A 115,343-nucleotide genomic window follows, 5' to 3' on the forward strand; every position below is an offset into this window, starting at 1 on the left:
TTGCAGAAATAGTTTCAGATTTCACCTTTTCTAAAATCTTTATACCGCCTCCACTTGAATTATCAATTGATTTCTCTATTGGTTTTTCAATTGGTTTTTCAACTGGCTGTGATTGTGCAATTATTGGCGTTGGCGTAAGATATCCTGACGGAACTTTTAAAACCATTCCTTCTTTTACACCTTCAGAAAGGGACGGATTTAACTCTGTCAATTCTTCTTGAGTGATATGAAAGGTTCTTCCTAAGCTATAAAAAGTTTCTTTTGGCTTAACTTGATATTCCATATAAGTAGTTACTCTTTTTGGAGTTTCAGCTGCTTTTTTAGTTTCAGCTGGCTTAGCAGCATTTGCAACTGGAGCAGGGGTATCTGTTTTTGGAGCCGTTCCTTTTATGGTAATTCTATAACCAACTGGCAAACTCGAAACAATTTCAGGATTGCGTTTTTCTAAATCTTCAACTGTTGTATTATATTGTTTTGCAATCGAGTATTTAGTTTCTTTAGCAACGACATCATGATAAATATATTTTTCCTGAGCTGCAGTTTTAGCTGGTTTACTATAGGAAGCAACATTTTTGCCTGAAGAGCCTTTTGCTGGAATTACTAATTTTTGCCCTATTTGAACACCATCTTTTTCTAAAAAAGGATTTGCTGCTTTTAAAGCTTCATCTGAAATTCCGTATTTATGTTCAATACTATAAAAAGTTTCTTTTGGCTGTACTTCATGAATAATATCTTTTGTATTTCCAGCTGTTTTCGCGACAGACGCTTCTGTTTTTAACGCGGTTTTTGTCGGAATAAGCAAAACGGTATTTGGTTTTACTCCATTACGGGCGTCTGGATTCAACTGATAGATATCGTAGGGCGTAATTTTAAATTTTACTGCAATCTGGTTAACGTTTTCTCCACTTGAAACAGTGTACTTTACCACTTTTTCTTGTGAAAAAGCAGAACAGGTAACCATAAAAACAAGCGACAATAATGTTGAATAATATTTCATAATAAGACTTAAAACAATTTAATTTTTAATTCAAAAACAAGTTGATAATTCTTGTCAAGCAAGATTCGGGCCACTTGTTGATTTGCGCAAATTTATTGCCTCAGATCAATTTCTGCTTTGGCAATAATAATTTCTTTATATAACTCATCTTCTTCTTTTTTCTTGCATTTATATAAAACTTCTTCCATATTTTGGAATTTATCTGAATAAACATAATATGAAAGACTGTTTATATTGAAGAAGAAACTAGCGTTAAAATCACCAGAATCAATGAGTTTCATAATAAACTTATCTCTAAGTGTTGCGTCTGTAAATATACCTAAAACTAAATAATACCCGTTTGAAACTTCTTTAAGATTATCATAAACTTCAACCTTTACCGTTTTATCGGTTCTCAGCGGATTATCCTTCAATTCTTGTTTCATTTCTTCTAATGAAATTGTTTTTGAAGTTTCAGCCGAATTTTGTTTTTTAACTGCTTCATCCTGATACTTTTTCAATTTTACCAAAGCCAGTTTGTCATCAAATTTTCGTGCTTCCATACTATAATAAGAAGCTTTGCTGATGTGTCTTTTTACTTCAATTTTCTTTTGAATATCCAGCGAATCAATTTTAGCAATCAAAAGCTGATTTTTTTCATCGCCTTGTTCCTGCTCTATTTTGTAACGTTTAATTTCTTCTAAAGAAAGGCGCTGCTGCAAAGAAGTTACGTTATTATTTTTTTCGCTTTCGCGGATTTTCTTCTTGTATTCCTGATTTTCTTCAACAGCAATTCTTTCTACTTTATTCATTAAACCGGCATATGCTTTTCTGTTTTCTGCCAATTCTTTTTTTAATTGAGAAGAAAGCTCGCTGGTCTGCCCAATGCTTTCGTAGGATTTCTTTTCTAAGCGTTTTGATTCGTCAACATTCAAAACGTCCATTCGTTTTAAATCAACCAAATCATTATTCATTGTGTTGACTAATGAATCTAATTTTGCCATTAAAATATCCTGAACATTTTTATTGGCTTCTAAAACCAAACGAAGTTTTTCAACCGAATTTTCTTTAGAACCGTTCATTTCATTTAAATTGACTTTCAAATCATTAATTTTTATGATTTTCTGATTCATTTCTTTCTGAATAACCAATCTGTCTTTCAAATCATCAATTTCAACCGTTTTGGCTTTTGTCTTTTCTACAACAACCTGCTTTTCAGCAAGAGCCATCATTAGTTCTTCACTTTCATTTGCTGGTTTAATTTCTTTTGTATTGATAGCTAATTTATTTCCAACTACTAAACCATTTACAATTTCCGGATTTTGAGATTCTAACTGATCAATTGAAATGCCGTATTTTTTAGCAATGGAAAATTTGGTTTCTTTAGGCTCAACAACATGAAAAAGCGTTTCTTTATTAATAACGCGAACTCGCCCGTCTAAAGTTTTTCTTTTATTCGGAATTGTAATAGTCTGACCAATCTGTAAACCTGCTAATAATAAATCTTTGTTCAGATTTTCAAGATCTTGTACCGAGACATTATATTGTCTGGCGATACTAAATAAAGATTCCTTTGCAACAACTTGATGTGTCGTTTTTAAAGAAGCTATATTTTCAGTTTTAGGAAGATTTGCAGGATTTTGCGGGATAGTTAACTCTTGACCAATTTGAAGTCCGCTGGCAAGAATTTCGGTGTTTGCATTCTGAATAGCTTCAACAGAAACATTATATTGTTTGGATAAGCCGTAAAGTGTTTCTTTTGCACCAACAACATGAATAGTTTGCTGATTTTGATTTGGTTTTTCTGCGGCGTGAACAGGAATTTTAATTACCTGATTATCTTTTACACCGCTTTGTGATTCGGGGTTAAATTTGTAGATTTCTTCAATAGAGACCTTATATTTTTGGGCGATAAAATAGGCGGTTTCTCCTTTTTGAATTTTGTGCTCAATAAATGAATCTTGCGCAGCTATTTTGTTAAAAGACAAAATAAACACAAGAGAAATCGTTAAAAGTTCTCTCATAAATAGTAGGTTTAAAAATTAAGGCGTTACAAATGTAACGCCTTAATTTGAAATATATTACTATTCCCACTCAATTGTTGCAGGTGGTTTTGAACTAATATCATAAACCACACGGTTCACGCCTTTTACCTTATTTATAATGTCATTTGACACTTTCATCAAGAAATCATGCGGTAAATGAACCCAGTCAGCAGTCATTCCATCTGTAGATTCTACAGCTCTTAGCGCTACTACTTTTTCGTAAGTACGCTCATCGCCCATCACACCAACAGAATTTACTGGAAGCAAAATTGCTCCAGCCTGCCAAACTTTATCGTATAATCCCCAAGATTTTAATCCTTCAATAAAAACAGAATCAACATCTTGTAAAATTTGTACTTTTTCTGGAGTAATATCTCCTAAAATTCTGATTGATAATCCAGGTCCTGGAAAAGGGTGTCTTCCTAACAATTCTGGATCTATTCCTAAAGTAGCACCAACTCTTCGAACTTCGTCTTTAAACAACATTCTAAGCGGCTCTACAATTTTTAATTTCATATAATCTGGCAATCCGCCCACATTATGGTGCGATTTAATCGTTGCAGATGGTCCTTTTACAGAAACCGATTCAATAACGTCAGGATAAATAGTTCCCTGCGCTAACCATTTTACATCTTCGATTAAGTGCGATTCATCATCAAAAACTTCGATAAATACACGTCCAATGGTTTTACGTTTGGTTTCAGGATCGCTGATTCCGGCTAATTCACCAAGAAAACGATCTCCAGCGTCTACTCCTTTTACGTTTAATCCCATTCCTTTGTATTGATCTAATACATTTTGGAATTCGTTTTTACGAAGCAAACCATTATTTACGAAAATACAGTATAAGTTTTTACCAATTGCCTGATGCAGTAAAACTGCGGCCACAGTAGAATCTACTCCGCCTGACAATCCTAAAACTACTTTATCATTTCCTAATTTCTCTTTTAATTCTCCCACCATTTCTTCTACAAAAGCGTTTGGTGTAAAGTTTTGAGGAACTTCGGCAATGTTTACCAAAAAGTTTTCAAGCATTTTTGATCCATCAGTAGAATGGAAAACTTCTGGATGATACTGAATCGCATAAGTGGTTTCGCCTTCAATTTTATAAGCTGCATATTCTACATCATGCGTGCTTGCTAATTTAACTGCATTTGTTGGCAAAGCTTTGATACTGTCGCTATGACTCATCCAAACTTGGCTGTTTTCTGAAACTCCATTAAAGAAAGTTTCGCCTTCTTTAATATAAGATAAATTTGCTCTACCGTATTCTCTGGTATTCGAAGCTGCTACTTCTCCACCGCTAAAGTGGGCTAAATATTGTGCTCCGTAACAAACTGCCAACATTGGAAGCTTGCCTCGAATTTGAGATAAATCAGGATGTGGGGCATCTTCTGCACGAACAGAAAAAGGGCTTCCTCCTAAAATTACGGCTTTATAAGGTGATAAATCACTAGGAAAGTGATTGTAAGGAAAAATTTCGCAGAATATATTTAATTCGCGAACTCTACGCGCAATAAGCTGAGTATATTGCGATCCGAAATCTAAAATAAGTACGTTGTGTTGCATGCGCAAAAATACTTTTTATATTCCAAAATGAAAAATCGGAACAATGAAAAAATAATATTTTTTTCATTGTTCCGATTTTTTAGGCATAAAGGTTCAGAGTTACAAAGGTTCAAAGGTCTTTAAAATATACCTTTTGCCAAATTATATTCGAAGAAAAGCGTTCGTTTTCCTCTTTTTAATTTATTCCATTTCGATCTGCATTAGACCCATTGCAGATTGCTGGCTTCCTTTATCAGCACCAGTATTCCATAACTCTTTAGCTTTTTCTTTATTTCCTAACAAGTAATAATAGGCTCCAAGAACAGTATAACCTTCAATTTCGCCTTGGGCAATAATTTTGTTTCCAAGGGCAATAATAACAGGATTAATTGGTTTTGATTTTTCATTTTTTTGATTATTTAATAAGGTTTCAAAACCTTGATCTTGCAGGAGAAGCATACCAAAATAATCCAAACAGGCTTTACTTAATCCTTGATTGCACAACTGGTTTATTTTTTCTGCATGTGCTTTTGTATCAGTATCACTCAGCATATAATCAAGTGCCGTTCTCGAGTCAGTTATCTTATAATATTCGTTTAGCAAAACCGCATTTTTTTGCGATAAAACAGCATCCTTTCTATTATTGGCAACAACGCTATCTTTTTTAATCCAAGTTTCATTTTCTACCCAGCTTGAGGCTCCAATAAGTGCATTATTTTTGATTTTGAATTTAAAAAGACTTTTATCAGGATATACAATAAGCGAATCGCCTTTGGTAAAATAATAACCTGTTCCAATACCAACAATGTTTACTTTTCCGTTACCATCAAATTCAAAAAAAGAGTACATCGCCGAATCTGATTTGGCTTTGTAATACCCTTGAAGTTTATTGTCTATAACTTGGCCATTAATTACATTGCATAAAGAAATTATCAATAATAAAATGTTTACTTTTTTCATCTTAAAGTGTTTATTAAATTAGCTCATTGAGTTTTTCAGAATATTTTTTTTAGATCTGTAATTCAAATCAAAAAAAGCCAGCGCAAAAAATTAAAATTTTTCGTACTGGCTTAGTTTTATTTTTATTTGATGAAATCAAATTTGTCTGTAAATAATTTACCAACAACAGGAACAGGGATTTCTTGTTCGTTATTTGCATTAATGATTCCCATAATCCATAATACTAAAACACCAAGATTTGCTAAGCTTAAAATACTTGCCAAAGTTGGAATAATAACTGCGATAATTGTTAATGCAACAGAAACTGCAATTCCAAGAATCGCGATTCCTAATCCTTGTTTCAAATGAAACTTAGTTAACGAATCTTTTACAGTTAATTTGTTGTAGTTTACATAAGCAATAATCCATCCGATAATAGTGATGTAAGAAATAATTGAAAGCGTTCTTTTGTTCATGATAATTGGGTTTTTATATTCAAAACAAAAGTAATCCTGCAATTCAAAAAACTATCAATTCGAGCATCTACTAACTATCTACAGCAATCATTGTAGTATCTATTTTATATCTACAAGAAAATAAATTGAAGTTAAAAAAACGGCTTACGAATTGATTTTACTGAACAGATGTAATATAGGTATCCAAATCAGTTTCGCGGTCGAGATTTAATTTTTGTTTAATTCGGTAACGCGCCATTCTCATACTTTGGGTTTCAATATTCATGTGATTGGCAATTTCTTTGGTACTCATGCCTAATTTTATGTAGCCGCAATATTTAAAATCAAGTTTGGTTAATGTGCCTGAGGCTTTTTCCTGTAAAGTTGAAAAAAATATAGGATTGGTATTTTCAAGACTTGTTTTTAGTAATTCGAATTCGTCATCGACTTCCATGCTCTTATCAATCGTTTTTGAAAGGTTTTTGATGTCTGAAGATTTTTCTGTTTTCATTACCTGAAGTTTGTTCTGAATATCTTTTAAAACCTCATTTTTCTTTTCTAATTGCAGGTTATTGGTCATTAATTCCTGTTGCAGCTTAATTTTTTCCTGTTCGTTTAGTTTCTTTTCTTGAATAGCAATTTGAAGTTCTTTCTCTATCAATTCTGATTCCAGCAGGGCAATCATCGCTTCTTCCTCTTTTATTTTGGACAAAAGATTTGCTTCTTCGTTTGCCTTGTTAAGCAATAAATTTGTTTTAATATATGATTTTTGCCTAAAATGATAGGAACGCAACATAAATAGAAGCGTAAAAAAAATAAAAACAGAAAGCGCGATATATAAGTAGCTGATTTTTTTTCTTGATTCTAAATTATCTGTCAGCAACTGAATTTGCTGTGATTTTTTCTCGGTTTCAAAACGCACAGAAGCATTGTATTCTTTGGCTCTGTTTTCCTTTTCAACCATTACCATAATTGCTTTATCATATAGGTTAAAGTATTTTCTATAAGATGGAAAATCATTTTTTATTTCGGCCAAATCCATATAATTTTTATACAGCAAGGCATAATATCTCGGATTTACTTTAGGATCTTTCGCAATATTGTGCTCCACTTTTTTTAATACCTTTTCAATGTTGGCTAAGTCATTTAAATTGGTGTAAAATTGTGCCTGCTGGCCGTACATAACCATTAACTGCATAGGAACATTCAATTTTAAGCAAACTTCTTCGGTTTTTTTGAGGTATTCTAAAGTCTTTTCAGGTTTAGTTTCAAAAAAATGATACAAATAAAGACTGGTAAGATTCAAACAGGTTCTTCCGTAAGATATATTAATATTGCCTTTCTTTTTTTCATTTTCAAATATGGCAATCGCTTTTAAATAATCGGCTTCTGCGGTTTGCAGCAGCTTCATATCTGCCGGTGATTTTTGTTCAGCACTATTTACTAGAAAAAGAGCCCAGCTGGTTAAAGCGTTGGCGATATTTACTTGGTTTTTACTTTGGTAGCTTAAGTATAAAGCCTTTTTAGTATATTTTTCGCAGAATTTAAAGTCGTTATTATCACTAAAACTAGCGCCTAGATTTTCATATCCATTTACCAACTTATCGTATCTCATTTTGTGTTTTTCAAAATAAGACAAAGATTGCAGCATATAATAAATGTATTTTTCTTTGTTGCCAATCGTTTCATGTTTATAAGCCAAGGCATAGTTCGCATATGCCATTGCTTTTGGATCTTTAGATTTGGATGCTAATAAGTAACTCGAATCGGCAAATTTTATTTGCTGCCGAACATTATCTGTAAATCGGGCAATATCTGATAATGATTCATACGTGATGGCCTGCAAGCTGACAGCATCCATTTCTTTTGCAATTTGCAAAGCCTGGCGCGCACAAGCATACGCTTTTAGTGTATCTGTTTTTTTATAGTAAGAACTGAGTTCACACAAATAATCTGCCTTTTTTTCTAAAGCCAAATCTTTTTTTCCTACCAACTGAAGTAATTCTTGTTTTGTCTTTTGTGCGTAAGAAGAATTAACGATTAAAAAATGAACAAGTAGGATATAGAAAAGGTTTTGAAGGCGAATTTTAATAATACTCATTAGAAGAATTTAAAATTTGGAACTATTGTTTTGCAAGTTAGAAGAAATAATAGCCGTTCGGAATTTGTACTTTAAGCAAATGTATTTACAATGCGCAGGATAATCACAAAAACCAAAGATATAAAAATAGTATTACCAAAAAAGTTTCAAAGGCTCAAAGGTTCAAAGTTACAAAGGTTAAAAAATATCAATATCATTTTTCATATGCTTTATGCCTCTGAATGATCCTTTGTAACTTTGAGCCTTTGTAACTTTGAACCTAAAACAAAAACCATTTCTAAGAAAAAATCGTAATTAGAGAAAAACCATTTTATGAAATCAAAACTAATTGCCTTTTCTCTTTTTTTGTCTTTGTTTTTAACTTCTTGCGATGCTGTTGATGACTTATTGACTTTTAATATCTCGAATGAAACTTCAATAAAAATCAAAAGCACTTCGCCTATTAATTTGCCTACTGAAATTATTATGCCTGATGTTACTACAAATTCATCAGCTCAATTTGAAAATAATAAAACGAAAGCAAGCTTAGTTAAAGATGTAAAATTAAGATCGCTTAAATTATCTATTTCTGATCCTTCAGATAAAACATTTACTTTTTTGAAATCCGTTCATTTGTATATTTCGACAACTGATTCTGACGAAATAGAATTAGCCTATCAAGACAATATTATGGCAACAACAAATATGATTGATTTAATTTGCACCGATAAAAAACTAGATCAATACATAAAAGCAGACAGCTATAAAATTAGAACACAAGTAACATTAAAAGAAACGCTTACTAAAGATGTAACTGTAAAAGCAGATATGAAGTTTAAAGTTACTGCGGATCCATTCTAGTCAAAGGTTCAAAGTTGCAAAGCAACAAAGGTTCAAAGGTAAACGAAGTGTAAACTTTGTTGCTTTGAACCTTTGTTGCTTAGTAGCTAAAAAAAAACCTTTGTGACTCTGAACCTTTGTGACTTTGTCCTTTCCTAAAACCAATTCTTTTCCTTAAATTTATAGAACTATACCAAAATTGCTTTTACATCATAACCAAATGTATCTTAAAATGTAATCATTAAGAGAGTAAACTGCATAACCAATGTTATACTGTCGAAATATTAATTTTAAAACACAATCATGAGTAAAATAGTTGCAGAACAATTAGTTGACATGTTGGTAGAGGCTGGTGTAAAACGCGTTTATGCCGTTACCGGCGATAGCTTAAATCATTTTAACGATGCAATACGAAGAAACGGAAAAATAAAATGGATTCATGTACGCCATGAAGAAGTGGGCGCTTATGCCGCCGCTGCTGAAGCAGAATTAGACGGTTTTGCTGTTTGTGCCGGAAGCTGTGGTCCTGGCCATGTACATTTAATCAATGGTTTGTATGATGCGCATCGCTCGCATATTCCATTATTAGCAATAGCTTCTACAATTAATACGAGCGAAATGGGAATGGATTATTTTCAAGAGACCAACACCATAAAACTTTTTGACGATTGCAGCTGTTACAATCAGATGATTATGACCGCTGAGCAAGCGCCTCGAATTATTCAGACTGCAATTCAGCATGCTTTGGGCAAAAAAGGTGTTGCGGTTATTGGTTTACCTGGCGATGTTTCGCAGCTAAAAGCGGTTGAAAGCAATATATCTACTCAATATTTTCATTGTAATCCTGTTATTCGGCCTTCGGATACTGAATTACAGCATTTAGCAAAAGCTATAAATGAAAGTAAAAAAATCACTTTATTCTGCGGTATTGGAGCTGAAAAGGCGCATGATCAAGTAGTTCAATTATCAAATCATATAAAAGCTCCAGTTGGATATTCTTTTAGAGGAAAAATGAGCATTCAGCCTAATAATCCTAATGAAATTGGAATGACGGGTTTGCTAGGACAGCCTTCTGCTTATCATAGCATGCACGAATCGCATTTGGTCTTATTATTGGGAACAGATTTTCCATACGATAAATTCATGCCGACTGATAACAAAATTATTCAAATTGATACCAGTACTGAACGTTTAGGAAGAAGAGCCAATCTCTATATGGGATTATGTGGCGATGTAGCTAATACGATTGAAGCTTTACTGCCTCTTTTAGAAACCAAAACTGATGATAGTTTTTTACAGGCACAGTTAAAATTTTACAGCAGCGTAAAAGAAAATATGAATATTTATATTGATGATAACGGTGGAGAAGACACAATTCAGCCTGAATATCTGGCGCATGTTATTGATAAACTAGCTGATAATGATGCTATTTTCACGGTAGACACGGGAATGACCTGTGTTTGGGGAGCCCGATTTATTAAAGGAACTGGAGAGCGAAAAATGCTGGGTTCATTTAATCATGGATCAATGGCAAATGCAATGCCAATGGCAATTGGAGCTGCTCTTGCACATCCTGAACAACAGGTTATTGCAATGTGCGGTGATGGCGGTTTATCAATGCTATTAGGTGATTTGGCGACAATTCAGCAATACAATATCCCGATTAAAATTATTGTTTTTAATAATCGCGCTTTGGGAATGGTAAAACTTGAAATGGAAGTAAACGGTCTGCCAGATAACGAAACCGATATGGTTAATCCTGACTTTGGTTTAATCGCTCAGGCAATGGGTTTTCAGGGAATAAATGTTCATAAACCTGAAGATGTCGCACAGGCAATTGAAAATGCTTTTCTGCATAAAGGTCCTGTATTATTAAATGTATTTACAAACCCGAATGCATTGGCAATGCCTCCAAAAGTTGAATGGGCTCAAGTAACTGGAATGGCAAAATCAATGACTAAATTAATGCTTGGAGGTAAAATGGATGAAGTTTTTGATACTATCAAATCTAATTATAAGCATTTAAAAGAGGGGTTATAAATAAGGTTCAAAGCGACAAAGGTTCAAAGGAAGAAAGTTACTGTACTTTCAAACCTCTGAACCTTTGTTACTTTGTGACTTTGAACCTCATTTACTCTTTCGTAACAATAATTGAAGCTTTAAAACCCGCTGCTAAATTATCCCAATAATCATTGGTTACGAGTGCGCCTTTATCATCGTAAACTTGAATTTCAGCAGTATTTCCTCCTAGACTTCCAATGTTCAAAGCTTCGAAATCTAGTTTATTGAAACCTGCAGTAAGCGGAATTTTGACTTCTTTAAAATTAGAATCCAAAAATACTTGATCTCTTATTACTTTATCATTCGAGGAAACTTTTACCAAATCACCATCGATAGCACCAAAATCTCGGAACTTTACAATAAAAAATTCTGATTTAGTTTTAAAATCACCCAGTGAAATGTTTTTCTTTATTAATTGTCCTCTTCCTTCTCTTAAACCAGCATCTTTCAAAGCTCGATCCAAATCTTTTTCCATTTTAGCTACATAACGATCTCCTGGATTAGCAAATTCAGTTTCGGTCGACATGGTAAATTTGCTCTTTTCTTCTCCTATCTGAAATTTAGATTTGGTCGTAATGCTGGTATTATCGTAAACGTTTGGCGTTTTTATACTTGGAATTTCGGCAAGATCAGCTTGTGGATCTTTTATTTCAGGAGTTGGTGCCTTTTTAGGTTTCGAACTAAATTTAGGGGCAGGAATACTCTTGTACTTAGTACTAAATTCCGTTTGAGCTGATACTGTTACAGCAGTAAAAAATAATATGAAAAATAAAATGTGCTTCATTGAATAAGTTTTATCGAATCGGCTTTTATAATTTTATAAGTATTATAGTATAGCAAAGCAAAAATAGCATAATTTAATTACTCACTTTAACTTTAAGACTTTTATAACAATATATTAGGCTAATTTTTGGAAAACAAAAAACCTGCCAAATATTATTCAAATCAAATTCTAATTAAAATTATTCTAATTGCAAGTCAATATAAATACATATTTATCATTTGATAATTAGCAACTTATTCTTAACTTCAATATTTTAATTTACCTTTATTAAAAATACAAACAAAATGGATTATATCGACTATTATAAAACATTAGAAATAACAAAAGCTGCGACGGAAGCTGAGATCAAAAAAGCATACCGAAAATTAGCACGCAAATATCATCCAGATCTGAATCCGAATGATAAAGAAGCGGAGAAAAAATTCAAAGAAATAAATGAAGCAAACGAAGTTTTAAGCAATCCTGAAAATCGTAAAAAATACGATAAATATGGAAAAGACTGGAAACATGCAGATGAATTTGAAAAGGCAGGATACGACCCAAATCAGCAACAGCAATATTCTAGACAACAACAGGGCAGTCAAGATTTCTCTGGTTTTGGAGGGGATTTCTCCGGAAGCGATTTCTCAGATTTCTTTAATTCAATGTATGGCGGAGGTGCACGAAACAGCAGAAGCCAATCAAAATATAGAGGTCAGAATTTTAATGCTGAATTGCAATTAGATTTAGCAGCAGCTTACACCACACACAAACAAAGTTTAACTGTAAATGGAAAAAACATCAGAATTACAATTCCGGCTGGGGTTGAAAATGGTCAAATCATAAAGATTCCCGGACACGGTGGACCAGGTGCTAACGGTGGCCCAAATGGCGATTTGTTTATCACTTTTATAATCGAAAATAATTCTGATTTTAAAAGAGAAGGAAATAATCTTTATGCGGATATCGATCTTGATTTATACACCGCAATTTTAGGAGGAGAAATGTATGTAAACACTTTTGATGGAAAAGTAAAAATTAAAGTTCCTGAGGAAACACAAGCCGGAACGAAGGTAAAACTGAAAGGAAAAGGATTTCCGATTTATAAAAAAGAAAATCAGTTTGGAGATTTATACATTACCTATAAAGTAAAAACACCGACAAAATTGTCTCAAAAAGAAAAAGAATTATTTCAGGAATTAGCTAAAATAAGAAATCATGAACAGTAAAAATTTAATCCAAATAAAACAATTTTGTATCTACCACGGAATTGAAAATACTTTTATAACAGAACTGCAAAACTATGGATTGGTTGAAATTATTTTTCAGGAAGAAGATTCATATTTACATCCTAAACAGCTTCCTGCAGTTGAAAAAATGATTCGCCTTCATTATGACCTTAAGATTAATATGGAAGGAATTGATGCAATCGCTCATCTTTTAAATAAAATTGAAACATTGCAGCAAAATCTCAATTCAGCACAAAATAAACTTCGCCTTTTTGAACATCACTTAATAGAATAATGATTTCAAAATATCACAAAAAAGAATGAATTTACGAAATGATTTCAGCTCTTTTTATCTGTTTTTAACGGTCAAATTTTATAAATTGCAAGGAATTAAATAACTAGAATTTGCTCAAGAAATTAAACTGATTAAATTCGAAAAACATATAAAATGAAAAGAGAAAACATCTTAACAGGATCACCTTGGGAAGACAAAATGGGATATTGCCGTGCCGTGAGAATTGGTAATATTGTTGAAGTTTCTGGAACTGTAGCAATTGTTGATGGCGAAAAAGTAAAAGCTGACGATGCGTATGCACAGACTTACAATATTCTTGAACGTGTTGAAAAAGTACTTGAAGATCTGAATGTTGGAATGAAAGATGTAATCAGAACTCGAATTTTTACAACCAATATATCGACTTTTGAAGATGTAGCAAAAGCACACTCTGCCTTTTTTAAAGATATTAAACCTACAACTGGCTTTTACGAAATAAGCAAGCTTGTTGCTCCTGAATATTTAGTTGAAATTGAATTTACTGCTGTAATTCAGTAACTAAAAAGTTGCCACAAATTCACGAATTAATATGTCGAATTAACAATCAAATTGATTATTTTTTCTTTAAATTCGTGAATTCGTGGCTAAAAACTTTCTCAAAATAATTAATGACTTCTCATAACCTAAAAGTAATATTCCTGACAACTTTCAAATGGATTTTGATTTGTACTTTGATAGGTATTTTATCCGGATCTGCATCGGCATTTTTCTTAGTTTCTTTAGAATGGGTTACTCAATTTAGAATTCATCATGATTGGATTATTTGGCTTTTGCCTTTCGGCGGACTAATTGTTGGATTCACGTATTATTATTTTGGAGAATCTGTTGTAAAAGGCAATAATCTATTGCTCGAAGAATATGAAAAGCCACAAAAAGTTATTCCACTTAAAATGGCTCCTCTAGTACTTTTAGGAACTTTAACAACACATTTATTTGGAGGTTCTGCCGGACGGGAAGGCACCGCTGTACAAATGGGAGGCGCAATTGCAGATCAGTTTACAAAACTTTTTAATCTAGATAATTCCGAAAGAAAAATTTTGATCATTCTCGGAATTAGTGCTGGTTTTGCCTCTGTTTTCGGAACACCTTTAGCAGGCGCAATTTTTGCTTTAGAAGTTGTATATTTCAGTAAAATTAATTTTAAAAGTATCATTTTGTCTTTTTTAGTGGCTTATGCAGCTTATTTTACTGTAGAATTTTGGCACATAAAACATACACATTACAGCATTCCCTTCATTCCTGAATTTAATTTAAGTACATTATTATACACTATTCTAATTGGAATTTTATCTGGTATAGCGGCTTTGTTATTTTCAAGAACCACACATTTGTGGGGATCTCTTTTTTCAAAGAATATTAAATATCCGCCTTTAAGACCTTTTATTGGAGGAATATTTTTAGCTATAGCTTTTGCTGGTTTTGGATTAACAAAATTTTCCGGATTGGGCGTGCCTATAATTGTCGATTCGTTTTATAATGCTAGCCAATGGTATGACTTTTTACTAAAAATTTTATTTACCGGATTTACTTTAGGTGCAGGTTTTAAAGGTGGAGAAGTTACTCCATTATTTTTTGTAGGTGCAACTTTAGGAAGTGCTTTATCATTAATAATTCCGTTGCCAATCGCTTTTTTAGCTGGATTAGGTTTTGTTGCTGTATTCTCGGGCGCGACCCACACTCCTATCGCCTGCACTATTATGGGAATAGAATTATTTGGCCTTCAACCGGGAATTTTTATAGCCGTTGCCTGTACAATTGCTTATTTCTCGTCTGGTTCAATAGGAATTTATAAATCACAGATTGTAAAAGGAGCTAAATATAAGTTGTACCAAAAATTAAAGCAAAGAGAATTAGAGCAGCTGTAGTATTTTTTTCTAATAATTAAGACTTTTTTTGTAGTATTGTTTTTCCTAAATCAAATCTTTCAACAATGGCATTTGGATTCCCTGCAACTTTTTCACAATTAACTCCCTTAAATAATTTATCTAAAACCTCTTTTATTTTATCTGCGATAGAAATTTGCAAAAAACTAAACTGGATAATTATTACTGTTGATGAAAATGAATTAATCGCCGTTTCAAAAAGCAAAAAAAATACTTGGAATGAAAATATTTCTTTTTCTTTTGATGAAGATGCTGTTCAAATTACAAGTTCATCTAATGGAAATCAGATTTATGATCGTGGTCGAAATAAGAAAAACACAGATGCCTTTTTAGAACTCTACTTTGAAAAATTAAAAGATATTTCAAATCCAACTTTAGATCCAAATAGTCTTTTGGAACAAATTAAAATAGAGAATGAAAATATTTCAGAAGAAAAGGAAATCAAGCCCACTATTACCGTTTTCTACTCCTTTCTTTCAATCTTTATCCCAACGAAAGATTACTTTATTACGCCAATATTAATTTATTTAAATATACTTTACTATTTTATTATGGTTTTTTCTGGAGTTCATTTTTTTGCTCCTGAAACGCAAGAAATAATTGATTGGGGAGGAAATTACGGTCCGTTGATTTTTCAAAATCAATGGTGGAGACTGCTTTCTGCTTGTTTTATTCCTGTCGGATTTTTTCATTTAGTGGCCAATTGCATAGCATTAGCATATGTTGGTTTATTATTAGAACAGTATTTAAAAAAATGGGCATTTCTTATGATCTATTTATTTTGTGGTGTAATAGCAAATTTAAGCAGTTTATATTGGAACAAAGATATTGTAAGCGCTGATGCATTTGGTGCTATTTTTGGCATGTACGGAATTCTAGCAATTGCTTTTATTTTCAAAACCTTAGACTTCAAAATAAATATTAAAATAATAATCAATATTATCTTTTTGCTTGGACTAAACATTGGTTTATGTCTTAAAGATGAAATCGATGGCGAGGTAAAAATCGCGAGTTTTATAACAGGCATTATATTTGGTTTGGCGCTTTGTATTTCAGGCAAAAAACGAGATCATGGGTTAGCTTTTATTACATCGACCGCAACAATTATCATTCTTTTTTTGTTCATTAACTTTAAAAATTCTCAAGTTTATATTTATCAGGTTATGGAATATGAAAAGAGAATGCAAGAATTTACAAATATGGAAAAAATGGCATTAGAAGCCTACAGTATTCAATATGACTATTCGTATACTGAAAACAAAGAAAGCACCTTGTACCTTATTAAAGATAGGGGTATTTATTATTGGAATGAAAATATTACTTTGATTACAGAACTTGATAAATTGTACCTGCCAAAAGAAATTCATGATCAAAATGAATTGCTTATCGAATATTGTAAACTGAGAATCAGCTTGTATGAGATGGCTTATAAAAAAATCGTAGAAAACAGTACAATATATGATGAAAAAATGCTTGCCCTTAACTTTAAAATAGCGAGTATTGTAAATCAAATAAAAAAGGCGCAAAATAAGGTTTAATTCAAAATAAATTTCAATTTTATCAGCAGTCTCCAAACTTAAAACTGAAAACCATAAAACTCACAATTCATAACTCCTAACTCACAATTCTAAAAAGTGTGTTAATCTCTAAAATGATTTCAACATTACATTAAAAAAATGTAAATTCGCACACTATGAAAATACAAGATATTCAAGCAATTCAATTGTTGCTTGCGACCCCAAAGAAAATTGCAATAATTCCGCATAGAGGACCAGATGGAGATGCCATGGGTTCTACCTTAGCTTTATACCACTTTTTACTCAAAAACAATCACCAGCCTACTGTGATTGCTCCTAATGATTTTCCTGATTTTTTGGCTTGGCTTCCAGGTTCTGAAACAGTAAAAATATTTGAAAAAGACACTGAAAACTGTACAAAAATATTACAAGAAGCCGAGCTTATTTTCACGCTTGACTTTAATGCTTTTCACCGCACTGGCGAAATGGAACATACGTTAGCAAAGCTGACTGCTCCATTTATTATGATCGATCATCATCAAAAACCAGATGATTATGCTGCTTATATGTATTCTGATACTTCATACGGATCGACTTGTGAGATGATTTACAACTTTATTACTTTTTTAAATAAAAAAGAAGATATCGACAAAACCATTGCAACTTGTATCTATACTGGAATATTGACTGATTCAGGTTCGTTTCGTTTTCCGGGAACAACTGGAAATACACACCGAATTATCGCAGAATTAATTGATTTGGGAGTAGAAAACACTCAAATTCCAGTTTTATTATTCGATAACAGTTCATATAGCCGTTTACAGTTATTAGGACGCGCTTTACAGAATATGAAAGTTTATGAAGAACATAAAACATCTTATACATCACTTACTCAATCTGAATTAGATGCATTTGATTATGTTAAAGGCGACACCGAAGGAATCGTAAATTACGGATTAAGTATAAAAGGAATTGTTTTTACTGCTATTTTTATAGAAAATAAAGACGAGAAAATTATTAAGATTTCTTTCCGCTCTCAAGGCGGATTTGATGTAAATCAGTTTGCAAGAGATCATTTTAATGGCGGAGGCCACAGCAATGCAGCAGGCGGAAGATCTGAATTATCTATGGAAGAAACGCTGAAGAAATTTGAAGATTTAGTAACAAAACTAAAAATATAACCGAATGAATTATTTAAAATTAAGCTTGTACAGCCTTCTTTTTAGTGTTTTGCTTATTAGCTGCAAACAACATGAAGAAGCAAGAAGACCTCTTTCGAGAGCTTCAGGTACTTTCATGAAGAAATCGGCTGACCGAAATAAAAAATTAGTTGCTAATGAAGAGGATGTCATCAAAAAAATCATCAAAAGCAACCCGAAGGTAAAATATTATGCTACAAGAAAAGGATATTGGTTTTCATATGATGAGCGAAATACAGCCGAGACTCAAACTCCGCATAAAGGCGATATTGCATATTTCAATTTAGAAGTAAAAGATATAAGCGGAAAAATTATTTATTCTGAAGCTGATCTTGGACCACAAACCTATTATGTAGACAAACAAGATATTATGATGGGATTGCGAGACGGTATTAAGTTTATGCATAAAAACGAAACCGTAACATTCTTATTTCCATCGCATATTGCATACGGATATCATGGAGACAATAACAAAATTGGCCCGAACGAGTCTTTAATGTGTACTGTTACACTTCGTAATTTTGTACCAGATCCAGCAGCTCCAACGACGGCACCTTCAGCAGGCACAACTCCACAAACTGCAACAGCAGTAACACCCGCAGTGGCTGGACAAACTCCAAAACCTGCAACGCCAAAACCTGCAGCTGCAAAGACAGCAGTTCCAACTAAAAAAGATACAATAAACCCATAACAAAACATTAAAAATGAAAAAGAGTATTTTATTATTACTACTAGCCGTTACCTCATTTTATTCTTGTAAAGACGAACACAGCAACTTGCCTGATGGTTTATATGCCGATATTGAAACTAATAAAGGGCATATTATTGTTGAGTTAGATTATAAAAAAGCCCCAATTACTGTAGCCAATTTTGTAACCTTGGCAGAAGGTAAAAATGAATTTGTAACTAAAGAATACCTTAAAGGGAAACCTTTTTATGACGGATTAAAATTCCATAGAGTTATTGAAGAATTCATGATTCAAACTGGAGATCCTGAAGGAACTGGTTCTGGAGATACTGGATATAAATTTAAAGATGAAATCACCGATTTAAAATTTGACAAAGCTGGCGTTCTGGCAATGGCAAACAATGGTCCTGGAACAAACAGCAGCCAATTTTTTATTACTCACGTTGAGACTCCTTGGCTAGACGGAAAACATACAATTTTTGGTCATGTAGTTGAAAAAGGTCAAGAAGTAGTAAATCAAGTAAAACAAGGCGATACAATAGTTTCTGTAACTATTGTCAGAAATGGTGAAGCTGCTAAAAAGTTTGACGCTGTAAAAGTATTTCACGATTATTTTTCAGAAATTGAAAAAGAAAAAAGCAAATTCGCTGGAGTTCAAAAAGAGAAAGTAGCGTATTATGCAGCTTTAAAAGCAAAAGCTACTAAAACAAATTCTGGTTTAGAATTTGTAGTTACAGAAAAAGGATCTGGTAAAAAACCAGCTATCGGAACTCAAATATATATTCATTATGCAGGTTTTCTTGAAGATGGAACCTTATTTGATACTAGCTTAGAAGACGTAGCAAAAACGTTTGGAAAATTTGATGCAGCAAGAGCTGAAGCAAAACAATATCAGCCAATTCCTTTTCAAGCAGGACGTAAAGACGGAATGATTCCCGGATTTATTGAAGGAATTGAGCAATTATCTTTTGGAGATAAGGCAGTAATTTTTATTCCATCTCACTTAGCTTATGGAGCAACTGGAGCTGGAGGAGTTATTCCGCCAAACGCTAATATTATTTTCGAAATTCAATTATTAGAAAAACCACAATAATAATTATATCATAGACATAAATTCGAAACAAAATGAAGTTTAAATTTCTATTTTTATTCTGTCTGGCTGTTGTAAATTTACAGGCACAAACGACAAAAAAACCTGTTGCAAAACCAAAAGCAACAGTAGTAAAAGCAGTTGCAAAAACAGATCCTAATGATGGTATTTTTGCTACTATTTCAACAACAAAGGGAGATATAGTAGTTTCTTTAGAATATGTAAAAGCTCCTGTAACAGTTGCCAATTTTATTACTTTGGCAGAAGGAAAAAATCCTTATGTAAAAGTTGAAAAATTAAAAGGAAAACCTTTTTATGACGGCTTAAAATTTCACAGAGTGATCAATGATTTTATGATTCAAGGAGGTGATCCTGACGGAAATGGTTCTGGCGGTCCTGGTTATTCATTTAAAGATGAATTCGTTGAAGAATTAAAATTCGAAAAAGGCGGTGTTTTGGCAATGGCAAATTCAGGTCCTGCAACAAACGGAAGTCAATTCTTTATCACACATAAAGACACACCATGGCTCAACGGAAAACATACTATTTTTGGTCATGTAGTTTCAGGAATGGACAATGTAAATAAAATTGTTCAGGATGATATTATGACAAAAATTACCATCACTCGAAAAGGTGCAGCTGCTAAAAAATTTGATGCTGTTAAAGTTTTTAATGATGATGTAAAAAAACAAGAAGCTAAAAAATTAGAAGGTCAAAAAGTAGTTAAGGATAAAGCTGCATATTTTGCTGCAACTAAAGCAAAAGCAACAACTACTGCATCTGGTTTAAAATACGTAGTTACACAAAAAGGTACTGGAGTAAAAGGTGCTGAAGGATCTACTATTTATTTTCACTATGCAGGTTATTTTGAAGATGGAAATCTTTTTGACAGCAGTATGTCTAGCGTAGCAAAAGCATACGGTAAATACGATGCTAATAGAGATGCGCAAGGCGGATACAAAGCTTTTCCTTTTGCAGTTGGTAAAAAAGACGGGATGATTCCTGGTTTTATTGAAGCCTTAGATATGATGACTGACGGAGAAAAAGCCATTTTCTTTCTTCCATCAAATTTAGCTTATGGAGAAAAAGGTGCTGGAGGTGTAATTCCGCCCAATACAACTTTAATATTTGAAATTGAAACGTATACAAATCAGCCTACGAAGTAATTGATTCTGATTCGTTTTAAAAATACTCAAAGCCATCAAATATAAAATTTGATGGCTTTTTTTGCTTTAATTTAGTTTTCTATATTTCTATCAAATCATCAATTTTAAACATTAACCAAGACACTCAGCTTCACTAATAATAACGTTTAAGATGATTTATTATTAAATCCTAAAGAAAATAACTTACCTTTGCCGGCTTGAATTTTTAAAACAAATAAGTTAAGATGTCACAAAATAACGTATTAAAAGGAGTGTTTTTAGTTGCTTTAGGAGCTACAACTTACGGAATGTTAGCCACTTTTGTAAAAATGGCTTACGCTGAAGGATATACCACTGCAGAAGTAACGACATCTCAATTTGTTCTGGGAATAATTGGAATTTTACTGATTAATACTTTCCAAAAGATAAAACATAAAGAAAATGTTGTAAAAGCTACATCAAAAAATATATTCAATTTAATGCTTGCCGGAACTTCATTAGGAATGACCAGCTTATTTTATTATTTGGCTGTAAAATTTATTCCTGTATCTATTGGAATCGTTTTATTAATGCAAACCGTTTGGATGGGTGTTCTTCTTGAAATGATTTTGGAGAAAAAACTGCCTTCTAAACAAAAAGTAATTGCTGTATTTATCGTTCTTTTAGGAACAGTCCTGGCAACTAATATTATTAATAACGACGTAAAATTAGACTGGCGAGGAATTGCTTGGGGCATAATGGCTGCAGCGTCTTTTACAACTACTATGTTTACTGCAAATCGTGTCGCTACCGAAATTTCATCTGCTCAGCGCAGTTTATATATGCTTTTAGGCGGTGCTATAATCGTCTTTTCATTTGCATTTGCTACTCAGATTACACCTTTTAATCTGGAAATTTTCATGAAATGGGGAATCGTTTTATCTCTATTTGGAACCATAATTCCGCCAATGCTTATGAACGCTGGTTTTCCTTTAACGGGAATTGGTTTAGGAAGTATTGTTTCTGCACTTGAACTTCCTGTTTCAGTTATGATGGCATATATTCTTTTAAATGAAAAAGTTATCTTTTTACAATGGGTTGGAATTGTATTAATTATTCTTGCTATAATTATTATGAATGTAAACTTTAAGACTAAAAAGTAACTCATTTTTGAAGACCATTAAAAAAAAGAATGCAAAAAGCAATAATTGTTAATTTTTTTATAATTTAGTGATAAACAATAAGATATCATGAATTTACCTTGGCATTTGTATTTAATGGCTTTTCTTTACATAATTGCCGGAATTAATCATTTTAGAAACCCTGGAATGTATATAAGAATCATTCCTCCAGCGTTCAAAAACCCCAAATTAATTAATACCTTAAGTGGAGCTGCTGAAATAATACTAGGCATACTCCTAACAATTCCTTTTACCTCAATATTCGCCGCGTGGGGCTTAATAGCATTGCTACTTGCCATTTTTCCTGCCAATTTATTCATGTATCAAAATAAAAAAGCAAGTTTCGGCTTGCCTAAATGGATTTTATTTGTACGTTTGCCCTTACAAATTTTGTTGATTTTTTGGGCTTACCAATATACATTCAACTTTAACCATTAAATTATTTATTATGAAAAAATTATTTGCAGAATTTTTCGGTACCTACTGGCTGGTATTCGGAGGTTGTGGAAGCGCAATTTTTGCAGCTGGATTTCCTGAATTAGGTATTGGTTTTGCTGGTGTTGCTCTAGCATTTGGTTTAACCGTATTAACGATGGCTTATGCTGTTGGACATATTTCTGGCGGACATTTTAATCCAGCAGTTTCATTTGGATTATGGGCTGGCGGTAGATTTCCAGCAAAGGCCCTTATACCTTACATTATTGCACAATGTATTGGTGCAATCGCTGCAGCAGGAACTTTATACACTATTGCCTCAGGAAAAGCTGGTTTCGCAATAGACAATACTAAAGCGGGAGCTTTTGCTTCTAATGGTTTTGGCGCATTTTCTCCAGATGGTTACTCATTAGAATCAGCATTTATTGCTGAGTTTGTATTGACATTATTTTTCTTATTGATTATTTTAGGAGCTACTGATAAATTTGCAAACGGAAGATTCGCTGGTATTGCAATTGGTTTGGCTTTAACTTTAATTCACTTAATCAGTATTCCAATTACAAATACTTCTGTAAATCCTGCTAGATCATTATCTCAGGCAATTTTTGTTGGTGGAGGTCCGCTTTCACAAGTTTGGCTGTTCTGGGCAGCACCAATTTTAGGAGCTATAGCCGCTGGATTTATATATAAGACGTTGCTTCAAAATCATGCAGAAGCATAACAAAAGCAAAAAAATAATTAAATAGTAAAATATGGGATTTTTATATTTCTTACTTATTGGAGCAATTTCTGGATGGCTAGCAGGGCAAATATGGAAAGGTGCGGGTTTTGGACTAATTGGTAATATCATTGTTGGTATTATTGGTGGAATTGCTGGTGGCTGGATTGCTGGAAAATTAGGCATCGGAGGTGGCGGACTTTTGTGGCAAATTCTAATTGCTGCTGGGGGTGCCTGGGTTTTATTATTTATAATTAGCCTAATCAAAAAAGCGTAAATATTTCACTAATACTATATTCTGAAAAGAGAAAATCTTATATTTATATTTGATTTTCTCTTTTTTTTATTTCAATACCTAAATGTATTGCTGTTTTAAAAACTCAGAAAACATTATTATTACTTAAAAATTAATGTCTACTATGAATGAGATTATTAATTATTTCAGCACGATTCCCTCATCACATCGAAGTTTAATTTTGGTAGGAGGAATTACAATCTTTTGGATAATAGAAAATACCTTTCCCTTATTTCAGATGCAATATAGAAAATGGCATCACGCCAGAATCAATATTTTCTTTACCATTACCACTATAATCGTCAATTTTATTTTGGCTTTCATATTAATTAAGACGGCCAGCTGGACAACTGAGAATCATTTTGGAATACTGCAATGGCTTCCTAAAATTCCTATTTGGCTTTATACTATTATTGGCTTGCTTTTATTAGACTTAATAGGAGCTTACCTAGCCCATTTTGTACAGCACAAAGTGAAATTTTTATGGCGATTTCATCTTATTCATCATACAGATACTTGGATTGATACCACAAGTGCCAACAGACATCATCCTGGAGAAAGTATTATTCGTTTTATTTTTACCACAGCAGGAGTTTTAATCGTTGGAACTCCAATGTGGATGGTCTTTCTTTATCAATCTTTATCTGTCATTGCTTCACAATTTAATCATGCTAATATTTCGATGCCAGATAAATTTGATGTAATACTCAGTTACTTTATAGTTTCTCCTAATATGCATAAGGTACATCATCATTATGTACTGCCTTATACAGATAGTAATTATGGGAACATTTTTTCATTTTGGGACCGTCTTTTTGGCACTTTTACAACCTTGCCAAAAGAAGAAATAATTTATGGCGTAGATACACATATGACGCCCGAAGAAAACAATAAATTGAAAAATTTATTAAAAATTCCGTTTCAAAAATCAAGATCTGCAAAAAACATTTAAAATCAGTAAAAAAAAACATACTTGATCGAACCAACTAATTATTTTTTTTATTAATATTGATATATAAAATGAAAATCAATCTATTAATCATTAACCCTCTATTTTGAATTAATTTTCACGAGATGAAAAAGAGTAACCGCAAAGAATTGAATTGGGAACAAACTGAAAAACTTGTTTCTCTAGCTTTAGAAGAAAGAAATCCATTTGAAATTATAAAAAAAGAATTTGGATTGGCAGAAAAAGAAGTTCTGGAAATCATGAAGAAGAAAATGCCTCTAGAAAAATTTGAGATGTGGAAAAAAAAGGCCATTGCAAATAAACCAAAGCCAAAACCAGTTAAAATAGATGATTTTGATGAAGATTTGGACGGAAAATATTATATAAAAAACAAACTAGACTAAAACAAAGCTCCTGATTTTCAGGAGTTTTTTTTTATATTTATACATAGACTGTAACATTTTGATAATATATCAGTCAAATACACATAACTAAACACGAACAAATGAAAAAAATAATTTACACTTTAGCTCTGGCAGTCTCACTTTGGAGCTGTAAAACGGGTAGTACATCAGGTGGAGCAAAGAGCAATACCGTAGATGTAAACATTAATCTTGTCGATGTAAAAGATGACAAAGTTTTGGTAACCGTTACGCCTCCAGCAATTAAAACAGACGAAATTATCTACAGTATACCGAAAACAGTTCCTGGAACTTACTCTACAGACAATTATGGTAAATATTCAGATGGTTTTAAAGCTTTTGATGCTAAAGGAAATGAATTAACCGTAAAAAGAATTGACGATAATTCCTGGTCTATTTCAAATGCAAAAACATTAAAAAAGATTACCTATTTAGTTGGTGATACTTTTGATACTGAAAAAGGCGGCGGTTTTGGCGGCGGCGATGTATTTTCGCCTGCAGGAACTAATATCAATGCGGGAGTTAACTTTATGGTAAATACGCATGGTTTTGTTGGATATTTTCAAGATAAGTTAGAGGTTCCTTATAAAGTTACTATTACACATCCTGACACACTTTGGGGTGCAACTTCAATGACTGACGAAGATGCGAGCAAAACAAGCGATGTTTTTACTACATCTCGATATGCTGTTTTGGTTGAAAACCCAATTATGTACTCTAAGCCAGATTATACTACTTTCAACGTAAATGGAATGGATATTTTGATTGCTGTGTATTCTCCAACAGGGAAATTTACTGCGGAAAGTATTACGCCAGAAATGAAAACGATGATGACGGCTCAGAAAAACTTTTTAGGAAAAGTAAATTCTAATAAAAAATATACGGTTCTATTGTACTTATCAAGCATGGCAAAAGATGATGCTCACGGTTTTGGAGCATTAGAACACCCAACAGCTACAACAGTTGTTTTGCCTGAATCTATGCCGAAAGAAAAATTGGTAGAATCAATGAAAGATGTTGTTTCTCATGAGTTCTTTCATATTGTAACACCATTGACCATTCACGCAAAAGAAATTCAGTATTTTGATTATAATGCACCAAAAATGTCAGAGCATTTATGGATGTACGAAGGTGTAACCGAATATTTTGCTAATCTTTTTCAAATTAATCAAGGTTTAATTGATGAAGCTGCATTTTATACTCGTATTGCTGATAAAATTGAGCAGTCAAAAAGTTTAGATGATACAATGTCATTTACAAAAATGAGTGCAAATGTTTTAGAACAGCCTTATAAAGACCAATACTTGAATGTGTATCAAAAAGGAGCGCTAATCGGAATGTGTATTGATATTATTATCAGAGAAAAAAGCAACGGAGAAAGAGGAATTCTTGATTTAATGCACAAATTATCTACTGAATATGGTGTTGAAAAACCATTTAACGATAATGAGCTTTTCGCTAAAATTACACAATTTACATATCCAGAAGTTGGAGAATTCTTAACTAAATATGTTGCTGGAACAACTCCAATTCCTTACGATTTTTATTTAGCTAAAGTGGGTGTTACAAAATCATCTGAGAAAAAAGCTGGTCCAATTTTCTTAAAAGGCCAAACCCCATATATTTCTATTGATAAACAAACAAAAGAAATCGTTGTTCGTTCTGATATTGAGCAAAATGATTTTTTCAAAGCATTAAATTTAAAAGGTGGAGATATTATTGTTTCTATAAACAACACACCTTATTCAGTTGCTAATATTTATGATTTAATTACGATTAGCGAAACTTGGAAAGACAATGATCCTATCACACTTAAAATTAAACGTGGCGGTGTGGAACAAACTATAAAAGGAAATGTAAAATTGCCATTCGAAGAAACAGAAACTTTTAAAGCTACAGATGCGTCAAAAGAAAAACTTAAAAATGCGTGGTTAAAAGGTTAATCTTTTAATTATTATTATAAAAAAAACCGACAAGAGATTGTCGGTTTTTTTGTTTTTATTTAAATGTTATTTTTCATTTCGAGGAACGAGAAATCGCACTTAGAAGCTCAACAAGGATTGGCTATTTACTTTACGTAATTTCGAGTGCGATTTCTCGTTCCTCGAAATAACAAACTTTTTCATAATAGTAGATATTTTTATTTCTTAACTGGAAATTTCCAATCAAATTCGTCTTTATCGTTGATGATTGCTCCTACTTCAAATTTTACCACTTCATCAAATTCTGTTTGAAGGATGAACCAGTTATCTTCGTTGAAATAATTTTCGAACGTATCAAAAGTTTCCTGAGTGTATTTTGTGATTCCTTTTGTTGCCAAATCTTTCTTTACATCAGCAATTTTTCTTCCAATTAATTTGAATCCAAAAACTTCCAAATCATTACTTGACGCCACTAAATAACCTAATTTCAAGTCTTCTTCTTGATAAAATGTCAATCTGATTTTGTGTGCGTTGTAAACAAAAATCACATTATCATCTTCGTCTTTATAATTTTTATCAGGTTTTCCTAAAGCAGCCGTTACATCGTTTTGCTTCATTCCGAAAAGCAATTTATCAATTCCTGATTTTAAATTTATTTTCATATTTAATGTCTTTATTTTAAATGCAAATTTCGTGAAGTTTTTTAATTATTTGCCACGAATTCAGGAATTATACTAATAAATATTATTCTGAAACCTAACAGGTTTTTAAAACCTGTTAGGTTTGGTTTAATCTAATACTTTTTCTTATTCGGTTTACTGCTCATATAAAATGTAATTTTCCCTCCATTCATAACATCTGCATGCTTTAAGAAAGGCTTAGAAAGTTCTTTTCCATTCAACAACACTTTACTCACAAACACATTTTTCTCTGATTGATTTACGGTTTCTACTTCGAAAGTTTTGCCATTTTCTAAATTAAAAGTCGCCTTTTTAACCAGCGGACTTCCTAATGCATATTCATCAGATCCGGGTGCAACGGGATAAAACCCTAAACTGCTGAAAATGTACCACGCACTCATTTGTCCGAAATCGTCATTTCCTCCTAAACCGTCAGCACCATTGCGATACATTTTTTTCAGAATCATCCTGATTTTATCTTGAGCTTTCCATGGAGAATTTGTCCAATTGTATAGATAAACGACATGATGAGAAGGTTCGTTACCGTGGACATAATTTCCAATAATTCCCTCTCTTGTAATATCTTCTGTATTTTCAAAATATTTATCTGGCAAATGCATGCTGAACAATGAATCTAAGCGAACATTAAATTTGTCATTTCCTCCCATCATTTTAATCATTTCTGCAGGATCTTGCGGAACATACAAACTGTAATTCCAAGAATTTCCTTCGATAAAACCCTGTCCATGTGTATCTAGGGGATCGAACTCTTTCTTGAAAGTTCCGTCATTTAATTTTGGACGCATAAAACCTGTTTTTGCATCGTAGACATTTTTGTAGTTTTTAGATCTTTCGATAAATTCATTATAAATATCGGTTTTGCCTAATTTCTTTGCTGCTTGAGCAATTGCCCAGTCGTCATAAGCATATTCTAATGTTTTCGACACCGAAGAACCATTTTTATCTTCGGGAACATAACCCATTTTCATATAATACTCCAAGCCGTCATAATAGGGAACTTTTGCAGTATTAACACAGGCTTGCAGTGCTTTTTCAGGATCGAAGTTTGTATTTCCTTTTACAATTGCATCGGCCACTACAGAAACGGCGTGATACCCTATCATACACCAGTTTTCATTGGCATAATGTGACCATATTGGCAGCATTTTATGTACACTTTGGTCTGAATGCGCCAGCATCGAACTCACCATGTCAGCGTTTCGGGTTGGCTGTACAATATTAAAAAACGGATGCAAGGCTCTATAAGTATCCCATAACGAATAACTTGTATAATTTTTAAAGTTTTCTGCCTTATGAACGTTCATGTCTAAACCTTTGTAATTTCCATCAAGGTCCATATATTCTGTAGGGCCTAAAAAGGCATGATACATTGCAGTATAAAAGTTTACAAAATCTTCATTTTGAATCGTTTCAATCTGAATTTTATTCAGCTCGTTATTCCACACTTCTTGACTTTGTTTTTTTACTTTTTCAAAATCCCAGCCCGGAACTTCTTTCTTCATATTTTCAAGAGCACCTGCAGAACTTACTGGAGACAAAGCCATTTTAATTTTGATTTTCTCTCCTTCTTCAGTATTAAAATCAAAAAACAATTTTAAGTTTTGACCAGCCATTTCAGGGAAATTCTTAGTTTGATCAAATCTTCCCCAAAAACCTCTGTACACACTTTTTTCCTGCGCAGCCTGTCCGTAGCTTTTTATTGGTTTGCTAAAAGACATGGCAAAATAAACTGTTCTCGTTCTTGCCCATCCGTTTGTTTGGCGGTATCCTGTAATTAAAGTATCGTTTTCAACACGAACAAATGTCCAGACATTTTTTTTATCGTAATTGTAAATTCCAGAAGTCAGATCTAAAATAATATGCGCTTCATCTGATTTTGGAAAAGTATACTGATGCATTCCAACGCGTGTTGTTGCCGTTAGCTCTGCCTTAATATGATGATCTTCTAAAAGTACGCTGTAATAAGCCGGTTCAGCTTTTTCTGTCTCATGCGAAAACGCAGATCGATAACCCGAAAGTGGTTTGGATGCTACTCCAGGATTTAATTGCAGTTTTCCGGTTGTTGGCATAATTAAAAAATCGCCTAAATCAGAGTGACCTGTTCCGCTGAAATGTGTATGACTGAAACCTACAATCGTTTTATCTTCATACTGATATCCTGCACAATATTTATAGACTTCTCCGTTGTATTTACCATTGAGACCGTAGGCAATTGTGTCCGTTTCAGGACTCAACTGCACACTGCCAAATGGCACTGTTGCACCCGGATACGTATGCCCCATTTTTGCCGTACCAATCATTGGATCAACGTATTGAATCAAATTTCGTTTTTCAGTTGTTTTTTTCTGTGCTGAAGTTGTATTGCTATAACCAAACATTAAAAAGGAGAGCCCAAAAAGAAAACTTTTGCTTTGTATAGTATTCATGTGGTAATTTTTCTTAATCAATATTTTATCTAATATCATTATCAGATACTTACTAAAACGATTTTTCTGTAATTTTAGGTTAGAAAAATACAACAAAATATGCTTTTTAAAAAATATAAATTTCTAACAACTAAAAAGGTTTTAAATATCTTTGATTTTCTAATAATGTTAGTGCGCTCATGAAAAATTATATTTTATTTTTATTCCTTGCTTCTTCTGCAATTGGTTTTTCGCAGAAAATCGAAAGTTATCGACTGACAAAAGAGGAAATTGTTGAAAGAGAGTTAAATGGAGTTTCCGATTTTCCTATTTATAAAGCATTTGAATATCAGGATAAGGGCGGTGTATATGAATTGCTGTTCTGCGAAAATCAAAAAAACATTTCTAAGAAAGACACTTTGAATACTAAAATTCAGGCCATTTGTACGATGAATGATCATGGCGGTTTTCTAGAAAAATGGAGAATTAATGATTTATTAGAAATTACTGAACCTAAAGAAACCAATATTTGGTTTTGGACAAAATACTGCACCACAAAAGATCTTGACGGCGACGGATATATTGACCCCGTAATAGTTTATGGAACAAGAAATGAAAATGATGAAATTAGACGTGTAAAAATAATTACAGTTTATAAAAATCAAAAATATGTTATTCGTGCAGTTGAATGTACTTTAGATGATTGCAGAAATTTTAAGAAAGATAAAAACTGGGCTTCGTTACCACAAAAGATAAAAACATATGTAGATCAATTAGTGGTAATACTACGAAAAGAGCAAGATTTATTATTGAAAAATGGATAATTGTAAAATGTGAATTGTGAATTGTGAATTGTGAAATTTGATTCTTAACTGGATTAAAATCAAGTTCTACAATATGGATCGAGCCAATGGTTCTTTTTTTTAGAGTTTACGCTTTAGGTTTTCTTTTACTTCATCAAACCATTCATCTTTAAGAATACTTAACACAATAGAATCACGACGCACTTCTCTATTGGACGTTGGCATATGGCTTCTTAAAACTCCTTCGACTTTACAGCCAATGCTTTTCATCGCTGCAATACTTCGCTCGTTGTTATTATCGGCACGAAATTCTACACGTTCCATTCCAAGTGTTTCGAAGGCAAATTGAAGCAATAAATATTTACAGTGTTTATTGAGACCTGTTCCTCTAAAGGCTGATCCGTACCAAGTAAAACCCAATTGTACTGTTTTATATTCGAGCTGAATATCATAAAAACGAGTCGAACCAGCATATTTTTGAGCTTTTTTATCAAAAACTATAAATGGAAATTCTCTCTTTTCTTCTCTTGCCTTTATTGCTGCTTTTATATAGTTGATTAAATTCTCTTTTCCGTCTGCGCCAACTAAAGAATATTTCCAAGTTTCAGGTTCGTTGATTGAGATTTCTATTAAGTTATCTACATCTGATTCTTGCAAAGGGCGCAATAAAACCAAATCGTCTTCGAGAATAATATTGTCTGAGAAATTAAAATTTGTTGTCATAATGGCTTTTTGTTTTAGTTTCTCTGTAAAATCTTTGTTCAACATTATGTAATCTTACTTCACAGAGATTCGCTAAGATCAACAAAGTAATAGAGTAAATTACTCACTCATTTCATCGTAACGCTCAGGAACTTGAGGATCGTACAATGGGCATTTGAATTCTTGCATAACCTCAACTAATTTATTCATGGTTTTTCCTTCGGTTCCGTAGCAGTCTATTTTAATGCTTTGCGGAGTTGTGATAACCTGAAATGCGCCTTTTCCAGAATTGTTTTTCCAGCTGTTTTCATCCACTCTTTCCCATTGCGAAAAAACAGAATTGATACGATTGATAATTACCTCAACAGGAAGTGTCTCAAGACCTTCAACATCTTCTCTTTCTACAAGGGCTTCGTAAACTTCGTGATGGTTTAAGTAAACCTCTTCTAAATATCTCCAAAAAAGTAATTCGTACATAGCCTGGTGTTTTTTAGCCCCGATAGTAGTGAAAATCCTTTTATTTTTTTCTTTAAAAAATAAAAGATTGTAACGGATAGCGGGATTAGCTCCTTAAAAAAAGCTAATTATTAATAAAAAAGGTTCTGTTTAAACTCCAGTAAAAAACCTTTGTAACTCAGTCCCGAAACTTGGGGATTGAACCTTTGTATCTCAAAAAATTAATATTCGAATGTTCCGTATTCGCTTGTGATAGTAAGTTTTTTAGCATCTGCCGCCTCTACTCTACCTACGATTTGTGCATCGACATTGAATGATTTTGAAATTTCAATAATATCTTGTGCAATGCTTTCAGGAACGTAAATTTCCATACGGTGTCCGCAGTTGAAAACCTGGTACATTTCTTTCCAGTCTGTTTTTGATTGCTCCTGAATTAACTTGAACAATGGCGGCACCGGAAATAAATTGTCTTTTATAATGTGCAAATTCTGAACGAAATGTAAAATTTTAGTTTGTGCTCCTCCACTGCAGTGCACCATTCCGTGAATATCGTTTGGCGTATATTTGTCTAAAATTTTCTTGATGATTGGCGCGTAAGTTCTGGTTGGAGAAAGTACTAATTGACCAGCATTTATTGGGCTGTTCTCAACTTCATCTGTTAAATTTACCTGACCTGAATAAATCAATTCTTCAGGAACAAGAGCATCGTAGCTTTCTGGATATTTTTTAGCCAAATATTTTCCGAAAACGTCATGACGAGCAGATGTTAAGCCGTTGCTGCCCATTCCGCCATTATAGCCTTTTTCGTAAGTTGCCTGACCAAAAGAAGCCAAACCAACAATTACATCGCCAGCTTTAATATTAGCATTATCTACAACGTCGCTTCTTTTCATGCGAGCAGTAACGGTCGAATCAACAATAATTGTACGAACTACATCACCGACATCTGCAGTTTCTCCACCTGTTGAATGAATGGTTACGCCAAAAGATTTTAATTCGTTAATTAATTCTTCGGTTCCATTAATAATTGCTGAGATTACTTCAGCAGGAATTAAGTTTTTATTTCTTCCAATTGTAGACGAAAGCAAAATATTATCGGTTGCTCCAACACATAATAAATCATCAATATTCATGATTAAAGCATCTTGAGCAATTCCTTTCCAAACAGAAATATCTCCAGTTTCTTTCCAATACATATACGCCAAAGACGATTTTGTACCTGCACCATCAGCGTGCATAATTAGGCAATGCTTGTCGTCCTGCGTTAAATAATCAGGAACAATTTTACAAAATGCCTGCGGAAATAAACCTTTATCGATATTTTTTATGGCGTTGTGTACGTCTTCTTTTGATGCCGAAACACCTCTTTGTGCGTACCTTTTGCTAGAATCTGAACTCATGAAACTTAGTTTGTGTTGATGTGGTGCAAAGATAATCCCTTTTTTTAATTCTCGGGCTATACTATTTAAAATTGAAGATTTGATTCATAAAAAAAACGGCAGGTATTAAGTACTGCCGTTTTTTTTGGTTTATTATTCTGAAATTTGGTTTATACACTTATTCCCAATCTGGCATTGCTGTTCCAGAAAACATAATCATTCTTGAGTTGGCAACTCCTATGGTTGTTTTCACAATGTTTTTTATTGAGATTCCATCATTTGAGGTATTGGTAAAAATAAGATCTGATTCGTTTGGAGAATATCTGACATCGAAATCATTTGTGCCTAAGGTTTTTTCAGTTATGATTTGAGTAGAAGTTCCCGTCGCAAAATTGTATTCAAAAATTCTGGAATCCAGCTGACGATAATTAAAATTTTCAAAACCAGAAACATCTCTTGTATATACTAATTTTTGTCCTGTTACCGAAAAATTTAATCCGCCTGCAGCTCCAGTTTGCCCTGAAAGAATTGTGGTTAGTATTACTCCTGAAATATTGATAACATATATTTCTACATTATAACCGTTCGAGTCATTTACTTTTAATGCTATTTTAGTTCCATCGGCGCTCCAATCGCATTCTGATATAAATTTGCCATTTGGTGTCTGGAATATTTTAGATAAACCACTCCCATCGCTGCTGATTTTATATAGCTTATCAAAATTTGGATAAATGAATTCACTTCCGGAAGCGTTCCAGGAATAACCTATATATTCTGAATTAAAACCAGCTATAGGTACTGTACTTGTAATTCTTTTAACTTCTGTTCCGTCGTAATTCATCGTATAAATATCATTTTGAGAGCCATTTGTACCTATAAAAGCAATTTTTTGGGCTTGATTATTTCTCCTCGGACGCCAATAATTTTTATCTAAACTGGTTAATTGATATTGTTTTCCTGCATCATCAGCAGTAAAAATCACATTATTATTGTTTACTGTTTTTACAAATAAGTATCTTGTATTTGGAAATGCAATTGTTGTAAAGGCATTGGCAACACTTAAAACAGGCGCATTTATACCATCTGCAACTTCTACTTGCCAGTAGTATTTTGTGCCATATAATAAGTCTGTCAGTGTTATCTTTTTTTCTTTTATTCCATCATAAACTTTGATATCACTATTACTGCTATTTCTAAGGGTTACTTTAAAAGTGAGTACATCATTATCAGGATCTGTATCTGTCCACGTTAAATCTAATGAAACTGACTGGCCAGTACTATTATCAATCGGGCTCACTAATACTGGAACTGTTGGCGGTTTATTGTTAGCGGTTGCTTTATTGAGCTCAAAAACTATTTCTGAAGTATTGTTTGCAGTTATAGTAGCAGCTTCAAACTTGGCTATAAAACCATCTTTTTGAGCCTGAAAAGAATATTCTCCCACTTTTACATTCGAAACTGTAAATTTACCGTCGGCATCTGTAAATACAGTGCTGCTGGTTGGACTGGAAAGTATCTTAACATTTTCCATTGGTTCAAAAGTAGCGGCATTGACTACTCTTCCGGTAACGGTACCAAATTCAGAATCTCCGATTTTTTCTTCGCTGCACGAAACCACAAACAATAAAAAAAGTACAGTCGGTATTTTGTATAAATACTTCATTATTAATTTATTTTTAATTTTAAACTTCGTCGTTGTGTTTTAAATTGATGGTTTTTGAATTACACTATTTTTTCTTTTTTGCAAAATAATACGTAAGCCCTAATCCAAATTTGTAATAATAATCATCTCGGGTTCCAGCTCTTATGTAATCAACATTATCACTGAAATTGATATTTTGTTCAGCAAATAATTTTATTCCCATTCGGTCTGATGCCATATATTCTAAACCCGCGCCGTACTGAAATTTAGCGTATGTGTTTTCAAATTTTCTATTCATTGCATAACCGCCACCGCCATAGAGATAAGGCGTAAATCGATCTTTAGGCAGTAAAATCCATTCGAGATTAAGATCATAAGTGATATAGCCAACATCGAGTAAATTTTTATTGGCAAGATTAACAACATTTGTCGAAGCACTGACATTAAAACTAGGCGTGATAAAGAACTTTAATGCTCCGCGTCCGAAAGGTCTTAAAAGCGGGTCTTTGTAATCACCATCCATTAATGTTGTACCGCCAGAAATTTCTATAGCAAATTGGCTTCTTCTATTCTCCAAAACCCTTCCATAAAGTCCAGTGACATCAGCAGTTTTATTTTCTTCATCATAAGCCTTAACTAAATTATCAACTTGCCATTTTGGTGCATCTGCTTCCCAGATATTGTCTTTTATACCTTCTAAAACCAATGATTCAACAGCCTTTTCGATTGCTTCTGTAACAGCCATATGAACAGGTTCATTCGTTGTATAACCAGTTTCAACTTCTAATAATCTTTTGAAATTTACATATCGAAATAAACTCTCATCAATAGCTTGAGATAAAATAGTTTTAGAAATATAAACCGACTTCAAAATTTTTCCGTTTGAAGTTGAAATCATTCTCAGATAAATGGTCACACGATCCTGACGGTATTTTACAGACGCACCGGCACCAAAATATCGGGCGCCAAAACCACCGGTAATAATATTAGAATCATATGAAACAATGCCGCCTTCTAACAATACACCTGCATATAACAATGGGGTTAATTGCGGTTCATTCGGATCAGCATTTTTTACATATTCCTGACGAGTTGCCCGAATCAGATTTCGCTCCTGAAGCAAGTTGCCAATATTTTCACGTTCAATTGGTACAAACCATTTCGAATCTTCCAGCGCTTTTATCAATATAGAAGTTGCACCCTGAGTTACGGCTGTACTGAAACTGCTTCCGTTTTCCTGTGGTTTATATTGCCCTGTTTGGTCTCTAAATTTATAGACACCCACCACAACTGGCTCTTTTGGTTTTGGCAAACCTTTTAATAATGAAGTTGCCGGAGTACCTTCTCCTAAAATCGCTTTTTCAACTCCGGTTGGCTGATTGTAATAGGCACCGCAACCCGAAAAAAGAAATCCGAATAAAATTAATAAGTAGTGATGTAATCTCATGTTATTGATTTGGGATAATTACTTGAGTCTGTTCGCCGGTATTGGTATCTAAAATATTGAGTGTTAGCCCGTCTGAAGATGGGTAAACATCGACTGAATAGCTCCCGAAAGTGTAAGAACCTTCTTTTATGCCATCGGTACCAAATTGCTGTTTGTAGAGTGTACTTGAAATCTGACTTAGTAATTGCGAATTTAAATTAGCTTTAAATCGTTCCAAATCAGTTTGTGTTTTTATTTCAGCCGTTTTATCCTTTTGCTTATTTTGAGCTTCGGCACTGCTCAAAAGCCATTGATAATTAAAAGTGTCTCCACCAAATGCTGGATTTACAGGTTTATAAACTAAAGCCTGAGCATTTATAAACGGAGAAACAAGCAGTATTACTGCAAGGGTGATTATAAATTTCATGTCGTTAATAATAAAATTAATACTGAGTGAAATATTTGCGCTGTTTTTCTTTCTCTTTCAAATAAGTGAAGGTGGCATTTACAGATTCTTCTGCAACTGCATCTAAAAATTCATCGTCTGGTCTGGCCAGAAACTCATAAATAACTTCATTGTCGATACTTATGGTTATAGCGGTGTTTCTTGCAAAACTATATTCTTCACCTATTGTAACTATTTTTTCAGCGTTGATTCCAATATCATTGTATTTGTAATAATATCTGTCGTAAAAATCTTTTCCCACTTTTGTTTTAGTATCGTCCGTAATAATTCCTCTTAACATAAATCCGTCAAGAGGCAATACAATTACATCTTTTTTTTTTCTTCACCCAAAACCACACGATCTTTTGCTATTATTTGTTTATTTTCATCATAAAACAATAATAAAACGATGACCTCATCATCTGCAGAGAGATTAATCTGAGAAGTAGATAATTTTTGTTTTTCGTTTGGCTGTAGGGTAAAAACACCAACCTGGTCATTATTAGACTGATTATTACTTTTATTATTATTTTTTATAACAGACATTTTGTAGGCAGCACCTCTGATGACATCAGTAAGATTCTCGGCAGTACCTGTAATTTTTATATTGCCTTCAATTTTTTCAATTTCCAGTCTGGCTTTTATTTTGTCTTGAGGAACCTGACCATAGCCAATGAACATAAAAAATAGAAATACGAAAATAATATGTCGATATAAAAAACGCATGTTTTAATTTATTTGTTAATAAGAATTATTGAAGCACCATTTCCTGTTTGTGTAATTTTCATGTTTTTTGAAAGTGAATTGGTCCCAATACTTTGAATGTTTTGATTGTCTCCTTTTTGTATCATTTCCATGTTTATATTGTAATTGGTGTACAATGTAAAATCTGAAATTTTATTATTATCTCCTTGCTGAACAATGTTTTGTGTAATGGATTTAGCATCTTTATCCAATAACAGTAAATTACGGTCGCCATTTTGATCAATAGCAACTTTTATTTCATTTGATTTTAAATTTGCTATAACTTTATTCAAATCCCCTATTTGCTGTATTAGAATCCCTGACTGAATTTTTGAATTCAAATCATTTTGTGCTTTTTTATCCATAGCAGAAACTACACTAAGTGCTTTTTCTTTCGAATTAAAAACAGATGAACTGTAGGGTTTAAAATCTGAATTATCATCTTTTTCCTGGGCATAAAACACAGAAGAAAAAAGTAAAAAGACTATACTATTTATAATGAAAGTTCTCATCTTGATGTATTTTAGATTAAAAAATGAGATAGTCACGTTCTATGACTATCTCATTTAAGATTTTTTCAAATTACATACCTGATTGAGTAACAGTAATTGTATTTAAATTTCCGTTTGAAAACGCAACACTGCTATGAGAAGCACCAGTTTGAGTTACAGTTGCAGTATTTTTATTTCCAATTTGTAAAGTACTTTCTTTTAATTTAGTACCATCTTGTGAAGTTGTAGCGCTATTTTCTTCACCATATTGATAGTGGTATGATTTGTTACCATCTGCTACAGCAGTCCCAGCAGGAGCTTTTTGTGTTTGCCAAGATTTATTTTTAACACCACCCTGAGTAGCATAAGCATAGTTGCCATCTCCATTTTGAGTTTGAGTTGCTTCATTAGTGTTATGAGGTGCAAATGGCACACTTACAGCATTAACTGCAGCTAATTGAGCCGCATTGAAAGGAGCGCCTGTTGGTTTTTCGTTTCCAGTAGTACCTTGGTCAATAATAGCTTCGTTGTTTTTTCCGGTTTGTACTTGAGTTGCTTTATCAAATCCGCCTAATGCTGTTACTGGAGGAGCAATTTGATCTTGCCAGATTGTTGCTTTATTTGAATCTCCTGTTTGTGTTTGATACGCTTTGTTATCATGATTACTTTGAGAAGCAAAAGCAGTATTACCATTTCCTTTTTGTTTTACGTCAGCCATGTTGTTTTTAGCGTTGTAAATTCCCGGTTGAACCCCTTGATAAACTTCAGATTTGTTAGTGTTGCCTAATTGGTCAATTTTAGCGTCATTTGTTCCTCCGTTTTGAGTTACAATACCAGTATCAGAGTTTCCTACCTGATTTACTGATGAAGTGTTTCCTTGTGCAATTGCTGCAGCCCCGACAAATAGCATCGCTGAGATGCTCAAAATTACTTTTTTCATAATAGATATATTTAATTGGTTATTAATACAACTTATTATGTAGGTCAGTGTGATTTGGGGTGAAAATCAGGCCATCAAAATCGTCATTTGAAAAGGAAAGCAGAACGCTTATTTTCTTTCTTCATGACCAAAATTAGAAAACTTATCGAAAAACAAATCAAGTAGAAATACCTATTTTTCAATAACTTAACCTCTTTTCGATGAACTGTAAAACTATCTCGATGAACTGCTAAAAGCGCTAAAAATATAAATAAGAAATTACTTACTTATTACAATTTCTTTACATTTATGGCTTCAGTTCTATTAAAACACTATTTATTTTGCAAAATTTTAGTATTACTATAAAAAAAAACCCATCGGTTATCGATGGGTTTTTCAGATTGTTAATTAATATTTACTTTGTAAACAACAGTTCTCTATACTTAGTCAATGTCCAGCTTTCGTCATCAACTAATAATTCTAGTTTATCGCAGTGATTACGAATATCTTCAAAATACGGTTTTACTTTATTGCAATACACTTCGGCCATTTTTTGAGCATCAGTCAATTGATTCGCAATTCTTCTTTCATTAGTCATCGCCAACACTTTAGAATTGATTCCTTCAATGTGGCCTGAAATTTCTTTAATCAAAACAATTTGTTCTTTTGCAATCGTTTCAAACTCTTTTCCAAAAATCTCTTTTAATCCCTTTACATTTTCGATTAAAGTGTTTTGGTAACGAATTGCAGTCGGAATAACATGATTTCTAGAAATATCTCCTAAAACTCGACCTTCAATCTGAATTTTTTTAGTGTATTCTTCCAATTCAATTTCGTAACGCGCTTCCGCCTCGATATGATTTAGAATTCCTAATTCATCAAATAAATCAAGAGCTTGTTTCGAAACTTTGGCCTTAATTGCCTCAGGCGTTGTTTTAAAATTGCTTAAACCTCTTTTAGCTGCTTCTTTTTCCCAAGCTTCACTATAACCGTCTCCTTCAAAAAGAATTTTTTTAGATTGTTTAATATATTCTCTTAAAACATTAAAAATCGCATCATCTTTTTTCATGTCTTTAGAGTCGATTAAATTATCAACTTCTATTTTAAAATCTTTTAATTGTTTTGCTACAATCGCATTAAGAGTTGTCATTGCATTCGAGCAGTTTGCATTTGAACCTACAGCTCTAAACTCAAATTTATTTCCTGTAAAGGCAAAAGGCGAAGTTCTGTTTCTATCTGTATTGTCTAAAAGAACGTCTGGAATCTTCCCTACAACATTCAATTTTAAATCGGTTTTTTCTTCTGGAGATAATTTTCCAGTTGTTACGCTTTCTAATTCACTTAAAACTTTTGTCAGCTGTTCTCCAATAAATACCGAAATAATAGCTGGCGGTGCTTCATTTGCTCCTAATCTATGATCGTTGCTTGCTGTTGCGATAGAAGCTCTTAATAAAGTTTCATAATCGTTAACTGCTTTTATTGTATTAATAAAGAAGGTCAAAAACTGTAAATTACTCATTGGCGTCTTGCTCGGACTCAATAAGTTAACTCCAGTATCTGTTGCCAGCGACCAATTGTTGTGTTTTCCTGAACCATTTACACCTTTAAAGGGTTTTTCATGAAATAATACTTTAAAATCATGTCGCTCTGCCACTCTCTGCATTACATCCATTAATAAAGAATTGTGATCTACGGCAAGATTTGTTTCTTCGAAAATTGGAGCAAGCTCAAACTGATTTGGCGCTACTTCATTATGACGTGTTTTTACAGGAATTCCCAATAACATACATTCTTGTTCTAAATCTCTCATGTACGTTAAAGCACGCGTCGGAATAGACCCAAAATAATGATCGTCAAGCTGTTGCCCTTTTGCAGAAGTATGTCCTAATAAAGTTCTTCCGGTCATCATTAAGTCTGGACGAGAATTGGCCAAAGCTTTATCAATCAAAAAATATTCTTGTTCCCAGCCTAGAGTTGCCGTTACTTTTTTTACGTTTTTATCGAAATATTTACAAACTTCTGTAGCAGCTTCATCCATGGCAGATAAAGCTCTTAACAACGGAATTTTATTATCCAAAGCTTCGCCTGTATAAGCAATAAAAACTGTTGGAATACATAAAGTTGTTCCGTAAATAAATGCGGGAGAAGTTGGATCCCAGGCTGTATAACCGCGAGCTTCAAAAGTATTTCTGATTCCTCCGTTAGGAAAACTTGATGCATCTGGTTCTTGCTGCACCAATTGTGCTCCGCCAAATTTTTCTACAGGATCGCTTCCGTCGTATGAAGTTTCGAAAAAAGCGTCGTGTTTTTCTGCCGTTGTTCCTGTAAGAGGCTGAAACCAGTGCGTGTAATGTGTAACACCTTTTGATAACGCCCACTCTTTCATTCCCATAGCAATATAATCTGCCAGTTTTCTGTCTATTTTAGTTCCGTGCTGAATCGCATCTCTAACTCCTTTTAAAGCATCAGAAGTTAAAAACTGCTTCATTGCTTTCTCATTAAACACATTTGAACCAAAAATGTTAGATTTTCTATCCATTTCTTCAAAATGTACTGGCTTTCTTGTAGAAGCTTCTTTTAAAGCTTGGAAACGTAATGTTGACATGTATATAAGTTTAAAATTCGTAATAATTTTCACTAAAAAAAGAGGCACAAATATAAACAATTTAAGTGCCTTTTTAAAGGATAAATTTTAGATTTTTATGCGAAGATTTTTCAATAGAAGCCGACTTTTACAAAGAATAATGAAACAGAAATAAAGAAATATAACAAAATCCAGAGGCATTCTCTATTAAATAAACATTTTTTCATAATTTCTTAACCCAGAAATTCAAAAAAGAGCTTTAATTTTTGCGAATTTATTTTTTAAAGGTATTAAAAATTGCTTTTTTTAAAATATACCCCTTTAAAAATTGCGCTTATCTAAAAAATAATATAACGTTAAACAAAATAGCCCCCTAATTTTTAGGACTAAAAAAATAAATCTATATTTGACCCAACGAAAAAAAACAAAAAAATTAATTTATATTATTATGGCTAAAATTAAGTTAGAGTACATTTGGTTAGATGGATATGAACCAACTCAAAATCTTAGAAGTAAAACTAAAGTTGAAGAGCACGAAAATTTCAAAGGAACATTAGAAGAACTTGGAAATTGGTCATTTGATGGTTCGTCAACAAAACAAGCTGAAGGTGGTTCTTCTGACTGTCTTTTAGTGCCTGTTGCTATTTATCCAGATCCAACTCGTATCAATGGATATTTAGTAATGACAGAAGTTATGTATGCTGACGGAACTCCACACGCTTCTAACGGAAGAGCTACTATTGATGATGATGGTGATTTCTGGTTTGGTTTCGAACAAGAATATTTCATCATGGATACTAAAACTTTATTGCCATTAGGTTTCCCTGTTGGAGGTTATCCTGCTCCACAAGGTATGTACTACTGCTCTGTTGGTGGAAAAAACACTCACGGAAGAAAATTAGTAGAAGAACATGCTGACTTATGTATCGCTGCCGGAATTAACTTTGAAGGTATTAACCAAGAGGTTGCTTGCGGACAATGGGAATTCCAATTATTCGCTAAAGGCGCTAAAAAAGCTGGAGACGAAATCTGGGTTGCTAGATACTTATTAGATCGTTTGACTGAAAAATATGGTTATTATATCGAATATCACCCAAAACCACTAGGAGATACAGACTGGAATGGTTCAGGTATGCACGCTAACTTCTCTAACGAAGTTTTAAGAACATGTGGAGACCAAGCAACTTACGAAAGAATTTGCGAGGCTTTCCGCCCTGTTACTGCTGAGCATATCGCAGTTTACGGAGCTTACAACGACCAACGTTTAACTGGTAAACACGAAACTGCATCTATCCACGATTTCTCTTACGGAGTTTCAGACAGAGGATGTTCTATCAGAATTCCTTTAATGACTGTTCAAAGAGGTTGGAAAGGTTGGTTAGAAGACAGAAGACCAGCTTCAAACGGAGATCCATACAAAATTGCTGCTAGAATTATCAAAACTGTAAAATCAGCGCTATAATTCATAGTTCAAATTATACTATAAAGTGCCATCTTAATTGATGGCACTTTTTTTTTGTTTCTATTGTCACACTGAGCGAAGTCGAATTGCCGCACAGCAAACCCGACAGGTTTAAAAACCTGTCTGATTTAGGATCTTGAACCGATCGAATATCCTAAATTGCAATAAAATTTTTAAACGCCTAATATTTCGACTTCACTTAAGATGATTGAAAGACTTAAATCTTAACTAAAATTTGAAAGTAATTTTCTAATAATTAGTTTTTAAGTTAAACTTCAAAACCTATCTTTGTAAATCATTTAAAAAATAGCTTATGTTTGTCTGGATTTCATTTTTATTAGCCGTAGTACTTATTCTTGCCTTAGATTTGGGTGTTTTTAACAAAAATCCACATATTATCAGTACCAAAGAGGCAAGCAAATGGACTCTGATCTGGGTTACTTTATCCTTCTTATTTTCAGGAGTAATTTACTGGCTATATACTACAGATTATATTGCAAATCCAGATAAACTGAAACCTGCTGTAGCTTCAATGAAGTTTATCACCGGTTATTTAATCGAATTATCTTTAAGTGTCGACAATATATTTGTAATCGCTATTATTTTTGCTTCTTTCAAAATACCTCAAAAATACCAGCACCGTGTTTTATTTTGGGGAATTTTAGGTGCAGTTATTTTCCGTGGATTAATGATTTTCTTCGGCGTTATGCTAATCAATAAATTTACGTGGACAACTTATTTATTTGGAGGCTTCTTATTATTTACTGCAATTAAAATGTTGTTTTCTGGCGAAGATGAAGATTTTCAGCCGAAAGACTCTTTTGTATACAAAACATTAGGAAAGGTTATTCCAATTACTTCTGAAATGGATCATGAGAAATTTTTCATTTTAACTGAAAAAGGAAGAAAAGCAGCAACACCATTATTCGTAGCTTTAATTGTAATTGAGGTTATGGACGTTCTTTTTGCTGTAGACAGCGTTCCTGCAATTTTGGCCATTACATCTGATCCATTTTTAGTATTCAGTTCTAATATATTTGCCATTTTAGGATTGCGATCTATGTATTTTTTCCTGGCGAATATGTTGGCAAAATTCAGTTATTTAGAATACAGCTTAGTTGCTATTTTAGCCTTTGTTGGATTAAAAATGCTGCTTCATGAATGGATTCTCGTTCCGGAATGGGCTTCATTAGGATTTATAGCTTTATCACTTTTAGTTGGAATCTTGGTTTCATTAAAATTTGGAGAAGAAAAAGAACTTACAGATACAGATTTAGGAGAAGAATAATATTCTTTGAAACATATATTCATAAAAAAAAGGAAATCGTAAGATTTCCTTTTTTTTATTACTTCACTTATTTAGTTTAGCTTCTTAACATTGGTGTCATCAATATTATATTTTGCAATAACAGCGTTGTAGTCGGAATAATCTGGCTTAACTGATTTTCCGGTTGTAGAGAATGCACCTGGCACAATTACAATTCGAAAAACTTGATTTGTTCTAAATCCTGCTGCAACTGTTCCTAAGTCATTACCATCCATAAAAATGTTAATGTCATCTTGAGAAAAGTCAAATTCATAACTAAAATTTCTTGTACCGTCAGCAAAAAAGTAAGTATCAGGAAGTAATTTCCAAATGTCTCTTCCGTTGTCTACTGCAGAAAGTCTGTAAACCAATATTACGTCTGAATCATATATAGAAGGATTTAAGTCTACCAACGTACTGAAACTGTTGGCTGATGTAAAGTTAACGCCGGAAACTTCAAAAACCTCGCTGATTGTATCTCCATCACCATTATTATCATCTGAACAACTCGAAAAGGCAAATAATCCAACAACTGCGAAAAGGGTTAATATCTTTTTCATAATTTTTATTTTTTATAAGTTTATACCTAAAGGTATTCCAAAAATCAAACCAAAAAAAGCTTTTTGGAAGATCTTGTTAAAATTTTTAACTACTTTTTCGCAACTAGCTGATTTTTAAGCAATATTTTATTAAAAAATAGTACATGATAAGGCAGAGAGTTTTCCCAATAATCCCAAGTATGCGCTCCAGGACGTTCGGTATAATCGTGTTCTACTTTATTATAGACCAATCTTCGGTGTAATTCTCTATTCGGTTCTATTAAAAAATCATCAACACCGCAATCTATAATTAGCGGCAGTTTATTCGATTTTATTTTATCTAACATTCCCATAACGGCATATTGCGCATACATTTCTGAGCTGTCGCTTTTATCGCCAAATACAGGTTGCATTAATTTAACTACTTGGGCAGAAGATTCTCTATTTAGCATTGTACTCATGTCTACAGCACCGCTCATGCTTCCGGCAGCGCAAAACAATTCAGGATGTTTCGCAGATAAATAAAGTGCACCATGCCCGCCCATCGAAAGTCCGGTAATTACCCTTCCGTTTTTGTTGCTGATTGTCCTGTATGTTTTATCGACTTTCTGAATGACTTCCTGCGTAATAAACGTTTCAAACTGACTTTCTTTATTTACGGGGCTGTCCAAATAAAAACTGAAAGTCTCGCCTTCAGGCATTACAATAATTATATTGTACTGATCTGATAATCCTTGAACTAATTTTTTATTCGGGGTATTTTTTAGCCAGTCGCTAAAATGTCCGTAAGCACCATGCAATAAATACAGTACAGGATAAGCTGTTTTTGTCTTAGAATAAGAATTTGGCAATACAACGGCAGCTTTATAGGTTTTGCCCATTGCTGTACTTGCAACTTGCAAAGTATCTACTTTTGCTGCGTATGTCATGGATGAAATGAACAAAACAGCAGTAAACACTAAAATTTTAAAGTTTTTCATTTTTATAATTTTTCTGATTAGGGATTGTAAATATACCTTTTTCGAATAAATTATATGAAAAATCCGACCAGTTTTTCACCAATCGGATTTGTATTTTGTTTGATTATTTGTTTTGAAAAAATTCGGTGTTCAATAACAAACACTAGCTAATAATAATCTTGTGTTCATGACGGTATTGTGATGCGCTCTTACCAGTATACTGTTTGAATGATTTACTAAAATGGCTAAAATTATTAAAACCGCTTTCATAACAGACTTCATTTATGCTCATTGGTTTTTCGGCCAAAAGTTTTGATGCATGAACCAAACGATATTCGTTTACAAACTCCGTAAAGGTTTTATTTGAGATTTTTTTAAAATATCGGCAAAACGAAGGCGTCGTCATACTTACCAAACTTGACACTTCATCAATAGCAATCGATTCCTGAAAATGATCTTTAACATAATTAAAAACCACATTAATTCGATCGCTGTCCTGTGTCTGCAATTCTAACGAAAAACCATCCGCGTTCAAAACCGTATAATCTTCTGAAGAATCTAATTCATCTAAAATGCTCAAGAGTGTCAGCAAACGCTCAAACGGAAGCTGTTGTTCCATCATTTCGATTTTTTTGCCAATTTGTTTCTTAGTTTCACCGTTGAAAGCAATACCTCCTTTTGACTGACTAAGAATATTTTGAACCTTTTTCATTTCGGGAGCGATAAAAAAATCATTCCCTAAAAATTCAGGTTTGATATGAATAACGGTTTCATTTTTATTACCCGTTTGTTCATTTGTAAATCCACAATGTGGCAAATTAGCGCCTATTAAAATCAAATCTCCGTTTGTATAATAAGAAACATGGCTTCCTATTTGTCTTTTTCCCGCACCTCCATTTATATAAACCAACTCAATTTCTGGATGATAATGCCACAAATGGGCTTTACTGTTGGTCTTTTCGGCATGTTTAGTGTAGGTAAAAGAACTTCCGTATGAGTTTGATATCACTTCAAGAGCTGGGGCAATTGTCTTCATGATAAATTCTTTAAATAATAATAGCAAATTTAACAAAAATACCTAATATAATTCAAAATTTAACCTATAACGGTTTCGTACTTGCGAATATTGCACAATAATACATTCAAAAATAATATCGAATTCAATCATATTTAGTCGTTTTTTATACGACTCATATTTTTATCCGTAATTTTTTTAATATATCGTATTTAATAAGTTGTTTTTATAAATATACAGCATTTTTGTAAGAATGTTGGATGATTACAAAAAATGTGTATATTTGAATTTTATTGAAAATAAATAGCCGAATTAACAAAAACACCTAAAATAATTCAAATTTTAACCTATAACGGTTTCGTAAATGAGAATATAGCACATAAATTGGCAAATAGAGTTGTGAAAAAAAATACATAACTAAGGTAATTTAGCAGCAGAGAATTAGAACTAATAATTTAAAACATAAGGAATATGAAAAAGATTTTAAAATTAAGTTTAGTAGCTGCAGTACTATTATCAGGAATGAGTACTTATGCAATCGATGGTGAAGGAGAATTTGGTCTTCATGTATTGAAAGGAAATGCAAATGGAAAACTTGTTACGTTTGCCTTGAACCAGACAAAAAAAGCCAACCTATCTATTTATGATAAAGATGGCAACTTATTATATTCTGAAAACGCTTCAGGAAAAGACGGAATTTTAAGAACTTTCAGTTTTGAAGAATTTCCAGCAGGAACTTATATATTAGAAGTTGAAGACAGCGTGAAAAAAGTAAGACACGAAATTACAGTTACTGATAACACTTCTGTTTTATCATCAAAAGCAATTTCATCAGTTTACAAAGCTGCAAAAAATACAAGCGTAGCAGTACGCTAAAAAAGTTATACTCTTATACAGTATAAAATGAGGTTAGATAGTTAGTAAAGTTTAAAAACTGAAAAGTTTTTCAAAACAGCTCTTTGTGGTTATTGAGCTGTTTTTTTTATGTCTTATTTTTTCTGATAAAATAACATTAACCACTTCAATTTTTATCCTTGCAATAATTACCTAAACATTAGCTTATTGTAAACTTAAATACCATAATTCATTAAAAAATAATAACTGATTTAACAAAAACGATAAATATAATTCAAAAATTAACCTATAACGGTTTCGTAAATGAGAATACAGCATCGAAATTGGAAAATAGAGTTGTGTAAATACAAATAAATCATAACTAATTTAGCATCAGATAATTAGACCTATTAATTAAAAAAACTAATGCTATGAAAAAGATTGTAAAAACGAGTTTAGTATGTGCATTGCTTTTCAGTGGAATAAGCACTTATGCAATTGGCGGAAAAGGAGATTTGAATGTTCATGTATTAAAAGGTAACGGGAAAGTGATTACGTTTGCTCTTAATAGAATCACAAAAGCAAGTGTTTCAATTTATGAACAAGATGGAACTCTAATTTATTCTGAAAATGCTTCAGGTAAAGATGGAATTTTAAGAACTTTTAATTTAGCAGAATTTCCAGAAGGAACTTACTATTTAGAAGTTGAAGACAATACAAAAAAAGTTACGCACGAAATTACGATTAATAACGGTATCACTGTTTTATCTGCAAAAGCAGTTGCTACTGTTTACAAATCTGGTTTTGAAAAAAATTCAAGCGTAGCGGCGCGCTAAAAAGTTATACTTATATATAGGTATAAAAAATGAGGTTAGATCATTAGTAAGTTTTAAAAACTTTAAACCTTTTAAGAACAGCTCTCTGTGGTAATTGAGCTGTTTTTTTATGCCTATAAAAATCTGAAAGAATATTAGCCATGAAGCCTTATACACAAACAAATAAAACATTGAAAAATAATAATCAATTTAACAAAAACGATTAATATAATTCAAACTTTAACCTATAACGCTTTCGTAAATGAGAATATAGCATAGAAATTGGCAAATAGAGTTGTGCGAAACAATCTTTTCCTGAAGTAATTTAGCATTAGAGAAAGAGAATTAAAACTATTAATTTAAAAACTAATGCTATGAAAAAGAGTTTAAAATTAAGTTTAGTATGTGCAGTACTTTTTACAGGAATGAACAGTTTTGCAATTGAAGGAAGTGGAGATTTGAATGTTCATGTACTTAAAGGAAATGGAAAACTAATTACGTTTGCTCTAAATCAGGTTAAAAAAGCCAATTTAGCTATTTACGATAAAGATGGTAATCTTCTTTATTCTGAAAGCGCTTCAGGTAAAGACGGAATTTTGAGAACTTTCAGTTTATCCGAGTTTCCAGCAGGAACTTACTACTTAGAAGTTGAAGATAATACAAAAAAAGTAAGACACGAAATTACAATTACGGATGATGCTTCGGTTTTATCATCTAAAGCAATTTCATCAGTTTATAAAGCAGGTTATACTGCTAAAAATACAGGCGTAGAAGTTCGCTAAAAAAGTTATACTCTCATAAAGTATAAATGAGGTTAGATAGTTAGTAAAGTTAAAAACGTGATTGTTTTAGAAACAGCTCTTTGTGGTTATTGAGCTGTTTTTTTTGTTTCAAACTGAAATAAAATTGATGCTAAATTTATTTCTGGAGAACTATTCTTAATAATTTTAAAAGGCTGATTCATAAACTTTTAAAAAAATGCAAAAACAAACATCCAAGATTTAAGTTTTTACGTACATAGTGTAGTAAAAAGACAGAAACATCTTTAATTCAGCAACTTATCAACCTAAAAATGACATTTTATTGCCAAAAATTAAATTTCTTTTGTAGTTTTACCGTTCCACTATTTAGAGTAATTAACAATTAAAAACAATTTAAAAAAACATGACAAAATTTACAAAAATGGGCTTAGTTGTTGCCGTCTTATTAACAACAATCTTTACTTACGCAATTGAGAAAAAAGGGGATTATGTTTTAAACATAAAAACCGGAAATGGAAAAGTAGTTAGTTTTACTTTAGACACTATTGAAACATCAATTTTCTCTATCTATGATGAAAACAATAATTTGGTTTACAAAGGCGATTCTGCTTCAGACAAATTAGAGATTTCAAAAACAATAAGTTTAGAAGGTTTTCCAGCCGGAACTTATTTCTTAGAAGTAAAAGCGAATGATAAAGTTGTAAAACATGAGATTACTGTTGCAGCTAAAAAATCAAAAGCAATTAAGTTAGACGAATCAGTGAACGAAAGTCCTGGATTCCGCCGTTAATCACTCTTTTTGCCCGAAAAGTTAAAAAGCAGCTCTTTCCAGGAGCTGCTTTTTTTTATTCTTTATTAAAATTCTACATATTCCTTCTATACTGCCCACCAACTTCAAACAATGCCGAAGTAATCTGACCCAAAGAACAAACCTTTGTCGCTTCCATTAAATGGTCGAATAAGTTTTCGTTTTTAATTGCCGCTTCCTGTAGTTTGTTTAAATGCTCGTTTACTTTTGCTTCGTGAAATTGATGCAAGTTATCCAGCATCGTAATCTGATATTGTTTTTCTTCTTCGGTGGCGCGAATTACCTCTGCCGGAATTACCGTTGGAGAACCTTTTGAACTCAAGAATGTATTTACGCCCACAATTGGAAAATCGCCATTGTGTTTTAAGGTTTCGTAATACAAACTTTCTTCCTGAATTTTAGATCTTTGGTACATCGTTTCCATTGCACCTAAAACTCCTCCTCTTTCAGTAATTCTATCGAATTCTTGCAAAACTGCTGCTTCAACTAAATCAGTCAATTCTTCGATGATAAACGAACCTTGAATTGGGTTTTCGTTTTTGGCTAAACCTAATTCTTTATTGATAATCAACTGAATCGCCATGGCACGACGTACAGACTCTTCTGTTGGTGTTGTAATTGCTTCATCATAAGCATTAGTATGCAGTGAATTACAGTTGTCGTAAATCGCATACAAAGCCTGCAAAGTGGTTCTAATATCATTAAAATCAATTTCTTGCGCATGTAACGAACGTCCAGAAGTTTGAATATGATATTTCAGCATCTGTGCTCTTTCGTTGGCTCCGTATTTGTTTTTCATAGCTTTCGCCCAAATCTTGCGTGCCACACGTCCGATAACTGAATATTCAGGATCTACTCCATTCGAAAAGAAGAAAGATAAATTAGGTCCAAAATCATTGATGCTCATACCGCGGCTCAAATAATATTCCACGTAAGTGAAACCATTAGAAAGCGTGAAAGCCAACTGTGTAATCGGGTTCGCTCCTGCCTCAGCAATATGGTATCCTGAAATCGAAACTGAATAGAAATTACGAACGTTTTTAGTAATAAAATATTCCTGAACGTCGCCCATTAATCGAAGTGCAAATTCGGTGGAGAAAATACAAGTATTTTGTGCCTGATCTTCTTTTAAAATATCAGCCTGAACTGTTCCTCTAACTTGAGATAATGTTTTGGATTTTATTTCATTATAAACTTCTACAGGCAAAACTTCATCTCCGGTGACCCCCAAAAGCATCAAACCCAAACCGTTGTTTCCTTCAGGCAAATCGCCTTGGTATTTTGGTCTTTCTAAACCTTTGTCTTTATATATTTTGTTGATTTTTGTTTCAACTTCTTTTTCTAATTCTTTCTCCTTAATATAGTACTCACATTGCTGATCGATTGCGGCATTCATGAAAAAACCTAACAGCATTGGCGCTGGTCCGTTAATGGTCATACTTACAGATGTTAAAGCATGAACCAGATCGAAACCTGAATACAGTTTTTTTGCATCATCTAAACAACAGATTGAAACTCCTGCATTTCCAATTTTACCGTAAATATCCGGACGCAAATCTGGATCGTTTCCGTATAAAGTTACACTGTCAAAAGCTGTTGAAAGTCGTTTTGCAGGCAATCCTGCACTTACATAATGAAAACGTTTATTGGTTCTTTCTGGTCCGCCCTCGCCTGCAAACATTCTTGACGGATCTTCGCCTTCACGTTTAAATGGATATAATCCTGAAGCAAACGGAAATTCTCCCGGAACATTTTCTTGCAAATTCCAACGCAAAATATCGCCCCAAGCTTCGTACTTTGGCAAAGCAATTTTAGGAATCTGTAAGTGCGATAAACTTTCGGTATGTGTTGCAATCTTGATTTCCTTATCACGAACTTTAAAGCTGTAAACTGGATTTTTGTATTTATTTACTTTTTCATCCCAATTCAGGATAATTTCCCAATTGTACGGATCTAAATCCATTTTCACCTTATCGAACTGATTCAGTAAAAGATTTAAAAAGATTCTGTTTTCATCATGTTCCTGAATTCCAGTTGGCAAAACAGTCGAATCATCAATTCCTGCTTTATTAATCTGTGGCAATTTTCCAGAAACTGATTCTATTGTTTTAAAGATTCCGTATAACTTCTGTGCTACTTTTTGCTGCGAAAGTGCACTTTCATCATAACTTCTATTATTCTCAGCGATTTCAGATAAATAACGTGTTCTGTGCGGTGGAATCACGAAGATTTTTTCGCTCATTTCACGCGTGATTTCAAAAGTCGAATTCAGGTTTGAATCTGTTTTTTCGACAATTTTATCCATAATTGCTTTGTAAAGCGTATTCATTCCTGGATCGTTAAACTGAGAGGCAATAGTTCCAAAAACTGGCATTTCATCTGGATTTTTATCCCAAAGATTATGATTGCGCTGGTATTGTTTTTTAACGTCACGAATGGCGTCTAAAGCGCCTCTTTTATCGAATTTATTCAATGCCACTAAATCTGCAAAATCAAGCATGTCAATTTTCTCTAATTGCGTTGCGGCACCAAATTCAGGTGTCATTACATATAAGGATACATCAGAATGATCCATAATCTCGGTATCTGATTGCCCAATTCCCGAAGTTTCCAAAATAATCAAATCGTATTTTGCTGCTTTTAGAACCTGAATCGCTTCAGCAACATATTTAGACAAAGCCAAATTCGACTGACGCGTTGCGAGCGAACGCATATAAACTCGTGGATTATTAATCGCATTCATGCGGATTCTGTCTCCTAAAAGTGCTCCTCCAGTTTTTCTTTTAGAAGGATCGACAGAAATTAATCCGATTGTTTTTTCTGGAAAATCAATTAAAAAACGGCGGACCAATTCATCAACTAAAGATGATTTTCCTGCCCCGCCCGTTCCTGTAATTCCCAGAACTGGAATTTTAGAATCCGTATTATTGGTATGAATCTGATCAAAAACTGGTTTTGCTATTTCTGGAAAATTCTCCGCTGCAGAAATTAATCTCGCAATTGCTGTTGGAATTTTATTTTCGATATGGTCAATTTCTCCATTTAGTTTATCTCCAATTGGATAATCGGAACGTTCAACCAAATCGTTTATCATTCCTTGCAGGCCTAAAGAACGGCCATCATCTGGAGAATAAATTCTGGTAATTCCATATTCATGCAATTCTGAAATTTCGCTTGGCAGAATAACACCGCCACCGCCGCCAAAAATCTTAATATGCCCCGCTCCTTTTTCATGAAGTAAATCATACATATATTTAAAGTATTCGTTGTGCCCACCTTGATATGATGTCATAGCAATTGCATTTGCATCTTCTTGGATGGCGGTATTCACCACTTCTTCTACGCTTCGGTCGTGACCAAGATGAATTACTTCAACTCCTGTTGATTGAATAATACGACGCATAATGTTTATTGCTGCATCGTGTCCGTCAAAAAGAGATGCTGCGGTGACAATTCTTACTTTATTTTTAGGAATATATGGTATTTGCTGTTCCATTTTATGAATATGATAATTTTAAGGGAGCAATTTACAAAATATTTTAATATTTGTTCATCCTTATGGCGTTATGTTAACAAAAAAATGAAATGATGTTTATTGTAATGGGTAACAATTTCAATCGATATCGTATTTATTGTATATAGACCACGTCGACATGGCAATTTTGAAAAATTAAAATAAAATCCAACAACTTGTTTTCCAGACCCGTAAAGTAATTTAGCAGTGTAGAAAAGCCCCAAATTTTTACCAAAACTTTCATAACCTAAAAGTATAAACGTAAAAATTTACAAAATGAAAACACTATATCCAATCACCGTAATTTTAGGTTTGAGTTTTTTTGTATTGTCATTTAATACAACTGAAAAAGATATTCATTCATATAAAAAAACTACAACTTTAACAACCAAATACAACACTTCAGATCCCAATGACGCTGAAGAAATTTCAAATGATTTCTTCAAAAGATATTCGGATTTAAAAAAATACAAATCTGATGTCATGTCTTTGTATAAAAATAGAACTTTAGGATCTATTTGGCTTGATGAAGATAATGTTAATGAGTTTGGAGCTGTTTTGTATGAAAAAGCAAAAAAAACAAACGATTTGGTTATTCCTTATCAAAACGAAATCGATCAGCTGTTTGACTCTTCGTCAGAAACAAAACTTTCCAAAACAGATGCTGATATGCTTTTAAGCTCATTATATGTATTGTATATCAATAAAAGTAATGCAGAAGCTAAGAAAAAATTGTCATACAATGATTTGTTGAATGATTTCTTTAACTACAGCACGATCGAAGAAGCAACTGCTTCAAAAACCGATAATGTTAAAGTAGAATACGATCAATATTACAAATTACAAGACTTTTTAAATAAATACAAAAAATTAGAGCGATCAAATAAATGGAAACCAATAGTTCCAGAAGAAACACCTTATAAAGATTTACGACCAGATGCTGTTTCTAGCACTATTGCCCAAGTTAGAACTCGTTTGTATTTATTAGGAGATTTAAAAAATGATTCTAAAAGCAACGTCTATGATCGTGAATTGATGGATGCTGTAATGAAATACAAAGTTCGTAACGGATTTAAACCCAATTATATTCTTGCAGAAGAACATATTAAAGAAATGAATGTGCCTCTTGCCGATAAAGTGGAGACGCTTAAACTTAATATGGAAAGATGTCGCGCTATTGCCACTCAAATTGCAAATAGTGATGAGTATGTTTTAGTAAACGTTCCTTCTTATGAATTGGTTTATGTTAAAAACGGAAAAGTACAATTAAGATCCAGTGTATTTGTTGGTTCTCCTCTTACTAAAACAACCATTTTTAATAGTGAAATTGACCGAATTGTTTTCAGCCCTTATTGGACTGTGCCTCAAAGCATAGTAGAAAACGAATTAAAATCTAAAATGGCTGCTGATAAAAATTATCTTGCCGATCATAATATGGAAATTGTAAAAGGTCAGGTAAGACAAAAACCAGGTCCAGACAACTCTTTGGGATTAGTAAAATTTATGTTTCCGAATCCAGATGATATTTACATGCATGACACACCGTCTAAGACTTTATTCGATTTTGAAAAAAGAACTTTCAGTCATGGTTGTGTTAATGTGAAATTAGCAAAAGAATTAGCTGTTGCAATGCTTAAAGATTATCCTGAATGGACTCAGGAGAAAATTGATAAAGCTATGGCCGGCAAAACAGAAAGCAGTTTTAAATTAGCTAAAAAAGTTCCAATCTTCATTTCGTATTTTACTTCAATGGTAAATGAAAATGGTGAAATTGGTTTCTTTCAAGATGTTTATGAAAAAGACAATGAATTAAATACTATTTTATCCTCAGAATCTGTTTCATCAAATTAATTTAGAAAATAAAAAAATACAGAATCGGAAATTCATTTATTTGATTTCCGATTTTTTTTTATTTACATACCATAAAAAACCCTAACTTATTAGTTTTAAAACTTTTATAAGCAAAAATCTTTTACATATTAGTTGACCTTTGCAAAATAATTTACCACTCTTTTATATTTAAAAAGAAGATTATGAAAACAAATAATATCGAAGGATTAACACTATTTGAGATAAATGTATTAATCCAGCAAGGGGGAAGATTTGTAATTTTTCCAAACACTATATCAAAACTATTTAAAAAATTTAAATGCTCGAACATTTATTTTGTTCGTCCTGAAGAAAATACGTTTAAATATGGTTTAAAACATTTCTTTAAAAATTTGGCAATTGGCTGGCGCTTTTTTCCTTTAGGGCCAATTTATACTCTTAAGTCTTTGTTTTATTTAATAAAAGGGGGTACAGATTATACACAAATTATTTTAGACGAATTAGATCGTGATAATCCTATTTACAATCCTGATTTGCATTATTTAAAATATGCTTAGAGGCAACCAATAACATTCGTTTTTAATGTCTTAAACTACTATTTTAAAAACGTATCAAAGCTATAATAGTAATTGTATAAAAAGAGATTTGCCAAAATTTTATAAAAAAATTCCAAATCTTTTTTTACATAAAATCATATGAAAAAATACATTTTACTTTTTAGTATTGCAACAGCTATGTTCTCATCTTGCAACAAGACTGATTTAGGCAATTTAGTTTCAAATGATAAATCAACCCGAAACGGAGAAGCTTTTACTAGACCTAAAACCCCAAAAGCACAAGGAACTCCACGTATATTATTTATAGGAAACAGCCAAATAGAATATTTTGTGAGCGCGCCAGTATTGTTTGAAGAATTTTGCAATGCAAACAATCAACCAATGAATATAGATCAGCTATTAACCATGGGAGTTTCACTTGAAAAAGTTTATGATACTAACAAAACAGAGGCTAATCAAAAATTTTCTAATATCGATAAAGATGGAAATTACTATGACTATGTAGTTATTCAGGAATCAACTCCTGTAGCCCTATCTGAAATTGATAAATACAAAGCAAATGTAAAATTGATTGTAGAAAAAATACATAAAAATAGTCCGGATGTGGCCATTTATATTTATCAGGGAATATCACCCGAATCGTATACAAATCCGGATTATATGCAATACCATAATGAACTGCGCAAAAATGCCATTTCAGTGATGGGGTTTATAAAAAATGCAGGTTTATTAAGAGTTGGCGATGCTGTTAAAGATGCTTATGAAGGTAAAAATGGTTACAAGTATTTAGTTGAAGATAAAGACAATCTACGATATGGTAAACATACCCTTCATCTTATAAACGATGGTGGTTTTATGCAGACAGTTTTACTATATGCTACAATTTTTGACAAGAAGCCAATAATACCAAAAAAATTAATTTTAGCAACAGGAACTACATATTTTGATACTACGAGAAAACAAGAGGTTATCAAAGCAATTAGTAACCCAAAAGCTTTAGAAGAAATTGCTTTTAGTAATCGATAAAAAATAATAATAAAATTTAAAAATCATCTTATAAATTTATGAGGTGATTTTTTTTGTTTAAGTAATTTATGAATTTATAAAAGTTCTTTAAAATATATTATAAAAAATTCCTAAGAAGTATTTTTAGATTTGAAAGATTACTGCTATCTTCCTGACGTTTAACCCCAAATCTAAAATTACCTTTTATGGAAGACAATTACAACGAAGTTAGAAAAAACTGGTGGGACAGAAACTGGAAATGGTTTGTACCAACAGGATGTTTAGGCCTTTTAGTGCTTTTTGGATTATTTATAGCCGGAATATTTTTCGGAGTTACATCGATGATGAAAGATTCTGATGCTTATAAAGGTGCCATGAATGAAGCACAGCACAATAAACTGGTAATCGAAAAACTAGGAAAGCCGATTGAAACTGACGGAATGGTTTCCGGAAGTATTAACGTGAGCAACGATACCGGAAATTGCGATTTGCAGATTCCGATCAAAGGTTCTAAAGGAAAAGGAACCTTATTTGTAGTGGCCAACAAAAGAGGAAAATGGAAATACGAGGAAATGTCTGTTTATCTTGAAGATACAGATGAAGAAATTGATTTATTGCAGAAATAAATTTCACGTCAATTAATCAGACCTAATCTGTTTTAGATCATAAAAGAATTACTTTTGTCTCCAATTAATCTCCAAATAACATGAATATACGCCTGCTTTTTTTTCTAATCTTTATATGCACCAATACTTTATTTTCTCAAACCTTAAAAAATAAAAAATCAGGAACCGTAAATAATAATACCGCGGCTGTCACAATTCCGGATTATATTAAAATACTTTGGTTAGATGAAAATAATGCCCTTCAATTAAACGAAAATTACCTCAAAAACGCAACCGATCAACAGCGTGCAGCGTTAGGCTATATCGCAACTTCTGTAGGCAGTGAATGTTATTGGGATGGAGATAAAAAGGCAGATGAAAGTAATTTAAAATGCAAATTGCTTTCTGCACTTAATTTGGGATACCAATGTTCTGAGAAACACTTATCTTTTTTAAAAGAATGGTTTAAAGGAGATCAGAAAGTGATTGAAAGCCTTCAATATTGCAACAAAACTGAAGCAGCAGCAAAAACTCAGGATCGATTTATTGCACTTAAAATGGCAACCAGCAAAAACAGCATTACGATTATTTATACTGCTATGGGCGTAGATTTAAATCAAGGAAGCAATTGGAAATGGACTGAAAAATCTACTTATTCTTTTTCAGAAACTGAAATCAAACAAACTGACAGAGAAAATATTCAAGGGAGCTTTTATTAAGTGCTGTTCAGCTTTCTTATCCATCTGCAAAAAACGATTAAATGAAATTACTATTAATTTTATACCTCACTTTTTTTCAAAGTATGTTGCTGTTAGCGCAGTCTGATACTCAATATCACATTTATACGAATAGAGTTGTATCATTTTCAAAACCAAATAGAGTTTTATTCAATAATGTTGATAAAAAAGGAAATGGATCTATAGAATATACAAATCCGAAAAAACAAGTGCTCCGTTTTCGGGTATTAAAAAACAAAATTCAAATGCTTCATGGCGCTATTGCTTTTCAATTATTTTCTTATAAAAATGGCTATCTGGAAAAAATAGAAACGTTTGATATCAACGGAAAGTTATCTGGTGAAAGAGAAGCTGCAAATGAAGCTGTAACAAAATTTATAGTTGATAAAAACGAAGAATACCTAAAGAAAAAAAAATTGATAGATGATGCTGAAGGCAATATTGAGATGAAAGATGATACCAATGAAAAAATCATCAGAATTGAATTATTTGATGCCAATAAATCTCCAATAAATACCTTTCTGGCAACTTATATTTCTAGTAAAACTTATTGGAATTATAACGAAAGAATGTATTGGCCTTGACTTTATTATCTATAAAAATTAAAACAAGAAGTTACTAAGTTGCCACCTTTTTATAAAATTTGTTAATTATCACACAAATGTTTCTGTGCTACAATAAAATTGTGGCTTTGTTTTTGAATAAGTAGTATTTTTGAAACTCATAAAAACCCCAATAATGAAAAACATTTTAATTTTAGTTCTTGTATTTTCTCTTAGTTCATGTGCTCAGGTACAACAAACGCTAAATCAATTGCCTCAAATATCTTCACAGCTTCCCGGAATTGGCGGCGTAGACATTGCTGCGGGACTTAAAGAAGCTCTAAATAAAGGAATTACACAACAAGTAAGCAAACTGACTGCTGTTGATGGTTTTTATAAAAATGAAGCTGTAAAAATTCTATTGCCTGCTGAATTGCAAAAAGTAGACGCTACTTTAAGAAAAGTTGGTCTTAGTTCGCTTGCCGATGAAGGAATTAAAATGATGAACCGTGCTGCAGAAGACGCAGTGAAAGAAGCTACTCCAATTTTCGTATCGGCGGTTAAAAATATGTCGTTTACTGATGCTAAAAACATCTTACTAGGAAATGACAGCGCTGCAACAAGTTACTTACAAGGAAGTACGACTACCGCTTTATACGGAAAATTTAATCCGGTAATTAAAAGCTCTTTTGAAAAAGTTGGTGCTGATGTGGTTTGGACAAAAATCATCAATAAATACAACACTATTCCGCTAGTAAAAAAAGTAAATCCAGATTTGACTGATTATACAACAACACAAGCTTTATCTGGCGTTTTTAAAATGATTGCTGTAGAAGAAAAAGAAATCCGTAATAATATCAGTGCAAGAACAACGCCTTTATTGAAAAGTGTGTTTGCAATGCAGGACGGAAAATAGTTTTTTTTTAAGGCTCAGAGGCGCAAAGGTTCAAGTAGCAAAGGCCACTTTGTAACTGTGAACCTTTGCACCTCTGTCACTAACCAAAATAACCAAAATGCAAAAAATAACCATTCTAATTCACTGCAAAGACCAAAAAGGAATTATTGCCGCAGTGACCACATTTATAGCAAAAGTAGAAGGAAATATTATCTATATTGATCAGCATGTTGATGTGGAGCAAAATGTGTTTTTTATGCGATTAGAATGTGAATTTGCTAATCCGAAAATTACAATTGAAAGCCTAAAAGAAGAATTCGACAAAACGCTTGCTGCCGATTTTAATATGTCATGGGATTTGTACAATCAGGAACAAAAACCAAAAATGGCGTTATTTGTTTCTAAATATGATCATTGTTTGTTTGACATTTTAGGGCGTTACAGCGCAGGTGAATTGAATGTGGAGATTCCGGTTATCATAAGCAATCATAATGATTTAAGATCAATTGCAGAACGTTTTGATATTCCGTTTCACTGTGTTCCTTTTACAAAAGATAATAAAGAAGAAGGCGAAGCCAAGCAAATTGAATTATTAAAGCGATACCAAATCAATTTTATTGTTTTAGCGCGTTATATGCAGATTATTACACCAAATTTAATTTCGCTTTACGAAAATAAAATTATTAATATTCATCATTCGTTTTTGCCAGCTTTTCCGGGTGCAAAACCTTACCACTCTGCTTTTAAGCGTGGTGTAAAAATTATTGGTGCAACAAGCCATTATGTTACGGCTGAATTAGATGAAGGTCCGATCATTGAGCAGGATATTGCTCGCGTATCGCACATACATTCCGTTGACGATTTTATCATGAAAGGTCGCGACTTGGAGCGAATTGTTTTAGCTCGTGCTATTAAATTGCATGCAGAACGCAAAACAATGGTTTATAGCAATAAAACAGTTGTATTTTCTTAGGCTCAGAAAGACAAAATTCATAAAAGTTAAAATTTAAACCCGATAGGTATTCAAAAGCCCTTCGGGTTTCTTTATTTTTATAATTAGCAAAAGATAAACATAGAAAAATAGAGAAGCTTTGCTGAAGCAAAAACAAAGTTTTCATAGAAATTGTTAATTTCTATTCAAGTATAATTTATTGATTTTTAATATATTACTAAATATAAAAACTATTCTTTACTATATTAATAGGTAAAACTGATTGCTCTTATATTTTAATAACAAAAAGTTATTTAACGCTGCAGAAAGCTCAGAAAACACAATTTTCAAATCTTAACTTATGTCCAACAAACTAATAACAAAACCTTAACAGCGAAACATTCATATATGTTGGATCTTTGTATTGTAATAAACTGGTTATTTATTATTTTGGTTTTGGTTAGTTAAATGATGCCGGCGTCTTCGAGATGCCGGCATTCTTTTTTTGTACTAATTTGGTTTCAGTTTTTTTTCTTTATACATATATTTTACAATTGAGCTACACGAAGATTTCACACAGTTACGCAAAGTTTTTATTAATTTTCTTTACTATCTCTGTGGTACAAAACCTGTAGCCTGAAACAAAAAATCGTAAAACTCATTCTGGATACAATTACAAGAGATATAGCTACTTTATAAGAGCAATACTTGCAGATCTTTGTCTTACTCAATTTTTATCTAAAAATTAAAAAAGACATTATGAATAGTTTAAAAAAAATAAAATTAGGAAGCCAAGGACTTATTGTTCCAAATATTGGTTTAGGCTGTATGGGAATGACTCAAATTGCCGGAATGGATATTTATGGCAAAGCCGATGAAAAAGAAGCAATTGCAACTATACATCGCTCACTTGAATTAGGAGGAAATTTTCTGGACACAGCCGATTTATACGGTCCATTACATAATGAAAGATTAATCGCCAAAGCCATAAAAAGTAATCGCAACGCTTATACATTAGCGACAAAGTTTGGTTACGAAATTGATGACAGCGAACAGCTTACATGGCAATTTAATGGCAAAAAAGAATATGTAAAAAAAGCGGTAGAACGTTCTCTTAAGAATTTAGGAACAGATTATATAGACTTGTATTATTTACACCGCTTAGATCCAAATACTCCAATTGAAGAAACAGTACAAGCTATGGCTGCTTTAGTCAAGGAAGGAAAAGTGGGTTATATTGGACTTTCAGAAGTTTCATCAGAAACGATTAGGAGAGCACATAAAATTCATCCTTTAACTGCTGTACAAACAGAATATTCTTTATTTGAAAGAACTGTTGAACAATCAGGTATTTTAAATACATTAAATGAATTAGGAATTGGTTTTGTCGCTTACTCCCCACTTGGCAGAGGCTTTATCTCTGGCGATATTCAAACTCCAGATGACTTTTCAGATAATGATTTTAGAAAAGCAATTCCGCGTTTTCAGGGAGAGCAGTTTCAAAAAAATATTGAACTGGTAAACGAAATCAAAAAATTAGCAGATGAAAAACAAATTACTGCTTCGCAGTTAGCATTAGCATGGATCGCTTCAAAAAACATTGTGCCAATACCGGGAACGAAACGTGTAAAATATGTAGAACAAAACATTGCCGCAGCGCAAATGGTTTTAACTTCAGATGAAATGAATCGACTGGAAAAAATCATTCCGCTTGGCACTCAAACCGGAGCCAGATATGACGAAGCTAATATGGCCGGAATTGATCAATAAAATACTAAGGAAAAATTATCTTTACGGTAGCTTTTCCTCTTTATATATTTTTTAAATATTCTTAAAATGAAAAAAGAAGTTCATATTCCGTATCACATACAATCTATTTCAGAATTACATTCGCTGCTTAAAATTCCAAAACCAGAACATCCGTTGGTAAGTTTTGTAGATCTGAGCAAGATAACCTGTCATTTTGACGACAATCTTAAAAGTGTTGTTTATTCTTTTTACACGGTCTGCATCAAAAAAGGGTTTACCGGAAAAATGAAATACGGACAGAATTTTTATGATTTTGATGAAGGCGTTATGACCTTTATGTCGCCGGGCCAAGTAATCTCAACAGAAGTAAGTGTCGATAGTGCAGTCTATGGCGCCATGCTTGTAATTCATCCTGACTTTATTCAGAATTATGCTTTAGCAAAAAACATTAAAGAATATAGCTATTTCTCGTATGCAGTTAGTGAGGCTTTGCATCTTTCTGAAAAAGAACAAACCATGATTACCGGAATCATGAAAAATATAGAGCAAGAATATTCTTCTTCAATTGACGCCTTTAGCCAGGATGTAATGATTTCTCATATTGAGCTGCTTCTTAATTATTGCAACCGTTTTTACAACCGTCAATTTATTACCCGAAAAAGCGCTAATAACACACTTTTGGTTAAACTAGAAAATCTCTTATCTGATTATTTTGAAGGCGATAAAGTTCAAAAATTAGGTTTGCCTACTGTGGCTTATATTTCAGATGAATTGAATGTTTCGCCTAATTATTTAAGCGATCTGCTTCGGTCACTTACAGGCCAAAGCACACAGCATCATATTCACAACAAAATTATAGAAAAAGCAAAAGAATTGCTTACCACCACCTCATTAAGTGTCAGCGAAACTGCTTTTCAATTGGGTTTTGAGTATCCGCAGTCTTTTAATAAATTATTTAAAAATAAAACCAATGTTTCACCTTTAGAATTTAGAAGTTCATTTAATTAGCCTTTTAACTTGAATAACAGCAAAGATTAGTAAAGAGTCACGCAAAATGCACAAAGTTTTATATACAAAGATTTAATTTTTCAGTCTTTCATGAAGTATTTTAAAATAAGCAAAAGCCTTTAATAATCGGCTTCCATGCCAGGAAAACATTTCGCCGTCGACGAAAATTGTTTTGGCGTGATGTGTAAAACGGCCAATTTCGAAAGCGTCTTCTTCCTTAAAAGGATAAGGTTCTGAAGAGAGAAAAACCAAATCTGGATCGCCTTCTAAACGCATTTTTTTAAGTTCAATTTCAGGATAACGGCCTTTTTCTGAATAGATATTTTGAAAATGATTTAACTTTAATAATTCATTAATATAGGTATCATTTCCAGCAACCATATAAGGATTTTTCCAAATAAAATAGGCTGCTTTTTTTACGGGAATATCTTGAACATATTTTTTGAAATCGCTCAAGGCGAAAACCAATTTGTCATTCCATTTTTGAGATTCGGTACGGCAATTAAACAATTGTCCGAAATCTGAAATCATCTGAAAATTATCTTCCACAGAAACAATATTGGTTACCCAAACCGGACAGATTTCCTTTAATTGTTTTACGATTTCTTCTGTGTTTTCTTCTTTATTGCAAATGATAATATCAGGTTGTAATAATTTTATTTTTTCGAAGTGAATTTTCTTAGTTCCTCCAACAATTTTCTTGGTAGATTTTAAATGATATGGATGCACGCAAAACTTTGTGATTCCGATTATTTTATCTTCTAAACCTAAATCATATAGTAATTCGGTTTGAGAAGGAACCAGCGAAATAATTCGTTTTGGAGCAGTTTCAAATGTATGCAAAGTGCCAAGCTGGTCTTTTAGTTGTTTCATGTTTTGTTTGTTTCAAGTTTCAGGTTGTTGAGTGTGGTTTTTAACCGCAAAGTTCGCAAAGCTTTGAGTTGGATTTTGCTTTGCGAACTTTGCGGTAAAATTTTTAAGTTCAAAGTAAACCTGAAACTTTAAACTTGAAACTTGAAACCTAAAATTTCTTCCATTTCCTGCTGCACTTTCAAAGCTTCTTCTCTTGCCTTTTCTGCAAAATCAGTTCCTTTAGAAGCGTATATAATTGCTCTTGCAGAGTTTACCAATAAACCAACTTTATCGTTCATGCCATATTTGCATACTTCTGAAAGACTTCCGCCTTGAGCGCCGATTCCGGGAACTAATAAAAAACTATCTGGAACAATTTTTCTGATATCGGCAAAATATTCGGCTTTTGTAGCACCCACAACGTACATTAAGTTTTGGCTATTTTTCCAAGTTTTAGACGTTTCTAAAACTTGTTTGTATAATTCCGTTCCGTTTGTGGTTAAAGTCTGAAAATCAAAAGCGCCTTCATTAGACGTTAAAGCCAGCATAATTGTGTGTTTATTTTCAAAAGCCAAAAATGGCTCAACAGAATCTTTGCCCATATAAGGGGCAACTGTTACACTATCAAAATTTAAATCTTCAAAAAAAGCTTTTGCATACATACTTGACGTGTTTCCGATATCGCCACGTTTAGCATCAGCAATCGTAAAAATTTCTGGAAATTTTTCGTTAATGTAATTGATTGTTTTTTGAAGTGACATCCAACCTTTTAAACCGTATGCTTCAAAGAAAGCTGTGTTTGGCTTGTATCCGACAGCCAAATCATGTGTTGCATCGATTATGGCTTTATTGAATTCGAAAATAGGATCGTCAGTTTCTAATAAATGAGGTGGAATTTTAGTCAAATCGGGATCCAATCCTACGCATAAAAATGATTTTTTTAAAAGTATTTGTTCGTATAGTTGTTGTGTTGTCATATTGTATTTGCTAGTGCGGCAAAATTACAAATAATTTTTGAGGTTGCAGGTTGGAGTTTTCAAGTTTCAGGTTTCAGGTTTCAGGTTTCAGGTTTCAAGTTTTAAGTTTCAGGTTTCAGGTTTCAAGTTTCAAGTTTAAGGTTTAAGGTTCACACACATTTTCACTTTACTTGTGACTTTTCACTTTTCACTTTTCACTTTTCACTTTTCACTTTTCACTTTTGACTTTTGACTTTTGACTTTTCACTTTTCACTTTTGACTTCTCACTTTCCCAAATTAACATTGAATTCATATAACATCTTGCCAAAATTATGTAAGAAAAAAAGAGACCGACTAATCTATTTTTGTTACCGAACCTTAAATCAGACAATTATGAGCCCAAATATTGGAATAACGCCGAAAAACCTTAAGAAAAGTACACACATATTAGCCACGATTTTATCTAACGAAATGACGTTATACGTTAAGACAAGAAAATTTCACTGGAATATTTCTGGAAACAGTTTTATGGAGCTTCATAAATTATTTGAAGATCAATACCGAGTTTTAGAAGCTAATATTGATGAGGTTGCAGAACGCATTAGCCAATTGGGAGAAAAAACTATTGGTACGATGAAAGAGTTTATTGAAAATTCGACTTTAAAAGAATCTCCAAAAGAATATGCATCACAAAAACATATGCTGGAAGAACTTTTAGATAATCACGAACAAATGGTTACAGAATTCAGAGATTATATCCCTGTTTTTGAAGAAGATAATAATGATTTTGGTTCAGCTGATTTTGTAACGGGATTATTGCAGGAACACGAAAAAATGGCTTGGATTTTACGTCGTTATCAAGTTTAAAAAAATTCGAATGTGAATTATGCAGCGCTCGGCTAAATTGATGTAACACTTTAGCAATTGAGAATTTGCAATTTTACGATACTATTAATACATAAAATTTACGATCATGAATACTACAGAGATAAAAGGAAATTGGAACGAGTTAAAAGGGAAACTTAAACAAAAATATGCTGACCTGACAGATGATGATTTACTGTATGAAGAAGGAAAGGATGACGAAATGTACGGAAAAATCCAACAAAAATTAGGTAAGACAAAAGATGAAGTTAGAAAAATCATTGCAGATTTGTAAAACTCTCTAAATCAAACACAAATACCGTCTAGTAAAAATATTAGGCGGTATTTTTTTGAAAAATTTATTTACTTTTTTAATGTTTCTAAATCTATAACAAGCATTAAAGGCTTGAACCAAAAATAAATTAATTATCTTTAACAAAATTTTCTACAAAATGAAACTATTTATAAAGTTTGACATCAATACCATTTGCTCGCTTTTTTTAAAACATAACCTGGATCAAAATAATATAAATTTTACAAGTCTAGGGTTTGGCGAGATCGAGATTAATGATAATCTTGATGCTGATGCGATCGAAGCTTTAAAAAATAAATTGAGTCCTTGTGGTTTTGAGATCGTTGAGAATCAAAAAAGTGTTTTAGTTCAAAAAATTAAAGACGCAATAATCGAGCTTGTTTTTATGGAAGACAGCAATAATTATAAAAGTTCTGTATTTTTGGCTGAAAAATTAAATCACAGTTATGGTTACTTATCGAACGTATTTTCAGAAGTAACTTATTCTTCTATTGAAAATTTTATCATTTTACAGAAAATTGAAAGAGCCAAACAATTAATTATTATTAATGAAATGAGTTTGACAGAAATTGCTTTTTTACTAAATTACTCCAGTGTTGCGCATTTGAGTACTCAGTTTAAAAATACAACCGGAATTACGCCATCGGCCTTCCAAAGAATAATAAAGAAACGAAGAGAAAATTTAAAATAAAAACCCAAATACCATATTAAAATGCAAAAAAACGCATTATACATTTTATTGGCTGATGATGATGAAGATGATCGTCTTTTTTTTAAGGACGCTTTTGAAGAAATAAAAATTCAGACTAAAGTAGATTTTGTTCACGATGGGATGCAGCTCATGGATCATCTACACAACACAGACAACAAACTGCCTGATATCTTATTTCTGGATTTAAATATGCCGAAAAAAACAGGTAAAGAGTGTTTGATAGAAATCAAAAAAACGGATCGATTAAAAGACATTATTATTGCGATCTACTCTACTTCATCTTCTGAAGAAGACATTGAAGACACTTTTATCCAAGGCGCAAATATTTACATCAAAAAGCCGAGCGACTTTAATACGCTTAAAAAAATAATAAATGAAGTCGTGACCGTAAACTGGCACTATCATACCTCCGGGTTAAATCGTGATAATTTCTTGCTGCGACTAAAATAACATTAGCATACCACATGAAATGGATACCAAATTTTAATTCTTCAAACTCATTGAGAGTTATTTTTGTAATCGCAGTTTTCATCCTGTTATTTCTTTCCTCTATTGGTTACAAACACAATCAAGATTTAAATGAATCTAGTAAGTTGGTAATGCATACGTATGAAATTAACATTCAATTAGAAAAATTAATGTCGGCGATTAAAGATGCCGAGACGGGCCAGAGAGGGTACATTATTACCCGAAATGGCAGATTTTTAAGTCCGTATCTTTATTCGCGCGACAAGGTAAACGCCTCTTTTATTACCTTAAAAAAATTAACTGCTGACAACCCTGTACAGCAGCAAAACTTGGAACGATTATTCAAATTGATTATTCAGCGATTCGTTTCTTTTGAGAATTGCCTAAAATATGCCGATCCTAAAACATACGATAAAAGAAAACTCGACAATCATATGTTTGGGGGAAGAATTCTGATGGAAAATATTCGCTTTCAGGTAGACAAAATGAATGATATCGAAAAGAAATATTTAGACAAAAGATTAAAAATTTATGATGAAGAGATCTCATTAAGTCCGGTTTTTTCTATTTCTTTATTTTTAACTGCTCTTCTTTTTATTTTATTAGCTTACAGACAAATCAGCAGAGATATTGAACGATTGAAAGTCTACAATAAAAAACTTTTAATTTCGAGCGGCTTAATGGCCGAATCTGAAATTATTGGTAAATTCAGTACTTGGCAGTGGGATTTAGATTCTGATAAAATCGATTACTCAGACAATCAATTTCGTTTACTGGGAGTTGAACCTGGCTCTTTTGTTCCAGAAAAAGAAAGTTTTCTAGATTTTGTACATCATGATGACAAAGATGCTATTGCTAAGTCGATGGCAGGCATTATAGAAAAAAAACAATTGCCATTTATATACTATAAAGTTTCTCGTCCTGATCTTGAAATCAGATATTTTAAATCGACTGGAAAATTATTGACAGATCAGCAGGGTAGCAAAATCTTACTCGGAATTAATTTTGATATTACAGACGAGCATCTTTTAAATATTGAACTGCAGGAACGAAATAGAGAATTAGAAAAAAGCAACAAGGAACTCGCATCTTTTAATCATGTTGCAAGTCATGATTTGCAGGAACCGCTTAGAAAAATTCAGACTTTTATTTCGAGAGTTCCAGAGGCTGACAAAGCAGTTATGTCTGACAGTGCGCGCGATTATATTTCTAAAATTGAAGTATCGGCGAAGAGAATGCGTGTTTTAATTGATGACTTATTACTATTCTCGAGAACGAATACAACGAAAAAAGAATTCATAAAATCGAATTTGAATGAACTGTTCGAAAATGCTGAATCTGAATTAACAGAAATCATCCAAGAAAAAAAAGCGGTTATTCAAGTTTCAAAATTGCCAAAACTTTCAGTGATACCGTATCAAATTGAACAGCTTTTCATCAACCTGATTGGAAATTCTTTAAAATACAGCCAGCCTAATACTATACCAGAAATTACGATTGAAAGTGAAAAAGTACTTTCTGCAGATTACCCTGATTTATTAGATCAGTCTGTGAAAAAATTTCATAAAATTATTTTTACAGATAACGGAATGGGATTTGATCCTCAATTTAAAGAAACCATTTTTGTTTTGTTTCAGCGGCTGCATTCAAAAACAGATTACCCAGGAACCGGAATTGGTTTAGCGATCTGTAAAAAAATTGTCGAGAATCATAAAGGATATATTTTGGCAGACAGCACTATCGGAAAAGGGTCAATATTTACCGTTTTTCTTCCCGAATAAAACATAGAATTTGTAAGACAAGCGTTTACTATTAAAGGAGTTATCTTTTAAAGTAAACTCTTTTTTTATGTATTAAAACCTACCTGAAAAAAAGCGTAAAAAGCGTTATATAAATCCATTATGGGAATTATATAACGTTTCTTTTTTATGCTGTAAAGCAAAAGAAGGTATTCGTTAGCATCTTTGTAATGTAATACTTTATGAAGTAATAATGAAAGCAATGCGCCTGTTAAGAGCAACTATTTTTAAAGTCCTTTTCTTATTGATTTTCGTATTTTCTTTTTCATGTAAAAGGAAAGAACATCAAAAGATAAACCCTTTAAAATCGGAAACTTTTAATAAGAATGATACAGAGCAAGCTGAAACTTATTTTTTTATAACAGTCGCAAATGTAAGTAATTCAATTATTTCAAAAAGTAAAATTGCACAACAAAAACGTTCAGAAAATTCGATACAGGAATTAAGCAAAAAAATTGAAAATCAACAGAATCAATTGCTGCAGACAGTAAATGAAATGGCTAATAAAAGGCTCATTATAATTACAGATATAAATGCAGCTCATAAAAGAGATTTATACAAATTGATTGATACTAATGATTCAAATTTTAATACCACGTTTCTTAATTTGATTTCAGAAGATTTATCAGAACAGATTAAAGTGTTCGAAAAAATTTCAACTGAAACTAATGATGAAACCATTTTAAAATTAGTGCTTCAATATTTGCCTCAACAGTACGAATTGATACGCGAAATTGAAACAATTAAAAACAGAGTTTAATTAAAAGCCTTTATACAAATTATTATTATTAACTAAATTTTTTAACTATGAAATTGCAATCAAATTTTTTATGCGCCTTAACCCTTTTTATGACAGCTTCATTTGGAATGCTTCACGCTCAGGACAATAATGTAAATACCGAGTTTGGTATAAAAGGAGGTTTTAATATGTCTAATTTTTTATCAGACAATGATGAAGCAACTGACGAAAATATTTTATATGGTTTTAATGCCGGTGTTTATGCCACATTGCCAGTATCAGATTTTGTCGCTATTCAGCCAGAAATTTTGTTTACCACAAGAGGTTCAAAATTAGAATATAACAATGATGCAGCTAGTGGAAACGCAAAATTCAAATTAAACTATATCGAAGTTCCATTATTAGTAAGAGTAAATATTACTAAAAACTTTAATCTTCAAGCTGGTGGATATGCATCTTACCTTGTAAGTTCTAAATTAACCGGAGACGGATCAGCTAATTTTGATGAGGATATCGATACAGATGACTTAAACAAATTTGATGCAGGTATTGTAGCAGGTGTTGGAGTAGATTTTAGTCCAGTTAGTATTGGTTTACGTTACAACTACGGATTAACAACTATTGGTAAAGAAAGAACTGTTCTAGGACAAACTTATACTTTTCCAGATGCTAAAAACAGCAACTTATCATTATACTTATCGTATAAATTGAATTAAGAATAATTAATTAACCCCTTAAAATATAAATACCATGTCAAATTTATTATATACAATCGCAGTGATTTTGGTTATACTTTGGGCCCTTGGGTTCTTCGTGTACAGCTTCGGAAGTATCATTCACATATTATTAGTAATAGCTATTATCGCAGTACTATTCAGACTTATCAAAGGTCGAGACATTTAAAAACAAATATTATTAAATAATTTATATTAATCACTAAATCAAATATTATGAAAACTAGTAACACAATTTTAGGAATTTTAGGAGCTGCAGCTGCAGGAGCATTTTTAGGTGTATTATTCGCACCAGACAAAGGGTCAAACACAAGAAAAAAAATCTCAGATAAATCTAAAGATTACGGAGATAATTTAAAATCAAAATTTGATGGAGTTGTAAGCACAATTACTTCTAGCGGAAAAGATATTATCGAAGAAGGAAAAGCAAAATTCAATCAAGCAAAAGAAGACTTCAACACTATTAAAGATGAAGCAAAAACTGTAAAATCGAACTATTAAAAAGTGAAATTTTTAAATCATAAATACCCTCTATTATGGAAACAAATGCAACAACAAACGACAATTTAAATCTTTATGAAAAAGCAGAGAATTATACTAAAACGAGTTTAGAATTACTTAAACTTAAAACAGTCTCTTCTGTAGCTGATGTTGTTTCATCACTAACTTCAAAGATAGCAGTTGGAGCTGTTGTTGCATTTTTCACCTTATTCCTTAACATCGGACTTAGTCTGTGGATTGGAAAAGAACTTGGAGAGTATTATTACGGTTTTTTTATCATGGCGCTTTTTTACTTAGTTGTGGCAATTGTATTGCTTAAAACACAGCATAAGCTAATAAAAACACCTCTTGGAAATATGATTATTTCCAGCATATTAAAAGAAACAAAAGACTGATTTAATAATTGATAAAAAAAGACTGTAATGGAAACTGTTTACACAATTGAAACATTAAATCAGCAAATAGCACTGTTAGAAACTAGGCAAGATGCCGAATGGTGCGCTATAAAGGATGAAATTGATGGCATTAAAGAGAATTTAAAACCTCTTAATCTTATCAGAAATACGGTTGAAGAAATTAATGAGACGGTAGGTTTTAAAAGTCATGTAGCCCAAACTGCAATAAGTATTGGATTAGGGTTTCTGGCAAAAAAACTAGTAGTAGGAAAAAGTGATTCAATGCTTAAAGGCGTTTTTGGTTCTCTTTTACAATTAGTTGTTACCAATTTGGTATCAAAACCGCATCATCAATCTCCTAACCAAGAATCATCACAACACGAATCATCAGAAGAGTAATTGTATAACTTTAATTTATTATGTATTATGGAAAAGTTTAGCGAAATAGTATTGAAAAATGGTGTATACGTTTACTCGAATCTATATAAATGTTTTGAATTTACACGAGTATTTCTAGGTATCTAACTTGCTTTATACGTTTTGAAAATTTTAAATTTAAACAACGGTTAAACAGTTAATATCCTTCACTATATTTTATCACAAAAAAGGTTCTAAGATACTAAGACACTAAGTTGCTAAGTTTAAAAAGCTTAAAGATTTACCTTAGTCTGAACCACAAAAGAGACTGTCTCACATTAGTGAAACAGTCTCTTTTCATTTAAATAATCTTACTAACCCAGTCACTAAGCTTCAGGATAGAAACTTAGTATTTCTAATTGTAATTTTGATAAATCGGAAGTTTTAATCCAACATACAAATTACAGGCTTTCGCATCATTTGAAAATAAATTAGAAATCAGTGAGCCAGAACCAATAAATATCGGACCCGCTCTAAAACCGGTTCCTACTTGAGTACCGCTGTATTCCATCCAGGTTACCGGAAGATAAAAACTAAACTGTCTTGTTTCATATCTTGGCGTAAACGAAACCGAATTGGCAATAGCGGTTGCATTTATTTTTTTCGCATCGACCAATCCGATATCTGTACTTAAATTCAAATAAAATCTATTATCAATATTCCAGTCAAAATTAGTGTGCAGGGCTGTTGGCAAATTCGCTTGAACTCCTTTTCTTGATGAAGTTTTGGTATAATGCGTATTAAAAAATTCGAAAATATCATCAGAACTGTCGATATCATCCTGCGTTACGCTTCCGGTTAGGTTATAGGTGTTTTCTATTGCATTTTTATAATTCAATTTTCCGATATCTGTTATAGAAACCGCTGCTTTCAATTTATATCGGTTTCCAATACACGTGTGGCAGTTTGTGCGGTATTCATACGTAAAACCCAAATCAACGCCTACTCCTGCAGAAGTCGCGTCAAACTCAGGATTTTTTCCGTTTTCATAATCATAACTTGCAGACGTTCTAAGCGTTCCTGTTGAGTAATATTGGCTCAAAGCTGGATTAGCATCATTTTTATTAAAAGCAATACTCAAATCGTTTCCGTTGATGTATCCATTGGTTCCTGCCATTAAATATTTTAAAGTAATACCGGCTTTTATAAAATGATCTTCGCGATCTAATAAAACAGTCGCATAGCTGGCGCCAATCTCAGCCCAAGAATTACTGACTGCATTCGGACTTCCGCCTGTAAATAAAAAACTCTTAGATCCGTCGATATCCTGATTTACCTGATTAACAAGTTCTCCGTTTACATCCATAACATTGGTTACGCTGCGAACTCTCGAAAAGAGTGCAATAGCATGAGTCGGTGCCAGATTCAGCATAAAAGACGGCCCTAAAATATCGACATTAAAATTTCCTCTATTATTAGATTTAATGTGTTTGTTTGCATCCGTCTGCAAATCATAACTTCCGTCTAAAAGTTCTGGAAAATTAAGACCGTACAAATCATTTTGTAGCGTCGCGCTTGCTGAAGCTACAGTAACATCGGCTTTGTATTTAGAATCTACAATCGCAGACGGGTTAAATAATACAGCCTGGATTCCAGCGTAATTATCATCTCTAAACCCAAAATACGATTGCCCGCGCGCATAAAAAAAGCTTCCAAAGAAGCAACATAATAATAAAGTTCTCTTCATAAATTTTAATTGGTTGGTTGGTTGATAAATTCTGTTACTAATAATAGAAAAGAACTTAACAACAAAAAAAGCAAAAAAAATACAACTTCCTAGAGATTTATTAGGATTTAATGTTAAAATGCTGATTTTTTTAAAATTCTTAAGAAGGTTCTTGCATTTTTTCAAGATACTATTTAGAAACTCAGGAATGAATTGGCCATAAAAAAAGCCGAACAAAAGTTCGGCTTTACTATTATATAAAGTTTAAGAGGTCTACTATCTAAAATTCTAAGAAGTCTAAAAAAAAATTAGAAAACTTCAGATGCCTCTTTCAATTTCTCCATATTGTTAACCAATTGAAGCTCGGCAACAATTTTCTGAATATCACCATTCATGATGTTTCCTAAATCGTAAAGAGTCAAACCAACTCTATGATCAGTTACACGACCTTGAGCGTAGTTATAGGTACGAATTTTAGCAGAACGGTCACCAGAACTTACCTGAGAGGTACGTTTTGTAGCATCTTCCGCTTCTTTCTTTGCCAATTCTTGTTCGTATAAACGAGAACGCAAAACGTTCAACGCTTTATCTTTATTTTTATGCTGTGATTTCTGATCCTGACATTGCGCCACTAATCCGGTTGGAATGTGCGTTAAACGTACTGCAGATTTTGTTGTATTTACCGATTGTCCTCCAGGTCCTGATGAACAGAAGAAATCTACACGAACATCATTCATATCGATTTGAACATCAAACTCTTCTGCTTCTGGTAAAACCATAACAGTTGCTGCAGATGTATGGACACGACCTTGCGTTTCTGTCTGAGGAACACGTTGTACACGGTGCACACCCGCTTCAAACTTCAAAGTACCGTAAACATCCTCTCCCGAAACCTCAAAAATAACCTCTTTGAAACCTCCAGAAGTACCTTCGTTCATATCGACAACCGAAGTTCTCCAACCTTGATTTTCGCAATATTTAGTATACATTCTGAATAAATCACCAGCAAAAATACTAGCCTCGTCCCCACCCGTTCCGGCGCGAATCTCAACCATAACATTTTTAGCATCTTCAGGATCTTTAGGAATCAACATAAATTTAATTTCTTCCTCAAGTTCCGGCAATCTTTCTTTTGCTTCGTCTAATTGCATTTTGGCCATTTCGGTCATATCTGCATCACTTCCATCTGCAATAATTTCGTTTGCCTCATCTATATTAGCCATCAAAAGCACATATTCATCACGCTTTTCAGCCAATGCTTTTAAGTTTTTGTACTCTTGATTCAATTGCACATAACGTTTCTGATCAGAAATAACATCCGGCTGGATAATCAAATCTGAAATCTCATCAAAACGTTGTTTTACTATTTGAAGTCTATCTAACATTTTATAATTCCTTTTATTGGAGTGCAAAATTACAAAAAAAAGTAATCAGTTCACAGTTTCAAGTAATCAGATTACGATTATGATAATTTGTGGGAGTTTTGGTGGTTTTTAAGGGAGCTTAATGGTGCTATTCGTTACACACGAGCGATAGCGAACTGACGAAGTAATCTTTTATGCCGAACACCGGCACAAAAAGATTTTCACTTCTATCTGGGCTAGGGATTTCTAAGTTTTAATTTTATGGATTTCCGTAAAATTATTGAATAAAAGGGATTTACTTTTGGTAAAAATTATTTAAATAACTGATAATTAATATTATCATTAAAATCAGGTATTTTTACTTGGTGGTTAATTTGAAATAAAGACGATGTTTGTTTTATTTTAAAATTAAAAACAAATAATTAATAGGATCGAAATCAGAAAATAAAATGGAAATTTCAGAACTAACATTAAAACTAATTTTACTCTTAATTCCTGGAAGTCTAGCTTGTATTATATACGAAAGACTAACTATTCATAAACAATGGACTTCATTTAAATTTATAACGAATTCTATCCTATTTGGTGCAATTAGTTATTTGATTACAGAGGTAATTTTTAATATATACAAATCTGATGAAAGTTTTAAATTATTTTGGGATAATCTACCAACAAAAGATATTCCATATGGGGTAATCTTGAGGTCTTCAATAATTTCTATTATTGTTGGTTTTATTTCAACTGGTATCGATAATTATAAATTAATTAATAAATTTGGTAAACTCATACATTTAACCAACAAATATGGTGACGAAAATTTATTTTCTTATTTCTTAAATGCCAGGGAAGTTGATGAAGTTTATGTTAGAGATATTGAGAATAAATTAACTTATCATGGATTTGTAAATTCATTTTCCGAAACTGATGAAATAAAAGAACTCGTTTTATTAGACGTAGTAGTTTATGACTATGAAACCTCAAAAGAGCTATATTCTTTAGATAAAATATATTTATCTAAATCCAAAGAAAACTTAATAATTGAATTACCATATAAAACAAAACAAAATGGCACAGAAACAGGAAAAACCGAGACCACTTAACGAAGGTCAATCAAAAGGAAATACTAGAATTACACCAACAATTAGTCGTCAGGCTCCGCCACCCCCACCGCCTAAACCTAAACAATAAAACTAATTTCAATTAATTGGGGTGGATTAAAAATACATATTTATAATATAAGCTGTTTATAATTGAATCAAAGAAACAGTAATAACTAAAGTAAATAAATTAAAATGTATATTAAAAATAAAAGATCGACTACTCTATTTAAAGAACAAACACTTTCAACCTATCTTAGTAATATTGAATTAACCTTAAAAAATAAAATAGATAGATATACTGATTTCACGTTAATTAATTTGAATGTTGAAAACGAAAGTGAAAAGCTTATTAAAGAATTACAATTATTTGTTCCAAAACTAATTAAGGAAAGTACAACCACCTCAATTAAAAAAGAAAGCATTGATGGTCGTCAATTACCGTCGGGTTCATACTTTACACCTGGTAAATTAATTGAAATTGAAATTGCCAATTACAATATTCCCACTTCGGGAAATAATGATTTTTTTAAGTGTGCACCTAATGGGTTTCAAGCAATGGAAATAAATGTTGAATTAAATATTCACGATATCAATATTCAACTTACTAATTATTCAATTATATCGGGTAACGATGAAGCTATTGAAGGCTTGAAAAATCTTTTGTTAAAATACATAGAGATAATTGAAAAATATCTTTTAACAATAAAAACTGAAACAGAAGAATTCATACCAAAAATGAAAGAAAATCTAGTTAAGAATTTAACTAGAAAAAAAGAAAACGCCATTTTGAAAGACGAAAGTAACGATAAATTGAATCCGTTTAAATAAGCAACTACCCACAGCAGTTACTACAAAGAACTTTGATAATTGACTTTAGAAATTAGTTTTGTAGTTGGTATGACTCGGCAATCCAAAAACTGGTTTAATTTAGTACAAACACGCTGTAGCATCACAACATTCGCAACAATTATAACCAGATTACAGCCAAAACAATTAAGAAAAAAGATATGACTGTTAGAAAAATTATTGAATTAATTGATTTCATTGAGTTAATTATTGGAAAGGAAAATTTTTCATCATTATTGCAAGACTATATTGTAACAATTGAAAATAATACCAGTAATCTCGTTTTATTAAAAGAAATAACTGACAAGACAATATCAGATTATCAAATTTTGATAGAAAATGACATTCCTGATTTACTCGATAAAGTTTTAGTTAATAAGATAATACCCTTTACAAAAGATAACTTTTTATTGCAACTTATAGATTTAAAAAAAATTAATTATTCTGAACCTTCAACATATTATAATGTCTTAAATCCAATTCTTATTAATCTTCAAGCCAGAATTAATGAGAACATAACTGAATTAAATAAAATAAAAACAATTATTCAACCATTCTTATCTAAAGATTATTCAGAAATTCAAAATGAAAAAAATGCGATTTTTGCAATTATATTTAATGAAGAAAGTACATATAATAATTTAAAGTTATTATCTTATGAACTTAAAAATTGGGATCGCTGTTTACATATCTATCAACAAATAGTTTCTGATGAAACTCCTAAAGCTTTTGAGATTATTGAAGTAGATCAGGGTTCAATTGAAGTTGTTATAAATTTAGTATTTGAAGTTGGAGCAAAATTATTAGAACTATTCAAGACAGGTTTTGAAGTTTATGGGGCATATTTAGCTTATAAAACAATAATTCACGAAAATCTCGTTAAAACATTTAATGGTAATCAAGCTTTAATGAAAATGGAAGAAGAGCGGGAAAAATTAATGCTTGGAAACATACGTGAAGTAGTTAGAAAAGAATTAAAAACACAAGCTAAAAAAGGAAAAAAGCACGAAGCCTTAGAAAAGAAAATTGAAGAAGTTACCAAATTAGTAACTGAACATATTATTAAAGGAAATAGTGTAAAGCTACTTTCAGCACCTAAAGATAAAGAAGAAGAAATATTCCCTAAAGAAAATGAAAAGCAAAAAATATTTATGGCAAATAAAATTAATTATAATAAATTAGAAGAATCTGACAAACAGCTTCTATTAAAAGAATATACAACTACACCGCCAGATGAAAGTTATGAAAAAGAATAACCCGCTCTCCAAAGTGTTCTCACGAAAAGCTACGCAAACGTCTCTGACTTTGCGTATTTTTTTTACATTTAAAAAAACTGCAACCCGATTGCGGATTTTCAATCCGTACCTACAACAAATGAGATACAATATAAATATTTAAAGTAAAAAAGCTACAAAGATCATGTAGCTTTTTTATATTTATAAAAAATTAATCTTTGCGGGCAAGGATTGCAAATCCGCGCTATCGGAGTCGCTCTAAAATCATGGATAATATAAACCAAATGAATTTTAACAATCAAGAATTTATTTCTGAATTTGGATATAAAATTTTCTTACCAGAAAACTGGGCTGAATATAGGATGAAAAAAACACAAATGCTTTTTTAACACTATAGAATGGACAGGAAATCTAAGAATATCTTCAATTCAAATTGATCAAAAAAAAGGTGATGAATTATTAGAATCTGAAATGAAAAGTTTTGAAGGACGAGCAGAAAAGCTTAAAACCCAAAACGGATTTAATGGCATAAAATATTCCGATGAAGATGAACAAAATTTCATTACCTACTGGCTTTTAATTGTGAACGACAAAATGTTTATTTGTTCATTCACAATAAACATTACAGAAAAAGAAACTCAAAAAAGCAAACTAGAATTAGTCAAAGTCAATAAAATAATAGATTCATTACAGCCATAATAAAAAAATAGTAATCTTTGCGGGCACGGATTGCAAATCTGCGCTATCGAACTAAATGTCTTAATTCAAAACCAGCCCAATACAAATGAAAATTATTTACACTTTACTTTCGTTCTTTGTTTTACAAACTATTTTTTCGCAAGCTGCTATTAAATCTAAAAGTTATGGAACTTTAGAACTTAAAGAACTTGACTACGGCTTGGCAAAAGTCGAAGATGGCACAACGGAACAAGTTAACACCACTCCAACAGGCACTCATGGATGGCTAAAAGATTTTGTCATAATCAAAAATACGGATTCGATTAAGGCTGTAAAAAAAGCAAATTTTGGAGTGGTTTATATGGTAAAAGCCAAAGACACTGTTAATCTGGCGATCGACATTGAATGGATTTATCCAGAAAAAGTAACAAACAATAAAGGAGAAAAATTTAAAAGTATAAAATATACCACTCAAAGACCAACAAATATTCCTTCTGCTTCTTCATACAGCTTAGACGAACCTTATGAGTTAATTAAAGGAAAATGGGAAATGAACCTTTATATCGAAAATAAACGTGTCTACAGCAAGACATTTATTTTGTACTAACAGATTTTGATTCATTAATGTAAGGTATCTTACTTAACGAAATCTATCAAAATACCTAGATCACTAATTACCAATCATTTCATGAACTGGAAACGAACATTTAAAATACTCCTAACCCTATTTTTAATTTGGTTTATTGGTCACACCGTATTTATAACCGTTGATGGTTTGAGCGATAACGGAAAAAATGCAGATGTTGCGGTTATTCTTGGCAACAAAGTAAACGAAGACGGAACACTCTCAGAACGTCTTAAAAAGCGCTTAGAATGCGGACTCGGTTTATACCAAAATCACCGCATAAAAAAAATAATAGTAAGCGGCGGTTTAGGCAAAGAAGGCTTTTATGAAGGAAATAAAATGAGAGATTTTTTAGTGGCAAATAAAGTCCCTGATTCGTTAATTATTGTCGACAACTTCGGAAATAATACCCGCGCAACAGTAGATAATACAATGAAACTAAAAGATAGTCTGCACTTTAAAAGCATTATTGTCGTATCGCAATATTTTCATGTAACGAGAACAAAAATGTTATTTAAGAAACAAGGTTTTCAGAATGTGAGCAGTGTAAGTCCAAATTATTTTGAAATTAAAGATGTATATTCGATTATCAGAGAATTTGCAGGGTATTATACACAGTAATTTAAATAGCGCGGATTGGCAATCCATATTATCGAAACACAAAAATTATTAAACAGATATTATGGAAAAAATATACTTTAACTTTTTATTGCTTTTTATTCCCTTTTCTTGCTTTTGTCAGCAAAAACAAATTAATCCTTCGAACAAAAAGCTACAAAAATCATGTAGCTTTTTGTTTACATTTACCAGCAAAACAAACTTTGAAGGCATAGATTACAAATCCGGGCTATCGGAAATCCTATAATTAATAGTTAAATGAAACTAGAAGACCATCCATTTTTCAAAAAATATAGAGTTCTTAAATATATATTATTAGCTCATCTAGCATTTTCGCTTTTTATTTTTGTTTCACATTTAGTGCATGGCATTACAGACAGAGATATTTTAAGACCTTTTGAAATAACTTTTGAAAATTATAAAGCATTTCACGATCCTCAAAAATACCTCAAAAAAGAGTTTTTTGTGGTAGATACCGCTTTTATTGCCACAGAAACATCTTCGAGTCAGGGAAAATCTACTTTTAAAGATATTACAGTAATTAGAGGCAATCTATTGAATTCAACAAAGAAGCAAGAATTAATATATAGAGGATTCAATGGAAATTTCTTTAATGATAACAACATTTTTAACGAAAATATAAAAACCATTAAAGTGTGGAGAAACATTATTAATGATGAAGTTTTTTTAGGAAACGAACAGGAGTTTGAAAGGAAAAAAGATAGTGCTACTGGACTTATATACTTTTATTTTTCACTTATTCCACTTATTATAATTCTACTAATTTTAAAAAAGAAATCAGAAAAACAAGCCTGATGTATCCCCCGTGAGCTTGAGCGCCCCGCCCGCGCATGCAATGAAATATGACACAACAATAAAAAACAACTACCAGAGTTATCCTTTCGTTAGCGATAAAATCATTCCACATCCAAATAAGGATTTAAAACTTCGGCCAATTTATTCAGCCAATAAAAACTATTTTCCAGATTTGCTCTATTGTTTTGAAGGGTTTCATGTTCTCTCATGACTCCTAAAGAAACGATATAATTGAGCTGTCTTATTGCCTTTGCCATTACTTCCGGCTCAACAGATTTATTAAAAAAATCAATTAGTTTCTTTTCGGTTTCTTTTGAAAGAGTGTTTATGCTCATAATTCTAAATTTTGAAATATTAATTTCCTTTTTTCATGGCAACGAAATTATAAATAAGCGATTAGTTATATGTGATCGTATACGCCTGATTGTATACAACTGATGCCTTGTTTATGATTGACGAAAATCTTCATTTTTTTGTCATCCTGAGGAACGAAGGATCACACTAGAAATTCGACAAAGATTGGCATTCGCCGTTTTTCAAAAACCACAATTTTTGAATTGCTTTGTCGAAATACTTTGCGTAGTTTCTTGTGTGATCCTTCCTCCGTCAGGATGACAAATATTGTGTTGAGAATTTTTTTGCCGAGTTTCTTGTGTGGTCCTTCGTTCCTCAGGATGACAAATGTTTCGTTTTGAATTGCGTTTTGCGTTACTTTGCTGTAATTGTACTTTGTTCAGGATTGCAAAACCAAATAGCGGAGGCTTTCCTTACTTGCCTACAAAAATCATCAAAACAAAAAGCTTATATTGCATTGCATAAAACTTAAAAAATGAAAACGTACTTTGTAGACTCCTTTACGAATGAAAAATTTAAAGGAAATCCGGCTGCTGTCTGTTTACCCGACACAGAACTTGATAGTAAAACGATGCAAAGCATTGCAACAGAAATTGGCTTTTCTGAAACTGCTTTTATAAAACAAATCTCAGATAACGTTTACAGCATTCGTTTTTTTTCTCCAAAGACCGAAATTCCGTTATGCGGGCATGCTACACTGGCTTCGTCTAAAATCATTTTCAATACGACTTCATTTCAAACTATAAAATTCATCAACTGCAATAATGTTGAATTACGTATTGAAAAAGAAGGCGATAAAATCAAAATGCAATTTCCTGTTTACGAAACAGAAGAAATTGAAGTCCCTCAAAATATGCTGAAAGCACTTGGAATTGCTGAAATTGAAGATCAAAGATACAGCCCAAATAATAAAATCATTTTAATCGAAATTAAGAGTGCAGTTGAACTCGCTAATTTAAAACCAGATTTTACAGCATTGCTGAATTCGCACGCAGGAATTAGCGGAGTGCTTGTAACTGCTGTTTCAAACCATGAAAATTTCGATTTTCATTACCGTTATTTTTGGCCATGGGCCGGAACGAATGAAGATCCGGTAACAGGCGGTATTCAAACCTTTTTGACAAAATATTGGGCTAAAAAATTGAATAAAACAAAATTCAGAGCGTTTCAGTCTTCATTACGAACAGGAACAATGAGTACGGAACTTGTAGATGAAAAAGTTTTTATTTTAGGAGAAGCTGTAATTGTTTTGGAAGGGGAATTTGTTTTATAAATATTTTTGGTCTGAAAAACCATTTAAAAATAGAAAGACTTCTATGAACATCCAAAAACTAAAAATTCAACCTGACGAAACCATAAATATCGAACCAATAAAACCAAAACAGCATTTTGAAATTCTCGACGGTTTAAGAGGAATCGCTGCTTTAGCGATTGTTGTTTTTCATTTTATGGAAATCGTTTTTACGCCAGACAAAAATTTTATTGCTCATGGATTTTTAGCCGTTGACTTTTTCTTTTGCCTTTCTGGATTTGTCATTGCGTATGCGTATCACGACCGTATTGCCAAAATGAAACTTACCGATTTTTTTAATTTAAGATTAATCAGATTGCATCCTTTGGTTATTTTTGGCTCGGTTTTGGGTTTGCTGGCTTTTCTTTTTGATCCTTTTGGCGGACATGCTCAAACGTACGAAACTGGCAAAATACATTTGGTATTTTTGAGTTCTATTCTCTTGATTCCGTTTCCGGTAATGGCAGATCGTTATTTCAATTTGTTTGGCTTAAATGCGCCTGCTTGGTCTTTGTTTTGGGAATATGCTGCTAATATTCTATACGCAGTTTTTCTTTACAAATTAAGCCGTCGTTCCCTATTTTTATTAACTTTTTTTGCTGCAGTCGGAATTTGTTTTGTCAGCAATCGTGCGGGCGGTTCGTTATTGGGCGGTTGGAGCGGTGAAACCTTTTGGGATGGCGGAGCGCGAATTGCTTATTCTTTTTTAGCCGGAATGCTGCTTTACCGTTCTAATTGGATAATTAAATCTCAACTTGGGTTTATAGGCTTATCTGTTTTATTGCTCCTAGCCTTTTTACTTCCTTTTTCAAATTTGAATTGGCTGACAGAACCTGTAGTCGTTTTGCTCTATTTTCCATTATTAATTGCATTAGGAGCCGGAGCAAAATTAAGCAGCGGATTCAGAAAAATATGCGTCTTTTTCGGAAAAATATCATACCCGTTATACATGACGCATTATGCCGTCATGTGGATGTTTGCGAACTATTACGCAAAGTACAAACCAGATGCAAATCAACTGTTTTTTATTATAACTTTAGGCACAATTATCCTGCTTGGTTTTGCTTATTTAACCATGATTTTTTATGATATTCCAATTCGAAAATATTTAACAGAAAGAAAAAAGAAAGCTTAATTTTATAAATTCACGCTTAATCTTGTCATCCCAAGCAACGAGGGATGACATACAATGGGTATAATTAAAATCAATAAAAAACTGCTCTTTGTGGTAAAATCTACAACAACAATGAAAAACGACTTCCATTACAGATTCATCGTGCCAGAAAAACCACTGGCTGACTTTGTAGAAAACATTGGAATGTTTCAGAATCTGTCAGATAAACCTAAAGAAGTTGTATTAATGCCTGACGGAAGAATTGATTTGTTTTTTCTGCAATCTGAAACAGCAGCTTTTCATGTCACCTTAATCGGATTAGAAACAGTTCCAGAACAACGCGCTATTCCGCCACACACTATTGCCTTCAAAGTCAGTTTTAAACCTTTGGGAGTTGAATATATTTTACAGACTTCTATTGCCGACATAGTAAACAGCGCAAAAAATCTCTCAACAGATTTTTGGAATGTCAATGTCAATGATTTAAAAGATTTTGATGCCTTTCATCAAAAAATAATCTTAAAACTAAGCGAACTTTTACCAAGCAAAATCGACGAAAGAAAACGCCAGCTTTTTGATTTAATTTACGCTTCAAACGGCGAAATCAAAGTACAGGAGCTTTCTGAAAAAATAGCTTGGAGCAGTCGAGAAATCAACCGTTATTTCAATAAGAAATTCGGACTTTCATTAAATGCTTTTTGCAAAATTCTACGTTTCAAAGCGTCTTTAGAACATATTGCTCAAGGCCGACTTTTTCCAGAATTAAACTTCGCAGATCAAAATCATTTCATCAAGGAAATCAAAAAATTCTCTGGCGTTGTACCGAGCGAACTGCTAAAAAATAAGGATGACCGATTTATACTATTATCCGTTCTAAAAGAGCAATAATTTTGTCCCGATCCAAAGCTAAAAAGCTGACCGGATAAAATTAAATCTAAAAAAAACGGAATGTTACTAGAAAATAAACAAGTTGCCATTGTAGGCGGCGGTCCCGGCGGACTTACACTAGCCCGACTTTTACAATTACAAAACGTAAATGTAAAAGTATACGAAAGAGATTTGGATAAAAACGCAAGAGTACAAGGTTCGCCATTAGATTTGCATGACGAATCAGGTTTGGCAGCGATTCGCAAAGCCAATTTATTTAATGAATTTAAAAACAACTTTATGCCGGGTGCTGATAAAACCTTGATTTTAGACGAACAGGCAAAAATATTTTACAGCGACCACGAAACAAATCTTGAAGAAGATTTTGACAATGAATATTTTCGTCCTGAAATTGACCGCGGTGTATTGCGAAAAATTTTACTGGAATCCTTAAAACCCGAAACGATCATCTGGGACAGTCATTTTATTTCGATGGAAAAACAAAATGGAGGCTGGTTATTGCATTTCAAAAACGGCTCATCAGTTTATGCAGATATTGTCATTGGTTCTGACGGTGCCAATTCGAAAATTCGTCCCTACATTACTGATATCAAACCATTTTATTCAGGCATAACAATGCTGGAAGGCAATATTTATGAATCTAAAAAAGCGGCACCGCATATCGATTCGCTGCTAAATGGCGGAAAAATAATGGCTTTTGGAAATGAGAAAAATATCTTGTTGGGACAAAAAGGAGACGGCGCTTTGGGCTTCTACGCCAGCTTTAAAGCCGATGAAAATTGGGCGCAGAACAGCGGTTTAGATTTTTCTGACAAATCTCAAATAGTAGAATGGTTTAAAAAAGTATATCCAGAATGGAGCAGTAGTTGGTATGAACTTTTCGAAAATGTTTCTGCAGCGTATATTCCGCGTCCTATTTATTGCATGCCTTTAGATCAAAACTGGGAAACGCTTTCTAATACAACTATAATTGGAGATGCTGCACACGTTATGCCTCCTTTTGCCGGCGAAGGTGCTAATATGGCGATGCTGGATGCTTTAGAACTGAGTGAATGTCTGACTTCTAATACCTATAATACAATTCAGGAAGCCATTTGTAATTATGAAAATAATATGCGTGAAAGAGCTTCAAAAGCAGCACAGGAATCACTTGAAAATGGTGAGAAAATGCATTCTAAAGATGCATTAGAAACAATGTTGGCGTTTTTTAGCAGAGAATAAATAATAAAAGAAAAACTTTGCGCTTTTGCGAGATTATTTTTGCTTTAATCACAATGCACAATTTTCTCGCAAAGTCGCCAAGACGCTAAGTTTAAAATTAATAAGGAAAAACTTTGCGCTTTTGCATGAGCCCAAATAAACCTTTGTCCCTTTGTCCCTAAAAACCTTTGTCCCTTTTCTTATAAAAAATTCCTAATTTCGCCTTTAAATCAAAATAAGAAATGAAGGTCTGTATTGCCGAAAAACCAAGTGTAGCACGTGAAATCGCATCCGTTTTGGGTGCCAATACCAAACACGATGGCTATTACGAAGGAAACGGTTATGCCGTAACATATACTTTTGGACATTTATGTACCCTGAAAGAACCGAACGATTACAAACCACATTGGAAAAGCTGGGATTTAAATAATCTGCCTATGCTTCCTGAAAAGTTTGAGACAAAAGTGGTTCAAAATTCAGGAATTCAAAAGCAATTTAAAATTGTAAAAAGCCTATTCGACAAAGCCGAAGTCGTTATAAACTGCGGGGATGCCGGACAAGAAGGAGAATTGATTCAGCGTTGGGTGATGAATGAGGCGAATTATAAGGGCGAAGTACAGCGCTTATGGATTTCATCTCTAACTACCGAAGCCATAAAGGAAGGTTTTGAAAACTTAAAACCATCGACTAATTACGATAATCTCTTTTACGCCGGATTTTCGAGAGCGATTGGCGACTGGCTATTGGGCATGAATGCCACACGTTTGTATACCGTAAAACACGGCGGTTACAAACAAGTATTGTCTATCGGACGCGTGCAGACCCCAACATTAGCAATGGTTGTGGACCGTTTTAAAGAAATTGAAAATTTTAAGCCCCAACCCTATTGGGAATTACAGACTTTATATAGAGAAACACTTTTTAGTTATGAAGAAGGCCGTTTTTTAAATAAAGAAGATGGAGAAGTTTTAGCGAACAAAGTCAAAGAAAGCGATTTCGAAATTGTTTCAATTGATAAAAAAAACGGAAACGAATTTGCGCCAAAACTTTTTGATTTAACTGGCCTGCAAGTATATTGCAATACAAAATTTGGATTTTCGGCAGATGAAACGCTTAAAATTGCGCAATCGCTGTACGAGCAAAAAGTGGTAACGTATCCTAGAGTTGATACGACTTTTTTGCCAAATGATATTTATCCGAAAGTACCTGGAATTTTGCAAAAACTGACGAAGTATGCAGCTTTGACGCAGCCCGTTTTAGAAAAGAAGATTAAAAAATCACCAAAAATTTTTAACGATAAAAAAGTTACGGATCACCACGCTATTATTCCAACCGGAATCGAAAGCAATTTACCGTACAATCAGCAACAGGTTTATGATATTATTGTAAAACGTTTTATTGCCGTTTTTTATGACGATTGTTTGGTTGCAAATACAACAGTAATTGGAAAAGCTGACGATGTAATGTTTAAAGCAACGGGAAAAGAAATTCTAAAAAAAGGATTTCGAGTTGTATTTGAAGATCCAAATGCCAAAGAAAAAGAAGCTGATTTATTGCCAAGTTTTGTTGTTGGAGAAAAAGGTCCGCATGAACCTTCATTCTTAGAAAAAGAAACCAAACCACCAAATCAGTTTACAGAGGCAACTCTGCTACGCGCCATGGAAACCGCGGGAAAACAAGTAGACGATGAAGACTTGCGCGAATTGATGAAAGAAAACGGAATTGGACGTCCATCAACACGCGCGAATATTATCGAAACGCTTTTTAAACGCCAATATATTGTTCGAAATAAAAAGCAGGTTTTGCCAACTCCAACGGGAATTCAGCTGATTGATACGATTCAGAATGAACTGATCAAATCGGCAGAACTTACAGGTTCCTGGGAAAAACAGCTAAAAGATATTGAAAAAGGTACTTTTACAGCCGGTGCGTTCATAAAAAACATGAAACGCATGGTAGAAGCTTTGGTAACAGAAGTTAGAAGTGAAACCCGACACGCCAATATTTCGCACGCTGCAACGATTCAAAAGCCAATCGTAAAAGCGGAGAAAAAGAAAGCTGCCGGAATTTTGGCAGAAACGTGTCCGAAATGTAAAAAAGGAAATCTGATAAAAGGAAAATCGGCTTTTGGATGCAGTGAATATAAAGCCGGTTGCGACTTTGTACTCCCGTATGTTTTTGCCGATAAAAAAATTACAGAAAGTCAATATTTAAGATTGGTTCAAAAAGGATCAACAGTAAACATAAAAGGTTTTAAAACCGATTCTGGAACTGTTGAAGGTTTAATTCGTTTTGAAGAAAATTATAAACTCAAATTAGAACCAAAGAAAACCGCAGTAAAACCAGCTCCGGCCACAACATCAGATTCTTTAACTTGCCCTAAGTGCAAAAAAGGAACTGTTATGAAAGGAAAAACTGCTTATGGTTGTGGCGATTATAAATTAGGCTGTGATTTTAAAGTCACTTTTGATGATGTCAGGGCAAAACTTAAAGATCAAAAACCAACTAAAGAACTGGTGTATTCTATTTTACAGGAAAGCGTTTAATTTTTTGGTTTAAGAATCAATGTGATTTTTTTTCACGCAGATTTAAAAAGATTTAAGCAGATTTACGCTGATTATAATCAAAATTAAAATCTGTCTAAATCAGCAGCATGTGGTGGGAAAAATAAAAAATTAGCGTAATTACTGGCTAACTTTTTTTTCATACTTTAGTACTTCAGTTTAACATCAAAAAACCAAAAATATGTTTCAGAAAATAACTCTTTTAGCACTTGTATTGGCATTTGTTTCTTGTCAAAAAAAGGAATCTACAGAAAAAGATAAAATCAAAATAGCCGACTGGCTAATCGGAAATTGGGAAAATAAGTCAGATGATGGCGTACTTACCGAAAACTGGGAAAAAGTAAACGACAGTACTTTTAGTGCGACTTCGTATTTTATAAAATCAAAAGACACTTTGCATTTCGAAAAAATAACTTTGTCTCAGCACGGCGAAATGCTAATGTACAGCGCAACTGTAAACGGACAAAACAATGACAAAGCAATCGATTTTCCATCTACTACAGAAACCGCAAACAAATTGGTTTTTGAAAATCCGTCACACGATTATCCTCAAAAAATAACGTATACAAAAGGGGCAAATAATACTCTAACAGCTGAAGTGTCTGGGAATTTGCAAGGAAAAGTGACTAAGGAGAAGTTTGTTATGACGAAGAAGTAGATTATAGTATCTTAGCTTCTTAACAAGTTCAAAAAAATCACTCATTCTCCCCGATCTTATTCACCATAAAAATCATCAGAATTCCTAAAATTGCCATAATTAAGAATGCCCATTTCATACTTAAATATTCAGAAATAAAACCAACCATTGGCGGCACCAATAAAAATCCTAAATAACCAATAGTTGATATCGATGTTAACGCAGAACCACTGCTTAATTTTGAAGATCTTCCTGCAATACTAAACACTAGTGGAACCACGCAGGAAACCCCAAAACCAATTAAAACGTAACCAAAAATCGTTGGATAAGCATACGGCAGGATAAAACAAATGCCAAAACCAACAGTAATTAATATGCCGCTGTAAAGAAGAATTTTTTTAGTTCCAAATTTCATTACACCATAATCTCCAACCAGACGTCCTAAGGTTACAGCCGTTGCAAAAAATACAAATGCAGCACTAGTTAACTTTGGCGAAGCATGCAGTATATTTTTAAAATAAATACCGCTCCAATCGTACATTGTATTTTCGCAAGCCATAGAAACAAAGCAAATCAGGGCAAATTTGATCAAGTTTTTTTCGGGCATCGAAAAGAATTTCTTTTTAACTGGTGTTGGTTCATTATGAATACTTAATGGATAAAAACAAGCTGTAAGCGCCATCATAAAAACACTTACTCCCAATAAATGATGAGATGGTGCAATACGTTGTGTCACCATTACATACCCTAAACCTGCTCCTGAGAAAACAGCAATACTCCAAACCGCATGAAAACGGGTTATAATAGATTTTGAATATAATTTTTGAACCTCGAGCGATTGTGCATTAATCGATAAATTGAAAATATTTCGAGAAGCTCCAAAGATTAAAAGTACAATTACAAGCTGCCATACAAAAGCAACTAAACCAGGCAACGATAGAACAATATTAAACATAATAGCACCCAACAGCATAATATAACGACTGCTGTACTTATTTAATAATCTTCCTGTAAAAGGCATTGTCAACATCAAGCCAATTGGAAATGCGAATAAAACAGCTCCAAATTCGGCTTCAGACAAATGCAATTGTGCTTGTATGTGCGGAATTCTCGAAACCCATGAAGAATATCCGAATCCGGACAGGAAAAAAAACACAGTATTTGCTATTCGGAAACCTCTTGGTGTATTTTGAATTCTTTTAAAGAAAGGTAAAATCATGAAGCCAATTTTTCAGATTGCAAATTTATGGTTTTTAAACCCAATTTTTAGCCTTTTAATTTTTTGTCTCATTTAATCAGAAACAGATTTTCAAGCAAATAGATAAATATCAGCACTTTATGCAAGAAGACTTTTATTAGAAACTTTCAGCCCAGTTTTAATTCAGAAAAATTAATTTCGCATTAAATGCGTTTCTCAAAGAAATATTGGTTTTTTATTTTTAATTATTCTAAATAAGGCTTAAGTTTGCAAAAACAATCTCAATTTATTCAACTTAAACTTCATATTATGAAATCTAAAACTTTAAAAAAACTAGCATTTTTACTTTTAATGTTAGTTGCAACTCCACAACTATTTGCTCACGCCCTCTGGATAGAAACTAAAGCAACAGGAACAAAAGGAAAAGCACAGGAAATTTCAGTTTATTTTGGAGAATTTTCAGAGAATGATATTACGAAAGCGGACAAATGGTTTTCAGATTTAAAAGATTTTTCTTTGGTCGTAATCACTCCATCAAAAAAAGAAATCAAACTTACAGCAAAGTCTTTAGAGAATAAATACCAATCTTTTTTTACACCAGATGAAGATGGTGTTTATACAATAATTATGCATCACAAAGTAAAAGATGTTTACGGAACTATGGTTTTAGATTATAATTCTAGTGCTACCGTTACAGTTGGCAATGCGGCAAAAGGAAATGAAGCTGTAGCTAACTCAAACATTATTAGTTTATTTTCTAAAGATGTTTTAGCGGCGAAACAAAATACAAAAATTAGTGTAAATGCCTTGTATGATGGCAAAATCGCTAAAGAGCAAAAAATGAAAGTAATTGCTCCAAACGGATGGGAAAAAGAATTATGGAGTAACGAGAATGGGGAGGTTTCATTTACGCCAATCTGGCCCGGAAATTATATGGTTGAATTCGCGTATACAGAGAAATCATCTGGAGAACACAATGGCAAAAAATATGATGAAATCTGGAAAATGGCTACCTACCTGATTTCAGTAAAATAGTAATACCCTTTATTTAATACAATTGTTTAGTTAAAAAAAACCTTGTTCTTGAGCAAGGTTTTTTTATGGCAAAAGTTTAAAATTTAACATTCCTAGATTAAAAAAAACAAACAATAACGATATTTTTCTTACTAATTAAAAAATCAAAAAACTATTAATCAAACTGTTACATTATCAATAATAATTAATCTAAATAAACTTTGTTAAAAAGAATACAGCTATTTATCTTTGCGCCATTATTTTTAATTATTCTTAATAAACGATATGAAATACATTTTACTCATCTCAGTAGCACTTTTAAGTTTTACTTCATACAGTCAGGAATATTCAAGTACAGATAACGGAATTTCTATAAATGATACCGTAAAAAATAAAAAAGGAGAAACTCTTAACGAAGTTTTAATTACAGCGAATAAGCCTAAAAAACCAATTGAAGCCGCACGTTCAGGAATAAAAGTGATGGACTTGCCACAAAGCGTTCAAATAATTGGAAGCGAAGTAATAGAACAGCAACAAGCCATCAGATTAAGTGAAGTTGTAAAGAACTTAAACGGTGTTTATGTAGGATCTGCTCGTGGTGGTGCGCAGGAATCCTTCTTTTCGAGAGGATATGATATGTCGGCAAACAATATGTTTAAAAATGGTTTTCGTTATAACGCGGGTTCAATACCAGAAGTTTCATCTTTAGAAAAAGTTGAATTCTTAAAAGGAGGTTCAGCTTTACTATACGGAAATGTGGCACCGGGCGGCATTATGAATTTGGTTACCAAAACACCAAAATTTACAAGCGGTGGAGAAATCTCTATGCAAATGGGAAGCTACAATTATTACAAACCTTCTATTGACTTTTACGGACCTTTAAATAAATCGATAGCATATCGATTTACAGGATCTTATGAAAACTCAGAAAGCTTTAGGGATTTCGTGAAAAACGAACGTATTTACATCAACCCTTCGTTTCTTTTTCATATCTCAGATAAAACTCAAATTACATTACAAGGAGATTATTTAAGCGCAGACTGGACGCCGGATTTTGGTACGGGAATCTATGGAAAAACAATTTTAGACTTGCCTCGCAACGAATTCTTCGGAGCGCTTTGGTCGACAGCAAACACTAAATCTTCTAGTGCGTCTTTATTGTTTAATCACGATTTTAATAAAAACTGGAAATTAAATTTCAACTCTTCTTATCAATCTTACAGAAGAACACAAACCTCTACAGCGCAATTAAGTACAATTGAAGCCAATGGAAACTGGAAACGCGGTTTAACAAAATCTGATGGTGCCGAACAAATTTTTGGTGACCAGTTAAGTTTGCAGGGAACTTTCAATACAGGAAGCATCAAACATCAAATTTTTACCGGAGCTGATTACGAAAATTCGATGGCTCCTAGTTATACGTATGGTTTTTATGCAACACCAACTGGTACAACTGCCATTACGACCGAAGCTACAGCAATAAATCTTTATACTTACGATTACAGTACACAAAGTCGTGTTATACCTTACCCAACAAGAGCAACGCAATTGGCTACTACCAATACACAACGTTTTGGCGCTTATGCTCAGGATTTAATTTCGGTTACAAAACATATTAAAGTTTTAGCCGGATTGCGTTGGTCATGGCAGGAAAGTTACGTTACAACTTCTAAAGAAGTAGTTACAAAAGGTGTTATTACAACTCCGCTTGAAAATGCTCAAGCCGTAGAAGGAGCTAAAACCGTAAACAAAGCTTTTTCTCCTAAAGCAGGATTGGTTGTACAGCCAACTAAAGATTTATCATTGTTTGCAAGTTACTCCAACTCTTTTACCCCAAATACGGGAACTACAGCAGATTTAAAACCTTTAGATCCTTCGATTATTGATCAATATGAAGTGGGTATTAAAAAAGATTTCTGGAAAGGTTTGTTGAGTACAAACGTAACTGTTTATCAAATAACGAATAACAATTTAGCGCAGACTGCACAATTTTTAGCAGATGGAGTTACGCAAAATGCTAATACTGCTATAAAGGAATTGGTAGGAGCTACAAAAGGAAAAGGGGTCGAAATAGACATTACGGCTACACCTGTTGAAGGATTGAATATTATGGCCGGTTATAGTTTTAATGAAACTAAAGTATCTAAATCATCCGGAACAAACGGAAGTCTTGTTGTTGGAGATGTATTGGCAAGAACTCCAAAAAACACTGCCAACTTAAGCTTTTTCTATAAATTACAAAACGGATTCTTTAAAGGGGTAACTTTTGGAGCTATCGGAAATTATGTTGGAGATCGTACAGGAGGTTGGAATGATGATTATTTATGGACTGCTGTTGTGCCTGCAACCAATCCGCCAACTTATACGGTAACTATTAGAGATCGCGATATTCCGTTGGAAGGTTATGTTACCGTAGATGCTTCTCTTGGGTATGAATGGAAAAAATTCTCAATCTTATGCAGATTATCAAACATTACAAATGAGCTGAATTATACCGTTCACGAAAATTATAGCGTGAATCCAATTGCGCCTCGTCAAGTCATGACAAGTTTGAGATATAAATTTTAAAATTTGAATTATATTTTTTTTTATTCCAAAGCTTTCTGCATTTCATTTTTGAAAAATAAAAGGAGTTTTGGTTTTAAATTCAAAAACCTCATTTAGCAATAGATGAGGTTTTTTGTTTTGATAAAAGAAAGTACTCTAATTATATTTACTTTTGTGACACCATTTCAATTCTAACAAAAACAAAATTCTACCTATGTCAGATTCCACAAAAAACCAATTAAAAAAAAGCCTCGGATTAAGTTTTAATATTGCAGTATTGATTGGAGGAACAATTGGAGTTGGAATTCTAAGAACACCCGGAAGTATTGCTGGTCTTCTAGAAAATTATTGGCTTATCATTGCTTCGTGGCTTTTTGGAGGTTTGTATATTTTAATTGGTGCTAATTCTTATGCTGAATTGGCTACAATGTTGCCAAAAGCGGGAGGATCATATAATTATATTAAAAGAGCTTTTGGAGATTATGCAGGATTTTTGTCAGGTTGGTTTGATTATATCACAAATGTGATTCCGCCAGCTTTTTATTGCATTGTAATCAGCGAATATTTAATTATTCTGTTTCCAGATCTGAGAAACTACTCTACTGTAATGGCCATTTCATTATTAATTGCTTTTTTATTGCTGCATTTGAGCGGTGTAAAAAACGGAAGTGCTTTTCAGCAGATTACCAGTTTTATTAAAGTAATCTGTTTTGTTTGTTTAGTTGTGGCGTGCTTTATTTATTCTGGAGTAAAATTAGCACCAATTCAAACCGATAATTCATTATTTCAAATCGGATTAGTATTTGGATTTTTCAAATCATTGCAGCTTATCATCGGAACTTATAATGGCTGGAACAGCGTTTGCTTTTTTGCAGAAGAAAATGATGATCCTAGCAAAAATATTCCAAAATCATTATTTAGCGGTGTGTTGCTTGTCATAGCGATTTATGTTTTGGTAAATGTTGCTTTCTTTTACGTGCTTCCAATTGAAACTGTCGCAAAATCGAGCTTGGCCGCTGCCGATGTTGCTAAAATTCTTTTTGGAGAAAAAGGCGCCATAATTGTAACGGTAATTTCTATTTTCTCTTTAATTAGTATTCTGAATGCTTTTATGATGATTCCGCCAAGAATTTTATACGGATTAAGCCGTGACGGATTTTTTATAGAAAAAGGAACAACAGTCAATAAAGGTGGAACTCCTATTGTATCGCTGTTAGTTTCAGCTTTTATCAGCTTATTATTAATAATCTGTATTGGTTCTTTTGAAGTCTTATTTTCATTTGCCGCTTTTATCTCTATTATTGTTTGGGGATTAGCGTATGCTTCGCTTTTAAAACTTAGAAAATCAGAACCTGAATTGGCAAGACCTTACCGCTCAGCCTGGTATCCGTGGACAACGATAATTGCTATTGTCGCTTCTATTGCTTTATTGATGGGATTTATTTACAGTGATCCTACCAGTTTTATTGTTATTATTGGAATTACGATTGTATCTTATCCTTTATTTTTGGTTTTGAAGAAGAAGAATAAAAGATAATTGTGTCATTTCCAGAAACTAGTAATAACACGCGAATTCAAGAAGGAGTGTCACCAATCTTTGTAGAGTTACTAGTGTGATTCCTCGTTCCTCGGAATGAAAAAACAAAAAAAGCTGTCCATTGGACAGCTTTTATAATAATAAAAATGTAAATCTAATTCTTACTTCAAACCAGCAATACTCTGCTCAATTGTAGCAATTTTTGCTAAAGCATCTGCTTCTTTTTGTTTTTCGTTTGCTAAAACTTTCTCTGGCGCTCCGGCAACAAATTTTTCGTTTGATAATTTTGCCTGAACCGATTTTAAGAAACCTTGCGTGTAAACCAACTCTGCAGTTAGTTTTGCAATTTCTGCTTCAACATCAATATTTCCTGTAATCGGAATGAAATATTCGTTTGACTTTACGCGGAAAGATAATGCGCCATCAACTTTTGCAGAAACATATTCGAAAGCAGAAACATTTCCTAATTTCGTTACGATTGTATCAAAATAAGTTGAAATGTTCTCGCTGTTAATTGCTTTTAATTCGATAGCATCTTTAAACGGAATATTTTTATCTTTTCTGATCGTTCTGATTCCGGAAATTACTTCAATTGTATTTTCAAAATCAGAAATTAAGCTCGCGTTAAAAGGTTTTAATTCTGGCCAAGTTGAAACTATTAAAGCTTCTTCTGCAGTCCTGTCAGCAATTAAATGCCAGATTTCCTCCGTTAAGAAAGGCATAAATGGGTGAAGCAATTTCAAGTTGCTTTCTAACATTTCGATTGCTTTATCAAACGTTGCTTTATCAATTGGCTGTTGATACGCCGGTTTGATCATCTCTAAAAACCAAGAACAGAAATCATCCCAAACCAATTTATAAATTGCCATAAGAGAATCTGAAATTCTGTATTTCTCAAAATTATCCTCAATATCAACTAAAGTCTGTTGTAACTTCGCTTCATACCACTCGATTGCTACTTTTGATGATTCAGGCTGTGCGATAGTTTCAGAAACTTCCCATCCTTTAATCAATTTGAAGGCATTCCATATTTTATTAGAGAACGCTTTTCCTTGGTTACATAATTCTTCATCAAACATAATGTCGTTTCCTGCAGAAGCGCTTAAAAGCAATCCTACACGAACACCGTCAGCTCCGAATTTATCGATCAAGTCTAAAGGATCAGGAGAATTTCCTAATGATTTAGACATTTTACGACGTTGTTTATCACGTACTAAACCAGTCAAATAAACATTTGTAAATGGTTTTTCGCCTGCATATTCATAACCTGCAATGATCATTCTGGCAACCCAGAAAAATAAAATATCCGGACCTGTAACCAAGTCATTTGTTGGATAGTAATATTTAAAGTCTTCACTTTCCGGATCCATTATGCCACCGAAAACTGACATTGGCCACAACCAAGAGGAGAACCAAGTATCTAAGGCATCAACATCTTGTTTTAAGTCAGATGTTGTAATTGAGTTGTTAGATGTTTTTTCTTTTGCTAAAGCTAAAGCATCGTCGATATTTTCAGCCACTACAAAATCTTCTTTTCCGTCTCCGTAATAATAAGCCGGGATTTGTTGTCCCCACCATAACTGACGAGAAATGTTCCAATCACGAATATTGTTTAACCAGTGCGCATAAGTGTTTTCAAAACGTTTTGGATGTAATTTAATATCTCCTGTTTCTAAAACAGACTTAATTGCCGGTTTTACCAATTCTTCCATTTTCAAGAACCATTGATCCGATAATCTTGGTTCGATTACGGCTTTTGTTCTTTCAGAAGTTCCTACTTTATTTAAATGGATTTCGGTCTTTGCCAAAGCTCCAATTTCTTCTAATTCTTTTGCAATTTCAGTACGAACTACGAAACGATCTTTTCCTTGATAATGCAATCCGAAACTATTTAAAGTTGCATCTTCATTAAAAATATCAACGATTTCAAGATTGTGCTTCTCTCCTAACGTTTTATCGTTCATATCGTGCGCCGGAGTTACTTTCAAACATCCGGTTCCGAATTCTACATCAACATATTCATCTTCGATAATCGGAATTACTCTTCCACAAATTGGAACGATTGCTTTTTTACCTTTTAAATGTGTAAAACGCTCATCGTTCGGGTTGATGCAAATTGCAGTATCTCCGAAGATAGTCTCTGGACGTGTTGTTGCAATCGTTAAGAAATCTTCTGAACCTTCAATTTTATATTTTAAGAAAAATAATTTTCCTTGTTGTTCTTCGTAAATAACTTCTTCGTCTGACAAAGTTGTTTTAGCTTCTGGATCCCAGTTAACCATGCGATAACCTCTATAAATTAATCCTTTGTTGTATAAATCAACAAACGATTTAATTACAGATGCCGACATATCTGGATCCATTGTAAATTTGGTTCTTTCCCAGTCGCACGACGCTCCAAGCTTTTTAAGCTGATCTAAAATTACACCACCATATTTATCTGTCCATTCCCAAGCGTGCGCCAAAAATTCTTCACGCGTTAAATCATTTTTATTGATTCCTTCTGCTTTTAATTTTGCTACAACTTTTGCTTCAGTTGCAATAGAGGCGTGATCCGTTCCCGGAACCCAGCAAGCATTGAAACCTTTAAGACGTGCACGGCGAATTAAAACATCCTGAATTGTATTGTTCAGCATATGTCCCATGTGCAATACTCCAGTGACATTCGGCGGTGGAATTACAATAGTATAAGGTGTTCTATGATCTGGCTCAGAATGAAAATAGTTATTTTTCATCCAGTAATCATACCATTTATTCTCGATCGTCTTAGCGTCAAATTGTGCTGGAATTGTCATTTTATAGTGGATATGTTTAATCGTTAATTTGTTGATTTGTTAATATCTGATTTGTTTATCAGTTCTTTATTAATCGTTATTTTGCGAATTAATAAAAAGACAAACAGTCAAACAAAATAAACCAAGAAAAAACTTTGGTTCAATTTTTGTAATTATAATTGACAGCAAAAGTAAATAATTAAAGACACTATAAAAAGCGATTTAATAATTTGTGTGTTAATTAAAAGAATGTATATTTACTTACAACTTAAAAACAATTTCAAAATGAAAAATGTTGCCTCTTTTATTGCTATCGTATTGTTTAGTGCAATAGGTTATGCACAAAACGGCCCAAAAATTGAATTTGCAGCCCAAGATAATACTATTGATTATGGAAAAATTTCTAAGAGTGACAACGGAGTTCGCTCCTTTGAATTTACTAATACCGGAGATGCGCCTTTGCTTATCATTGGTGCAGAATCGACAGTAAGTTCTATTATTGTTACAAAGCCTGCGACAGCTGTAATGCCAGGAAAAAAAGGAAAAATTGATGTTAAGTATAATATGGTTTCTGGTCCTATTCGCAAAACAATAACAGTTGAAACTAACGCTGTCAATTATCCTGACGGAAGAGTAGCCTTAAAAATTAAAGGTGAAGTTTTATAAAAAAATTAAAGTTTAAAATAGCAAAAGCCGTTTCTTGAATAAGAAACGGCTTTTTTTGTTTTTCTCTTATCCGTTTTTATTTTTCAACGCAATCAACAGTTTCAAATTTATATTTTACGCGGTCAAAATCGATAGGCTTATCTTTAACCAAATAAGTTACTCCCATAGTAGTCTGCATTGTTCCGTTTCCTAAAATAAGCAGCTTGTCTTTTTTAAGAAATGCCATTGGGTTCTTGAAGGTTTTATTTTTATTAGTTACTTCAATAAAAGTATAATCTACAAATAAGGTATCACCATGAAATTCTCCACTGATTTCACCAGTTTTCTCCGTTGCTGCAGCTGCTTTCATTACCATGTTTCCACTTATTTTACCGCTTTTTAAAGTATTCAATTTTAAATCAATAGTATCTTTTTCATAAACGGCTTTGTAACATTGGGTACTTACAACCTTTTCAGCATCGGCAGGAACAGCATCAACTTTTTGGCTTTGCTCTTTTTTACAGCTTTGAAATCCTATGCAAGCTAAAAGCAAACAAGGTATTACTAGATTTTTCATAATTTATTATTTTAAGTAGATTGTTATCTTATAAAATTAAATAAAAAAGAAGCCAAAAAAAAGGCTTCTTAATTAAAATCGTATTTTTTAATTCATTATAAATTTTTAATTACAAATTCACTTCTTCTGTTCAATTCGTGGTCTTCTTCAGAACAAGCATCATCTGTTTTGCATTTCACAATTGGCACTGATTCTCCATAACCTTTAGCAACAACTCTTTTTGCATTTATACCTGACTCTATGATAAATTCTCTGGTTGAGTTGGCTCTTTTTTGAGATAGATTTTCATTAAACTTAGCATTTCCACGTGAATCTGTGTGTGAGCCAATTTCAATAATCATATCAGGATATTTATTCATCAAAGCTACTACTCTTCCTAAAACCACCTTAGATTCTTTACGAATGTACCACATGTTGTAATCAAAATAAATAGGATCTGTTTTAATTATCAGCCTGTCTTTATTATCTTTTACTACATCTTTTTCCTGTGCAATAATTTGTTTTACTTTCTCTTTTTTCTTGGCTTCTGCCGCAACGATTTCATCTGCTTTTGCTTTTTTAGTTGCTTCATTTAAAGCAATAATAGCCAATGCATCTTTTTTCTTCTTTTCTTCTTCTAGAATAATTTCTTGTTTTCTTTTATTCTCAGCAATTTCTTTTTCTTCTAATTTTATTGCTTCTAAAGATTTCAATACTAAAGAACCGTCATTCGTTACATTTCTAACTTTTCCTATTACTAAAGATTTAGATTCGTTGGTATATTTTTCTTTAAAAGCTACAACGCTATACGAACTTTCGCAGGCAACTGTAAAACTGAATTTTCCATCTGCCGAAGTTGTAATAGTATTTAAAGTATTTTTGTTTGCATCTTGTAAAATTACCGTCGCATTTTCTAGAACTAAATTAGTATCAACGTCTGAAATTGTACCAGCAATAAACTGTTTGCAGTCTTCTACAATTAAATCTTTAATTTCTTTAAATTGATAAATATCGTCTTTTCCCTTTCCTCCTTCTCTATTTGAAGCAAAATAGCCTTCTTTTGTATTTGAATCAATATTAAATGAAAAATCATCTAAATTAGAGTTTAGTGGTAAACCAATATTTACCGGTTCAGAATACTCATTTCCTTTTATATCAGAAACAAAAACATCAAGTGATCCGTACCCTAAATGTCCATCTGAAGAAAAATATAGCTTGTTGTCATTTGAAACAAACGGAAACTGTTCTCTTTTTTCTGTATTAACAATTGGCCCTAAATTTCGAGGCGTATCATATGCTCCTTTATTAATATTTACCGAATAAATATCAAAAGAACCTATTGTTCCTGGCATATCAGAAGCAAAATACAATACTTTTTCATCAGCACTTAAAGCTGGGTGTTCTACAGAATAATTTGGACTGTTGAATGGAAGCGAAACAATATTTTTCCATTTTCCTTCAACCAACTCCGCTTTAAAAATTTGAAGATTTGAAACTTTTTGATCATTTCTTTTCTTCGTTCCGTTTTTAGAATTATTACGCGTAAAATAAACGGTCTTGCCATCTTTTGTAAAAACAGCGTTTGCTTCGTGCATTCCTGTTTTTAATTCATCAGCAAAATAACTAACGAGTACATCTGGAGTATTTATACTTTCAAGTGGAACTGAGACTAAATTCAAATATGTTTCATTATCCCATTTGTATTTTTTATCAAACAATCCTGGTTTTAGCTTTACGCCAGCAAATACTAAATTGCCGTTAAACTTTACAGCTCCAAATTCAGAATTTGGTGTATTTATAGCCAGATTTTTAATCTCAAATCGATTTCCAATAGCCGAAACATTTTCGAGCTCTTTCAGTTCATTTCTAAAATAAATAGAGTCTTTGCTCGTAGTTGATTTTGCATAATACTCTTTTAAGACTGCATTTGCATCAGCATAACTATTGCTTGCTTTTAAAGTTTGAGCATATCTAAAATAGTATTCTCTATCTAAATTTTGATTATAATTCTGAACTAAAAGACGATAATAACGCTGCGCCTTAATCAAATCATTTGTGTAATAATAAGAATCCGCCAAGTTTTTTATTACTTCTTGAGATGGACTTTCGTCAGCTAATTTTTGATATAAAAGAATAGCCTCACTGTAATATGTTTTATCAAAAAATCGCTTCGCTCTTGTTACCTCTTTGCTTTGGGCGTTTATAAACTGTATTGAAAATACGAATATAATAACTAGTAGTTTTTTCATATTTTTCATTTTAAAAGAATCTAGGTGATTTATCATATCCTTTTCCTAATAAATCTAAATCAAAAAGAAGCATAATTTCATGCGTTCCAGAATTAAACTGACCTAAGTTTGAAAGTGTATAATCGTATGCATAACCAACTCTCAAAGAAGGCGTAACATTGATATTTGCTAAAGCACTTATACCATCATTAATTCGATACGCTGCACCTAACTCAAATTTTTCATTGTATAAAACATTAGCCGTAATATCTACAGAAACCGGAGCACCTTTGACAAATTTTGCCATAGAAGCAGGTTTGAATTTCCACATATCATTAAGCTGAAAAACATATCCGGCGGTTAAGTAAGTATGAATTTCTTCAGATCCGTAAGCGTTTATTCCTGATTTTTCTTCAATTTGTTTTGATTTTAACAAATTGGGAGCTGATAATCCTACGTAGAAATTATCTCTAAAATAGTACGCACCTATTCCAATATTTGGTTTAGTTACGTTGATATCTTCTGCAAAAGCTGCATCGGTTGCTGCGTTTCCGCTTTGGAGCACAAATCCGTTAAAATTAGTCTGCAAAGCTGAGAAGCCAGCCTTAAGTCCGAGGGAAAGTTTATTTTTTCCGCCTAAATTCAGCACATAAGCAAAATCTGCATAGAAATTATTTTCTTTTTTGGCTCCGTCACCAATATCATCAGATACTAATGACAACCCCACTTCTATTTTTTCGCTTAAGGCAGTATGTCCGAAAAACGTGAAAGTCTTTGGTGCTCCAACTGCTCCAACCCATTGTGTTCTGTACAAGCCTCCAAAATTCATCATAGCCGGAGTTCCAGTCGCATACGCCGGATTTACAACACTCATATTATACATGTAGTGTGTATATTCAGGATCTTGCTGGGCGGAGGCTGTCGTTATGTAAAAAAGAAAACTTATAAAGAATATTATTTTTTTCATTTGAAAATTGTATTAAATAATGTAAAACGGAATTATCTATTTAAATAAAGGCGGCCTTGTTTAGGAGGCTTGTTATCTTTATTAAAATGGAGAACATAAAAATAAACTCCGTTTGGCGCAATTCCATGATTCAGGCCTTGCGTTTCATAATTTAATCCGTCCCAGCCTGGTTTATCTTTTCCGCCTCTGTACATCCCGTTTCCATATCTATTGAAAATTTCAATAATATAATCAGGATACAGAAAGTCAATATCCGGAATAACAAAAACATCGTTTACGCCATCTCCGTTTGGTGAAAATCCATCAGGAATAAAGAAATTACTAGGCACTTCAGGACAATTAGTTAGTGAAACTATAACTTTCAGGCTATCAAAAGAACGACAGCTTGGTGTTGCTGTTGAAAAATCGTATCCAATATATTCCTTTTTATCAATTAGAGGATTTGTTGACGCCTGTAAAATTCCATTGGAATCGTACCAAACTATTGAAGATGATGCGTTTGTATTATTCGATAAATCGGCAATAGTTGGTGAGTCTAATCCGCAGAATTTTTCCCCATCCTGATTTAATTCAGGAGCCGGAATATCATTTAAAGTAACTGAAATTTTTGTTGCCTCAGATGTACATCCCAAAGCAGTTTCTTTCACATAATAATCTTCTGATTTTAATAGATAAGTACTTGCAAGAGGCGTTGTTGCCGTGGCAGAAATGTACCAGCTAAACTGCGCACCATTTGGTACTAAATTGGCAACGGTAGGAAGATCATATTTACAAAAAGATTGATTGACCGCAACTGGTGCAACTGGAATAGGATTCAATGAAAAAGGATCAGACGCTCCGGTAACATCAGCAGAACAGCCTGTAACATTGTTGATTAAATTTGTAACTGTAGCAGTTGTCAAGCCAGTATTTAGAAGCAAATTTGCTGGAATTGTAAAGGTAGCATTTCCGTTTACAGGACTTAAGTCAATTGTCTGCACCGTGGCTGTATTACTGCCAGAAAGGACATATGATAATTTTACATTCGTTAAAGTTCCTAATCCTGAAACTGCAGCGTTCACTGGAGATCCGAAGCAAATAGCATCAGGAATCTGTATTTTTACATTCGAAGCATTTGGAAGTGAATTTACAATAATATCTCCTCTAAGATTAGCTGTATTTGAACAAGTTGTAGTTTCTTGTTTTATACTTGTAATAGTGATGACAGAATTTCCATTTTGTGAATTTAAAATTGCCTGCAAAGGAAAGCTTGCATTGCCTCCACTAAAAGTAACTGTCGCTATTTGTGATGATGCATTATTTGCACCTGAAATAGTATAACGAATATCATATGTACCATCAGCAACCTTAATTGCATCAGATATATTTACAGTTGAATTGGTATTTTGACAAGCTATAATAGGTGCTATTTTTGCGCCTATTAAATCAGGTATTGGAAAAACAGATAATGTATCTGTTAAGTTTAAAATATTTTGACATGCCCTATACCCGTCAACCGAATAAATATTAAGAATATTTACAACATAATTTCCAACCTGTTGGAAATATTTTGAACTAATTGGAAAAGTAAGTTTTCCATTAAGAAAAGTAGCTTGAAAAAGCTCTCCACCACCATTAAACCCTGAGACATTCAATTGAACATAATAATTCCCATCTGGTATTGCTGCAGTATTTCTATCAATTGTTACATAATAAGTTGCTGTTGCAATATCTGTTTCGCATATATCAGAATTTACTTTAATTGTAGACCCTGTAAAATCTAGTTTTTTTTCAATAACAATTTCAACAGTCTCGTCATCATCAACACAAATAGAATTTTCTGTAGATAAAACTTTATAATTAAATTTAAAGATACCTGTACCAAATTTATTGTAAATTTTTTGAGCATCAACAAAGTGGTCTCCACTAAAAGTGAGTTCTCCAGTACCACTTTGATCTGTCCAAGTGCCATTAGGATCCTGTCCAGATAGTAAGGTATTCAAATCAACATTCGTATAAGCTGACAGTCCATCTGTAGCACACAATAGCAATTTTGTTGCAGTTCCTGCTTTAGGCGCTTCGTAAACAGAAATTATAACATTTGAAGAAACTGCAGGACAAGTACCTACTGCAGCCATTGTGTAAGTAAACGGATAATCTCCTTTTTTATAATTAGAAACATCAATATATGATCCATCAGAATCTGGTAAATATTCATTTGTAGTATCATTAAACCACTTACCATTAGACTGAGCTCCTAAATAAAGACCATTAAAAGCTTGAAAAAGATTATACATCACGACAGAAGTACAGACAACTGCATTAGAAGGAACTCCTGCATAACCACCTACTGTAATTGTTACTGTTGCAGCATTATCCGGACAAAGACCAATTCCGTCAACTGTATAGGTATAATGATATATACCACTTCTGCGGATTTGCTGTACATTTAAAATTCCTGTAGTACTATTTAGTCCTCCCGAGCTATTATCATCTTTCCAAATTCCTCCAGTAAGTGGCGATCCTGTTAATTTACTGAATAGATCAATTGTCTTACTGCTGGGATCTGTAATATTACAAACAGTAAATTGTCCGTCTTCACCTGCACATTGTGCAGACATAGTATTGGGCATTAAGGATAAAAAAACAAAAATTAAGGTTATTTGTAAGAAATTAATGTATTTTTTGGCCATAAAGTTATATTTTGCTATAAACTTAATAAATTAATACCGCTAGATAAACAAAAAAACGATTTTAACAGTTAAATTTTCACAAAATTTAATTAATATCAAAAATTAGCTCATAATATTAATTTAAAAATCAAAAAAAGTTTTATATTAAAAACATCTTTTACAATTCATCTTCTAATTTAAATCTAAATTTTAAGACCAGACTATTTCTTTCTACTTCCATTGTTATCCAGACATCATCTTCTGATTTTAAGAGATTATTCAACTGTTGAAGAGAATATTTATAGGGCAAAGTATTGTTTATGCTTACTATAATATCTCCTTTTTGCAAACCACATTTTTCAGCAGTAGAATTTTTACGAATATTTACAATTTCGTATACTGGTTTTAATGAAAATTTGTATTTAAAATTATCATCATTTTTAGCATCATAACCCACATCTGACATAGAATTAACCACTTGTACTGTCTCTAAATGAACCGTTTCCTGTACCCACTGCAAACCATTATGCTGAATGGTAATCCCACTTTTATTATAAGTAAATGGTTCTGAAAATTTATTGTTTTTTTTGAGATAGAGTTTTTCGTCTGTGTAATCCAAAACTAAAGTGAAGCGTTTTAAAACTTCTCCTCCTATCGAACCTATTCGACCAGGAACCATTGCAACATTTCGGATAGAAGTCGAATCTGGAAAAGAAACAATCGGATTTTTAAAGTCGAATTCATCTATTGAAATTTTGGCAATCTTAGCCCGGTGACCTTCAATATCGCCACTAAAACCTTTTCCTAAAAAGTCAGGAAAATTCTTTTTAGGCAATTTGATTTTATTATTTTCGAAAATCCAAAACGCATCACTATTCCCAATATCAATAAGTAATTTAGCAGATACACTAACGCTATCCACAATTGCTGTAGTAGTGATGTAAGGCTTAGATTTTTCAATAGAAATTGGAACCGATTTGAATTTTTTTTGCAATTTTTCCTTAATTTTTCTATCGTTTTGATATACGTATACCTTTTTCTTTAGATAATTAATTTCTACCAAATTGTTTTTAAAAAATTTATACCCAATTATGCCGTTTACCGGAATTCCGATGTGTGATGATAAATTAAAATTTTGATCTAAAATAATATAGACCAAATGATTTTTAGAAATTAAACCATGCGTTTCTAAAATATTGTTAGTCGATTTCAACCCTTCTATTTCCTCTTCACTTCCTAAACCTCTTAATCTTATTTTTTCAACATTATTAAAGCTAACCTCTTGTTTTTCTTCCATACTAAACAAAATAGTTTCCTCTACACCAGAATCAAGTAAGAAATTCAATTCAACTCCATTTACTTTTATCGGAATAAAAACAAGATTATTTATCAATTTAAAAGGAATTGTAGTCTTAGTACTATAACCTGCAAGGTTAAAATCCTCTTGAGCATAACTGTTAAAAGACAAGAAAAGCCCAAAAAACAATACTAAATATTTTTTCATTTATGGTTTTTATTATAAAATTACTAAAAATAATGTTAATTGTTACATTTTTACGAGTACCTCTAATGTTTAGATTAAATTCGAAAAAAAAATGCAAATTTGCACTTCAATAATTTAATCTCATGCCAACAATTTCAAACAAAGGCAGAAACATGCCCGAATCTCCGATACGCAAGCTTGCACCTTATGCAGATATCGCAAAGCAAAAAGGACACAAAGTGTATCATCTAAACATTGGTCAACCGGATATCAAGACACCCGAAGTGGCCATCGAGGCGGTAAAAAATATTGATTTGACTCTTATAGAATACAGTCCATCTGCCGGATATGAAAGTTATAGAAAAAAATTAGCGAAATTTTACCAGCGCCAAAATGTAAACGTAAACGCAGAAGACATCATTATTACTACTGGTGGCTCTGAAGCCTTGTTGTTTGCACTGGCCACTATTACAGATCCTGGAGATGAAATCATTATCCCAGAACCTTTTTATGCTAATTATCATGCGTTTGCATCGTCAACGAGCGCAACAGTAATTCCTGTTATTTCTACAATTGAAAGCGGATTTGCCTTGCCAAGTATTGAAGATGTTGAGAAATTGATTACACCAAAAACTAAAGCAATTTTAATTTGCAATCCAGGTAATCCTACCGGTTATCTATATTCAGAAGCTGAAATTAAGCAATTGGCAAGCTTGATCAAAAAACACGATTTGTATCTAATTGCAGATGAAGTATATCGTGAATTTTTATATGATGGAGATGATGTGCACTATTCAGTAATGAATTTAGAAGATGTACAGCAAAATGTAATTATGGTAGACTCTGTTTCAAAACGCTATAGTATGTGTGGCGCAAGAATAGGCTGTTTAGTTACAAAAAATAAAGATGTGCTGTCAACCGTAATGAAATTTGCACAGGCTCGCTTGAGTCCACCAACAATTGAGCAAATTGCATGTGAAGCGGCTATAGATACACCTCAGAGTTATTTTGACGAAGTAATTGCAGAATACAAAAGCAGACGTGATACTTTAATTACAGAATTAAATAAAATCGAAGGCGTAATAGTTACCAAACCAAAAGGAGCCTTTTATTGCATTGCTCAATTGCCAATCGAAAATTCTGATGATTTTGCGCAATGGCTTTTAGAAAGCTACGATTTGAATGGAGAAACTGTCATGGTCGCTCCTGCAGCTGGTTTTTATTCCACTCCAGGAATGGGACTCAATCAAGTAAGAATAGCTTATGTATTGAATAAGAAAGATTTAATAACAGCTGTTAATATTTTAAAAGAAGCGCTTTTAGCTTATAAAAAAAGATAAAAGCTACCAAAATAAAATATCAAAAGGCAATAATGTATTACGTTATTGCCTTTTTCATGTTTAAAAAAACTTCTTTTTTATTTTATTTTAAATTATATCCAAAAAGGAGCAATTAAATAGTAAAAACCATAGAAAAGGTTTCCTTTTTATTAATTATCTTTACCGCCTTAAAAAGATATACCCATTATAATAGTAGTTTTTAATGATAAATAACGAAGATTTTTTAGACGAAATTGGTGACAGTCATTTCAGCAGCAACGCGAAAAACCCTGTAAGACAGGACGCTTTTGACTTAAGCGATGACGAAAAAATAGAAAAAATAAAAAAAGATGTCGAAAACATTCTCCAAACACTTGGAATGGATTTAACAGATGACAGCATAAAAGGTACTCCAAACCGAGTAGCAAAAATGTTTGTAAAGGAAATTTTTGGTGGTTTAAATCCTTCAAAACAACCAAAAGCATCAACTTTTGAAAATAATTACAAATACGGTGAAATGTTAGTTGAAAAAAACATTACCGTTTATTCTACCTGCGAACACCATTTACTGCCAATTATTGGAAGAGCTCATGTAGCTTATATTTCAAGCGGTAGAGTTATTGGTTTATCTAAAATGAACCGAATTGTAGAATATTATGCAAAAAGACCTCAAGTACAAGAGCGCTTAACAATGCAGATTGTTCAGGAACTTCAAAAAGCTTTAGGAACAGAAGATGTTGCCTGCGTTATCGATGCAAAACACCTTTGTGTTAATTCAAGAGGAATTAAAGATATCGAAAGCAGTACAGTTACATCTGAATTTGGCGGAAAATTTAAAGACCCTCAAACTAAAAGAGAATTTCTCGATTACATTAAATTAGAAACTCAATTTTAGTTTATCTCGTTACCACCACAACTAAATCAGATATAAACAATTAAACGATTAAACAGCAAAAATAAATATGCCTTTATATACAAGTCAACATCTAAAAATATACAATTCACTTTCGGGTGAAAAAGAAAATTTCAGCCCAATTCATGAAGGAAATGTTGGAATGTATGTTTGCGGACCTACGGTTTATAGCAATGTACACTTAGGAAATGTTAGGACTTTTATGTCTTTTGATGTAATATTCAGGTATTTTTTGCATCTTGATTATAAAGTCCGCTATGTTCGAAATATTACCGATGTTGGTCATATTGTAGACGATGTTGATGAAGGTGAAGACAAAATTGCAAAAAAAGCACGTTTAGAGCAGTTAGAACCAATGGAAGTTGTACAGCGATATACTGTTGATTTTCATGAAATCCTAAAAGCTTTCAACTTTTTACCGCCAAGTATTGAGCCAACTGCTACGGGACATATTATAGAGCAAATAGAAATTATCAAAAAGATTATTGATACCGGAATTGGCTATATTGCCAACGGTTCAGTTTATTTTGATGTGGTTAAATACAATGAAACAAACAATTACGGAGTTTTAAGCGGCAGAAATATCGAAGACATGCTTGCTAATACCCGTGATCTTGATGGCCAGTCTGACAAGAGAAACCCACAGGATTTTGCACTTTGGAAAAAGGCAGAACCAGAACATATCATGAGATGGCCTTCACCGTGGAGCGATGGTTTCCCTGGATGGCACTTAGAATGTACTGCAATGAGCACAAAATATTTAGGAAATCATTTTGACATTCACGGAGGCGGAATGGATTTAAAATTTCCTCACCACGAATGTGAAATTGCTCAAAACGAAGCTTGTACTGGTCAATCACCAGTAAATTACTGGATGCATGCCAATATGCTTACTTTAAACGGTAAGAAAATGGCAAAATCAACTGGAAATAATATTTTGCCAGGTGAAATCTTAAGCGGAGACAACAATATTCTAAGCAAAGCTTTTTCAGCTTCTGTAACACGTTTTTTTATGCTGCAGGCACACTACAGAAGTATTTTAGATTTTTCTGATGACGCCATTGTAGCTGCAGAAAAAGGTTATAAAAGATTGATGGAAGCTGTTGACGCATTACCTAGTATCTCAGCAAGTCCGACTAGCTCTCTAGATATTGCTTCTTGGAAACAGTTGTCTTACGATGCTATGAATGACGACTTTAATACACCTATTTTAATTGCACAATTATTTGAAGCAGTTCGATATATCAATTTATTGAAAGAAGGAAAAGAAACTATTTCTGCCGAAGATTTAAAAACATTTTCGACAACAGTAAATGCTTTTGTTTTTGATGTTTTAGGCTTGAGCGATGACAAGGCTTCTGACAGTCATAATGATAAATTAGAAGGCGTTGTAAACATTCTTATCGGAATGAGAAATCAAGCAAGAGCTGATAAAAACTTTGCCCTTTCTGATCAAATTCGTGATCAATTGATTGCTTTAGGCATTCAGCTGAAAGACGGAAAAGAAGGAACAAGCTTCTCTATATAATTTATTTAGCATCTAATAAACCATGAAAGCAACTACTCCATTTGTTTTATTAGTTCGGTTTTATCAAAATGCAATTTCGCCATTTACTCCCGCATCATGTCGCTTCGAGCCAACGTGTTCGAGCTATATGATTGAGGCACTGCAAAAACATGGGTTATTCTACGGAGGATACCTTGGAGTCAAGCGTATTTTAAGCTGTAATCCTTGGGGAAAAACAGGATATGATCCGGTTCCTGAGAAGAAATGTTCACATAAACATTAACTTTTTATAAAGACGAACTCTACTTTAAATATTTATTTTTACAACTAATAAAAAACATAATACTACATGGCACAAGCTTTAAACATCGTTTGGAATCCCTCAGAAGGAATCGATTTAGGATTTTTTATGATTCGTTATTACAGTTTAATGTTCGTAATCGCCTTTGGATTAGGATGGTTTATAATGAAAAAGATTTTCGAACGCGAAAATGAATCGATAGACAAATTAGATTCTTTATTTGTTTGGACTGTTTTAGCAACTTTGCTTGGTGCTCGTTTAGGACATGTTTTCTTTTACGATTGGGAATATTTTAGAAATCATCTGCTTGAAATCTTTTTACCATTCAAATTTGAACCTAAATTCGAATTTACAGGCTTTCAGGGCTTAGCAAGCCACGGTGCTGCAATAGCAATCATTCTTGCTATGTACTATTACAGCAAAATGATCTTAAAACGTCCTTTATTATGGATTTTAGACCGTGTTGTTATTCCAGTTGCAAGTGGTGCTATTTTTGTTCGTTTGGGGAATTTTTTCAATTCTGAAATAATTGGGCATGAAACTACTTCTGCATTTGGAATTCGCTTTTTACACGATCAATTTAGCAAAGCCGAAGCTGTAAATGCAACTCAGATAGCGAACCCAAAAGATGCATACACTGCTATTGCAACTGACCCTAAATTTGCTGATTTATTAGCACAAGTTCCCGCAAAACATCCTACTCAGTTATATGAAGGAATTTGCTACATCTTTGTATTTGCAATTTTGTATTTCTTATATTGGAAAACGAATGCAAGACTTAAATCAGGATTGTTATTTGGATTATTCTTAGTTCTTTTATTCGTAGTGCGTTTCATCGTAGAATTTGTAAAAGAAAGCCAAGGCGGTTTTGAAAACGAATTAGGTATTTTCTCTACGGGACAATGGTTAAGTATTCCTTTTATCATTATTGGCCTTTTCTTTATCATTAGAGCACAAAGAAATCCTTTAGCAACATCTTAAAAACATAATTCAAAAATAAAAGCGCCCAGTATCAAAATATGATATTGGGCGCTTTTTTTATACAATTATTTTAGGAGCAGAAATAGTCATTTTAAAAGAATGTTATGTCCCGCTGTACCCTATATCTTTTTCTGCCTAAAGAAGCCAGAAAAAGGATATCGTTCCCATCGGGGCTAAATGAGAGAGTCTAATTTTCATAAGCTATTTAAAAACCTTAAATCATGTCTTTAATTAAGTATAAAAATATTAGCAAACAAAATTATACAAACAGAAATATCTCAGTACAAAATCATTCAATTGGCGTTTTGAAGTATTATATCAATATTTCAAACCTTAGTTTAAAAAAAGTTAAAAAAAAAAAAGATCCAACTTTCGTTGGATCTTTTTTAGTATATAAATTGAAAGCAATTATGCTTTATTATGCTTGTCTTCAATTGTGTGTTTATCATCTTTAGAAATCGTATCAACCAATACTGGCGTTGCGATAAATAATGAAGAATAAGTTCCTACCACAATACCAATTAACATTGCAAAGATAAATCCTCTAATAGATTCTCCACCAAAGATAAACATCGTTAATAATACAATGATCATCATTAATGAAGTATTCAATGTTCTTGATAATGTAGTATTAATAGAAGCATTTACGATATCTTCAAAAGTTCCTTTACGGTTTCCGATGATGAACTCTCTAATTCTATCAAATACAATTACAGTATCGTTCATAGAGTAACCAATTACAGTAAGAATGGCAGCAATAAAGTGCTGATCCATTTCCATGTGGAAAGGCATGAATTTATAACATAAAGAGTAAATTCCTAATACAAAGATTACGTCATGCGCAACAGCTGCAATCGCACCTAATGAATATTGCCATTTACGGAAAGAGATCATTAAGTATAAGAAAATAACTCCCATCGCACCAAGAACTGCCCAGTATGAGTTTGTTTTAATATCTTCAGAAATAGAAGCTCCAACTTTAGAAGATTGTAAAACACCTATTTTTTTACCATCAAAAGTGTTCGTGAATTTATCATAAGTTACATTAGGGAAATACTTCGATAATGCAGCATATAATTTTTGGTTCACTTCCTCATCAACAGCTACACCATCTTCTTTGATTTTGTATTTAGTGGTGATTTTCAATTGATCATCATCACCTAAAATTTTAGCTTCAACTGGAGTACCGAAAGCAGCAGATAATTCATCAGAGATTACAGTAGCATCGATTGGTTTTTCAAATTTAACTTGGAAAGTTCTACCTCCAACAAAATCAACACCTTCATCTAATCCATTAACGAAGAAGATCGAAATTAAACTTACAACAACTACAATTGAAGAGAAGATGTAAGTGAACTTTTTGATTTTGATAAAATCAAAGTGGAAATTAGTAAACCAGTTTTTAGTGATATTTGTAGAGAAAGTTAAATCACCTTTTCCAGCAATATTTCTGTCAATAAAAATTCTAGCAATAAAAATTGATGTAAACAATGAAGTTACGATACCAATAAGTAATGTTAAAGCAAAACCTTTAATTGGTCCTGTTCCAAAGATAAACAAGATTGCTCCAGTTAAAACGTGAGTTACGTTCGCGTCGATGATAGAACGCATTGCTCCGTGCCATCCGTATGAAGCAACAACTGCTTCTGATAATGACTTGCCTTCACGTAATTCTTCTTTTGCTCTTTCAAATATAATAATGTTGGCATCTACCGCAGTACCTAATGTTAATACGATACCTGCAATACCTGGCAATGTTAATACAAAACCAAAACTTGCCATAATACCGAATAAGAAAAGTAAGTTTAATAATAATGCAAGGTTAGCGTACCAACCTGCTTTACCATAATAGAAAACCATCCATAAACAAACTAATAAAAACCCTAATACAGATGAAACTGTTCCAGCATCAATCGCAGCTTGACCCAAAGATGGCCCTACAACAGTTGATTGAATAATATCAGCAGAAGCTGGTAATTTACCTGCATTTAATACGTTAGCTAAATCTTTAGTTTCAGCAACATCAAAAGAACCTGTAATTTCAGATCTTCCTCCAGCGATTGGACCGCTTGTAACACCAGGAGCAGAATAAACAATATTATCTAAAACAATAGCAATATAACTTTTTTGAGAAAAAGCTCTACCTGTTAATTCTTCCCAGATTTTAGAACCTTGACTGTTCATTTGCATAGAAACAGCTGGTTTTCCTAATTGGTCGAAAGTATCTTTCGCATCAGTTACAACACCACCGCTCATTGCAGGAGAATTGTCTCTGTTACCTTTTAAAGCATATAATTCAACTGCTTCAACTTCTTTTCCTTTAGCATCTTTTAATGTAGTTGGCTTACTCCAAACAAATTTTGCATTGTGTTGGTCAGCAGCCAATAAAATTCTAATTTCTGGTCTTTTAAAATAAGCATTTACAGTTGCAGTATCTTTTGGTGCAAAATAACCTAAAACTGGTCCGCCACCTTGACCGATCATTTTGTCAAATAATGGATTGTTCCCTTTTTTAGTATCAACAGAATCTTTAGCATCAGTTAATAAAGCATTCAATGAATCTTTAGCAACAGTTTTAGTTTCTGTTTTTTTGATTTCAGTCTTTTTTAAAGCTTCATTAGTCGCTACTAAAAAATTTCCAATTTCTTCAATTTTAAAAGTTTCCCAAAACTCTAATTGAGCTTTTCCTCCTAATAATTTTTTAATTCTATCAACATCTTTAGCACCTGGAAGTTCTACTAAGATTCTTCCTGTTTCTCCTAATTTTTGAACATTTGGCTGTGTAACACCAAATTTATCGATACGCTCTCTTAATACTTTATAAGCACTTTCAACAGACTCATCAACTTTTCTTTTAATTACTTTTTGAACTTGTGCATCAGACATTTGAAAATCGATTCCACCTTCTCCTTGTAAACTTCTGTTCGCAAAAATATCTGGCGAAGCTAATCTTGTAGTTCCGTTTGAGTTCGCTTCAAAAGCTTCGAAAAACTTATTTAAATAGGTTTTGTTTCCTTCTAAATTTGCACTTGCATCAGCTAATGATTTATTAAATACTGGATTTTTAGAATTGTTAGATAATCCTTTTAAAACATCTTTAATAGAAATTTGAAGAATAACGTTGATTCCTCCTTCTAAGTCAAGACCTTTATTAAGCTGTTTGTTTTTTACTTCATTATAAGTAAAATCCGTAAACCCAAGATTTACCACTTTTTCTTTACCAATAGAATCTAAATATTTTAGCTCTTTATCAGGATTGTCTCCTGCAAAAGCTTTAGCCTCACTTTTGACGTTATTTGCCACAAAAGTGAAAGAAAGTTGGTAAATACTTACCAATGCAAATAGAATTGCGAAAAATTTAATAAGTCCTTTATTCTGCATTATTACTAAAAATTAATTATGTTTTATTGTTTGTTTTTGTTTTAAAGTCCCATAAAATAAGCCCTGACATGAGTTTTTAAAACTAAAAAATCGAGATCACGAATTACCACATTTTTTTTAAACCGAGCAAATATATAATTAACGAAAAGATTAACCAATTTATTTATTAATTAATCTCAAAAAAAAGACTGCAAAAGTGCAGCCTTTCTCTTTTTTTTACCAAATCGTTATTATAAAATCGATTTTAAAGCATCATTCATTCCACGAACAGCATCTGCACTTTTAGCAAATAATGCCTTCTCCTGATCGTTTAACTGAATATCCAAAATTTC

Annotated in this window: 107 protein-coding genes (2 of these 107 only partly in view); 69 read left to right on the plus strand and 38 right to left on the minus strand. The window is 32.7% G+C overall.

Features of this window, described 5'->3' with window-relative positions; translation table 11 throughout:
- From IRZ83_RS04135 to IRZ83_RS04160, 6 genes are all read right to left on the minus strand, one after another.
- Nucleotides 1-997: the 5' end (the start) of a LysM peptidoglycan-binding domain-containing protein gene (locus IRZ83_RS04135; RefSeq protein WP_194566999.1), read on the minus strand. The gene continues 1,100 nt to the left of window position 1, outside the view; the window shows 997 of its 2,097 coding nt (coding positions 1-997); its start codon is at nucleotides 995-997; its stop codon lies beyond the left edge, outside the window.
- A gap of 92 nt (nucleotides 998-1,089) precedes the next feature.
- On the minus strand, nucleotides 1,090-3,000 hold the full coding sequence (locus IRZ83_RS04140) for a LysM peptidoglycan-binding domain-containing protein (RefSeq protein WP_194567000.1): 1,911 nt from the start codon (nucleotides 2,998-3,000) through the stop codon (nucleotides 1,090-1,092).
- A gap of 60 nt (nucleotides 3,001-3,060) precedes the next feature.
- Nucleotides 3,061-4,590, minus strand: a complete 1,530-nt coding sequence (guaA, locus tag IRZ83_RS04145; RefSeq protein ID WP_194567002.1) for a glutamine-hydrolyzing GMP synthase — start codon at nucleotides 4,588-4,590, stop codon at nucleotides 3,061-3,063.
- 180 nt (nucleotides 4,591-4,770) lie between these two features.
- Nucleotides 4,771-5,529, minus strand: a complete 759-nt coding sequence (locus IRZ83_RS04150) for a hypothetical protein (protein WP_194567004.1) — start codon at nucleotides 5,527-5,529, stop codon at nucleotides 4,771-4,773.
- 122 nt (nucleotides 5,530-5,651) lie between these two features.
- On the minus strand, nucleotides 5,652-5,984 hold the full coding sequence (locus IRZ83_RS04155; protein ID WP_029268989.1) for an import component protein: 333 nt from the start codon (nucleotides 5,982-5,984) through the stop codon (nucleotides 5,652-5,654).
- A 157-nt stretch (nucleotides 5,985-6,141) separates the two neighbouring features.
- Nucleotides 6,142-8,064 (minus strand): hypothetical protein, encoded by a 1,923-nt coding sequence (locus IRZ83_RS04160; protein WP_194567006.1) that lies wholly within the window; start codon nucleotides 8,062-8,064, stop codon nucleotides 6,142-6,144.
- A gap of 312 nt (nucleotides 8,065-8,376) precedes the next feature.
- Between IRZ83_RS04160 and IRZ83_RS04165 the strand changes: the two genes are divergently transcribed.
- On the plus strand, nucleotides 8,377-8,904 hold the full coding sequence (locus IRZ83_RS04165; protein ID WP_194567008.1) for a hypothetical protein: 528 nt from the start codon (nucleotides 8,377-8,379) through the stop codon (nucleotides 8,902-8,904).
- A gap of 282 nt (nucleotides 8,905-9,186) precedes the next feature.
- Entirely contained in the window at nucleotides 9,187-10,923 is a 1,737-nt protein-coding gene (locus IRZ83_RS04170) for a thiamine pyrophosphate-dependent enzyme (RefSeq protein ID WP_194567010.1), read from the plus strand.
- Nucleotides 10,924-11,014: 91 nt separating this feature from the next.
- On the opposite strand, the gene IRZ83_RS04175 is transcribed toward IRZ83_RS04170, so the two are convergent.
- Nucleotides 11,015-11,728, minus strand: a complete 714-nt coding sequence (locus tag IRZ83_RS04175; RefSeq protein ID WP_029268980.1) for a hypothetical protein — start codon at nucleotides 11,726-11,728, stop codon at nucleotides 11,015-11,017.
- Nucleotides 11,729-12,012: 284 nt separating this feature from the next.
- On the opposite strand from IRZ83_RS04175, the gene IRZ83_RS04180 reads away from it, so the two are divergent.
- The 16 genes from IRZ83_RS04180 to IRZ83_RS04255 all read left to right on the plus strand — a co-directional run bounded on the left by IRZ83_RS04180 (nucleotide 12,013) and on the right by IRZ83_RS04255 (nucleotide 26,714).
- Complete coding sequence (locus IRZ83_RS04180) at nucleotides 12,013-12,936, plus strand: DnaJ C-terminal domain-containing protein (protein WP_194567012.1); 924 nt, start codon at nucleotides 12,013-12,015, stop codon at nucleotides 12,934-12,936.
- A complete protein-coding gene (locus IRZ83_RS04185; RefSeq protein WP_194567014.1) occupies nucleotides 12,926-13,231 on the plus strand; it encodes a chaperone modulator CbpM in 306 nt (101 codons plus the stop codon). The genes IRZ83_RS04180 and IRZ83_RS04185 overlap by 11 nt, the downstream gene beginning before the upstream one ends.
- 153 nt (nucleotides 13,232-13,384) lie before the next feature.
- Entirely contained in the window at nucleotides 13,385-13,768 is a 384-nt protein-coding gene (locus IRZ83_RS04190; protein ID WP_194567016.1) for a RidA family protein, read from the plus strand.
- A gap of 110 nt (nucleotides 13,769-13,878) precedes the next feature.
- Nucleotides 13,879-15,135 (plus strand): voltage-gated chloride channel family protein, encoded by a 1,257-nt coding sequence (locus IRZ83_RS04195; RefSeq protein ID WP_194567017.1) that lies wholly within the window; start codon nucleotides 13,879-13,881, stop codon nucleotides 15,133-15,135.
- Nucleotides 15,136-15,200: 65 nt separating this feature from the next.
- Nucleotides 15,201-16,691 carry a rhomboid family intramembrane serine protease gene (locus tag IRZ83_RS04200; protein WP_194567018.1) on the plus strand — a complete coding sequence of 497 codons (1,491 nt, stop codon included), beginning with the start codon at nucleotides 15,201-15,203 and terminating at the stop codon, nucleotides 16,689-16,691.
- A gap of 155 nt (nucleotides 16,692-16,846) precedes the next feature.
- Nucleotides 16,847-17,851, plus strand: a complete 1,005-nt coding sequence (locus tag IRZ83_RS04205) for a DHH family phosphoesterase (RefSeq protein ID WP_194567019.1) — start codon at nucleotides 16,847-16,849, stop codon at nucleotides 17,849-17,851.
- Nucleotides 17,852-17,855: 4 nt separating this feature from the next.
- Nucleotides 17,856-18,560 (plus strand): gliding motility-associated peptidyl-prolyl isomerase GldI, encoded by a 705-nt coding sequence (gene gldI, locus IRZ83_RS04210; RefSeq protein ID WP_194567020.1) that lies wholly within the window; start codon nucleotides 17,856-17,858, stop codon nucleotides 18,558-18,560.
- Between the two features lie 13 nt (nucleotides 18,561-18,573).
- Complete coding sequence (locus tag IRZ83_RS04215) at nucleotides 18,574-19,650, plus strand: peptidylprolyl isomerase (RefSeq protein ID WP_194567021.1); 1,077 nt, start codon at nucleotides 18,574-18,576, stop codon at nucleotides 19,648-19,650.
- Nucleotides 19,651-19,682: 32 nt separating this feature from the next.
- Nucleotides 19,683-20,813, plus strand: coding sequence for a peptidylprolyl isomerase (locus IRZ83_RS04220; RefSeq protein ID WP_194567022.1), 1,131 nt, complete (start codon nucleotides 19,683-19,685; stop codon nucleotides 20,811-20,813).
- Between the two features lie 224 nt (nucleotides 20,814-21,037).
- A complete protein-coding gene (locus tag IRZ83_RS04225; protein WP_194567024.1) occupies nucleotides 21,038-21,934 on the plus strand; it encodes an EamA family transporter in 897 nt (298 codons plus the stop codon).
- An 87-nt stretch (nucleotides 21,935-22,021) separates the two neighbouring features.
- Nucleotides 22,022-22,390: a DoxX family protein gene (locus IRZ83_RS04230; protein WP_082447121.1), complete on the plus strand. Its 369-nt coding sequence runs from the start codon at nucleotides 22,022-22,024 to the stop codon at nucleotides 22,388-22,390.
- A gap of 10 nt (nucleotides 22,391-22,400) precedes the next feature.
- A complete protein-coding gene (aqpZ, locus tag IRZ83_RS04235) occupies nucleotides 22,401-23,108 on the plus strand; it encodes an aquaporin Z (RefSeq protein ID WP_029268958.1) in 708 nt (235 codons plus the stop codon).
- Between the two features lie 31 nt (nucleotides 23,109-23,139).
- Nucleotides 23,140-23,382, plus strand: a complete 243-nt coding sequence (locus IRZ83_RS04240) for a GlsB/YeaQ/YmgE family stress response membrane protein (protein WP_194567026.1) — start codon at nucleotides 23,140-23,142, stop codon at nucleotides 23,380-23,382.
- 142 nt (nucleotides 23,383-23,524) lie between these two features.
- Nucleotides 23,525-24,352, plus strand: a complete 828-nt coding sequence (locus IRZ83_RS04245) for a sterol desaturase family protein (RefSeq protein WP_194567028.1) — start codon at nucleotides 23,525-23,527, stop codon at nucleotides 24,350-24,352.
- Nucleotides 24,353-24,474: 122 nt separating this feature from the next.
- On the plus strand, nucleotides 24,475-24,753 hold the full coding sequence (locus IRZ83_RS04250) for a DUF2805 domain-containing protein (RefSeq protein ID WP_026981974.1): 279 nt from the start codon (nucleotides 24,475-24,477) through the stop codon (nucleotides 24,751-24,753).
- Nucleotides 24,754-24,854: 101 nt separating this feature from the next.
- On the plus strand, nucleotides 24,855-26,714 hold the full coding sequence (locus tag IRZ83_RS04255; RefSeq protein WP_194567030.1) for a peptidase M61: 1,860 nt from the start codon (nucleotides 24,855-24,857) through the stop codon (nucleotides 26,712-26,714).
- Between the two features lie 197 nt (nucleotides 26,715-26,911).
- Here the strand turns inward: IRZ83_RS04255 and IRZ83_RS04260 are convergent, their stop codons facing one another.
- A complete protein-coding gene (locus tag IRZ83_RS04260) occupies nucleotides 26,912-27,355 on the minus strand; it encodes a hypothetical protein (RefSeq protein WP_194567032.1) in 444 nt (147 codons plus the stop codon).
- 131 nt (nucleotides 27,356-27,486) lie between these two features.
- Complete coding sequence (locus IRZ83_RS04265) at nucleotides 27,487-29,820, minus strand: GH92 family glycosyl hydrolase (protein WP_194567034.1); 2,334 nt, start codon at nucleotides 29,818-29,820, stop codon at nucleotides 27,487-27,489.
- Nucleotides 29,821-29,999: 179 nt separating this feature from the next.
- Here IRZ83_RS04265 and IRZ83_RS04270 point away from each other — a divergent pair, with 179 nt between their 5' ends.
- A complete protein-coding gene (locus IRZ83_RS04270) occupies nucleotides 30,000-30,623 on the plus strand; it encodes a M949_RS01915 family surface polysaccharide biosynthesis protein (protein WP_194567036.1) in 624 nt (207 codons plus the stop codon).
- A gap of 99 nt (nucleotides 30,624-30,722) precedes the next feature.
- Here the strand turns inward: IRZ83_RS04270 and IRZ83_RS04275 are convergent, their stop codons facing one another.
- The 11 genes from IRZ83_RS04275 to IRZ83_RS04325 form a co-directional block, all read right to left on the minus strand.
- The gene (locus IRZ83_RS04275; RefSeq protein ID WP_194567038.1) at nucleotides 30,723-31,325 is read right to left on the minus strand and encodes a GNAT family N-acetyltransferase; all 603 of its coding nucleotides are present in this window, start codon (nucleotides 31,323-31,325) and stop codon (nucleotides 30,723-30,725) included.
- Nucleotides 31,326-31,424: 99 nt separating this feature from the next.
- Nucleotides 31,425-31,781: a hypothetical protein gene (locus tag IRZ83_RS04280; RefSeq protein ID WP_029268943.1), complete on the minus strand. Its 357-nt coding sequence runs from the start codon at nucleotides 31,779-31,781 to the stop codon at nucleotides 31,425-31,427.
- Nucleotides 31,782-31,981: 200 nt separating this feature from the next.
- On the minus strand, nucleotides 31,982-33,160 hold the full coding sequence (locus tag IRZ83_RS04285) for an AIR synthase related protein (RefSeq protein WP_029268940.1): 1,179 nt from the start codon (nucleotides 33,158-33,160) through the stop codon (nucleotides 31,982-31,984).
- Between the two features lie 157 nt (nucleotides 33,161-33,317).
- A complete protein-coding gene (locus IRZ83_RS04290) occupies nucleotides 33,318-34,802 on the minus strand; it encodes a carboxypeptidase regulatory-like domain-containing protein (RefSeq protein WP_194567040.1) in 1,485 nt (494 codons plus the stop codon).
- Nucleotides 34,803-34,866: 64 nt separating this feature from the next.
- Nucleotides 34,867-36,228 (minus strand): CsgG/HfaB family protein, encoded by a 1,362-nt coding sequence (locus tag IRZ83_RS04295; RefSeq protein WP_194567042.1) that lies wholly within the window; start codon nucleotides 36,226-36,228, stop codon nucleotides 34,867-34,869.
- Between the two features lies 1 nt (nucleotide 36,229).
- Entirely contained in the window at nucleotides 36,230-36,634 is a 405-nt protein-coding gene (locus IRZ83_RS04300; protein WP_194567044.1) for a curli production assembly/transport component CsgF, read from the minus strand.
- Between the two features lie 16 nt (nucleotides 36,635-36,650).
- Entirely contained in the window at nucleotides 36,651-36,953 is a 303-nt protein-coding gene (locus IRZ83_RS04305; RefSeq protein WP_051662667.1) for a CsgE family curli-type amyloid fiber assembly protein, read from the minus strand.
- A gap of 23 nt (nucleotides 36,954-36,976) precedes the next feature.
- On the minus strand, nucleotides 36,977-37,378 hold the full coding sequence (locus IRZ83_RS04310; RefSeq protein ID WP_194567046.1) for a hypothetical protein: 402 nt from the start codon (nucleotides 37,376-37,378) through the stop codon (nucleotides 36,977-36,979).
- 8 nt (nucleotides 37,379-37,386) lie between these two features.
- Nucleotides 37,387-37,908, minus strand: coding sequence for a hypothetical protein (locus tag IRZ83_RS04315; protein WP_194567048.1), 522 nt, complete (start codon nucleotides 37,906-37,908; stop codon nucleotides 37,387-37,389).
- Nucleotides 37,909-37,978: 70 nt separating this feature from the next.
- The gene (locus tag IRZ83_RS04320; RefSeq protein WP_029268924.1) at nucleotides 37,979-38,827 is read right to left on the minus strand and encodes a hypothetical protein; all 849 of its coding nucleotides are present in this window, start codon (nucleotides 38,825-38,827) and stop codon (nucleotides 37,979-37,981) included.
- A 394-nt stretch (nucleotides 38,828-39,221) separates the two neighbouring features.
- Nucleotides 39,222-41,411: a glutamine synthetase III gene (locus IRZ83_RS04325; protein ID WP_029268923.1), complete on the minus strand. Its 2,190-nt coding sequence runs from the start codon at nucleotides 41,409-41,411 to the stop codon at nucleotides 39,222-39,224.
- A gap of 427 nt (nucleotides 41,412-41,838) precedes the next feature.
- Here IRZ83_RS04325 and IRZ83_RS04330 point away from each other — a divergent pair, with 427 nt between their 5' ends.
- On the plus strand, nucleotides 41,839-42,852 hold the full coding sequence (locus tag IRZ83_RS04330; protein ID WP_029268921.1) for a glutamine synthetase beta-grasp domain-containing protein: 1,014 nt from the start codon (nucleotides 41,839-41,841) through the stop codon (nucleotides 42,850-42,852).
- Nucleotides 42,853-43,165: 313 nt separating this feature from the next.
- Complete coding sequence (locus IRZ83_RS04335; RefSeq protein ID WP_194567050.1) at nucleotides 43,166-44,140, plus strand: TerC family protein; 975 nt, start codon at nucleotides 43,166-43,168, stop codon at nucleotides 44,138-44,140.
- A gap of 71 nt (nucleotides 44,141-44,211) precedes the next feature.
- Here the strand turns inward: IRZ83_RS04335 and IRZ83_RS04340 are convergent, their stop codons facing one another.
- From IRZ83_RS04340 to IRZ83_RS04350, 3 genes are all read right to left on the minus strand, one after another.
- Nucleotides 44,212-44,718: a hypothetical protein gene (locus IRZ83_RS04340; protein WP_194567052.1), complete on the minus strand. Its 507-nt coding sequence runs from the start codon at nucleotides 44,716-44,718 to the stop codon at nucleotides 44,212-44,214.
- Between the two features lie 89 nt (nucleotides 44,719-44,807).
- Nucleotides 44,808-45,677: an alpha/beta hydrolase gene (locus IRZ83_RS04345; RefSeq protein ID WP_029268915.1), complete on the minus strand. Its 870-nt coding sequence runs from the start codon at nucleotides 45,675-45,677 to the stop codon at nucleotides 44,808-44,810.
- Between the two features lie 142 nt (nucleotides 45,678-45,819).
- Nucleotides 45,820-46,692, minus strand: coding sequence for an AraC family transcriptional regulator (locus IRZ83_RS04350; protein ID WP_194567054.1), 873 nt, complete (start codon nucleotides 46,690-46,692; stop codon nucleotides 45,820-45,822).
- 450 nt (nucleotides 46,693-47,142) lie between these two features.
- Here IRZ83_RS04350 and IRZ83_RS04355 point away from each other — a divergent pair, with 450 nt between their 5' ends.
- The 4 genes from IRZ83_RS04355 to IRZ83_RS04370 all read left to right on the plus strand — a co-directional run bounded on the left by IRZ83_RS04355 (nucleotide 47,143) and on the right by IRZ83_RS04370 (nucleotide 49,871).
- On the plus strand, nucleotides 47,143-47,547 hold the full coding sequence (locus tag IRZ83_RS04355) for a T9SS type A sorting domain-containing protein (RefSeq protein WP_029268911.1): 405 nt from the start codon (nucleotides 47,143-47,145) through the stop codon (nucleotides 47,545-47,547).
- Between the two features lie 389 nt (nucleotides 47,548-47,936).
- Complete coding sequence (locus IRZ83_RS04360) at nucleotides 47,937-48,341, plus strand: T9SS type A sorting domain-containing protein (protein WP_194567056.1); 405 nt, start codon at nucleotides 47,937-47,939, stop codon at nucleotides 48,339-48,341.
- A 353-nt stretch (nucleotides 48,342-48,694) separates the two neighbouring features.
- Nucleotides 48,695-49,102: a T9SS type A sorting domain-containing protein gene (locus tag IRZ83_RS04365; RefSeq protein WP_194567058.1), complete on the plus strand. Its 408-nt coding sequence runs from the start codon at nucleotides 48,695-48,697 to the stop codon at nucleotides 49,100-49,102.
- Between the two features lie 382 nt (nucleotides 49,103-49,484).
- Complete coding sequence (locus IRZ83_RS04370; RefSeq protein ID WP_029268904.1) at nucleotides 49,485-49,871, plus strand: hypothetical protein; 387 nt, start codon at nucleotides 49,485-49,487, stop codon at nucleotides 49,869-49,871.
- Between the two features lie 73 nt (nucleotides 49,872-49,944).
- On the opposite strand, the gene IRZ83_RS04375 is transcribed toward IRZ83_RS04370, so the two are convergent.
- The gene (locus IRZ83_RS04375) at nucleotides 49,945-53,385 is read right to left on the minus strand and encodes a methylmalonyl-CoA mutase family protein (RefSeq protein WP_194567060.1); all 3,441 of its coding nucleotides are present in this window, start codon (nucleotides 53,383-53,385) and stop codon (nucleotides 49,945-49,947) included.
- 294 nt (nucleotides 53,386-53,679) lie between these two features.
- On the opposite strand from IRZ83_RS04375, the gene IRZ83_RS04380 reads away from it, so the two are divergent.
- The 10 genes from IRZ83_RS04380 to IRZ83_RS04425 all read left to right on the plus strand — a co-directional run bounded on the left by IRZ83_RS04380 (nucleotide 53,680) and on the right by IRZ83_RS04425 (nucleotide 63,262).
- Nucleotides 53,680-55,254 carry a L,D-transpeptidase family protein gene (locus tag IRZ83_RS04380; protein WP_194567062.1) on the plus strand — a complete coding sequence of 525 codons (1,575 nt, stop codon included), beginning with the start codon at nucleotides 53,680-53,682 and terminating at the stop codon, nucleotides 55,252-55,254.
- A gap of 182 nt (nucleotides 55,255-55,436) precedes the next feature.
- Nucleotides 55,437-55,790 carry a hypothetical protein gene (locus IRZ83_RS04385; RefSeq protein ID WP_194567064.1) on the plus strand — a complete coding sequence of 118 codons (354 nt, stop codon included), beginning with the start codon at nucleotides 55,437-55,439 and terminating at the stop codon, nucleotides 55,788-55,790.
- Nucleotides 55,791-55,928: 138 nt separating this feature from the next.
- A complete protein-coding gene (locus IRZ83_RS04390; RefSeq protein ID WP_194567065.1) occupies nucleotides 55,929-56,816 on the plus strand; it encodes a hypothetical protein in 888 nt (295 codons plus the stop codon).
- A gap of 185 nt (nucleotides 56,817-57,001) precedes the next feature.
- A complete protein-coding gene (locus IRZ83_RS04395; RefSeq protein WP_029268899.1) occupies nucleotides 57,002-57,421 on the plus strand; it encodes a cytochrome c oxidase assembly factor Coa1 family protein in 420 nt (139 codons plus the stop codon).
- Nucleotides 57,422-57,501: 80 nt separating this feature from the next.
- A complete protein-coding gene (locus tag IRZ83_RS04400) occupies nucleotides 57,502-58,119 on the plus strand; it encodes a hypothetical protein (RefSeq protein WP_194567066.1) in 618 nt (205 codons plus the stop codon).
- A 41-nt stretch (nucleotides 58,120-58,160) separates the two neighbouring features.
- The gene (locus IRZ83_RS04405) at nucleotides 58,161-58,721 is read left to right on the plus strand and encodes a hypothetical protein (protein ID WP_194567067.1); all 561 of its coding nucleotides are present in this window, start codon (nucleotides 58,161-58,163) and stop codon (nucleotides 58,719-58,721) included.
- 154 nt (nucleotides 58,722-58,875) lie between these two features.
- Complete coding sequence (locus IRZ83_RS04410) at nucleotides 58,876-59,595, plus strand: DUF4197 domain-containing protein (protein WP_029268894.1); 720 nt, start codon at nucleotides 58,876-58,878, stop codon at nucleotides 59,593-59,595.
- Between the two features lie 97 nt (nucleotides 59,596-59,692).
- Nucleotides 59,693-60,547, plus strand: a complete 855-nt coding sequence (purU, locus tag IRZ83_RS04415; protein WP_194567068.1) for a formyltetrahydrofolate deformylase — start codon at nucleotides 59,693-59,695, stop codon at nucleotides 60,545-60,547.
- 717 nt (nucleotides 60,548-61,264) lie between these two features.
- Nucleotides 61,265-62,275, plus strand: coding sequence for an aldo/keto reductase (locus tag IRZ83_RS04420; protein ID WP_194567069.1), 1,011 nt, complete (start codon nucleotides 61,265-61,267; stop codon nucleotides 62,273-62,275).
- Nucleotides 62,276-62,341: 66 nt separating this feature from the next.
- The gene (locus IRZ83_RS04425) at nucleotides 62,342-63,262 is read left to right on the plus strand and encodes a helix-turn-helix domain-containing protein (protein ID WP_194567070.1); all 921 of its coding nucleotides are present in this window, start codon (nucleotides 62,342-62,344) and stop codon (nucleotides 63,260-63,262) included.
- A 72-nt stretch (nucleotides 63,263-63,334) separates the two neighbouring features.
- On the opposite strand, the gene IRZ83_RS04430 is transcribed toward IRZ83_RS04425, so the two are convergent.
- Both IRZ83_RS04430 and pyrF read right to left on the minus strand, forming a co-directional pair.
- Nucleotides 63,335-64,135 (minus strand): ABC transporter substrate-binding protein, encoded by an 801-nt coding sequence (locus IRZ83_RS04430; RefSeq protein WP_194567071.1) that lies wholly within the window; start codon nucleotides 64,133-64,135, stop codon nucleotides 63,335-63,337.
- A gap of 128 nt (nucleotides 64,136-64,263) precedes the next feature.
- Complete coding sequence (pyrF, locus tag IRZ83_RS04435) at nucleotides 64,264-65,091, minus strand: orotidine-5'-phosphate decarboxylase (protein WP_194567072.1); 828 nt, start codon at nucleotides 65,089-65,091, stop codon at nucleotides 64,264-64,266.
- 373 nt (nucleotides 65,092-65,464) lie between these two features.
- On the opposite strand from pyrF, the gene IRZ83_RS04440 reads away from it, so the two are divergent.
- The 11 genes from IRZ83_RS04440 to IRZ83_RS04490 all read left to right on the plus strand — a co-directional run bounded on the left by IRZ83_RS04440 (nucleotide 65,465) and on the right by IRZ83_RS04490 (nucleotide 71,995).
- A complete protein-coding gene (locus tag IRZ83_RS04440) occupies nucleotides 65,465-65,938 on the plus strand; it encodes a Dps family protein (protein ID WP_029268882.1) in 474 nt (157 codons plus the stop codon).
- A gap of 106 nt (nucleotides 65,939-66,044) precedes the next feature.
- Nucleotides 66,045-66,230, plus strand: coding sequence for a CsbD family protein (locus IRZ83_RS04445; protein ID WP_029268880.1), 186 nt, complete (start codon nucleotides 66,045-66,047; stop codon nucleotides 66,228-66,230).
- 157 nt (nucleotides 66,231-66,387) lie between these two features.
- Nucleotides 66,388-66,939 carry a helix-turn-helix domain-containing protein gene (locus IRZ83_RS04450; protein WP_029268878.1) on the plus strand — a complete coding sequence of 184 codons (552 nt, stop codon included), beginning with the start codon at nucleotides 66,388-66,390 and terminating at the stop codon, nucleotides 66,937-66,939.
- 21 nt (nucleotides 66,940-66,960) lie between these two features.
- Nucleotides 66,961-67,410 carry a response regulator gene (locus tag IRZ83_RS04455; protein WP_029268876.1) on the plus strand — a complete coding sequence of 150 codons (450 nt, stop codon included), beginning with the start codon at nucleotides 66,961-66,963 and terminating at the stop codon, nucleotides 67,408-67,410.
- A 14-nt stretch (nucleotides 67,411-67,424) separates the two neighbouring features.
- Nucleotides 67,425-69,209, plus strand: coding sequence for a CHASE3 domain-containing protein (locus IRZ83_RS04460; RefSeq protein WP_194567074.1), 1,785 nt, complete (start codon nucleotides 67,425-67,427; stop codon nucleotides 69,207-69,209).
- A gap of 211 nt (nucleotides 69,210-69,420) precedes the next feature.
- Nucleotides 69,421-69,987 (plus strand): DUF4142 domain-containing protein, encoded by a 567-nt coding sequence (locus IRZ83_RS04465; RefSeq protein WP_029268872.1) that lies wholly within the window; start codon nucleotides 69,421-69,423, stop codon nucleotides 69,985-69,987.
- Nucleotides 69,988-70,076: 89 nt separating this feature from the next.
- The gene (locus IRZ83_RS04470; RefSeq protein ID WP_228520657.1) at nucleotides 70,077-70,682 is read left to right on the plus strand and encodes a porin family protein; all 606 of its coding nucleotides are present in this window, start codon (nucleotides 70,077-70,079) and stop codon (nucleotides 70,680-70,682) included.
- Between the two features lie 34 nt (nucleotides 70,683-70,716).
- A complete protein-coding gene (locus tag IRZ83_RS04475; RefSeq protein WP_157494936.1) occupies nucleotides 70,717-70,869 on the plus strand; it encodes a lmo0937 family membrane protein in 153 nt (50 codons plus the stop codon).
- Nucleotides 70,870-70,916: 47 nt separating this feature from the next.
- Entirely contained in the window at nucleotides 70,917-71,201 is a 285-nt protein-coding gene (locus tag IRZ83_RS04480) for a YtxH domain-containing protein (RefSeq protein ID WP_029268868.1), read from the plus strand.
- Between the two features lie 35 nt (nucleotides 71,202-71,236).
- Nucleotides 71,237-71,596 (plus strand): hypothetical protein, encoded by a 360-nt coding sequence (locus IRZ83_RS04485; protein WP_029268865.1) that lies wholly within the window; start codon nucleotides 71,237-71,239, stop codon nucleotides 71,594-71,596.
- A gap of 27 nt (nucleotides 71,597-71,623) precedes the next feature.
- Complete coding sequence (locus IRZ83_RS04490; protein ID WP_029268863.1) at nucleotides 71,624-71,995, plus strand: hypothetical protein; 372 nt, start codon at nucleotides 71,624-71,626, stop codon at nucleotides 71,993-71,995.
- Nucleotides 71,996-72,368: 373 nt separating this feature from the next.
- On the opposite strand, the gene IRZ83_RS04495 is transcribed toward IRZ83_RS04490, so the two are convergent.
- Both IRZ83_RS04495 and prfA read right to left on the minus strand, forming a co-directional pair.
- On the minus strand, nucleotides 72,369-73,700 hold the full coding sequence (locus tag IRZ83_RS04495; RefSeq protein ID WP_194567076.1) for a DUF5723 family protein: 1,332 nt from the start codon (nucleotides 73,698-73,700) through the stop codon (nucleotides 72,369-72,371).
- Nucleotides 73,701-73,987: 287 nt separating this feature from the next.
- Nucleotides 73,988-75,064, minus strand: coding sequence for a peptide chain release factor 1 (prfA, locus tag IRZ83_RS04500; RefSeq protein ID WP_026981929.1), 1,077 nt, complete (start codon nucleotides 75,062-75,064; stop codon nucleotides 73,988-73,990).
- Nucleotides 75,065-75,492: 428 nt separating this feature from the next.
- Between prfA and IRZ83_RS04505 the strand changes: the two genes are divergently transcribed.
- The 8 genes from IRZ83_RS04505 (at nucleotide 75,493) to IRZ83_RS04535 (ending at nucleotide 80,961) form a co-directional block, all read left to right on the plus strand.
- Entirely contained in the window at nucleotides 75,493-76,143 is a 651-nt protein-coding gene (locus tag IRZ83_RS04505) for a hypothetical protein (protein ID WP_194567078.1), read from the plus strand.
- A gap of 192 nt (nucleotides 76,144-76,335) precedes the next feature.
- Nucleotides 76,336-76,971 carry a hypothetical protein gene (locus IRZ83_RS04510; protein WP_194567080.1) on the plus strand — a complete coding sequence of 212 codons (636 nt, stop codon included), beginning with the start codon at nucleotides 76,336-76,338 and terminating at the stop codon, nucleotides 76,969-76,971.
- Nucleotides 76,972-77,150: 179 nt separating this feature from the next.
- A complete protein-coding gene (locus IRZ83_RS04515) occupies nucleotides 77,151-78,245 on the plus strand; it encodes a hypothetical protein (protein ID WP_194567082.1) in 1,095 nt (364 codons plus the stop codon).
- Nucleotides 78,246-78,490: 245 nt separating this feature from the next.
- Entirely contained in the window at nucleotides 78,491-78,613 is a 123-nt protein-coding gene (locus IRZ83_RS19585) for a hypothetical protein (RefSeq protein WP_255526404.1), read from the plus strand.
- A gap of 43 nt (nucleotides 78,614-78,656) precedes the next feature.
- Entirely contained in the window at nucleotides 78,657-78,923 is a 267-nt protein-coding gene (locus tag IRZ83_RS04520) for a hypothetical protein (protein WP_317174551.1), read from the plus strand.
- An 85-nt stretch (nucleotides 78,924-79,008) separates the two neighbouring features.
- Complete coding sequence (locus IRZ83_RS04525; RefSeq protein ID WP_194567084.1) at nucleotides 79,009-79,509, plus strand: DUF3859 domain-containing protein; 501 nt, start codon at nucleotides 79,009-79,011, stop codon at nucleotides 79,507-79,509.
- An 81-nt stretch (nucleotides 79,510-79,590) separates the two neighbouring features.
- Nucleotides 79,591-80,148, plus strand: a complete 558-nt coding sequence (locus tag IRZ83_RS04530; RefSeq protein WP_194567086.1) for a YdcF family protein — start codon at nucleotides 79,591-79,593, stop codon at nucleotides 80,146-80,148.
- Nucleotides 80,149-80,403: 255 nt separating this feature from the next.
- Nucleotides 80,404-80,961, plus strand: a complete 558-nt coding sequence (locus IRZ83_RS04535) for a hypothetical protein (RefSeq protein WP_194567088.1) — start codon at nucleotides 80,404-80,406, stop codon at nucleotides 80,959-80,961.
- Between the two features lie 101 nt (nucleotides 80,962-81,062).
- Here the strand turns inward: IRZ83_RS04535 and IRZ83_RS04540 are convergent, their stop codons facing one another.
- A complete protein-coding gene (locus IRZ83_RS04540; protein ID WP_194567090.1) occupies nucleotides 81,063-81,296 on the minus strand; it encodes a hypothetical protein in 234 nt (77 codons plus the stop codon).
- Between the two features lie 494 nt (nucleotides 81,297-81,790).
- Between IRZ83_RS04540 and IRZ83_RS04545 the strand changes: the two genes are divergently transcribed.
- The 6 genes from IRZ83_RS04545 to IRZ83_RS04570 all read left to right on the plus strand — a co-directional run bounded on the left by IRZ83_RS04545 (nucleotide 81,791) and on the right by IRZ83_RS04570 (nucleotide 89,030).
- Nucleotides 81,791-82,588 (plus strand): PhzF family phenazine biosynthesis protein, encoded by a 798-nt coding sequence (locus IRZ83_RS04545; RefSeq protein ID WP_194567092.1) that lies wholly within the window; start codon nucleotides 81,791-81,793, stop codon nucleotides 82,586-82,588.
- Between the two features lie 43 nt (nucleotides 82,589-82,631).
- Nucleotides 82,632-83,741 (plus strand): acyltransferase family protein, encoded by a 1,110-nt coding sequence (locus IRZ83_RS04550; RefSeq protein WP_194567094.1) that lies wholly within the window; start codon nucleotides 82,632-82,634, stop codon nucleotides 83,739-83,741.
- A gap of 111 nt (nucleotides 83,742-83,852) precedes the next feature.
- Nucleotides 83,853-84,608: a helix-turn-helix domain-containing protein gene (locus IRZ83_RS04555; RefSeq protein ID WP_194567096.1), complete on the plus strand. Its 756-nt coding sequence runs from the start codon at nucleotides 83,853-83,855 to the stop codon at nucleotides 84,606-84,608.
- A 60-nt stretch (nucleotides 84,609-84,668) separates the two neighbouring features.
- On the plus strand, nucleotides 84,669-85,829 hold the full coding sequence (locus IRZ83_RS04560) for an FAD-dependent oxidoreductase (protein ID WP_194567098.1): 1,161 nt from the start codon (nucleotides 84,669-84,671) through the stop codon (nucleotides 85,827-85,829).
- 221 nt (nucleotides 85,830-86,050) lie between these two features.
- Nucleotides 86,051-88,354: a type IA DNA topoisomerase gene (locus tag IRZ83_RS04565; RefSeq protein WP_194567100.1), complete on the plus strand. Its 2,304-nt coding sequence runs from the start codon at nucleotides 86,051-86,053 to the stop codon at nucleotides 88,352-88,354.
- A gap of 199 nt (nucleotides 88,355-88,553) precedes the next feature.
- Nucleotides 88,554-89,030 carry a DUF6265 family protein gene (locus tag IRZ83_RS04570; RefSeq protein WP_194567102.1) on the plus strand — a complete coding sequence of 159 codons (477 nt, stop codon included), beginning with the start codon at nucleotides 88,554-88,556 and terminating at the stop codon, nucleotides 89,028-89,030.
- Between the two features lie 37 nt (nucleotides 89,031-89,067).
- On the opposite strand, the gene IRZ83_RS04575 is transcribed toward IRZ83_RS04570, so the two are convergent.
- Complete coding sequence (locus IRZ83_RS04575; RefSeq protein WP_029268830.1) at nucleotides 89,068-90,228, minus strand: MFS transporter; 1,161 nt, start codon at nucleotides 90,226-90,228, stop codon at nucleotides 89,068-89,070.
- Nucleotides 90,229-90,516: 288 nt separating this feature from the next.
- Here IRZ83_RS04575 and IRZ83_RS04580 point away from each other — a divergent pair, with 288 nt between their 5' ends.
- From IRZ83_RS04580 to IRZ83_RS04590, 3 genes are all read left to right on the plus strand, one after another.
- A complete protein-coding gene (locus IRZ83_RS04580) occupies nucleotides 90,517-91,242 on the plus strand; it encodes a DUF4198 domain-containing protein (RefSeq protein WP_194567103.1) in 726 nt (241 codons plus the stop codon).
- A gap of 264 nt (nucleotides 91,243-91,506) precedes the next feature.
- Nucleotides 91,507-93,789, plus strand: coding sequence for a TonB-dependent siderophore receptor (locus IRZ83_RS04585; RefSeq protein WP_194567104.1), 2,283 nt, complete (start codon nucleotides 91,507-91,509; stop codon nucleotides 93,787-93,789).
- A 193-nt stretch (nucleotides 93,790-93,982) separates the two neighbouring features.
- Nucleotides 93,983-95,305: an APC family permease gene (locus IRZ83_RS04590; protein ID WP_194567105.1), complete on the plus strand. Its 1,323-nt coding sequence runs from the start codon at nucleotides 93,983-93,985 to the stop codon at nucleotides 95,303-95,305.
- A gap of 161 nt (nucleotides 95,306-95,466) precedes the next feature.
- Here the strand turns inward: IRZ83_RS04590 and IRZ83_RS04595 are convergent, their stop codons facing one another.
- A complete protein-coding gene (locus IRZ83_RS04595) occupies nucleotides 95,467-98,100 on the minus strand; it encodes a valine--tRNA ligase (protein ID WP_194567106.1) in 2,634 nt (877 codons plus the stop codon).
- Nucleotides 98,101-98,364: 264 nt separating this feature from the next.
- Between IRZ83_RS04595 and IRZ83_RS04600 the strand changes: the two genes are divergently transcribed.
- Nucleotides 98,365-98,745 (plus strand): DUF1573 domain-containing protein, encoded by a 381-nt coding sequence (locus IRZ83_RS04600; RefSeq protein WP_194567107.1) that lies wholly within the window; start codon nucleotides 98,365-98,367, stop codon nucleotides 98,743-98,745.
- A 76-nt stretch (nucleotides 98,746-98,821) separates the two neighbouring features.
- Here the strand turns inward: IRZ83_RS04600 and IRZ83_RS04605 are convergent, their stop codons facing one another.
- From IRZ83_RS04605 to IRZ83_RS04625, 5 genes are all read right to left on the minus strand, one after another.
- Entirely contained in the window at nucleotides 98,822-99,301 is a 480-nt protein-coding gene (locus tag IRZ83_RS04605; RefSeq protein WP_194567108.1) for a hypothetical protein, read from the minus strand.
- Between the two features lie 95 nt (nucleotides 99,302-99,396).
- Nucleotides 99,397-101,529: an OmpA family protein gene (locus IRZ83_RS04610; RefSeq protein ID WP_194567110.1), complete on the minus strand. Its 2,133-nt coding sequence runs from the start codon at nucleotides 101,527-101,529 to the stop codon at nucleotides 99,397-99,399.
- A 10-nt stretch (nucleotides 101,530-101,539) separates the two neighbouring features.
- Nucleotides 101,540-102,475 (minus strand): type IX secretion system membrane protein PorP/SprF, encoded by a 936-nt coding sequence (locus IRZ83_RS04615; protein ID WP_035666693.1) that lies wholly within the window; start codon nucleotides 102,473-102,475, stop codon nucleotides 101,540-101,542.
- Between the two features lie 32 nt (nucleotides 102,476-102,507).
- Complete coding sequence (locus tag IRZ83_RS04620; protein ID WP_228520658.1) at nucleotides 102,508-105,075, minus strand: gliding motility-associated C-terminal domain-containing protein; 2,568 nt, start codon at nucleotides 105,073-105,075, stop codon at nucleotides 102,508-102,510.
- 229 nt (nucleotides 105,076-105,304) lie between these two features.
- Nucleotides 105,305-106,630: a PDZ domain-containing protein gene (locus IRZ83_RS04625; protein WP_029268805.1), complete on the minus strand. Its 1,326-nt coding sequence runs from the start codon at nucleotides 106,628-106,630 to the stop codon at nucleotides 105,305-105,307.
- A gap of 122 nt (nucleotides 106,631-106,752) precedes the next feature.
- Here IRZ83_RS04625 and IRZ83_RS04630 point away from each other — a divergent pair, with 122 nt between their 5' ends.
- From IRZ83_RS04630 to lgt, 5 genes are all read left to right on the plus strand, one after another.
- The gene (locus tag IRZ83_RS04630; RefSeq protein WP_194567114.1) at nucleotides 106,753-107,949 is read left to right on the plus strand and encodes a pyridoxal phosphate-dependent aminotransferase; all 1,197 of its coding nucleotides are present in this window, start codon (nucleotides 106,753-106,755) and stop codon (nucleotides 107,947-107,949) included.
- Between the two features lie 202 nt (nucleotides 107,950-108,151).
- Nucleotides 108,152-108,823, plus strand: coding sequence for a GTP cyclohydrolase I FolE (gene folE / locus IRZ83_RS04635; protein WP_029268801.1), 672 nt, complete (start codon nucleotides 108,152-108,154; stop codon nucleotides 108,821-108,823).
- Nucleotides 108,824-108,890: 67 nt separating this feature from the next.
- Complete coding sequence (gene cysS / locus IRZ83_RS04640) at nucleotides 108,891-110,369, plus strand: cysteine--tRNA ligase (RefSeq protein WP_194567116.1); 1,479 nt, start codon at nucleotides 108,891-108,893, stop codon at nucleotides 110,367-110,369.
- A gap of 22 nt (nucleotides 110,370-110,391) precedes the next feature.
- Complete coding sequence (yidD, locus tag IRZ83_RS04645; protein WP_082447120.1) at nucleotides 110,392-110,631, plus strand: membrane protein insertion efficiency factor YidD; 240 nt, start codon at nucleotides 110,392-110,394, stop codon at nucleotides 110,629-110,631.
- A 66-nt stretch (nucleotides 110,632-110,697) separates the two neighbouring features.
- The gene (lgt, locus tag IRZ83_RS04650; RefSeq protein ID WP_194567118.1) at nucleotides 110,698-111,630 is read left to right on the plus strand and encodes a prolipoprotein diacylglyceryl transferase; all 933 of its coding nucleotides are present in this window, start codon (nucleotides 110,698-110,700) and stop codon (nucleotides 111,628-111,630) included.
- A 408-nt stretch (nucleotides 111,631-112,038) separates the two neighbouring features.
- Here the strand turns inward: lgt and secDF are convergent, their stop codons facing one another.
- Entirely contained in the window at nucleotides 112,039-115,011 is a 2,973-nt protein-coding gene (secDF, locus tag IRZ83_RS04655; RefSeq protein ID WP_194567120.1) for a protein translocase subunit SecDF, read from the minus strand.
- Nucleotides 115,012-115,241: 230 nt separating this feature from the next.
- Nucleotides 115,242-115,343, minus strand: the 3' end of a protein-coding gene (gene mdh / locus IRZ83_RS04660; RefSeq protein ID WP_029268795.1) for a malate dehydrogenase. Its footprint extends 831 nt past the window's final position; the window shows 102 of its 933 coding nt (coding positions 832-933); its start codon lies off the right edge, out of view; it ends in the stop codon at nucleotides 115,242-115,244.

It is taken from the genome of Flavobacterium sp. JLP, assembly GCF_015350755.1.
Classification (GTDB): domain Bacteria; phylum Bacteroidota; class Bacteroidia; order Flavobacteriales; family Flavobacteriaceae; genus Flavobacterium.

What these genes read in the sequence shown, in the direction of transcription:
- IRZ83_RS04535 (WP_194567088.1), top strand. Translation starts at nt 80,404, where the DNA reads ATGAAACTAGAAGACCATCCATTTTTCAAAAAATATAGAGTTCTTAAA.
- IRZ83_RS04315 (WP_194567048.1), bottom strand. Translation starts at nt 37,908, where the DNA reads ATGAGAACTTTCATTATAAATAGTATAGTCTTTTTACTTTTTTCTTCT.
- IRZ83_RS04480 (WP_029268868.1), top strand. Translation starts at nt 70,917, where the DNA reads ATGAAAACTAGTAACACAATTTTAGGAATTTTAGGAGCTGCAGCTGCA.
- IRZ83_RS04365 (WP_194567058.1), top strand. Translation starts at nt 48,695, where the DNA reads ATGAAAAAGAGTTTAAAATTAAGTTTAGTATGTGCAGTACTTTTTACA.
- yidD (WP_082447120.1), top strand. Translation starts at nt 110,392, where the DNA reads ATGAAAGCAACTACTCCATTTGTTTTATTAGTTCGGTTTTATCAAAAT.
- IRZ83_RS04190 (WP_194567016.1), top strand. Translation starts at nt 13,385, where the DNA reads ATGAAAAGAGAAAACATCTTAACAGGATCACCTTGGGAAGACAAAATG.
- IRZ83_RS04290 (WP_194567040.1), bottom strand. Translation starts at nt 34,802, where the DNA reads ATGAAGTATTTATACAAAATACCGACTGTACTTTTTTTATTGTTTGTG.
- IRZ83_RS04425 (WP_194567070.1), top strand. Translation starts at nt 62,342, where the DNA reads ATGAAAAAAGAAGTTCATATTCCGTATCACATACAATCTATTTCAGAA.
- guaA (WP_194567002.1), bottom strand. Translation starts at nt 4,590, where the DNA reads ATGCAACACAACGTACTTATTTTAGATTTCGGATCGCAATATACTCAG.
- IRZ83_RS04455 (WP_029268876.1), top strand. Translation starts at nt 66,961, where the DNA reads ATGCAAAAAAACGCATTATACATTTTATTGGCTGATGATGATGAAGAT.
- IRZ83_RS04625 (WP_029268805.1), bottom strand. Translation starts at nt 106,630, where the DNA reads ATGAAAAAATATTTAGTATTGTTTTTTGGGCTTTTCTTGTCTTTTAAC.
- IRZ83_RS04560 (WP_194567098.1), top strand. Translation starts at nt 84,669, where the DNA reads ATGTTACTAGAAAATAAACAAGTTGCCATTGTAGGCGGCGGTCCCGGC.
- IRZ83_RS04630 (WP_194567114.1), top strand. Translation starts at nt 106,753, where the DNA reads ATGCCAACAATTTCAAACAAAGGCAGAAACATGCCCGAATCTCCGATA.
- IRZ83_RS04410 (WP_029268894.1), top strand. Translation starts at nt 58,876, where the DNA reads ATGAAAAACATTTTAATTTTAGTTCTTGTATTTTCTCTTAGTTCATGT.
- IRZ83_RS04350 (WP_194567054.1), bottom strand. Translation starts at nt 46,692, where the DNA reads ATGAAGACAATTGCCCCAGCTCTTGAAGTGATATCAAACTCATACGGA.
- pyrF (WP_194567072.1), bottom strand. Translation starts at nt 65,091, where the DNA reads ATGACAACACAACAACTATACGAACAAATACTTTTAAAAAAATCATTT.
- IRZ83_RS04205 (WP_194567019.1), top strand. Translation starts at nt 16,847, where the DNA reads ATGAAAATACAAGATATTCAAGCAATTCAATTGTTGCTTGCGACCCCA.
- IRZ83_RS04400 (WP_194567066.1), top strand. Translation starts at nt 57,502, where the DNA reads ATGAATATACGCCTGCTTTTTTTTCTAATCTTTATATGCACCAATACT.
- IRZ83_RS04570 (WP_194567102.1), top strand. Translation starts at nt 88,554, where the DNA reads ATGTTTCAGAAAATAACTCTTTTAGCACTTGTATTGGCATTTGTTTCT.
- IRZ83_RS04450 (WP_029268878.1), top strand. Translation starts at nt 66,388, where the DNA reads ATGAAACTATTTATAAAGTTTGACATCAATACCATTTGCTCGCTTTTT.
- IRZ83_RS04310 (WP_194567046.1), bottom strand. Translation starts at nt 37,378, where the DNA reads ATGCGTTTTTTATATCGACATATTATTTTCGTATTTCTATTTTTTATG.
- IRZ83_RS04170 (WP_194567010.1), top strand. Translation starts at nt 9,187, where the DNA reads ATGAGTAAAATAGTTGCAGAACAATTAGTTGACATGTTGGTAGAGGCT.
- IRZ83_RS04160 (WP_194567006.1), bottom strand. Translation starts at nt 8,064, where the DNA reads ATGAGTATTATTAAAATTCGCCTTCAAAACCTTTTCTATATCCTACTT.
- IRZ83_RS04270 (WP_194567036.1), top strand. Translation starts at nt 30,000, where the DNA reads ATGAAAAATTATATTTTATTTTTATTCCTTGCTTCTTCTGCAATTGGT.
- IRZ83_RS04525 (WP_194567084.1), top strand. Translation starts at nt 79,009, where the DNA reads ATGAAAATTATTTACACTTTACTTTCGTTCTTTGTTTTACAAACTATT.
- IRZ83_RS04380 (WP_194567062.1), top strand. Translation starts at nt 53,680, where the DNA reads ATGAAAACACTATATCCAATCACCGTAATTTTAGGTTTGAGTTTTTTT.
- IRZ83_RS04240 (WP_194567026.1), top strand. Translation starts at nt 23,140, where the DNA reads ATGGGATTTTTATATTTCTTACTTATTGGAGCAATTTCTGGATGGCTA.
- IRZ83_RS04420 (WP_194567069.1), top strand. Translation starts at nt 61,265, where the DNA reads ATGAATAGTTTAAAAAAAATAAAATTAGGAAGCCAAGGACTTATTGTT.
- IRZ83_RS04600 (WP_194567107.1), top strand. Translation starts at nt 98,365, where the DNA reads ATGAAAAATGTTGCCTCTTTTATTGCTATCGTATTGTTTAGTGCAATA.
- IRZ83_RS04460 (WP_194567074.1), top strand. Translation starts at nt 67,425, where the DNA reads ATGAAATGGATACCAAATTTTAATTCTTCAAACTCATTGAGAGTTATT.
- IRZ83_RS04590 (WP_194567105.1), top strand. Translation starts at nt 93,983, where the DNA reads ATGTCAGATTCCACAAAAAACCAATTAAAAAAAAGCCTCGGATTAAGT.
- IRZ83_RS04185 (WP_194567014.1), top strand. Translation starts at nt 12,926, where the DNA reads ATGAACAGTAAAAATTTAATCCAAATAAAACAATTTTGTATCTACCAC.
- IRZ83_RS04545 (WP_194567092.1), top strand. Translation starts at nt 81,791, where the DNA reads ATGAAAACGTACTTTGTAGACTCCTTTACGAATGAAAAATTTAAAGGA.
- IRZ83_RS04220 (WP_194567022.1), top strand. Translation starts at nt 19,683, where the DNA reads ATGAAGTTTAAATTTCTATTTTTATTCTGTCTGGCTGTTGTAAATTTA.
- IRZ83_RS04605 (WP_194567108.1), bottom strand. Translation starts at nt 99,301, where the DNA reads ATGAAAAATCTAGTAATACCTTGTTTGCTTTTAGCTTGCATAGGATTT.
- IRZ83_RS04345 (WP_029268915.1), bottom strand. Translation starts at nt 45,677, where the DNA reads ATGAAAAACTTTAAAATTTTAGTGTTTACTGCTGTTTTGTTCATTTCA.
- lgt (WP_194567118.1), top strand. Translation starts at nt 110,698, where the DNA reads ATGGCACAAGCTTTAAACATCGTTTGGAATCCCTCAGAAGGAATCGAT.
- IRZ83_RS04375 (WP_194567060.1), bottom strand. Translation starts at nt 53,385, where the DNA reads ATGGAACAGCAAATACCATATATTCCTAAAAATAAAGTAAGAATTGTC.
- IRZ83_RS04575 (WP_029268830.1), bottom strand. Translation starts at nt 90,228, where the DNA reads ATGATTTTACCTTTCTTTAAAAGAATTCAAAATACACCAAGAGGTTTC.
- IRZ83_RS04335 (WP_194567050.1), top strand. Translation starts at nt 43,166, where the DNA reads ATGTTTGTCTGGATTTCATTTTTATTAGCCGTAGTACTTATTCTTGCC.
- IRZ83_RS04490 (WP_029268863.1), top strand. Translation starts at nt 71,624, where the DNA reads ATGGAAACTGTTTACACAATTGAAACATTAAATCAGCAAATAGCACTG.
- IRZ83_RS04360 (WP_194567056.1), top strand. Translation starts at nt 47,937, where the DNA reads ATGAAAAAGATTGTAAAAACGAGTTTAGTATGTGCATTGCTTTTCAGT.
- IRZ83_RS04555 (WP_194567096.1), top strand. Translation starts at nt 83,853, where the DNA reads ATGAAAAACGACTTCCATTACAGATTCATCGTGCCAGAAAAACCACTG.
- IRZ83_RS04530 (WP_194567086.1), top strand. Translation starts at nt 79,591, where the DNA reads ATGAACTGGAAACGAACATTTAAAATACTCCTAACCCTATTTTTAATT.
- IRZ83_RS04370 (WP_029268904.1), top strand. Translation starts at nt 49,485, where the DNA reads ATGACAAAATTTACAAAAATGGGCTTAGTTGTTGCCGTCTTATTAACA.
- IRZ83_RS04180 (WP_194567012.1), top strand. Translation starts at nt 12,013, where the DNA reads ATGGATTATATCGACTATTATAAAACATTAGAAATAACAAAAGCTGCG.
- IRZ83_RS04390 (WP_194567065.1), top strand. Translation starts at nt 55,929, where the DNA reads ATGAAAAAATACATTTTACTTTTTAGTATTGCAACAGCTATGTTCTCA.
- IRZ83_RS04495 (WP_194567076.1), bottom strand. Translation starts at nt 73,700, where the DNA reads ATGAAGAGAACTTTATTATTATGTTGCTTCTTTGGAAGCTTTTTTTAT.
- IRZ83_RS04595 (WP_194567106.1), bottom strand. Translation starts at nt 98,100, where the DNA reads ATGACAATTCCAGCACAATTTGACGCTAAGACGATCGAGAATAAATGG.
- IRZ83_RS04200 (WP_194567018.1), top strand. Translation starts at nt 15,201, where the DNA reads ATGGCATTTGGATTCCCTGCAACTTTTTCACAATTAACTCCCTTAAAT.
- IRZ83_RS04385 (WP_194567064.1), top strand. Translation starts at nt 55,437, where the DNA reads ATGAAAACAAATAATATCGAAGGATTAACACTATTTGAGATAAATGTA.
- IRZ83_RS04505 (WP_194567078.1), top strand. Translation starts at nt 75,493, where the DNA reads ATGGAAATTTCAGAACTAACATTAAAACTAATTTTACTCTTAATTCCT.
- IRZ83_RS04250 (WP_026981974.1), top strand. Translation starts at nt 24,475, where the DNA reads ATGAAAAAGAGTAACCGCAAAGAATTGAATTGGGAACAAACTGAAAAA.
- IRZ83_RS04295 (WP_194567042.1), bottom strand. Translation starts at nt 36,228, where the DNA reads ATGAGATTACATCACTACTTATTAATTTTATTCGGATTTCTTTTTTCG.
- IRZ83_RS04355 (WP_029268911.1), top strand. Translation starts at nt 47,143, where the DNA reads ATGAAAAAGATTTTAAAATTAAGTTTAGTAGCTGCAGTACTATTATCA.
- IRZ83_RS04585 (WP_194567104.1), top strand. Translation starts at nt 91,507, where the DNA reads ATGAAATACATTTTACTCATCTCAGTAGCACTTTTAAGTTTTACTTCA.
- IRZ83_RS04225 (WP_194567024.1), top strand. Translation starts at nt 21,038, where the DNA reads ATGTCACAAAATAACGTATTAAAAGGAGTGTTTTTAGTTGCTTTAGGA.
- IRZ83_RS04280 (WP_029268943.1), bottom strand. Translation starts at nt 31,781, where the DNA reads ATGTACGAATTACTTTTTTGGAGATATTTAGAAGAGGTTTACTTAAAC.
- IRZ83_RS04510 (WP_194567080.1), top strand. Translation starts at nt 76,336, where the DNA reads ATGTATATTAAAAATAAAAGATCGACTACTCTATTTAAAGAACAAACA.
- IRZ83_RS04260 (WP_194567032.1), bottom strand. Translation starts at nt 27,355, where the DNA reads ATGAAAATAAATTTAAAATCAGGAATTGATAAATTGCTTTTCGGAATG.
- IRZ83_RS04300 (WP_194567044.1), bottom strand. Translation starts at nt 36,634, where the DNA reads ATGAAATTTATAATCACCCTTGCAGTAATACTGCTTGTTTCTCCGTTT.
- gldI (WP_194567020.1), top strand. Translation starts at nt 17,856, where the DNA reads ATGAATTATTTAAAATTAAGCTTGTACAGCCTTCTTTTTAGTGTTTTG.
- IRZ83_RS04470 (WP_228520657.1), top strand. Translation starts at nt 70,077, where the DNA reads ATGACAGCTTCATTTGGAATGCTTCACGCTCAGGACAATAATGTAAAT.
- IRZ83_RS04285 (WP_029268940.1), bottom strand. Translation starts at nt 33,160, where the DNA reads ATGAGTTCAGATTCTAGCAAAAGGTACGCACAAAGAGGTGTTTCGGCA.
- secDF (WP_194567120.1), bottom strand. Translation starts at nt 115,011, where the DNA reads ATGCAGAATAAAGGACTTATTAAATTTTTCGCAATTCTATTTGCATTG.
- IRZ83_RS04245 (WP_194567028.1), top strand. Translation starts at nt 23,525, where the DNA reads ATGAATGAGATTATTAATTATTTCAGCACGATTCCCTCATCACATCGA.
- aqpZ (WP_029268958.1), top strand. Translation starts at nt 22,401, where the DNA reads ATGAAAAAATTATTTGCAGAATTTTTCGGTACCTACTGGCTGGTATTC.
- IRZ83_RS04405 (WP_194567067.1), top strand. Translation starts at nt 58,161, where the DNA reads ATGAAATTACTATTAATTTTATACCTCACTTTTTTTCAAAGTATGTTG.
- IRZ83_RS04620 (WP_228520658.1), bottom strand. Translation starts at nt 105,075, where the DNA reads ATGTCTGCACAATGTGCAGGTGAAGACGGACAATTTACTGTTTGTAAT.
- folE (WP_029268801.1), top strand. Translation starts at nt 108,152, where the DNA reads ATGATAAATAACGAAGATTTTTTAGACGAAATTGGTGACAGTCATTTC.
- IRZ83_RS04275 (WP_194567038.1), bottom strand. Translation starts at nt 31,325, where the DNA reads ATGACAACAAATTTTAATTTCTCAGACAATATTATTCTCGAAGACGAT.
- IRZ83_RS04305 (WP_051662667.1), bottom strand. Translation starts at nt 36,953, where the DNA reads ATGTTAAGAGGAATTATTACGGACGATACTAAAACAAAAGTGGGAAAA.
- IRZ83_RS04155 (WP_029268989.1), bottom strand. Translation starts at nt 5,984, where the DNA reads ATGAACAAAAGAACGCTTTCAATTATTTCTTACATCACTATTATCGGA.
- IRZ83_RS04485 (WP_029268865.1), top strand. Translation starts at nt 71,237, where the DNA reads ATGGAAACAAATGCAACAACAAACGACAATTTAAATCTTTATGAAAAA.
- IRZ83_RS04565 (WP_194567100.1), top strand. Translation starts at nt 86,051, where the DNA reads ATGAAGGTCTGTATTGCCGAAAAACCAAGTGTAGCACGTGAAATCGCA.
- IRZ83_RS04340 (WP_194567052.1), bottom strand. Translation starts at nt 44,718, where the DNA reads ATGAAAAAGATATTAACCCTTTTCGCAGTTGTTGGATTATTTGCCTTT.
- IRZ83_RS04195 (WP_194567017.1), top strand. Translation starts at nt 13,879, where the DNA reads ATGACTTCTCATAACCTAAAAGTAATATTCCTGACAACTTTCAAATGG.
- IRZ83_RS04265 (WP_194567034.1), bottom strand. Translation starts at nt 29,820, where the DNA reads ATGAATACTATACAAAGCAAAAGTTTTCTTTTTGGGCTCTCCTTTTTA.
- IRZ83_RS04445 (WP_029268880.1), top strand. Translation starts at nt 66,045, where the DNA reads ATGAATACTACAGAGATAAAAGGAAATTGGAACGAGTTAAAAGGGAAA.
- IRZ83_RS04165 (WP_194567008.1), top strand. Translation starts at nt 8,377, where the DNA reads ATGAAATCAAAACTAATTGCCTTTTCTCTTTTTTTGTCTTTGTTTTTA.
- cysS (WP_194567116.1), top strand. Translation starts at nt 108,891, where the DNA reads ATGCCTTTATATACAAGTCAACATCTAAAAATATACAATTCACTTTCG.
- IRZ83_RS04440 (WP_029268882.1), top strand. Translation starts at nt 65,465, where the DNA reads ATGAGCCCAAATATTGGAATAACGCCGAAAAACCTTAAGAAAAGTACA.
- IRZ83_RS04540 (WP_194567090.1), bottom strand. Translation starts at nt 81,296, where the DNA reads ATGAGCATAAACACTCTTTCAAAAGAAACCGAAAAGAAACTAATTGAT.
- IRZ83_RS04580 (WP_194567103.1), top strand. Translation starts at nt 90,517, where the DNA reads ATGAAATCTAAAACTTTAAAAAAACTAGCATTTTTACTTTTAATGTTA.
- IRZ83_RS04325 (WP_029268923.1), bottom strand. Translation starts at nt 41,411, where the DNA reads ATGTCAACATTACGTTTCCAAGCTTTAAAAGAAGCTTCTACAAGAAAG.
- IRZ83_RS04615 (WP_035666693.1), bottom strand. Translation starts at nt 102,475, where the DNA reads ATGAAAAAAATAATATTCTTTATAAGTTTTCTTTTTTACATAACGACA.
- IRZ83_RS04150 (WP_194567004.1), bottom strand. Translation starts at nt 5,529, where the DNA reads ATGAAAAAAGTAAACATTTTATTATTGATAATTTCTTTATGCAATGTA.
- IRZ83_RS04320 (WP_029268924.1), bottom strand. Translation starts at nt 38,827, where the DNA reads ATGAAAAAAGTAATTTTGAGCATCTCAGCGATGCTATTTGTCGGGGCT.
- IRZ83_RS04255 (WP_194567030.1), top strand. Translation starts at nt 24,855, where the DNA reads ATGAAAAAAATAATTTACACTTTAGCTCTGGCAGTCTCACTTTGGAGC.
- IRZ83_RS04465 (WP_029268872.1), top strand. Translation starts at nt 69,421, where the DNA reads ATGAAAGCAATGCGCCTGTTAAGAGCAACTATTTTTAAAGTCCTTTTC.
- IRZ83_RS04475 (WP_157494936.1), top strand. Translation starts at nt 70,717, where the DNA reads ATGTCAAATTTATTATATACAATCGCAGTGATTTTGGTTATACTTTGG.
- IRZ83_RS19585 (WP_255526404.1), top strand. Translation starts at nt 78,491, where the DNA reads ATGGATAATATAAACCAAATGAATTTTAACAATCAAGAATTTATTTCT.
- IRZ83_RS04230 (WP_082447121.1), top strand. Translation starts at nt 22,022, where the DNA reads ATGAATTTACCTTGGCATTTGTATTTAATGGCTTTTCTTTACATAATT.
- purU (WP_194567068.1), top strand. Translation starts at nt 59,693, where the DNA reads ATGCAAAAAATAACCATTCTAATTCACTGCAAAGACCAAAAAGGAATT.
- IRZ83_RS04330 (WP_029268921.1), top strand. Translation starts at nt 41,839, where the DNA reads ATGGCTAAAATTAAGTTAGAGTACATTTGGTTAGATGGATATGAACCA.
- IRZ83_RS04515 (WP_194567082.1), top strand. Translation starts at nt 77,151, where the DNA reads ATGACTGTTAGAAAAATTATTGAATTAATTGATTTCATTGAGTTAATT.
- IRZ83_RS04395 (WP_029268899.1), top strand. Translation starts at nt 57,002, where the DNA reads ATGGAAGACAATTACAACGAAGTTAGAAAAAACTGGTGGGACAGAAAC.
- IRZ83_RS04610 (WP_194567110.1), bottom strand. Translation starts at nt 101,529, where the DNA reads ATGAAAAAACTACTAGTTATTATATTCGTATTTTCAATACAGTTTATA.
- IRZ83_RS04430 (WP_194567071.1), bottom strand. Translation starts at nt 64,135, where the DNA reads ATGAAACAACTAAAAGACCAGCTTGGCACTTTGCATACATTTGAAACT.
- prfA (WP_026981929.1), bottom strand. Translation starts at nt 75,064, where the DNA reads ATGTTAGATAGACTTCAAATAGTAAAACAACGTTTTGATGAGATTTCA.
- IRZ83_RS04215 (WP_194567021.1), top strand. Translation starts at nt 18,574, where the DNA reads ATGAAAAAGAGTATTTTATTATTACTACTAGCCGTTACCTCATTTTAT.
- IRZ83_RS04550 (WP_194567094.1), top strand. Translation starts at nt 82,632, where the DNA reads ATGAACATCCAAAAACTAAAAATTCAACCTGACGAAACCATAAATATC.
- IRZ83_RS04140 (WP_194567000.1), bottom strand. Translation starts at nt 3,000, where the DNA reads ATGAGAGAACTTTTAACGATTTCTCTTGTGTTTATTTTGTCTTTTAAC.
- IRZ83_RS04175 (WP_029268980.1), bottom strand. Translation starts at nt 11,728, where the DNA reads ATGAAGCACATTTTATTTTTCATATTATTTTTTACTGCTGTAACAGTA.